The following is an 87,250-nucleotide window of genomic DNA, read 5'->3' on the forward strand; positions in this document are numbered from 1 at the left end:
ATCTAATTAATTATAGTGAAATCGAACTTTGTAGGTGATGATAATTGGGTATAATCTATACCCATAACGATCATACAAACCTCTTATGCAAGGACGACAAAATGACCTCATCTTCAGCTGGCGCACGCTTTCGCAGTGCCCTAAAACAAAAAAACGATAACAATCAACCTCTACAGATTGCTGGTGCGATTAATGCCTACACCGCTATGATGGCAACCCAAGTCGGTCACCAAGCGTTATATCTTTCTGGTGCAGGTGTTGCCAATTCGTCATTTGGACTGCCTGACTTGGGCATGACCAGCCTTGATAACGTGTTAGAAGATGCGCGCCGTATTACGGACGCCGTAGATACGCCATTATTGGTAGATATTGATACAGGTTTTGGTGGCGCGTTTAATATCGCCCAAACCATTAGAAAAATGGAAAAAGCAGGCGTGGCAGCAGTACATATCGAAGACCAAGTGGCACAAAAGCGCTGTGGCCACCGCCCAAACAAAGAAATTGTTAGTATCTCAGAAATGGTTGATCGCCTCAAAGCCGCATTAGATGCCAAAACAGATCCTGATTTTGTCATTATGGCGCGTACGGATGCGCTATCGGTCGAAGGTCTAGACGCTGCGGTTGAGCGTGCCGTTGCGTTCCAAGAAGCGGGTGCTGACATGATCTTTGCTGAAGCCTTAACCGATATCGAGATGTATTGTAAGTTTACCGATGTGCTGGATATTCCAGTACTGGCTAATATGACGGAATTTGGTCAGACAGATCTTTATACCACAGAGCAGTTATATGGTGTGGGCGTCGGTATGGTGTTGTATCCGCTATCTGCTTTTCGTGCGATGAACAAAGCGGCATTGAATGTCTATCAGCATTTATTAAACGATGGCACACAAGAAAAAGTCGTCGATACCATGCAAACCCGTATGGAGCTATATGATTTCTTGAACTATCATGAGTTTGAGCAAACGCTAGACAAGCTGTTTGCCGATAATAAATAACTGTTAATCATTGACCATTAACGATTACTTATGAGCCGTATTTTTCACTGTAATACCCAATAAAAAGCTACCCACAAAAGGAATGTAATCATGGCAGCACAGAAAGAACTTTCAGGCGCAGGTCTCCGTGGACAAGTCGCTGGCAAGACCGCACTATCAACCGTCGGTAAATCAGGCTCAGGTCTGACCTATCGTGGTTATGACGTGTCAGAATTGGCGGATAAATGCATCTTTGAAGAAGTCGCTTATCTACTGCTTTATGGCAACTTGCCCACTCAAACTGAGCTTGATGCTTATCAAACCAAACTTAAAGGCTTACGCGGTCTGCCGCAGTCATTAAAAGACGTGCTTGAGCGTATCCCAGCGGACGCGCATCCAATGGATGTATTGCGTACGGGTTGCTCTATGCTCGGCAATCTTGAGACCGAAATGAGTTTTGATGAGCAAAATGACCAAGCCGACCGTATGCTTGCGACATTCCCATCGATCATCAACTACTGGTATCGCTTCACTCATGACAACGTGCGTATCGAGACGGAAACGGACGATGAGACCGTTGGTGGTCACTTCTTGCATTTGCTAAAAGGCGAAAAGCCAAACGAGCTACACGAAAAAGTCATGAACGTCTCACTTATCTTGTATGCAGAGCATGAGTTTAACGCCTCGACCTTTACTGCTCGCGTCTGTGCTTCTACCTTATCTGACCTTCACTCCTGCATCACAGGTGCGATTGGCTCATTGCGCGGCCCTTTACATGGCGGTGCGAATGAGGCGGCGATGGACATGATCGAAGGCTTTGGCTCGGCTGATGACGCTGAAAAAGAGATGATGGCAATGCTGGCGCGTAAAGACAAAATCATGGGCTTTGGTCATGCCATCTATAGCGAGTCAGATCCGCGTAACGTGGTCATTAAAGGCTGGGCTGAAAAACTGGCGGCTGATGTGGGTGATGAGGTGCTATATCCTGTATCGGTCCGCGTAGAAGAAGTCATGTGGCGTGAGAAAAAACTGTTCGCCAATGCCGATTTTTTCCATGCATCAACCTATCACTTCATGGGGATTCCAACCAAACTGTTCACACCTATCTTTGTCTGCTCTCGCTTAACTGGTTGGGCGGCACACGTGTTTGAGCAACGTGCGAACAATCGTATTATTCGCCCAAGTGCAGAATATATCGGTGAAGAATTGCGTCCTGTTCCTGATATGAGTGCGCGTTAATCATTTCATTGTCAGCCAGCATAATAATAATGCTGGCTGATAAACCTATAACGGTTAAAGCGAATATTTATTGGAAATTAGCCGTTACGCTTTTTAATTATTCACTTAAATTTTCTCTAATTTTTAATAATATTCTTTTAGCAAAACTTACTAGCACATATGATGTTCATGGTTGTTTTGCTAAAAGAATGACTTTTTTATTTTATATATAAACAGCCAACCGCCAAAGGTGACTTATGGACAACGCTTTAGTACAACCGATGAACGAACCCTTTAAAAAGCCACTACCCGATACCGACCTATATTACTTTGACACACGCGAGGCCGTTGAAAATATCGAAGCGGGTGCTTATGATAAATTACCATTTTGCTCAAAAGTATTGTGTGAAAATTTGGTTCGTCGTTGTCCACCCGAGGACTTAACTGCCGCATTAAAACAACATATCGAAGGCAAACAAGATCTTGATTTTCCTTGGTATCCTGCCCGCGTCGTTTGTCATGACATCTTAGGTCAAACCGCCTTTGTTGATTTGGCAGGTCTACGTGATGCCATCGCTGAACAAGGTGGTGATCCATCAAAAGTAAACCCTATCGTGCCAACTCAATTAATCGTCGATCATTCATTGGCGGTTGAGCACGCAGGCTTTGAAGAAGATGCGTTTGAGAAAAACCGCGCCATCGAAGAGCGCCGTAACGATGACCGCTTTCACTTTATCAACTGGTGCCAGTATGCTTTTGATAACGTGAACGTTGTACCGCCCGGCAACGGTATCATGCACCAAATTAACCTAGAAAAAATGTCGCCAGTCGTCCAAGTCGTACACAATAAAGCGGGTGAACAAGTCGCCTTTGCCGATACCTTGGTTGGTACCGATAGCCATACACCCATGGTTGATGCCTTGGGTGTGATCTCAATCGGTGTTGGTGGGTTAGAGGCTGAAAGCGTGATGCTAGGCAATCCATCGTACATGCGCCTACCAGACTATGTCGGTGTGAAGCTAACGGGTAAATTGCAAAAAGGCATTACTGGTACGGATCTAGTACTGGCGATGACCGAGTTTTTACGTGATGCAGGCGTGGTCTCTACTTACATTGAATTCTTCGGTGAAGGTGCGCGCCAGCTGAGCGTTGGTGACCGCGCTTCTATCTCCAATATGACGCCAGAGTATGGCGCAACTGCTGCGATGTTCTATATCGATGAGCAAACTATTGACTATCTCCGTCTGACGGGTCGCTCTGAGGCTCAAATCAAACTGGTTGAGCAATATGCTAAGCAGACTGGCTTGTGGGCGGATGGTATGGAAAAAGCGGAATACGCCCGTGTGCTTGAGTTTGATTTATCCGCTGTTGTACGAAATATGGCAGGTCCTTCGCGCCCGCATGCTCGCGTTTCAACCACTGATTTGGTTGCCAAAGGTATCGCCCACGGTGACGGAGATAAGCTTCCTGAACCAAAAGACGGTCTCATGCCAGATGGTGCGGTCATTATCGCGGCCATTACCAGCTGCACCAATACCTCAAACCCTCGCAATATGGTCGCGGCTGGCCTCGTTGCTCGTAACGCCAATGCCAAAGGTCTATTACGTAAGCCTTGGGTAAAATCTTCATTAGCGCCTGGTTCTAAAACCGTAAAAATGTACCTAGAAGAAGCAGGTCTCATGCCGGATCTACAAAAAATCGGCTTTGATGTGGTTGGTTTCGCCTGTACGACTTGTAACGGTATGAGCGGTGCGCTCGACCCTGATATCGAAAAAGAAATCATTGATAATGATTTATTCACGACCGCCGTATTATCAGGCAACCGTAACTTTGATGGCCGTATTCACCCTTATGCCAAGCAAGCGTTTTTAGCCTCACCACCTCTGGTTATCGCTTATGCCATCGCGGGTAACATTCGCTTTGATATCGAAAAAGACTCATTGGGCAAAGACCAGAACGGCAATGACGTTTATCTAAAAGACATCTGGTTCGATGATGATGAAGTGGATGCGATCGTCGCTAAAGCGGTGAAGCCCGAACAATTCAATGCTGTTTATATCCCAATGTTTGATGAGGCCAAAAAAGATACTGGCAAAGCATTAAGCCCGTTATACGATTGGCGCGAGATGACCACTTATATTCGCCGTCCTCCGTATTGGGAAGGTAAAATGGCCAAGAAAAACGCCTTGTCGGGCATGCGTCCCCTTGCCGTATTGGGTGACAATATCACTACTGACCATCTGTCACCATCTAATGCCATTATGGGCGATTCAGCGGCTGGCGAATACCTCGATACCATGGGTTTACCCTCTGAGGACTATAACTCTTATGCCACCCATCGCGGCGACCACTTAACCGCGCAGCGTGCGACTTTTGCCAATCCGAAATTACTAAACGAGATGGTTCGTGACGGTATTGATAATAAGCATGGCAACGTGATTCAAGGCTCGCTGGCACGTGTGGAACCAGAAGGTCAAGTCATGCGTATGTGGGAAGCCATTGAAACCTACATGAACCGTGAGCAGCCCCTTATCATCATCGCCGGTGACGGCTATGGACAAGGATCAAGCCGTGACTGGGCGGCCAAAGGCGTGCGATTAGCGGGTGTAGAAGTGGTTGTCGCCGAAGACTTTGAGCGCATCCATCGTCAGAACTTAGTCGGTATGGGCGCCCTACCGCTACAGTTTGAAAAAGGGGTTACTCGTAATACCTTGAATATCGACGGCACCGAAGTATTTGATGTCACTGGTGAAGTCTCTGCTGGCGGTATGATGACGCTCGTGATTAACCGTGCTGACGGTAGCAAACTTGATGTGCCTATCATTTGCCGCTTAGACACTGCCGATGAGGTAAAAATGTATCATGCGGGCGGTATGCTACAGCGCTTTGCTAAAGAGTTTATCGATGGTACGTTGGATATTGCTTAGGTTTTTAGAGTTGTAAGTGTATAAAAAATAAGAGCTGACGTTGTATAAATCGTATATAGCGTTGGCTTTCCCTATTGATAATGAGTAATGTTTGTATGATACTTTATAGAGGTTAGGACTAAGAGAAAATTTATGAAAATTGTCCGTTTTTCAGAAGCTAAAAAGAATCTTAAAGTGATCTTAGATACAGTTAGTGACGATGCTGATGTGATAATTATCAATCGTTATAAAGCTAATGATGCGGTAGTGATGTCGCTTAAACAGTATGACAGCTTGATGGAAACGCTTTATTTATTGAAGTCGCCTGCTAATGTGGCTCATTTGGCTAAGTCTATTGCGCAGTATGAGAATAAAAAATAAATGTTAAAGTATCAATTTAACATCACGATAAAAATTTTCATGTGCTCCTACCATCAATAAAGTGAGAACCAGCTCACCATCGTTAATCTGATAGGCTAGCAATGTTAATTGCTTTACCATTTTAAACTTATAAACACGTACAGATGATAAGTCGCCAGCTTTCTGTTCACCAAGCTCAGGGTTATCAATAATGTCACGCACAGCATTATCTAAATCAGCTTTCTGATTCTTATGTAATTTTTTAACGACTTTCTTAAAGCTATGCGACTGAATAACACTTAAAGATTGAGTCATCATTTATCCAAATTCGTAAGGCTCGACCATACCAGCATCAGCTTCTGCTTGAGCAATTAATAACTGACGCACAAATTCGTAAGATAAATCAGGATTATCTTCCATAATTTGACCGATAGTAGCCCAATGCTCTATTTGTTTTGGTGGTGTTCTATGCTGTGCTCTTGCTATTGCGTGTGCCTTGTCGACTAACGCTTGGTCAAGTCTAATACTTGCTGTTGCCATGACAATCTCCTTGATTAACTTACTTAGAATTATGAATAATTTAGTATTAATATTTCAGATATATTGTGGCATTTTACCACAGGTGCTAATTATTAACTAATACCATTAAGTCAATATGACTTAAAACCAATAAAAGGACTTTCAATCATGAGCCAAACCAATACTAAGTTTGCCCCGCAAATCTCCATCCCCGCTACCTATATGCGCGGTGGCACCTCAAAAGGTATGTTTTTTAAATTGTCTGATTTGCCAGAACGCTGTCAGAAAGTAGGCAGCGACCGTGACAATTTCTTATTGCGCGTCGTCGGTAGCCCAGACCCTTATGGCAAACAAATTGACGGTTTGGGCAATGGGACTTCTAGCACATCAAAAACGGTTATTTTGTCACCTGCCAATAACAGCCCTGATAAAGCAGAACACGATGTCAATTACCTGTTTGGACAAGTAAACATCGCCAAGCCTATGATTGATTGGGCGGGTAATTGTGGTAACTTGACCGCCGCCGTCGGCGCTTGTGCCATTAATATGGGTTTGGTAGATGCGAAAAAAATTGCCAACAGTATCAATAAAGATACTAATGACGGTATTTGTGAAGTACGCATTTGGCAACAGAATATCGGTAAAACCATCATCGCCCATGTGCCCATTTATACGGACGCGCAAGGCAATGTCCAAGTGCAAGAAACGGGCGACTTTGAATTGGATGGTGTTACCTTCCCTGCCGCTGAAGTAAAAATTGAATTTATTGATCCGGTAGACTCATCAAGCGATATGTTCCCTACTGGTAATTTGGTCGATGATTTTGATGTGTCTGGTTTTGGTCTAAATGCCGATAGTATCAAAGCCACCTTTATCAGTGCAGGTATCCCGACCATTTTTATGAAGGCTGAAGATTTGGGCTTTACTGGCATTGAACTACAAGGTGACATCAATAGTGATGGTGAGCTACTTGCCAAGCTTGAGAGTATCCGAGCCAAAGGTGGCGTTGCGATGGGGCTGTTCAAAGACGTTAGTGAGGCGCAAACCAGTCAGCACATGCCAAAGCTTGCGTGGGTCGCACCTGCTCAAAGCTACAGCGCCTCTAGTGGCAAAGCCGTTGATGCCAATGACATTGATTTGGTCGTACGAGCGATGAGCATGGGTCAATTGCATCATGCGATGATGGGCACGGCAGCGGTCGCGATTGCCGCCGCAGCGACGACGCAAGGTACATTGGTCAACGAAGCCGCTGGCGGTAGCGAATTCTCAGAAGTACGCTTTGGTCATCCCTCTGGTACTTTGTTAGTAGGCGGAAAAACCGAACAAGTCGATGGTCGCTGGCAAGCAAAAAAGGTCTCGATGAGTCGTTCAGCTCGTCGTATCATGGTTGGACAAGTATTTATACCAGCGGATAGTTTTTAAAGCTTATCAGTAGCTTAAGACACTAGATATTAAAATAAATGGACTGCTCGTTAGCAGTCCATTTTGTCCTATGAAGGGTAGTAAAGACGGCTTAGCTGTACCATTTGCATCCATCAGCTGTATTTTCGAATAAAATTACAGGATAATACTGCTATCATAAAAGCTAACTGTCAGATTTTCTAAAATTTTTGCTGCTACAGCACTTTTATATTCACATCATCAATTATTTAATGACTACGACTAATAGATCAACTATATGCCAACCACCCCTGAACTTAGCAAATCTCAATTCAAAAAACCGCCACTCAAAAAAACGGAGCGGCGGGCATTACTGTGGGATATCCTAAAAAAACTTGCCGTCTTTGCTGCGCCTTATAAAACCTTAATTATAGCGACCTTAATATTGACGGTGCTTGGCTCTTTTACCGCACAGGTCAATGCCTTTGTACTGCGCTATGCGGTTGATACTTTAACCGAGATTGCCACCCTTGCCGAACCTTGGGCAGCAGGTTTGCGTATGCTCGGCATCATCAGCGCGGTGCTTTTGACAAAAGAGATACTGTCGATATTCATCTCTTTTGGTCAGCGCTTTTACGGTGAAAAGATTCGCATCAATCTGTCGCGTGATTTATCACAAAAAATCATTGAGCGTATCCTAACCTACCGCATGTCGTTTTATACCAGTAGCGAAAACGACAGTGGTAAGCTGCAAACCCGTATCGATTATGGCGTTAGCAGTCTAACCAGTCTTGTGCAAAACTTCTTTATCGATATGCTACCGCTGTTTGCCAGTGCGATTGTCTCACTTATCATTATGTTTTCGACCAACGTTTGGATCGGCTTGGTTGGTCTTATTATCATTCCGATTTACTTCTTCATCAGTCAAAAACAAGCGCGGCGTCTACAAGGTTTTCGTCGTCAAATGCGTGGTTATCGAGAAGCCAAAAGTGGTTTGGTCATCTCACTGATTAACTCTATCAGCGTGGTAAAGTCTTTTGTCCGTGAATCTATTGAGGCGGAGAAGCATTTAACCATTCAGAAAGACATGACTGATAATCAGCTGCGTATTCGTAGTATTGGTTTTATTTACGATGCCATAAAGACCTTTATTGAACAAATAGGCGTGGTGGTGATCATTCTGCTGACGTCCTACTTTGTGTTAAAAGGCCAGATGACCATCGGTATGATTTTATTCCATGTCATGCTGTTTCAAAACGTGGCCGCCCCTATTCGTCAATTGCACCGTATCTATGATCAAATCAATAACGCCCTGACTTATGCTGAAGGCTTCTTTGATATCTTAGAAGATGACGAGCAAGTTGAAAATGTCGATGGCAGGAGCAGTAAAAATCTAAAAGGTCACATTGAGCTAAAAAACGTTGATTTTACTTATCCTAATGGCACGCAAGCACTAAAAGATATCAGCTTTACTATTAAACCCAATCGCATTACGGCGCTGGTGGGCTTAAGCGGCGCTGGCAAGAGTACTATTATCAATCTATTGGTGAAGTTTTACGCGCCAGATGCTGGCACTATATGTCTAGATGGGCATGATTTGGCCGACTGCGATACCCATGAGTTGCGTCAAAATATTGGCTTGGTACTACAAAGCAATCATATATTTTCGGGTACGATTAGCGAAAATATTCGTTATGGCGATATGAATGCTACCGATGAAGATATTATCGTCGCTGCCAAAAAAGCCTCGATTCATGAGCAAATTATATCGTTATCAGAGGGTTATGAGAGTACCGCTAAATCATTGTCAGGCGGTCAACAGCAGCGTATTGCGCTGGCACGGATGTTCTTAAAAGATCCGCCTATTGTGTTTTTGGATGAGCCAACTGCCAGTCTTGATGCGATTGCCAGTCAACAAGTCAAAAAAAGCCTCGACCTCATCAAAAAAGACCGCACGGTGATTATGGTCTCGCACAATATTGCTCAAATTATCGATGCCGATGATTTGGTTGTGATAGAAGATGGTCGCGTGGTCGAGACAGGTACTCACGAAGCGCTATATGAAAAACACGGTAAGTATTTCGAGATATTTAGCGCCATGTCTGATAGTTTAAATTTGGACAAGATCAGCCAAACTATCAATGGCTGATCAGTGGTTAATGCCTGCCTAACTCGTTATAATGCCACTCTTTTAAAGTCTATTGTCAAAAGCTGAACCACTATGACCTGTACATTTACTATCAAAACCTTTGATGAGCTGACCTCAGTTGATCTGTATCATATCTTGAAAGCGCGCTCGCAAGTTTTTGTGGTTGAACAAAACTGCGCCTACCAAGATATGGATGAAGTCGATTTCGACTGCTTGCACCTGATTGCTCATCAAAATGAAGCGTTGGTGGGTTATTGCCGTATTATTCCGCCTGAATTCAATAAGCTTACGTCCAATATTGCAATCGCCGATCCTGCTATCAAGCCCATTAACGCTGCTATGCCTGCCATCGGTCGTGTACTCGTACTGTCAGCGCACCGAGGCGATGGTATAGCAAGACAAATAATGACCCAAGCAATTGCGCACTGCCGTAAAAAATACGGTAAAAAGCGACCTATTATCATTTCTGCCCAAGTCTACTTACTGAGCTTTTATGAATCTTTGGGGTTTGTGCCTGAAGGCGATCATTATCTTGAAGAAAACATTGAGCATGTGAAGATGGTGCTGTACGTTGCCAAAAAAACCAAAGTGAGAAAAGAGCGGGCTTACACCTCTCCATCGTCTACGACGAACAAAGTTTTAAGCGCTCTACTTTTTATCTTGGCCGCTTTGTTTGTTTTAGGTTTGCTGTATTTGATGATTTAAACGGCTTGCAACGTTTTAATTCTTAACATAATTCAATTTGGCTGTTCCATATTGACTGTGCTACTTTTGATTGATGAGCATTGTAATGATAGATGCTTAACGAAATAGCACACTCAAGGAAGAGGTAACGATTATGTCTAATGTCGAAAGCAATGTCCGTCCAGAATATGACGATGAAATCCAAAAAATCGCGGATTATGTTTTAAATTACTCCATCGATAACGAAAACAGTGATGACGCTTGGAGTACCGCCCGCTACTGTTTAATGGATACCATTGGCTGCGGTCTACTTGCCCTGCGTTTTCCTGAATGTACCAAGCATTTGGGCCCCGATTGCCCCGATCAAATTACCCCAAATGGCGCACGCGTGCCCGGCACCTCCTATCGCCTTGACCCTATCAAGGCTGCCTTTGATATCGGCTGTATCGTGCGCTGGCTAGATTATAACGACACTTGGCTGGCCGCTGAATGGGGACATCCGTCAGACAATCTCGGCGGTATTTTGGCAGTAGCGGACTATATCAGTCAGCAAAACGTCAGCCAAGGTCATGCGCCCCTCACCATGCGAAACGTGTTAGAGGCGATGATTATGGCACACGAAATTCAAGGGGTGCTAGCATTAGACAATTCCTTTAATCGTGTTGGGCTGGATCATGTGTTTTTGGTAAAATTAGCCTCGACGGCTGTGGTTGCCAAACTATACAAGCTACCACGCGAGCGTATCATGGCTGCGATCTCACAAGCCATCGTCGACGGACAAGCACTGCGTACTTATCGACATGCGCCCAATGCGGGTAGCCGAAAGTCTTGGGCAGCAGGTGATGCGACCAGTCGTGCTGTGCGTTTGGTCGATATTACTCGCCGCGGCGAAATGGGCATTCCGGGTGCACTAACGGCACCGCAGTGGGGATTTTATGACGTGCTCTTTAGCCATACCAATAAGGACTTGGCCCTCAAACCTGAGAGCGAACGCCGCTTCACTTTTCAGCGAGACTTTGGCAGTTATGTGATGGAAAACGTCTTATTTAAGATAAGCTTTCCCGCTGAGTTCCATGCGCAGACAGCATGCGAGGCGGCTGTTATTTTATCTCCACGCATTGATGACAGAATTGATGATATTGAAAAAATCGTTTTGACCACTCATGACTCAGCGATTCGGATCATCTCCAAACAAGGCGAGCTTGCCAATCCTGCTGACAGAGATCATTGCTTGCAATACATGGTCGCTGTGCCGTTGCTGACAGGTGATTTGATGGCGGAGAATTATGAAGACGATTATCATGAACAGCATCATATATTGATCGATGAGTTACGCCGCAAAATGGTCGTAGAAGAAGATCCTCGGTACTCACAAGACTACCACGACCCAAGTAAACGTTCGATTGCCAATGCCATTCAAGTGTTTTTTAAAGATGGTACCAGTACCGATAAAGTCGCTGTAGAATATCCCATCGGTCATAAACGCCGCCGCGCAGAAGGTTTGCCTGTCTTAGAAGCCAAGTTTCGAGCGAGTCTGGCGACACGTTTTATCGACAGTCGCTGTGAAGATATTTTCTCCCTCTGTAACGATCAACAGCGCTTAGAAAAAATACCTGTCAATGAATTTATGGATTTATTCATGACGAACTAAGTATTGACGTATCCAAGGTCTGATAAATAAAATAGGGCGTGTCGTTGTTAGCATATTAGCAACAACGACACGCCCTATTTTGATTGACTGCTTCAGTACCAATTTTTAATCGCTTGGCGCTACCAAGGTATGGATTCACCTGCCCAATCCACAAAGCTGCCCGATTGAACGGCAGTCATACGGCTCAGCACTTCTAACAAGCACTCCGCGCTATAGGCTGGCGAGAATAACTGACCGTCAGCCACATTGCCCTGAAAAGGCGCTGACAGTTGCGTGTTGACGGTTCCTGGTTGCATGACAACCACACACACGTCTTTGAGTGATCTCGCCCATTCGATACTCAGATTTTTCATGCCCATATTGAGCGCCGCCTTACTCATGCGATAGCTATACCAACCGCCCAACTGATTGTCGCTGATACTACCAACTCGTGCGGAAATGGTGGCAAAAACGGCAGGGTGATCATTGCTGCGCTCAGATTTGGCTAATAAAGGTTTAAAATGCTTAGCAATAAGCAAACCAGCTAAAGCATTAACCTGCATATTTATTAAGAAAAAATCCGTCTCAATCTGCCGTAGGGATTTTTCTGGTTGCTGCGTCGCCGTGTGTAAGAGGCCTGCACAGTTGATGAGCCAATCAATATGGCCAGTTTGCTGACTCATGACATCAGCGGCTTGTTTGATACTTTCTTCATCACAGATGTCCATGGGTATCCAATGCAGATTGTCTGCTTCAAAATCAGGAACGCTTTTATGATAAGTTGCAAAGACCTGCACACTGTCACGGCTAACACTATTAGACGTACTCTCTAACAATTGCTCCACCATGGCTCTGCCAATGCCACCTGTACCGCCGATGATCAGATAAGTTTTGGTATTCATAACGATTCCTTTTTTTGTATTTTTTGTTAGGGCATGTCCTCATTTTAAAAATGGTTATAAAAATGAGATAAATTACCGTCAAACGAGGAAAATAGCGCAAATAATATCGAGATATTAATCAGCTATTTGACAATGTTTGGCAAAATTTAGCCATTTTTAGCCCATTTAGATACAATCGCTTGAATTGAGGACATGCCCTAGTATACGGCTTACCTTCATGGTTATCATTATCTCGTCTATAATTCATTCTGGCTGATTTTTAGCGCATTTACCATGACAAAAATGCTTAAGAGGTGCTCGTTTATTTTTTTATTGGCTTAAGACGCTGCAAAATAACAGCAGTAATCGTCATTATATATACGCTACAATAATCAAAAATCATCTTCTAAATGAATGTCTTTATACGGATGCTATCACCCTATGTTATCACCCCAAGATCAGCTGACTGAGCTGGTACGCACGCTTGAGACTCAGCAGCATGTTTTTGCCACTGATCCGCTCCTCATCACTGAAAAATTACAAAGTGAAGAGGGAAAACCCATCCAAAAACTGTACCGACGCGCGGCTCGGATTGATAGTAACGGCGCGTTGGCACGCGTATTGGGTAAGATTGATGGCCGTATCAAAGGCATCATGGTGGTCATGAGTGTGGTGTGGTGCATATCGGGATTTTTAGGATTATTTACCTTGTTACAAGCCAATGTCGTGAATTTCTTTTACGTATTGGTCTGCTTACTTGGTTTTCATACCCTTATGCTGGTCGGCTGGCTTGTGATGTCACTGATTAATCAAGGCAAACAATCATCGAATTGGTTTGCCAGCTTTGTCAGCCCCAGTTATCTCATACGTGGTAAAGATGACGTCACCAAAGCAGCCGTTGATTTGTACGAACGTCAGTTGCAACACAGCGGTATGCGTTGGTATTTAGGTCGTTTTAGCCATCAATTATGGCTCGCTACCTTAACAGGCATGCTCTTTGCGATTATATTTTTATTAATCGTACGCCAGTATAGCTTTAGCTGGGAGTCGACCCTACTCTCCGATCAGGCACTTATTTCTTTAACTCAAGTGCTCGGATGGCTACCAAGTATGGTGGGCTTTGGTGTGCCAGACAGTACGGCTATCATACAGAGCCGATTGGTGACAGAGGCAATGCCATTGACGGTTGCGCGGCAATGGTCGAGCTTGTTGGTGGGTAGTTTGCTCATGTACGGGATAGTGCCGCGAGCAATTGCATGGTCATTTTGTGCGCTTATGTTCCGCCGCAAAAAAATGCGCTTAGATATCAAGCTGCCTTATTATCAAAAGATTTTGAATTTTTGGCAGCGTCACGTGGTCGATGCTGATGACTTTCAGGAAGCGCCCGCACCTATTGCACCACAGGCGACCGTGAGTGCTGGCAAGAAGTTGGTGGCGTTACTTGAATATCCATCAGAGCAGGATAACTGGTGGCAAATAGGTATTGATGCCAATATTAATGATAATAGCAAGGTAGAGAACTTCGGCATCGTTGATGATCGTGATGATATGGCACGATTACAGCGTTATTTAGAGAGTCATCCTGTGCAAGTGCTACTGGGCATTCATAAAAACGCGTTGCCCGATCGTGGCACACTGCGCAAACTCGATCAGATCGCTACTCACGCCAAAGACGGACTGATCGTACAGCTACTTACTGATACAGGACTTACGTCAGAAGCATCATTATTAGACCATGAAAATGTTCGATACCAACAGTGGCAAACGGCGCTCTCAGCTCGAAAGATTGGTCTAGTTAAAGTTCGTGCCTAATGGCATTCGTTTTATTTATATATCAATAAACAGATCAATAGTGAGTGGTCATATTAATTAAGCCAAAGAAAACTGACACGGCACTGTTTTTATCAATACTTCTGAATAAGTTTAGTATCATAATACTGAGATGACAAGGAACGTTTATAGCGGATAGGAGTCCAGTATGGTAGCAGTAGATAATAACCTTATGACGCTGGGTCAATATGGTCAGATATTAGATGGTTACAAGGATGCGTTGAACCAAAGTATCTTGGCCATGTCTCCTGAATCATGGCAGCCAATGCTGGTCAATATTTTACCTGCGCACTGGCAAGAATGGTTATTACCGCTGGCTGGTGGGCCATTTTTCTTACTATTTTTAGCGGAATGGTTCTACCAATCCAAGCGTGGTCGTAGTAGTGCCTTTGGCTTACGACGCGCGATGACCAATTTCAGTTTGGGCGGCTCCTACTTGGGCTTTGAGCTTATTGTTCAAGCGCTCATTGTCTTGCCCATTTGTCTGTGGCTATACCAATATCGTCTATTTACCATTGATGTAACATTACTCACCGCCATTCCTATATTCGTCGCCGTTGAATTTAGCTATTATTGGTTTCATCGGGCCTCACACCGAGTCAATTGGTTTTGGTCAGCCCATGTCGTGCATCATTCCGATGACCATATGAACCTCTCTACTGCCATGCGCCAAAGTTTATTATACTCAGTCACAGGCTGGTGGGTATTCTTTGTGCCGCTTATGATGCTTGGTGTTCATCCAGTATGGGTATTTTTCTTTTACGCGTTAGATTTAATTTATCAGTTCTTTATTCATACGGAAACAGTTGGTAAATTTCCAAAATGGATTGAGTATGTCTTTGATACACCGTCCAACCACCGTGCCCATCATGGTACCAATGACATGTACATTGATCAAAATTATGGCGGTGTGCTTATTGTCTTTGATCGATGGTTTGGTACGTATGTAGAAGAAGATATTATCAATAATCCCGTAAAATACGGGGCAGTTGGCGAAGACAGTCACGATAATATTGCCAGCCTCATCTTTGGCGTTTTTTACCGTATGTGGCAACGGTTTTTTCGTACTAAAGGGTTAAAGAAAAAGCTCAAAGTATTATTTTATCCGCCTAGTGCTGCCTCACCTAAAGCCGATTAGCGATTAAAAATGATTGTATGAATACCGATACTCATCCAGACTTATTCAAAATAAACGGCTACTATGTTTTTTAAGCATCAATAATTTATATAAGATTCTATTATGAGTAATAAGAACAAAAAAGATAACCAGAATAATAATAGCACCAAATCTGCCGGGCTTTTTGCGGATAAAGCTTATGATAGAACGCCTGTCATAGACAATCAACCACCACAACCACCCAATCAAGCCATTGCGACCAATGATGAATTATCATCAAACAAGCAGGCATTAACCAAAGATGACGAGTTTAGTCATACGCCCAAAAAAACGATAGCCAGCGGTGAAGCGCTAAAATTGGCGGTGGTTGGTCATACCAATACAGGTAAAACCTCTATTTTGCGCACGCTATTACGTGACGTTTATTTTGGTGAAGTAAAAAACGAAGCCGCGACGACACGTCATGTTGAACGTGCCCAACTGACCGATAGCCAAACTGGTGAGGTACTGGTGGCGTTATATGATACGCCAGGTCTAGAAGACGCATCCGGACTCATGGATTGGTTAGAGGATAATACCGCCAGTCGTCGCGATGGTATTGAGCGTCTACAGCAATTTTTGGCAGCAGATATCGCGCAAGGCAATGAGAATGGCGCTTCAAACAATTATGATCCACAGAATCATGACTATAGCCAAGAAGCAAAAGTTATTCGCCAATTGCTAGCAAGTGATATGGCGGTTTATGTCGTCGATGCGCGTGAGCCTGTATTGGGTAAGTATAAAGACGAGCTGGCTATTTTGTCTTGGGCGGCGATACCTGTTATGCCAGTTTTTAATTTCACTGATAGCCAACATGCCAATATCGATGATTGGCAGACCATGCTGGCAAGGCGCAACTTGCACATCTCTACCCGCTTTGATTCAGTCGCTTTTGAGTTTGCAGATGAAATGCGCTTGTGGCAAAACCTTGCGACCATGCTCACCCATTCAGAAATGCTTGAACAACTCATGCAAAGACGAACGGAAGACTGGGCGCAGCTGTACGATGAGGCTAATATTATTATTGCAGATTTTTTATTGAATGTCGCCGCTTTTGTGCGTGAGATTAGCGATGATGACGACCCGATGCCCGTATTGCAGCAAATGCAAGAAGCCGTTCGACAAAGTGAGCGCGTGATGCAGCACAATCTGCTTAATTTATATAAGTTTTATGATAATGCAGTGGCAGCGACCCCGCTTGAATTACAAGCCTATCAGCAAGATCCTTTTGATCCTGAGTTGCTCAAAAGCTATGGTATTCGCACCACATCTGGCGCAGCAGCTGGCGCGTTGTTAGGATTAGGCATCGATGCCGCGGCATTGGGCACGACTTTAGGCTTGGGTGCGGCAATAGGCGGTATCGCAGGTGGATTACTGTCTAATACCAGTAGTATCGCCGATCGGATAACGGGCGTAAAACGTTTATATATTGATCCTGCAACCATCACCTTACTTGCAACTCGTGCGATAGATTTACTCACTGCCTTACGCCATCGCGGGCACGCGGCTACTGATGCCACGCAACTATTGTATAAAGGTGATAAAGACAGTACCGACCTAATAGCTGAAAATAACGATAAAGAAGACAGTGCGGTGACACCATGGTCAACGAACAAGCTACCGAGTGAACTCAAAAAAGCACGTGGCAAACCGCAATGGTCATCGCTCAGTAGCGGTAAAGCAGAACTGGCCCAAAGTTTGCGGTTAGATATGGCTTGGTCGCTTTCAGGTAAGTTGCAGTCACATAATCGTGAGTAGCCAGCCAATCTTGACTAGACGTATAGCTGGTTTTTAATACCTTCCTTACGACGATGGTTGCAATAGTGCGCTTAGTGCATCCGTACCACGCACATCTGTTTGCTGTAGATAAATTGGATATAGCGGATAATTGACAAAATTCTGTTCGATATCCTGCATCAGTTGCTGTTGCCTATCAGCACGACGCTGCCAAAACTCATCAGACTGTGATGGCGCTATGAGTTGATTAATAACTATCGCTGCTGGCGTGAGCTTACTGTCTTCCAATTGTTCGATAGCACGTCTGGTTTCAGCGAGTGGTAATACATCAGCAGTCATGACCAATACAATCGCTGTCTGCGTACGGTCATGAAGCAACAATCCAGCCTGACGAAACAGCTGTTTGCGTTTTTCTAGCACGGAAACGGCTTGCTCCCATCGGTCAGATTTTTTTGGGGCAAACGGATTGGCCACATTGTTTTTTTGAGCGTCCTCTTTTTGCTGAGCGCTGTCTTTTTGATTGTGACTGTCTAAATGATTTGCTACTGAACGCAATTTCGCCTGTCGCCTTTGCTGGGCAAGCAGCCCATCTGTCCACGCACCCATCATTTCTGGCAGCACCAGTAAGCGTAAAGTATGGCCTGTTGGCGCCGTATCAAAAATAATATGATCATAGCCCGCATCCGCTGCCGCGACCAAATGCTGACACATAGACTCGAGCATAGCCGCTTCTTGTGCGCCAGGGGCTGACTTTGAGAGCCTTAAATGCTCGCGAATTTTGGGCATCATATCTGGATTGGCATAGGACTTAATCGTACGTTCAACTTGAGCGAAATGCTCATCGACGATGACTTCAGGATTTAGCTCAATGGCATCAAGATAAAGATTTATCGCTGTTTTTTCGTTATTTAGTTTTATGTTTAACACATCGCCCAAGCTATGGGCTGGATCAGTTGAGACAATCAAGGTTTTTTGCTGCTGGCTAGCATAATAGCTGGCAAGTGCAGCGGCCGTTGTGGTTTTGCCCACACCGCCCTTTCCTCCGATAAATATAATGGGTTGCGTGGTCAGTTGTTCTACCAATGTATGCAGAGAGTGTAATGCCATACTCGTATCTCATTTTTTAATCAATTTTTATCAACATAGAATTAACTAGCAGCAACCAACGTGGTCAAAGGGACATCTATCCATACCCATGCGTGTATGCCATTCGTGGAAATTTTCTAAAAATAACGGCTGCAATTCCAAGGTATAAAAGCTGGCAGGATTATCAATACCTAAACTCTCGGCAAACATTAGTAGCATAAAAAAATCTTCTTCATCACGTGCAGCGCGCGCCATCGTTTGCCGATAAGGTGCATGATAGAACTCATTTAGCCCAGCGACAAACCGTTGCCACCATGGCTGAGTATTTTCTACATCGTTTATAATATTTTTATTTTCCATAATTTACCCATGCTTTGCTTGTTACTGATGATCTATCATGCCTATATGGTATAAAAAACGCCAGCAATCGCTGACGTTTTTTATACCTATTGCCTACTGTTTAGACGTCCTTTTTGCCTTTATGAATCGTCCATTCTTTGCGTAGTACAGAAAAACTCTCAAACGTCACCAAAATGGTTGCGACCAAAATGATAATGTCCATGATAATCAGCAGCCAATTTTTGTCCACATAAAAGGTTTTTAGCTGAATCAATAAAGCGAAAACGGTCATGACTAACAAGAATGACAATGGCGCTAAGGTATACCAGACAGGCTTACCCTTACGTAACAAGATAACAGTGACGATCATCAATGTTAAAGCGGCCATTAGCTGATTGGTCGTGCCAAATAGCGGCCAGATAATCATACCGCCAGCACCATCGATGCCACCTGCGCCAAATGCTAATAGTAAACAGCTTCCGACAGCGAGAAAAGTTGCTACCACACTCTTATTGAGTACTGGCAAGTTATAAAATTCACCAAATTCTTGGAAAATATAACGTTGTAAGCGTACGCCCGTATCCATAGTGGTACCCGCGAACAAGGCTGCCATTACCGTAAGCATCGTCTGTGATAGCACCATATCGATACCAACACCCGCATTTAATATAGTAGCGCCACCATCAATAAAGGCACCAATAGAACCATCACCAAATTTTTGATAAACCGCTTCCCAATCACCGAGTGTCGCAAAACCTGCGGTTGCTGCCAAAATCGCACCCAGCGCGAGCATACCTTCACCCAATGCACCAAAATACCCAACGAAGCGTACATCTTCTTCTTTATCGATCTGCTTAGAGGTCGTTCCTGTCGCCACTAAACCATGGAAACCCGAGATCGCACCACAAGCAATCGTGACAAACAATAACGGCATGATTGACGGCGTACCGACAGGCAGTGCGGTATTGATGGCTGGCGCGACGATATTGGGCGTTGCAATAAAAATAGCAGCGTACAATAAGATTAAGCCGACGAATAACTGCAGACCATTGATATAATCGCGCGGTTGTAGCAGCATCCAAACAGGCAATAAGGAGGCGACTGCTGCATAAGCAAATAAAATCAGAATCCATACTGCGTTATCAGGTAATCCAAAAATAGTCTCGGGTAACACAATCGGGAACATGGGACCAAGGTAGATTAGCCCATACAAAGCACTTACCCCGATAATTGATACCCAAACCAAATTCATTTTATAGCGATAAATACACTGGCCAATAATAAAGGCAACTACCAACGCGCCCCAAACTGGCAATACAGCAGATGGCGTTTTGATCATCATATTAGCAATAGCAACGCCAAATACAGCATTTACCATTAGTAATAATAAAAAGATAACGATCATCATTAAACTGCGCACGCGGGTACCCATAACGGTACCAGCAATAGAGCCAATCGATTGACCTTTATTGCGCATACTAGCCCAAATAGCTGACATATCGTGTACGCCAGCCATAAAAATAGTACCCAATACGACCCAAATAATAGCAGGCAGCCAGCCCCAAATAACCGCAATGGCAGGACCAATGATAGGTGCAGCCCCTGCCACTGACGTAAAATGATGACCCCACAATACGTACTTATTGGTAGGGATATAATCCACCCCATCCTTCATTGTATGCGCTGGCGTGGGAATACTGTTGTCCAATGCCAAAATTTTAGTGGCAATAAATTTTGAGTAAAACACGTAGCCGAGAAGCATGGCGACTACGCCAAATATCAGTACAATAGCACTATTCATTTTATCTCTCCCTAGACGAGTATTAGATAGCCTTACAAGTTCAAGCTTTTTAAATCAAATTATAAAAAATATGCTAAATTAGTGTGCGATGATTAAGTCGGCTCACCGACTATTAGGCAAATCATAAAAATATTGCAAGAGCATCACTCAAACTAGCTTTGCTTTTTATATGACAACACGTCATTAATCAACATTTAGTCTGGTGAGCCTTTGTTTACTATTCTGTCTAAATAGTAACCGATTTAGCAATGAATGTAACGTTGATAAGGCATTAAAAATAACAAATAGAGGAAATATAATGGCACATTATTTTGGATTCGTACCTTCACCCAAACTACAAAAGCTAATTGAAGAGGCAGAGCAAGTCGTTGCTTCGAATGAGCAGGTAGACTACTATCCTTATCGTGATGCCCTCACTCATCAGACAGCACGCGATCTTATTGATAATTTATTGGTTGGACTCATTGACATCATTCCAAACCCTGAACGCCAAGCAGCCATGCGTAAAGTTGTTGTCACTATTGAGCGTGCGACTGACACTCTGCTGAAGATTTTACTCGGTAAAGAAAATAATGAAGAAGTGATGCCTAGCTTCCATTTCTTAAGAGATCGAGCAACCTTCGTTGATAATGAAGGTGTAAAACGTGTGGGTTTTAAGTTATCCGATGCAGATGCTATTATTATCAACAAAGGTTTCGCTGCTGTCACACCTGAACAGGTAGATATGAAAATCTTTAAAACGGCGCTTGAAACGATGAACGAGGAAACATTGACTCATTTTATCAGTCGTTATGCCGAAACGCTTAAGCTAGGTCTGATTAAACGCAAATCTGTACCGGTTGCCAAAGCAGCTATCGATAAGGGGATGAATATGGCGCTTACTAAGCTGCTCCCCGACTTACCTGACAGCTCACTGAATCGTTTGGCGAACTATTACCGCCCTTTCATCGTAGAAAAGCCAGAATAACAAATACAATGTTTTTATTAAAAATGTAATGTTGGGCAAATTTACTAAAATTTGCTAAAATAGGCAGCACTTTTATCGAAGGCGCAACTCATGACCCAAATTAGTAATCAAGAAATAGAAAAAACCCTGCGCAACTCAGAGTGCCTTATCAGCAGTATTGAAGTCGCTGCTGCTTATGAGCGTCTTGCCGCCCAGCTCAACCTACATTATGCTGGTCTAAACCCAATTGTGATGGTCGTGATGAACGGTGGACTTATCCCCGCTGGTCAACTACTGACTCATTTGACTTTTTATCACCGTATGCATTATATCCATGCATCACGCTATCGTGACAATGAAGGAACCAATGAGCTTGATTGGAAATTTAAGCCTGATGTCCGTATCGAGGGTGAGCACGTATTACTGATTGATGATATTTTTGATGAAGGTATTACCCTAAAAGCAGTCGTTGAAGAACTGAGCAAAGAAAATCCTTTATCCATTGAGTCTTGCGTACTACTTAATAAACAACATGATCGCAAAGTTGCTGGTTTTGATGTTGATTTCGTTGGTATTGATGTCGCAGACCGCTATGTCTATGGTTGTGGTATGGATTTTCATGGTTACTTGCGCCATCTGCCAGGTATCTATGCTATTAAAGAAGATAAAATTTAATCTTTCGGATTTGAATTTTAAAAAAGCATCCAATTTGGATGCTTTTTTTTGCTTGGATTTTGCTTTCATTGTTAATTTTACTACTCATACAGTGCTAGTATTCTTTTTGTAGGCAATATGCTTATAAATAAGCCCATTGATATACTCTAATACAGTCTGGAAATGACGTATTTTAAACATTATTTTAATCTTTTTATTGCTTAATGCTTACTTCTTTATTCAAGTTCAGAAAACTGTAATGCCAAACCCGTATGGCGCTCAGTTGGTGTCTGTACGGCCTTTTCAAAAGCATGTTTGGTACTATATATAGTTACTTGGTTTTTAGCACGTGTCACTGCCGTATAGATAAGCTCCTTGCTTAGCAGTCTTGCATGACTATTATCAAAAGTAATGGCCACATGACCAAACTCAGATCCTTGCGATTTATGAATGGTCATGGCATAGGCGGTAGCAATTACCTCTTCATTTAGCAAATTGACAGCGATTCCTTGGGTTTTATTTTCAAAGAACACCTCAAGTCGGCTTCTTTGATCTCCTGTTTGCAAACAAAAACCAATATCACCATTAAATAACCCAAGCTCATAGTTATTTTGCAGAACCATAATAGGACGACCATGAAACCACGTATTTTGACCCAGTGGGAGTTTTAGTTCAGCAAGATGCCACTGGGTCAGATAGTCATTAATATAACGATCACCCCACTCGCCATTATGACCTGCAGTCAAGACTCTAAACTGGTTAAATGTCTCCATTAATGAGCCAATTATATTTTTTATTGATTCTGGCATGGATTTTTCTATTGGATTTCTTAGAAGAATTTCTATCTTTGCTAAGTATTCTGAGTAATTTTTGGATATTTTTGAAACTATTTTATGATTGCTTAGGCTATTTTTTATATTATCTTTTGGAAGAGTATCCACTCCTGATTGCAGCGCATTCACGTATTGAAAATTCAGTGCCTTGTCCTGCCTTAGTAATTGCCAAATGGCTTGAGTATCTACCTCTGCTTGATTGATTTGATAAGCAAGTTTACCAATACCAGAATCTGCGCTAAATCGTTTGCTTTCAGTTAGCTCCACATGTATAGGCTGCAGCCGCGGAATACGGCACAAATCAGCCAGCACAGACCCCGCATCTACCGCTGCCAACTGGTTTGCATCTCCTAACAATATCAGCCTTGCACCTGGCTTTACCGCACTCACCAGATAATTTGCCAATTCGACACCTAACATAGATGCCTCATCAATGATGATAATATCTTCGCCAAGTGGATTATTGGCGTCATAACGAGGCTTACCCGTTCGACCAATGCCTAATAAGCGATGAATCGTTTTGGCTTCTTGCAACTGAGTGTCAATATCGGCAGCGTCTATAGCAGCCTGTAAAGACTCTTGCATTCGCTGTGCGGCCTTACCCGTTGGTGCTGCTAGCGCTAAACTAGCACTGTCAGTACTAAATCTGATGCTTTTATCCTCACCACCCCCACTCTCTACGGATTGTTGCAGTGCAATCACGAGTTGAGCCACGGTATAAGTCTTACCTGTGCCTGGGCCACCAGTGATAATGCTAAATGCGCTATTGTTAGCCACATTAATAGCCCTCACCTGCTGCGGGTTTAGATTTTTAGGTATCGATATTGGCAGAGGTGTGATCCGTTGATTTAAAATAGTATTGATTTGCTTTGCTAAATTAAACTCTGCTTGCCATGCGCGATGTAGCCAAAAAGTCAGCGATGTCATTTGATTGCTTTCGTTTTGTTTTTTGCTTAGCTGGTAGATAACAGGTTGATTTTTTTTGCTTAGGCTATTTTTATTATTGCTATTATCAATGTCAGCATTGACGTTAGCGAATAAAGTATGATTATGGATTAACTCGATGAAAGCTGCGAATTCAGTGTTTTTGAGCAATTGATAGAGCGCAGAAACGGTATCAAAACGCTTGCCCAATATCTCTTTTTCATGATTACTAAGTGCCAGCTGCGCCCATATCTGAGCGCGCTTGCCAAACAAAGTATGTAGCAAACCAAATAGCGATGATTCATCTGTAGCATCATCTTCTTTTTGCGTATCTATTTGAGTCTCAATCAGCGCTAGGATTGGTTTGGCCAGCATTTCTAATAATTGCTGCTGCCAAGCATATAGTGTGACTAACTCGCCATTGATTTGACCTTGCAGTGGTACTTCGTGCTCGGCATATTCAATGGTTAATACGGTATGCCCTTCTTCTAAATGCGTCGCCAACATAATAAATAAAGCGTTAAACAAGTGACCGTCTTCTTTTTTATTAATTTGCTTATTATCCGTATTAACCGTTGCATCAATTACTTTATAGGCTGAATGTGTTTGCTGACGACGCAGCAAAATATAATCACTGATATTACTGGCCCAGCTTTCCTGTAAACCAATGGCTGCCCTGCTTTTATTGTTATTATTACTCATATACGCTTGTCTCTATTTGTATTTGGTTAATCGTTATAGTTAATCGCTATAATAGGCATTTTTTGTTGAACTCGTTATTTAAAACCCACTAATCTGGTTTGCCAAATAACATATCCAAGGCTTTAATAAAATCGATTGGGATATCCCAAGTGACCAGTCCATAGCGATTATTACTGTTTAAATCGCTACTGTCGGACTTATCAACACCTTGTGATACATTAGCAGCTGTTTGAGAATCAGGATCATATACTCCTCGTAAAAACACATACTCAACTGCACCCAGATACTTGTCTTCGTTGCCTGCATAATCGCTAATTCTCATGGCAAGAAATCGATGTAACGCCACTTGATAAATCGCTGCCTGTAGCCAATACCCCGCCTTTGACATCGCCTTCTTGAGTGTGTCTTCGTCATAATCACTTAGGCTATTTCCCAAATAATTACTTTTATAATCGACCACGTAATACTTGCCAGCATGCTCATACACTAAGTCAATTTCGCCGCGTAGATAACGATATAAATGCGTTTTGTTTTGCGGAACGAGCGTGACGTGTTTGTCGGCCTCATCAGGCAGATACTTTTGAAAAAGCATATTAATATCTTGCGCTTTAAATCGCTCTGACAACCCCATATTAAATTCTAATTCAGCAAATCGCTGACTTGCATTGATAGAATGTAAGGGTTGGTTGGATGCCAATAATGGCGTATATAACACCTCTTCGATCCAGCCAATCAATGCCTCATGCTTGGTAGCGTCTATTGAGTCATGATCGATTGGGCGACTCTCTTCTGTCTTTTTCGCTTGTGATATGCGGATTTGCTGTTCAACGCTGCTATAGACCAAAGGCAATTGATAGCTACTAATTGCTCTATCAATGACTTGAGACCACTGTGATTTATTATTAAAATCAATTTTTTCAAATATCTCATGCAAGAACGTACCAGCATTGGCACCCTTTATAAAACTAAAACGAATATCGTCCTCTAACTTAAAATTGAACTCACTGAGTGGTTCAAGAGATTCATTACTATTAGATGAAGACTCGACCGATACCGAAGCTTCTGTCATATCAATGTCTATGGCATCATCGATACGCTCATCCACCACAGCCATTGCCTGCGTGGACTCATCAAGCTGACGGGCTAACGCGGTAAAACTGGTTTTAGCCCAGCCATAAAAGTAATTGGTTTTCATAACCTCTGAAAAAGAAGGATACTCAATAGTCTCTGTGGCAGGCTTATTAACATTTAATTTGGTAGTGGCAAGCTGATTATCGTTCACGCTTGCTGATTTAGCATCATTATTATCATAAAAATCATTGACGTGATGCCCTCTGATCATGCCTATCGTGCCTTTTAATCGATCAGGTAACTCAAACTTTGCTTCTGGTGAGTCAAACCAATAGAACACTGGTTTACGACCCATATCTCTTGTGCTGCTAGGATCTCGCAGCACCACATAAAGCTGCTCACTGGCTCGGGTAAAGGCGACATAACCAAGTCGCCGTAATTCATCAAAACCCTCGTTCGTTTCGATTTCGGTGTAGTAATCCTCGGTAGTGGCAGAGCCTCGCAATGGTGAGAAGCGGCGCTGATTGCCTGTCGCTTTATTTTGTGTTAAATGAGTCTGTATTGATTGCTGCACTAACGCGGAGGGCGCTTGTTGTGCGTTATATAGATACAAGCCATAGTCTTCTTTATTGCCGGACTTCCTACTGGCATCGCCCATACCCAATACATAGACAATAGGAAACTCAAGCCCTTTTGACTTATGAATGGTCATTAGCTGCACACCAGATTCTGTGGGTAGCGGATATTGTTTAGCCCAATCGCTGTTAGGGGCCGAATCTATGTTTTGTCTGAACCAAGCCAATAACTCATGCTCGCCCATGCCTAAACCATACTGCGCCAAGACATCCATCACATGACGCAAGTCCATGATATGGCGATCGCCTTCTGAATGAGCAGCTAATGCTTGCCAAACGCCTTGTGGTTGCACAGGGCTTTTATCGAGCAAATAATGTAATGCCGATAAAATACCAAAGTGCTGCCAGCGCTGTGTTCCTTCTTTTAGATAGGAAATAAAGTCTTGATAGCTTTTTTTGTTATCATTAACCGCGTTAACTTCTCTGCTATTTAAACCAGCATGAAACGTACTAGCATGGAACGTATTAGCGTGGTTTTCTGAAACCCCTGACTCATGGTCGGTCATCATGGCTTTGATGTCTTTGATACTCAGGCCGTACAGATGACTGGTCAATACTCGATTAATCATGTCATGTCGATACGGATAGAGCATGGCACTCAGCAGCGCCGCAACATCTTCTGCCATGATGGTTTCAAAAACACTGACATCGCTGGTGGTCAAGGTCGGCACATTAAGTTTGACCAACTCATCCTCAACCCGTTTTAGATCTTTTTTGGTGCGTGCCAACACGCCGATATCGCTGGGCTGAATTGGTTTGCTGTTTAATGTCTGACCACTACTGAGTAAGGTCGCAATATGACGCGCGGTAATTTCATGCTCATCGTACTCAAGCTCTTTATCTTTGTCATAAGGCAGATGCAATAAACTCACTGGCTGAGCAGAGAGCACGTCCGTCACCAATGCACTGTCCAGCATGTCTGGCTCATTAAACCAAGACAGCTGGTTATTTGGTTTCGCAGCTTTGATGTGTTGATAATAAATACCCGTACCTAGCTGTGACAGCTTATTGTCAGCAGTCGCTGGTGCTGGCATACCAAACCAGCAGTTTAGCGCATCGATCAAACTGGCATTTGAGCGGCGATTAATATCAAGTGTCCAAAGGCTACTTTTATCAAACTGGGCTTTCATATAATTATAGTTGGCGACATCACCGCCACGGAAGCCATAAATAGCCTGTTTCGGATCACCAACCAATAATAAAAACTCATGGCTGGCTTTATTGGTTGTTGACTGCTTATCATTGTTCGATTGTTTGGATTTACTCTTAGGTAAATAAATACTTTCAATCATAATGGCTTGCTCGCCATTGATATCTTGCGACTCATCAATCAGAGCAATCGGATAATGATGACGAATGTAACGTGCCAGCTTCTCTCCTTGCCGACCGGTCAAGGCTTGGTTTAGGCGCACCATCTGTAGACTAAAAGTTGTCTCACCACGCTCTTCCAAAATCACTGGCAGCCTGTCACGCACAGCGAGCACAATATGACGATTTAGATTGGCCAAAACAGTCACTATGTATTCATCAAGCTTCTTACTTTCTTCGATATATCGTTTAAAATCACGAACGACTTGTAACTCGTTAAATATTAAATTAACCCTTTCGCCGTCTTTTGGCTTATAGAACTGCTTACCTATATCATCGGTTTTCTGAAAGGCCTCAATTAACTTTCCTGTATGGTTTTTTTTATCTGATATAAACTTGTAAGCGGCTGGACCAAAATCTTCTAACGCTTGAATGATTTTTGGCCAAGAGTCTCTGTTGTTGAGTAACTGTCCTTTTGGAACTTCATAATACTCGCCGTCAGGTTTAAAAAAGATATCAAGCTCGTTGCTGCGCTCAATGATAGTACTTATAAGCCGCTCGTAACCCTCGAACGAAAAGTCACTTACCACAACCTCATCAATCGGCGCGGAAATAAAATTAAGCGAGCGAGTCACAAAATTCTTATGATCGCTCACTGCGGTCAGCTTGCCTTGCTGATCCATGAGCGCATACAGTTTAGGCTGCTCGTGATGTAACCGGCTTTGAAACTGACGCAGCTCATCATGAATGATACTATCAGTCACTTGCTCAATACTGCTGTCTTCAATAATCCCCATGCCTTGCTGATGACCCGTCTCACTGCTGTATTCAGTCAACCATTTTTGCGCCAAGCTATCAAGCGTACCAACGAACAGTTTATCCAATGTAGTCAATACCAGTGCGGTGCGTCGAATGGCTTCGGTCATTGGGTAGCTATAGACACGATCCAGCAAATAACCGATTAAGTGTAGGTTAATAGGATCTTGCATGGAATCATGTAGCCGAGCATATTTGGCCTGCTCTACTAGCCAATTTTCACGTGCTTTTTTTGCCTGTGTGCGCTTGATTGCAGTGTTCTTCTTATCATAGGCAAGGTCTTGATTATGCTCATCAGCGTCTGTTTGAGCACTTTTATCAGTACCTGCTTTATTATCCTTACCAGTTTCAGGCGTGACCTGTAATACCTTAGGGTACAAACGCTCCTTGTTATTTGTATCCGCACTCAAGCTGTTGACCCATTGTAATAATTGATAAAAATCCACCAAACGGTCGTGAATACGCTGACGCATTTCGGCAGCAGCAGCTCGTGTAAAAGTAGTGGCAATGATTTGCTCTGGTGCACGTCTTACTTCAATCAGCAGACGCAGCATAATGCCAGTGAGCGTCCACGTTTTGCCAGTACCCGCCGATGCTTCAATCAGATGCTTACCTCTCAAGTCAACATCGACCGCCGGTATCACGGTCACACTCGCTTTATCTTCAATATCCTCGCTTTTATTCATGTGAGTAGATGTATCAAGCGAGTCATCGGGTAAATGCGGCTTTGTAGAAATATCAACGGTATAGCTGGTATCGGTCATAGGGGCGTACACTTTTAATTATTATTAATTGAATCAAGAGAATAAAACCAGCCAGTCTATAGCCGATCCACTATAAAATAAACATAGTGTTACTGGGATAATTTTTGCGCCGCCTCTGTCTGAGCAGACACAGCAAGCAAGGAAAATTTATCCCAGTAACGCGTGATAATTTTTGCCTTTTTTATTTAGAGCTGACTATAACTAATTAACCATCCAATCCGTCTAGTGCGGCAAACATTGGCCCATATAATGGCAGCGCCAAAGTGGTTAACGACGCTGTCAAGGCCTTAAACGCATCCTGATCACGTAATACGTATTGCCAAATGGCATGCTGTGAGCAAGTATCGTATACTGTATCTATGTGATAGCTAGGTCTCAACCAATCTGAGAAATCTGCTCGTTTTGGCCAGTAGCTGCCGCCCTCACCTTCTTCAGCTTTGCGACACTTATCAAGATAACTGAGCGCATACTCCGGCAATAACGTAATCGGTACTTGACCCGCCAGCTTGGCAAAAACCGCCCATTTTATCAGCTCAATCAGCGCGTCTTCATATACGATCGGACTTAGCTTAAATGCGATGACATCTTTATATTTATCTACTTGCGAGCTGGACTTATTAAAACGCCAAATGCTCACCCCATCATTTAATACCACTTGCTCGGCAGTGGTGCGGCGGGCCACTTGCCAATATAGATGGGACAACCAAAACTTGAGTAAATGCTTAGGACTGGCAGAATTGGGCAATATATTTAACCACTGCCTAGGTGATTGCTGAGTGTCGGCAACGCCTGATGCTGCTATTAACACTGGTACTGAGCCTTTTATCTTAATAATGTTAGGCAATAGGGCAAGCAGTGAGTCAGCGTTTTTATGAGTGTCTGCCTGACAGCTTGGCGCTTTATTAATACCATTCAGCACCGCTGCTAGTTCTATCTGAACAGGATGCTCGGTAGTGGGCGTTAGTAGCTGTAAGATGCTATCTTCTTCACCGTCATGGATCATATTGACCTGAACAGCATAATCAAAGCCATTGGCGATTAATTGCTCTTTGAATTCGAGACATTGCTGCTGGAGCTTTTGTTTTTGATTGGGTATCGTGGTTTGACGGGCGACACCTGCTGGTATGATGTTTTGATACATCAGAATTTGGCTGTTTGGCTCAGCTGTTTTGCCCATATTCTTGTCGGCGGCATCGGTAGCCATCTCATGAATCAAATGCGCTTTAATTTGATAGCTCGTCAGGCTGTCTAGGAACAGTGGCTCTTGATGCGCCATTGCTTGCTCTCCTTGCACCACATGCACTTTTTGAGTACGCAAAAAGGCTTTGGCAGGATGACGCACCTGATAGGCCAATACTCCTTCAACGTCTATCTCCCCAATGTTAAATACGGTATCAAACACGGTTTGGGTGAGCGCCTCAGTCACGTCGTTGGCATTACTGGTATCAGTAATACTATCTAGCGCTAACATATCGACCAATGCAGATAAGGTTTGATTGTCTACTTGTTCCATCTGACCCAAACCTTGACCAAGTACCTGAGCGATTGATTCATATTGTGCGTTCGTGGGTAAATCAATCAGTGGTGAATGCTGACTGAATGTCCGATCTTTTAAGGTATTAAACACAGCTTGCCAAAGCGGCGCAGGCGGAAACTGTTTTTTCTGAGCCAACTTGGTTTTGCGCATGGCTGTATTCAAGATGGCGTCCAACTCATCAGTCATATTAGCAGGGCTGTCATTTTTAGTCTGGCTTTGCGTATCGTCAGCGGTATCGCTCTGATTGAGATTAAGGCCAGACAGGTTAGTCCCTTGATCAGCAATAGCATTGTCTTCAATTTCAATTTCTGTTTCAAAAAGACTGTCATGAAAAGGCAATGCGGGATGTTCCGTCACCAGCCACTGCTTAATTAATTTTGGCAAATAGCGCTTGAGACTCTCGGTGGTTGAATCGATATTATCAGGCAAAGTCTCTAACGCCTCAAGCGAGTTCACCTGCCACTGCACCTCACCTTGTAAAAACTGTAGCAATTCACTCACTGGGTTGGCTGGCAGATGCTCATGAGTGTCAGTGAGACTTTGACCATTATAAAATATCCAGCAAGCACTGCGTGCGCACAACATCGCATCCAAAAATGCACCATTGTCATCATCTTCGCTGACTCTATCACCGCGACGCGATTTGGTGGCTTTGATCAAATCATAGCGATTATCACGATCACGCCCAGGAAACTCAGAGATGTCCATATTGAGCATCACCACCAACTCAAAAGGCACGTTTCTTAATGCACCAAATCGACCAAAGGTAATCACACCAGTCGGCTCAGCACTGACCTGCTGACTTTCAAGCTCGTCTTCGATACTGTCTAGCATAAAGCTTAACTTTAGCGGTAATTGCTCAACGCCCGCCAGTTTTTGTTCCACCTCAGTGTTGTCGCTCGTGTCATTAGCATACTGTCTATAATGGCGGTTGGCTCGCAAACTGGATTTAAAGCCGTTCATAGCATTATAGATGGCGCGCATCGTACGTGTTTGATCAACATCGCCAAAGTAGCGATGAATCACTTGTGTCTCAATCTGATCCAGCCAATCTTCCGCTTTCATCTTTTGCGTGTGATCATCGCGTCGCTCTACCAAACCCGTATAAATGCGGCAAAGCGCTTCCACAATCATGGCGTCATTGAGGCTCACTTGTGGCAGCGGCAAACTCATTTCGGGCATTGCAGTAGTAGGCCAATCGTCCTGATCTAGAGGATATAGACAATCGCTCAACTTCGCCTCTGGCATAACCAAACCCAAAGTCAATCTGTCTAGCGCTTGCGCAAAGCTAAAACGGTAATCATAGTCATTACTATCGAGCGTTTGCTTAAGATGCAACTCATCAAATCCACGGATAAATCCTGCCTCTACCAACAAATCACAACCACGGCTCATTTGTTCGTGAGTCAACCCAAAACTTTCAAACAAGGGCGGCAGCATTAGCCAGTCCAATACCTCAGCTGCTTCAAAACGAGCATTATGGCTACCCAATAGTTTATAAAAGCCAATGATCGCTTCCCATAACTGACGAATATCAGCATCGACTACCCCAGTCACCTTTGCAGGCAGCGTCAAACCATCTTGACCTTTGCCACTAACGAAAATAGAGCCAATTAGTGCATGATGACGCTCAACGTCAGGCAACAAAACCACAATATCGGATATATGGCGTTTTTTCTCACCAAATTTGACAGGTTCATTTAGCCAGCGCCCAATCATAATACGCAGTACTTCAAGCTGACGCTGCAAACTATGACACGAATGAATGCTTAGGCTATTATCTTCAGAAGAGATTGCCCAAAAACGATCTTTTTCAAAGCGCTTATTTTCTAATACCTCGTCTTCGTACCACGGTGTCTCTTGATTCTCTTGATCAACGCCTGACGTTATTTGTTTATTGATTGCCTGAGAGACTTTTGCAGCAGTTGCTTGCTGGGTTGATTTTTCATCAAGCATCAACACATCGTTTTGCAAACGTCTTAATAAACTTGGAGTATTTTGTGCATTCTGAGCGCTGTTAGTATTGTCAATATCAGAGCCAATGTCATCGGTGTTGCCGTCAAAACTACGACCAGTCCCGTTATCAAAACCATCATCAAAATTATCTTGCCAATCTACCCACGCATCTTTATGTTGCTCATTACCCGACAAGTTGGCGAGCATGGCAAAAGTATCGCGCGATTGTTTGCCCAAACGCGACAACAAACTGTGACCATAATCCCGTAAAAATACGCTTTCAGGATTGATAATACGCTGGCGCTGTAGCCATGATTTATCAACAATATCCGCCCAAAATAACTTTGACGGATTATAGTGTAACAGCGTGATATCCATGTATTGCGACAAATTCTGCAAAAAGTCGAGCTCAGTCTGTGGCAACTGCTGAATGGTAAAAATACGCAGTACTCTGGGCAACTGAGCTTGCTCATTCGCTTTGTTGTCTTTTAACGCTGACCAAAAAATAGTTTCAAGCGCCACACGGTATTGATGAACATCGGCAAACAAATGCGACCACAAAAATCGTTGGGCAACTTCTAACTCAACATAATGCGCCACCAACCACTCAGGCGTACCACGTGCATACTTATCAAAGCGCAGTGACAAGGCATCTTTATCTGCTATTAAATCACCCACATTGAGCGGCTTATTATGCGACCATAGCGCCAGCCAATCCTCACGGTGAGTCAAGTAACGGTTGAACACTCTCGCCAAATCACTTGCCAGCTGCCAAATGCGCGCATCTTGTTGTGCTTTATCTTGTCGCAAACTGTCTTGTCGTACATTGTCCTGCTGAACACCTTCTTCTTGCGGCTCATCAATCAAAGACGCCAGCAGCGGATTCACCGGATGTTTTTCATCTTTAACAATCGACTCTTGGTAGTAGGTCAAATACCCAAACAACCGCCACTGCATCACAGTCGGTGACAACACCGCCACTTCAGGGACATTTAAAGTGGTCGCTTCAGAATCTGTCTCTAACAAATAGGCATTATGGCGGCTTAACACATCCTGCATGAGCGTCCATTGATACTGACCCCAAAATTTGGTACGCACCAAAGTACTAATCCCAGCGCGGCTGGCAATGGTTTTATCCAGCCAATCACCCAATACCATCGAGGGCACAATGACAATAAAAGGCTCAAAAACAGGCTGATTCTTTGACTGATATTGCACAAGAAGTTGATCAACAAGATTTTCGGTACGGTGCGACTGAACGATAGTAAACATAGAGGATAATCTGATTAGAGAATAAAATAATAAGGCTGGTGAATACAGCTGACCGTCGCTAAAAATCCCTATCTAGAGACTCAACGGTAAATATTGGTATTGAACATGGATCAATGGTGCGGTAAACGATACTCATCAATTCATATTTGGCAGTCGTTACTGCACGATATTTCTGCTAGCATGATGACCGTAAAAAAACAATCATAGTGGCAATTCATAAGAAATATCTCACATGGTTGGTATTCGTGAGTTTTGCTGATTAGTGTGCCATTGTTCGTGGCTATTTACCAGTTCATAAAACAATGTCAAAAAAATGTGCGACAACGGATGTCGTTAAGTATTGAAAGGAATTTTTAGTGACAAGACAATCTCATAATATACCCCTACGTCCTATTGATGCTCTCTTTATACACCCTGAACGGCGTATCTATGTTGTCTATTATCGTGGAGCATTATGGCAATTGCCTCGCATGAAAATTGATGAAGCATCGTGGCAACGCAGGCGACCTTATTTGGGTTCGACAGAAACGCTTTATCTGAGCCGCCGCCAATCTATCGATGATCCTATATTGGCAAAAATGCTACGAACATTGAACTTGCCGATGTCTGTACGCGGCATCACACTAGCACGCTTTGAGGCATGGTGATCAATGCATGGCTTGGAATGGCTAAAACATGAACTAGAAGCCGGTCAATCACCGTTAGCCGTGCATCAAGCGACAACATCTATAAAAGCCATTGACAATTCACCTAATTCCACTTCAAACTACCTACCGACTCGACCTAATGACGATAATCATCATATTGGTGATAAAAAAGGTGGTCAGGTAACTACATCGCCTGCAAGCAAAGATATTTTTGCAGAGATGCTTGCAGATTTGACAAATGAAGTGCTAAATCCGTAGTTTTACACCAAACCATATCTCACATGTATTGTCTTATATGAATTTCAAACCAAACTAATAAAAGAAGATCGGTTATATATGAAAGATTACAAGCTGCTGCTAGCTGGATTTATTTTACTGCTGCTGATATTCTTCATCGCTGTCTTTACTTGGTTATGGGTTAATAATCGTAAAAATATGGATCCACTACCTATCATGGCAAACGAAAACGAACCGACAGCCATGATCGAGGATGATGAAAACACCCCATCCAACGTTACGTTACATATACAAGCTGAGGATAACTTACAAGCGCCTTTAGACGATATCATCGTTAATTTTGAACCTCGTTATCCTCAAATAAAAGTAGTGGCTAACTATGTACCTTCTAACAAAATTTTAATATTATCTAAGACCAACTCTAGTCGTGGCGAGCAATCGGATTTTGTTGTCGGTACAGATATGATTATTGCTAATGACAGCCTGTCTAAAGAACGACTTGCACCATTACAAGCACATATAAAAACCGCTCAAGATAAGATGAATCAAAACAAAGCAAATATCAGTAACGCTGATGAAGAAAACAATGATACTGCTGATAATGATATTGCGGATACAGGCAATACAGAGACACGGACACTAAGCTCTTATAATTATGCGGTGAGAAACAATCAAACGCTCGAAGGCGTTATTCTAACCAACAACACTGCCGCTATTAATTTCCGCAATTTTTTGCTATCAAGTGTGGGACAAGACATATTAAAAAAATACGATTATCACAGTATTGAAGGTTATAAAAATAGTGTAGATGATTTGTTTAATCCAAGCTCGCAGTCAAAAAAAGCATCAGAAGACACTTCAGTCTCTAAAGCACTTAGCAATGGTAAATAATGATAAAGTATCACTATTTATCGCTTGTTGATTGCTTTTATGGTCAGTTTTTCTTACAATGTCACTCCTTAATGCGCCTATAGCTCAACAGGATAGAGCAGTTGCCTCCTAAGCGATCGATCCGAGTTCGAGTCTTGGTGGGCGCACCAGTTAATATATTCTTAGTTTATTTTAAAGCCCCGTAGCCCTTTGGTTATGGGGTTTTTTATTGTTTAGACGTTTTTAGTTGTCTTTAGTTGTCTTTATCTATACGTTAAATGACGGTATTATTGACGGTATTCGCCGATACCGCCAAATAGGATACCGTCAAAATGGCTAAAATTATCAAACCGCTAATTGTAGTGGCATAATTAATTTGTACCCTTGGCTGTTAGCTTATTACTCACCAATATTTTAATAGTTGACTTTTCATACAGTAGAATGTGCTTTGCTAATCGCTCCTCATTGTAGTATAGCTCGATGTATCTAATAATATCGTTGATGGCTGCAAATCTGGTTTTTTAATCCTGATGATATACGAGCTCATTCTTCAATACGCCCCAGACACTCTCTATTGGTGCGCTGTCATGGACCAGCTTGTTATGGTCGGAGTCAGTGGTCACTTTAAAGCGTTTGTGACGATAGCATTTGATGCCTCATGCCATGTTCTTCTTTAATACGTCTCACCATGTATATGCTAATATTATGGCCTTGCTGACTTAGGTGAGCATATAGACGCTCAATGCCATAACGCTCACAAGTTTCACTGTGTGCCGTTTTAACTAGTAGCTCAGACTGGTTGCGATATATCTGCTGGTTATCTTTAATAAAGGCGTACTTTACTAGCTGTCACTGCAGTGCATTCCACTAGTCGCGTACTAAATAAACCTTCTTAGGTAACAATGGCATCACTTTTATAGTAAATAATAGATCAATAGTACATGAGATATTTGAGATACTAAAACCTTCAGAACCCTTTAAGCCAGGTTATATAAGATGTATAGCTTTCTCAGACCTTTATTATTCTTAGGTAATGTTATTAACATTGGGGTTTGTTTAGGAATAATAGCATTGGCATTTACGCACATACAAATGCTGATAATACTAACCGTTAAAAGGCTTAAAATGTAACCAGTTATATCTGTTCTCAAAACACTTGCATATATAGGTTCACCATTTTTATGGTGAAAGAACTTTGTATAGAGCAGTTATTGATTAAAAATATTTTTTGTTAATTATTTATTTCAGAAAAATAATTATTCATATTTGAATTACTAAATGTTAATATGACGACTTAAAACTCTTATATGACTTATTAAAGTATGAACATGAGGTTTGATTTTTATACGCCAAGTGAGATTGCCAATATTTTAGGTCAACGCTTAAAAACGCAGCGGTTATCATTGAATCTCACCCAAGCGGCTTTAGCAGAAAGGTCTGGGATCGGCATCAGTACTGTGGCTCGCATTGAATCAGGTCAAGGCGGTACACTAGATAATATAATCAGGCTTGCTATAACCCTTGGTATGGTCAATCATTTTGCTGCATTGTTTGATGTAGCACCTACCAGCATAGAAGATGTTATCGCTAAGCAAAATCCACGCCTGCGTGCCTCAAACAAAAGCGGTGAGTAAGTCTATGTATCAACCGATATCAATTGTTAACGTTTACTATCAAGGATTTGGCGCAAAGCGTCTTATTGGTAAATTAACAATGGATGGACGACGCCCTACCTTTGGCTATGATGCAGCGTGGCTGGCTGATGGACTGGAGCTGTCACCCATTGAGATGCCATTACGAGCAGCACCGTATTATGGTACTCATGCGTCGAGCCATTACTTATGCGGATTATTATTAGACAGCTTACCCGATGGTTGGGGAATGCTACTAATGGATAGGTTTTTTCGCAAATTTATGGACAGCTCTGCACAACAAGTGAGTGTTTTGGATCGTTTGGCTTATATTGGTGATTCTGCAATGGGCGCGCTTAGCTTTGAGCCTGAGCATGACTTATCTGACACTATTGATATAGGTGAGCTGACTTTAGCCAAACTGGCGGCTGCCAATCAATCGATTTTATCAGGTCAAGATAGTGATATATTAACTGAGCTTATCGTCATCGGTGGCTCACCACAAGGTGCAAGGCCAAAAGCACTTGTCCTATATGATGAAGCAACCGAGTTTATTGCTACAGACTTAACAAGCGAACAGCTATCCGCAACGCCGTGGCTGATTAAGTTCCCTGCCCAATCTGAGCATAAAAGCGTTTGTCTATTAGAGTCACTTTATGCTGATATGGCTAAGCAAGCAGGCCTAAACATGCCTGCGCATCATTATTTTGATATCGGTGAAAAACATGCTGCTTTTGGGGTTGAGCGTTTTGACCGCATGGGCAATCAACGCGTTCATACTCATACACTGGCGGGTTTGTTAGATATTGACTTTCGAATTCCTTCAATAGATTATTTGCAGTATTTGCGCTGCGTACGTATGTTGACCCAATCACAAGTTGCCGTAGAGGTAGCCTTTAGACATGCGGTATTTAATGTCATCTTTAATAATAAAGACGATCATAGCAAGAATTTATCTTTTATGATGGACGAAACTGGCAGATGGTCGTTATCGCCCGTCTATGATGTTGCCTACAATTCAGGTATGAATGGTTACCATCAAATGGATGTGGCGGGTGAAGCTCGACATCCTACTGCCCTGCACCTACTCAAACTTGCTAAACTTGCTGACATTAAGCAAAATAAAGCACAGGCTATTATTGAACAAGTAACATCAGTGGCCAAAGACTTTCTGACAATGATTAACGACTATGATATTGAGAAAAATTTATCAGAACAGGTCATTCATGATATAAAATCTAATATCGATCGGATGGCAAGTTGATAGTGCTATACAAGTTGTGAAATTTGTTGTTAAAAATAATATATAAACCACTAAAACCCTTGTCGTTGCGTGGTGTGCGCACCAGTTAATATATTCTTAGTTTATTTTAAAGCCTCACAACCTTTTGGTTGTGGGGCTTTTTATTGTTTAATATATAGGTGTAATCGATTAGTAACGGTATTCAACGATTACCGCCAAATACTCAATATCCAATAAAGTTACACGCCGCTCTTAATCTATCTTCAACATCGATTTTGCCACAGCTTCGGCCACTTTAATACCATCAATCCCTGCTGATAATATGCCACCTGCGTAGCCAGCACCTTCGCCTGCAGGGAATAAGCCTTTGGTGTTAATGCTTTGGAACTCTTTATTGCGTTTAATACTTATTGGTGACGATGTTCTGGTTTCTACGCCAGTTAGTAAACCGTCGTCAGATGCAAAACCTTGGATTTTTTTATTGAACGCTGGAATGGCTTCACGTATGGCATCTACGGCAAAGTCAGGTAACGCTTTACTTAAGTCAGTTAAGGTAATGCCCGGTGTGTAAGAGGGTTTTACATCCCCTAATTCTGAATTTGGTTTACCTTTTAAGAAATCACCAATGGTTTGCGCTGGTGCACTGTAGTCTTTGCCACCTAACTCAAACGCTAAGGTTTCTAGTTGTCTTTGTAAGTCGATACCAGCAAGAGGGTGGTTTGGGTAATCTCGCTCTGGGTCGATGCCTACCACAATAGCACTGTTAGCGTTGCGCTCGTTTCTGGAATATTGGCTCATGCCGTTAGTGACAACACGGCCTTCTTCTGATGCTGCGGCAACAACGGTGCCGCCTGGACACATACAGAAGCTATAAACAGAACGACCATTTTTACAGTGATGAACCAGTTTGTAATCCGCAGCGCCAAGTATTTCGTTTCCAGCGTTGTCACCAAAGCGTGCTTTATCTATGGTTGACTGCTTATGTTCAATCCTAAAACCAATCGAGAAAGGTTTTGCTTCAATATAAACACCTTTATCATGGATCATCTCAAAAGTGTCTCGAGCGCTATGACCAACAGCAAGAACAACATGGTTAGTTTTTAAGGTTTCGCCACTACTAAGTGTCACGCCTGTTACTTTTGAGTCAGTGATATGCAAGTCGTCTACGCGAGTAGCAAAACGGATTTCACCACCGAGTTCTATGATCTCGGCACGCATTTTTTCTACCATGGTGACTAACCTATAAGTACCGATGTGCGGTTTACTGACAAATAAAATTTCATCTGGTGCGCCAGCTTTTACAAATTCAGTCATGACTTTACGGCCATAATGATTGGGATCTTTCACTTGACTATATAATTTACCGTCAGAAAAGGTACCCGCTCCGCCTTCACCAAATTGTACGTTAGATTCTGTGTTTAATTTACGCTGACGCCAGAAACCAAAGGTATCTTTGGTGCGTTGTCTGACTTCATTACCACGTTCAATAACAATAGGTTTAAAACCCATTTGAGCAAGGGTAAGTGCTGCTAATAAACCACAAGGACCAAAACCAATAACAACAGGACGTTCGGTTAAATCTTTTGGCGCTTCGCCTACATATTTGTAGCTGGTATCTGGTGTTGCTTTAACATGGTTGTCTGCCTCAAATTGAACCAGTAAATCATTGGCTAAATCCGAGTCGGTAAGTGTGATGTCTAGCGTATAAATTAATTGGATATTTCTTTTATTACGCGCATCATAACCACGTTTGAACATCACGAATGACGCCATTTGCTCAGCAGAAATTTTAAGTTTTGTCGTTATAGCAGTCGTTAGATCTTCAGGTGCATGATTTAATGGCAATTTAATTTCAGTTAAACGTATCATTGGTTACTCATAAACTAGTGTAGAAAGCATTTGCGCATTTTACTGGTACTGATACAAATAAGCGAATAAATATTTTACTTACGCAGGGTAAATTTACGGATTTGTGTTAGACCTCTTGCAAAATTGGCTTCAAGACTCAAAGACTATAACTGAACCTCAAATATTTAAAACATATGCCAAACATAACCAAGCTATAGTCGATCCAATTTAAAAATGGTACAAGGCAACCGAGTGTCAGACGTATCAGTCATGCTTCAAGCGAAGTTAACGCCGTAACAATTTTATAAGGGAATGACTATACTTGAACAGAATGATGCTTGCTGTAAACATTATACCGGCATTCACAAGGCCATTTTTGCAAGATGTCTAGTATCGACTATACTTTACGAAATAATCACACGCACGAAAAAAATTTAAGTCGGAATTTATTCTAGCAAATTATAAATGGAAAAAACTACGGAATGCTAACGCCGTGTATAGAAAATTACTACTTTTAGCACAACTTAATTTTTGTTGCGATTTCGTAAAATGCTGAATTTCTATAAATAGAGACATCGTGTGCACGATAAAGAAAACATTGAATTAATAATTTGAGAGATAAAATTTATGACAATAATAGTCGATGAGAATATTCAACTTGAAGTAACTTCCGAGAAATATGCACTCCAATTATTTAATGTAATTAACAACAATAGGGAACATCTTTCGGAGTTTTTACCTTGGGTAGAAACCATCAAAACACTTGAGACTTTTAAGCTTTACTTACAAAATTGTGAGATTTTATGCGCAGAAAAAAAAGAAGTCAGTTTTATAATATTATTGAACCATAACGCAATCGGTAGAATTGGTCTACATCATTTAAATCCACAAAATAAAATAGGCTCTATTGGATATTGGCTTGATAAAAGTGCAGAAGGAAAAGGAATCATAACAAAATCTTGTATTAAATTAATAGATTACGGATTTCAAGAAATAGACTTAAACAGAATTGAAATAAAGGCATCTGTTAAGAATATTAAAAGTCAAAAAATACCTTTAAAGTTAAATTTTAAAAAAGAAGGCATTTTACGACAAGCTGAATTTGTAAATAATGAGTTTACAGATTTATTCATTTATTCAATTTTGAAAGAGGAATGGCAAATTTAACTAAAAAATAGATATAATATTTTTCGGAATATTTCAGACTAATTAATAAAATAAACATTTATCATCCGCCAGATCTAAATTAAAATTGGGCTGAAAATTCTGCGTACAGTCAGTCTTTTATAAAAAATATACAATAGACCTCTTACAAAAATCGCAAGATATTCTCAAAATTAACGAGACTAGCAAACAGCGGCATTCTTAAAATCATATCGCTTGCGTATATTTCTGCAGCATTCAGCCACGATTTCAATTAGACCGATTTTATGCTCGACTAGAATGCGGAACTTAGCTAGATATACAATCTAAGTACTGAGCAGTGTTTGCATTGTAGTGAATAGAGCTTTTAATACCATCTTTTGGCAGCTCATCTACTAGCTCAAACATATTTTGATAAAAGTCTTTGTAATCGTCTATCGCGCAAACCACTTGGGATTGACTAATATACTCTTCATATAGCCAAATTTGTAAATAGTAAAGGGTATGAGAAGTTTGAATATTCTCTAAAGTTTTTTGCCATGACTGGTAAATTTTTTGCAAGTTTTTAATGAGCAGGTACTCACAGTCGCCTGTTGGCTCAGGATAAATACTATTACCTAAAGGCAAGCGCGACCATGGTTGCACTCGAAATTTAACATAGTCTCTTTTTTCTTGATTCAGCAGCTCAACATCAAGGCTCTCACGATTATTACCCCATTGATCAATAACGCGCTTACGGCGGTTCAGACCTCTTATTTTTCGATATTTTATTTTCTGTTTTTTAATATTTAGCTCTATGTCTTTTCAAGCTTAATCAGGGTTCACGGTTCTTCACAGACCATCGCGATGCTCTTACCAAAGAGGGTTTTATTGAGTTGGTTATAATTGCTAAAGACCTTATGAGAGTCAGCATGATAGATTTGATCATTCACGCAGTTACTAAATCCATAGGTAAGCAAATTTATTTTTGCATAGTTAGCAGAGTCGCTGGCTTTTTCTTCCTGATAACGCTCTGTAGCCGAACTACGATAAGACTTACCATTATCACTGCTAATACGGGCTTGCTCCTGAATTTGCTCTTCAACAAATTCTTGCCATCTATTCTGTACAGCGGTTTCGTTTTTAAAAAACGGGACAAGGTACTGCTTACACATCGGAGGACTCAACCTCATCGCTTGTCTGGGATCTAGATAAGCCAAAATAGATAATTTATCATGAAAATATTCGCCTTCTATAGACTTTAACAGTTCACGCTTATACGTTTGGGCTGCTGGCACGACTTCTAATTGTTGGACTTTGCGCTTGCGTGACTCATATTCTTTATCTAAATTGGTTATATCTGTCGTTGATACTTTATCTATATCGCTGGCGTTCATAGGAGAAGAAAAGCTATTTAGCTGAACGGTATTCAAGTTATTTAACATGAAATGGGAGTTTTTGATTTGTTTGGCGCTGTATTTTTTACTATCAAAATTACCCTTGATATCGCATAGCTCATCTTGCCATTTATAGACTTCAGCTTGGGCAGTGTTAGCGACTATCAATAAGGCCGTCATTACTACAGTTGAATAGCTTTTCATCCTTATAGTCCTTTTTTAATGATTATTAATAATGTAAAGGGGCTTAACTTAGCATTATTTACTCAGTTGCTTGCTAGCCGTAGACATCAATCTTACCTGTAACAGTAGTAGATATTAAATCGGTATAGTTAAGTCTTTATAAAATCAATACAACCCATATTATAAAATAGCTTAGGTAAGTTACTCTTAATCAATCCTTGACGTAAAAACTTTGTTTGTGCCCACTTCTTTTCAATAAAGTCTAAACTAAAGCTGCGGCAGAGGCTCTAAAACAATCAGACCTGACTCCAAACGTACTTTATTATAGTCGATTGAAAAAAGACTCACTAACTATAGTCAATCCAGAATAAAAGAGATACAACCCATATCATGAAAGAGTTTAGGTAAATTATTCTCCATCCACCCTTGTCGTAGAAACTTAGCCTGTGCCCACTTTTTCTCGATAGGGTTTAAATCAGGACTGTAGGGTGGTAGCCAAAGGATACGATGACCATGTCTATTCAGTAATCTCTGAATACGTTTATTTTTATGAAACTGAGTCACTCGAGCACAGCTCTTGCCTTGCGCTCGGGCAAAGCAGTGCTTTGCTTTATCCTTGCTCATATCCATGACAATCACGCATTTAGTCTTGAGACTTGGAATAAGCGTGAATTTGCACCAGTCATAAAATATATGGCTGTTGATATTCTGTTCAAAGTAATCAAGCGCAAATAGCATCTTTTCATACAGAGCACCGATGACGTTAGTTCGCTTTTTGGCTTGCCAATTGTAGCGATCAATACAAGGGCTACCGATTGGTGCATAGCCATAAGGTCTGATAGTTTCAGCCTCAAAGCCGCTCTCATCCATATAAACAATGGGATAGCCTTCCTGCATTAAACTATCAAGCTTACTCAGATACTTAGCTCTTTTTATCGGACAGGCTTTTGGATGTTCCAATATCTTTTTTTTGACTGATACCCAAACGCTTTAAGGCAATCTCAATGCCCGATTTGCTACAACCCAAACGCTGTGCTCGCTCGTACATATAATCGTCTGGATACTGATTAACGTCTTTTAATAACGCTTCATTCGGTATTTTACTGGGTGGCTTATCCCGAGATTGTTTGATAGTTGGGTTTTTCAACCAGCGTTGTAATGCAGTTTTACTGATATTATAGAAAGTACATGCTTCACGAATAGTCATGTCTTTATTTTTGACACTTTTGATCACTTGCGCTCGAAAGTCTGCTGAATAGGTCATGGATTCTTCTGCTACTTCGCTTATTTTAAAAGCATTGTATCTTATTTATAAAAGACTGACTATATAGTAAGCCTTTTAGCCGCTCAAATTATAACTTTAAATCTCTAACTTCTATTTTCATAAGCTTATCAAGTAAGCAGTGAGACGGTCCTTCAGTGATAAAATTGCCACTGTAGTTTCTTTGTGTAGGACGCGCAGAAATATCTCCAGTTTCTCCTATATTGTACACTTCGTTATTTACCGTTATCTGAGCGTCACCTTTTGTATATTTCGTATATGTCGCTGGAAGTACAGGCGTATAAAGCTCATTATCTGTCTCAAATAATAAACAGTCATTTTGCGTAACAAACCTACCTATTAAAAAGTATTCAGCGGCTAGTCGAAATACTTTAGGGTCATTATAGTAAGTAAAGATTCCGCTGGGTATAGTGGACTTATCTATATCAGGCTCAGTTTCACTATTATTGTCTTTCATGTTGCTCGTTGACGCACAGCCAGTAAGAAGAAAAACTATAACCATTGAGCTTAAACATATAGCGAGTCACCACATCTATCATAGTGACTAAGACAATACTGTAGTGCTATGGTCAGAGAGCTTAGAGGTCGCAGGCAAGAGCGCCTGCAGCTGTCTAAAAGAGAGATGATTATTCATCATTGAGTCCTTTCTTGATGGGTAAATGCTTTTCTATTGGTAAACCATAATCATGTGTTTTATGGTACTAGCCTATGAGCTTCGCGCCTGTTTTGGATTGCAACTCGTCAAAGGTCAGACCTACCACTATTTCACGAACTACCAGTCCTTTTTCAGTGACATCTATAACGGCTAAATCAGTATAAATTCGATTAACACATTTTTCGCCTGTGATAGGTAGCTTAAGTTTTTCAACGATTTTGGGCTCACCATTCTTGCTGACATGATCCATGATGACGTAAACTTGTTTGGCACCAACGGCCAAATCCATTGCGCCGCCAACAGCCGGAATATCATTTGGCCGACCCAAAAACCAATTAGCAATATCACCATTTTCGGCAACTTCAAACGCGCCCAGCACACACAGGTCAATATGGCCGCCTCGTATCATGGCAAAAGAGTCGCCATGATGAAAATAACTGCCGCCTTTAAGCAAGGTGATATATTGCTTACCTGCGTTGATGAGATCACCATCTTCTTGACCCTCATCAGGGGCAGGACCCATGCCCAAAACACCGTTTTCACTATGCAAAAAGATGTCTTTGTCTTTTGGCAAAAAGTCAGCCACTCGGGTTGGTTGGCCAATACCTAAGTTGACATACATACCTTCCTTGATATCTTGGGCAACGCACTGAGCAATCTCATCAACGGAACGCGGTTTATACTCACTCATGATGCTTCTCCTTGAATACAAACGACTTCGTGTACAAAGATACCTGGGGTAACGATATGTTCAGGGTCAAGCGCACCCAGTTCAACCACTTCGCTGACTTGGGCAATCGTATGGTTAGATGCAGCCGCCATAATGGGGCCAAAATTGCGTGCCGCTTTGCGATAAGTTAAGTTGCCCCAGCGGTCTCCTTTAAAAGCTTTGATAAGGGCAAAATCTGCTTTGATGGGGTACTCTAATACATAGTTTTTGCCATCAATAACCCTCGTCTCTTTGCCCTCAGCAAGTAGCGTGCCGAATGCGGTTGGCGTATATACTGCACCAAGGCCGCTGCCTCCGGCTTGCATACGAGCCGCCAACGTGCCTTGCGGTACCACTTCTAGCTCAATTTTACCTGCTCGGTATAGATCATCAAAAATATGTGAGTCGTGCTGGCGTGGAAAAGAGCAGATGATTTTTTTTACACAGCCTGATTTTAGTAATAAGGCCAATCCTGTCTCACCGTTACCTGCATTGTTACTCACGATTGTTAGATTTTTAGCATTACGGGCAATCAGCGCATCAATCAATTGTGCGGGCTGTCCAGCCAAACCAAAGCCACCGATCAAAATGGTTGCCCCATCATTGATATTACTCATGGCTTCGACAGCAGAGTTTGTCACTTTATTTAACATTGCATTATCCTATGTAAAAGAGTTAAATCACTAAATCAGACAGGTTTACTCTAGTGGCTCAACAGGCAATCCAACGTAGTTTTCAGCGATAGTCGCCTTCCCTGCTTCTGAGTTGATAAAATATTCAAACTCAGCTTGTTGTACGCGAAAATCAAAACGTTCGCCGCTCTCAAAACGGTGTAACAGCATGGTCATCCACCATGAAAAACGGACCGACTTCCAAACACGGGCCAAGCAGATTTCTTGGTAACGTGGAATCAAGTCAGTCCGCCCTTCTTCATAGATTTTTACAAATAAACGAAACGCTGTTTCTACATCACTAGCGGCAAGATTCAAGCCTTTAGCGCCAGTGGGTGGGACAATATGAGCGGCATCTCCCAATAAAAACAATTTACCGTATTGCATAGTTTCGCAAACATAAGAGCGTAGTGGCGCGATACTCATATCTAACGCAGGCCCAGTGACCAGACGTTCCGCCATTTTTGGTGGAATACGGCGTTTTAGCTCATCCCAAAACATCTCTTCAGTCCAATCTTCAATTTTGTCGGTATTTGGCACTTGAATGTAGTAGCGGCTTCTGGTTGGAGAGCGCATAGAACAAAGCGCAAACCCGCGTTCATGGGCACAGTAGATCAGCTCATCGTTAACGGGCGGCGTGTCACTCATCAGTCCCAACCAACCAAACGGATAAACCTTTTCAAACTCTTCTATCTTATCGGCAGGAATAGATTTTCGTGAAACCCCGTGGAAGCCATCACATCCAGCTATATAGTCACAATCTAAGCGGTATGATTGCCCATCAAGCTGATAAGTGGCATAAGGGTTGTCTGACTCAAGATCGTGTAGCTCGACGTTGTCGGCCTCATAGACAGTCACACCGCCAACCGTTTCACGTGCTTCCATCAAGTCGCGCGTCACCTCAGTTTGACCATATACCGTGACATGTTTGCCGCCACTATATTTTTCTACATCTAGTTGATGATGCTCACCTTGAAAGCTAAAATCAGTGTGTGTATGAATCAAACCTTCTTCATCCATACGTGCGCCCGCCCCTGACTCGCGAATCAAGTTGGTCGTCCCTTGCTCCAGTACGCCCGCACGTATACGGCCCAATACATACTCTGCTGTTTTGCGCTCCAAGATAATATTGTCAATGCCAGCCTTGGTCAGTAGTTGACCCAGTAATAACCCTGATGGCCCTGCGCCAATAATAGCGACTTGAGTTTTATAATTCATGAAATCCCTCTCACTTGTTATTTGGCAAATTCCACTTTGCCTAAAGATATTGAATACAAAATACTAACGGTCTAAAAATGCCTCTGTATTGCAGAACGGTCCGCTAAAAATCAAAGAATACGGTTTCACCATCCCCTTGCAAATAAATATCAAAACGATAACGAGGTTTGCCATCGCTTTGCTCTTTTTTGGCGATTAAGGTTTGCCGGCGCTCGGTAGATGGCACGCTATTTAAAATGGGGCAGTTGGCATTGGCGTCTTGCTCATCATCAAAATAGGCACGGGTTTGCAAATGCAAGTTGATGCCACGCGCAAAAATAGCGATATTGATGTGCGGTGCCATTGGTTTGCCATGCTGACCATCAAAGGCCACTTGCCCAGGTTTGACAGTATTAAAATGAAAATCACCATCTAGCGCACAAGCACTACGACCAAAACTGGTAAATGGTTTTTTATTGTCAAATTCACTGATATAGTGGCCGCTGCTGTCTGCTTGCCATATCTCGATGAGCGCATCGTGTACGGCCTCACCATTGCCATCGTAAACATGGCCAACCAGCTCAATGTGCTCACCGACTGCGTCTGCTTTGGCCAAGTCTTGCCATATTTCATCTGAGCGCGATTCAAAACCGGCGATTTCTAATGCCAAACCAATATGGACAAAAGGCCCTGCTGTTTGGGAAGCGGTCTCACGCAGCAAACCACTGTCATCTTGCAATTTGTATTGACTGTACATGGGTTACTCCTCAAAGTAGGTTTGTAATGCGCCGCGAACCACAATGTCAAAACGGTACGCTAGGCAATCCATTGGCTTACTCATGGTCATATCTAAACGGGCAATCATCGTCTCGACCGCGTCTGGATCTTTCAATACTTGTACGATTGGACAAAGTGGAATAAGTGGGTCACCTTCAAAGTACATTTGGGTAATCAAACGGGTTGAGATTGAAGGCCCCATGACTGACACGTGAATATGCGCTGGACGCCATGTATTAATACCATTTGGCCATGGATAAGGGCCTGGGCGTACAGTGCGAAAGCGATAACAGCCATCCGCATCTGTGATGCATCTGCCGACTCCGCCAAAATTAGGGTCTAATGGTGCCAAATAGCCATCTTTTTTATGGCGGTATTTGCCGCTAGCATTTGCTTGCCACATCTCAACCAAGGTATTTGCAACTGGCTTGCCAAACTGATCAATCACACGGCCATGCATAATGATGCGCTCACCAATAGGCAAACCAGCTGATGCGCCTTCTGTCCTAAAATTCATGAGTAAGTCGTTGTCATATTGACCAATCTCTAGGCCATTGAACACCGGACCACTGCGCTCAGAGACACTGGATTTTTGGATGCTGACCAATGCTTGGCGCGGCGAACGTGTCACCGATGTTTTATAACCAGGGGTATACTGCGCGGGTTGCCATGTCCGATCACGCGGTAAAAAAGAAGGATATTTATAGCTCATTGCATTGTTCTCCATTGCGATAAAGCAAATTTATCAATAACGTGTGCTTGTTGATTTAGCGCTGCTAAAGGCTGCATTAAAGAAGCGCATCGCCCCAGCCATTTTCTTTGGCCAAAGAAAATGCATGATTGGCCGCAGGCACACCGCCATAAATCGACACATGCATCAGCACTTGGCGCAGCTGGTTTTCGTTAATACCCAAACGCTTTGCCGTACGCAAATGCAACCCTAGCTCGCCATCACGGCCAAGCGCCGCCAATATTGCAGTAGTAATCATGCTGCGCTGTTGCACTGTCAAGCTGCTGTCACCCCATAGCTCACCCCATGCAGTACGAGTGATAAACTGCTGAAATGGGCTGTCTAAAGTGTTGGCGTTCTTAGATGCTTTGGCGACATGATCTTCACCAAGGATGCGCTTACGTTGTACCAGACCTTGCTCATAACCAATGCCTGTTTCACCAACAGTAGCGCGGGCGGTATTAGTTTGAAGATGTTCAACCAAACGATCAGGTGCTTCAACAGATGGTACGTGTCCCACACTTTCAAAGACACTTATGCTAGCATCAGCAAATTCTGCTTTTAAAGTTTCTAGTGCAGCAATCGGTGTAGAAACATCATCTGCACCCGCGATTAACGCCACATGACTTGGATAATCAGCAAGCTTTCCACGGTTATCCACTTGAGCCAATACCTCGCACAGCTTAGCGTAGCTTTCATCATCATTACGCCCCAACTGCACTTGCCAGCCTTGTAACACCTCAGGGTTTTGTTCGACATAACTTGGTGAAAACCAACGCGGCGTAATCGCTTGTGCCATCTCAGTCAGTCCCAAGCGGCGAATATTGCCTGCACGCTCAGCCCATGCCTCTTTAGTACCAATAACTGCACCCGTATTGGTCAGCCATACTTGCTCTAAGCGCTGTGGCGCTACTTGGCATAAGTGTTGACCAATGACGCCGCCAATGGAGGTGCCAATAAAACTAAAGATTTCAATATCTAAGGCGTCTGCCAACGCCAGTACATCATTGGCAAGCAGCGCTATTGATACATTATCTGTCGCCACACCGCTACTGCCATGACCGGGTAAATCCCAGCGCACGCAGCGATAGTGACCGTGTAGCTGATCGCATACCTCATCCCATACTGCATGGCTCATGCCCAATGGATGCGCCATAAATAGGCCGGGTAAATAGGTTTCGCCACTGTCTTGGTAAGCAATGAGATGCGCGTCTGTTGCTAAAAATGCCATTATTCTGCTCCTACTCGTGAAACCACCAAGGCAATCCCCTGCCCAACGCCAATACACATAGTACAAAGCGCGCGGTCTTTTTTGGTGTGCTGTAATTCGTGGATGGCTGAAATCAAGATACGAGCGCCCGATGCACCGAGTGGATGACCCAAGGCAATGGCACCGCCTCTAGGATTTATACGTGGATCACGGTCATCAAGCCCCAGTGCGCGGGAACATGCCAGCACTTGCGCAGAAAACGCTTCGTTCAGCTCAATAATATCAATATCATCTAAGCTAAGATTGAGACGTTTGAGCAATTTTTGGGTGGCAGGCACTGGGCCAATGCCCATGATAGTTGGTAACACGCCAGCGGTTGCCATGCCCTCTATTTTTGCCACAGGCGTCAAACCATATTTTTGCACGGCTGCTGCACTTGCGATGAGCATGGCTGCAGCCCCATCATTGATACCAGAGGCGTTGCCAGCGGTCACACTGCCGCCCTTATATATGGGATGAAGTCTTTCCAAAGCTGCTATAGTGGAGTCTGGGCGTAAATGCTCATCTTTATCTACAATCAACGGTTCTTGCTTACGGCGCTCAATCGTAATTGGGGTGATCTCAGCCGCCAGTAATCCCTCATTTTGCGCCGCGGCAGCTTTTTGCTGAGACCATAGAGCAAAGGTATCTTGGTCTTCGCGAGAGATACTGTATTTGTCTGCTAGATTTTCTGCGGTTTGGGGCATTGCCTCAGTACCGTACATAGCATCCAGCTTTTTATTAATGAAGCGCCATCCCATGGTCGTATCTTGTAAGGTCTGGCTACGATCATAGGCTTTTTCAGGTTTACCCACTACAAATGGGGCACGGGTCATCGACTCAACGCCACCCGCCAGTGCTAACTCCATCTCACCACTCACGATTGCCCGAAAAGCAGTTCCCACCGCATCAAGACCGGAGCCGCACAATCGATTGATGGTATTTGCAGGTACTGTCTCTGGGAGTCCTGATAGCAATACACTCATACGCGCCACGTTGCGGTTGTCCTCTCCGCTTTGGTTGGCACAGCCCATAAAACTGTCTTCAATGGCACTATGGTCAAAGTCAGGCGCATCTGCCAATACCGCTTGAATCACCTGCGCCAACAAATCGTCAGGTCGAATATCAGCCAGTGAACCGCCGTAGCGGCCGACTGCTGAGCGTTTGGGATGACAAATATACACTGCTGTCATGGTTCTCTCTCCCTAGAGATAAGGTTGATACGGCTCATTGTGTGACTTAACGAATACTATTTTGTTTTATATTAGAATTATTATTCGTATATTGAATCAACTTATGCATTTTGTTGGCGTCTGTCATAGTGACGGCTATGTATTCTACGAATATAATATATTGTTCTTAATTAGAATTAATGTTCATATTATGAACTAAGCTATACTTTTTTTATTATACTGTCAACAATCTATCCTTTTCTGGTATATACGATTATTCTGAATGAGCAAGATCAGCTTATTAATCTCAAAAATCAGCCCGATATCAAAACCAAGTCTGAAATCAGAATTAAATATATTTAAAAACAATAAAAGCGCTACAGTATTTCTGGAGTGAATTTTTCAAAGCCTATGTCTGCAATGGCAAAGTAAGCGAGGAAAATTTACACCAATAGTATCTGGCTATTGATATATCGATTTAACTTTTCACCGACTATATTGCATGGCTCACGTAAGTCACAGACAAAAAAAGGTTGCCAACGCTATTTTAGATAACGAGTTGGCAACCTTTTTTGATGACAAGCAAATGATTGTCTCCATTTACTTATAACAAACCTTGTCTTTGGATTAACTAGCCTATTAAAGCTAACTATTGTATTAAATTAAGCTACTCCGCTAGATCCAGCTATTATACTAAATATAGTATGCTTGGATTTTTTCAGCGCAGTCACGCAATATCGGTAAAAACGTTTCAATCAAAACGTCTTGGGAGATGCGCATTGCATTGGTGCTGATGTTAATTGCACCAATCAACTCATTATTTGATTTATAAACAGGCAGTGCCAATGAGCGCAGACCTGAATCCAACTCTTGATCGACGATAGCATATTGTTTTTGTTTGGCCTCTTTTAGCATTTGTTCAAATATTTTAGAATCAGTAATGCTATGCGGTGTATACGCGCTTAGCTCAATTTTACTAATACGTTCTTCAAGCTCTTCTTGAGGCAAGTTGGCAAGAATAATGCGCCCCATAGACGTATAGGCAACAGGCAACCTTGTGCCAATCGATATGGCAATAGATAACAGCCGGTGTTGAGCCGCAGAGCGGGCAATATAAACCACATCGTTACCGTCTAACACGGCAAATGAGCAAGACTCCCCTGTTTGTTCGGTCACACGCTCTAAGTAAAACTGAATGATATCGTGATGATGCACACTGCTCAAATAGCTTGCGCCAAGGCTCAATGTTTTAGGTGACAGTTTAAACTGCCGTTTGTCTTTATGGACATAACCTAGGGAGTGTAAAGTCAACAGATAGCGCCGCGCTTTTGCTCTATCCATATTGGTGCGTTCGGCCACTTCGCTCAGCGTCATCGTCGAGTGGTCTTCATCAAAAGTCAGCAACACGCTCAGACCGCCTGCAAGAGAAGCGACAAAGTCTGGACTATCAGAAGATATTTTCTTATCTTGTTTCATAGGTATACTATTTTATGCTTACCAAAACTAGGGATTTTAAATGAAAATCAATCGATTAATCAATCAACCTTTTGTACACCCCACTATCGCAAATGACTTATCTGACCGTCTGTTCATCCAAGCGATGCTAGATTTTGAGTTGGCCATAGTCGCAGTGAGAGAGAAAAACCACCTAATACCGGACAATATCCATCAGCAATCTAAGCAGACACTGGCGCTAACGTTATTTGATATTGATGCTATTAGCGCGCAAACTTATTTAGGAGGCAATGCTGCCATTCCCTTTGTGAAACAAGCCAAAGCATTATTGCCCTCAGACATACAGCCCTATTTTCATCAAACGCTAACCAGTCAAGATGTGATTGATACCGCGATGATGATGATGCTCAAACCCGCTTTTCAGCGTATTAACAAAGACTTAATAGCAGTGCTCAAAGCATGCCGTCTTTTAATTGAACAACATCATGCAACCCCTATGTCTGGCAGAACGTTGATGCAACAAGCATTACCCATCACTTTTGGGGCAAAAGTTTCGCAATGGGCAGCCTCATTAATAGCGGTCATTCCCAATTTACAAAAAATAGAGCAATCGGGTTTTTATCTACAATGGGGCGGGCCTGTTGGCATGAGTGATGAGGAGAGTGAACGTCATGATTTGCCGCAGCAAGTTGCAGCATTGCTTGGCTTATCTGTGCCATTACTCCCTTGGCATACCAATAGACAACCTATTCATGCTATCTCATCTACACTAGATGCTTGTGCAGGCGCAATGGAAAATATCGTTGAAGACATCGCCCTAATGTGCCAATCGGAGCTGGGTGAAGTGTCCGAGCCTGCCATTGAAGGTATGGGAGGATCTTCATCGATGCCGCACAAACGTAACCCTGTCTTATGCGCCTTAATCAAAGCAGCGACGTTGAGAATGCATGGACATATGAGCGTGATAAGCAATACGACTGCACAACCCTTTGAACGTGCATTAGGACAATGGCATGCCAGCTGGGTGCCCTTGACGGAAGGCACTGCTTTGGTTGCCGGCGCTGCGGCTTACCTCAAAACATTATTGCAGGGTTTACAAGTCTACCCTGAACGTATGAGCGCCAATTTAGATTTAAATAGCGATGCCTACCTCATCAAAAATTTACAGCGCCATTTTGAGTTGGATAAAGATAACATCTATCCATTGATCGTGCAGGCTAGTAATGAGGCACACAGTAACCACCAAGGGTTCGTAGCAACTTTTTTACCATTATTGGCAACAGCATCACCATCTTGGAGCGATGATCCTGCAATACTAGCGGTTTTATCACCATTAAATTATTGCGGTGCGGCACACAGACAATGCCAAATAGTGATAACCGCGATTGAAAAATTAACGTCAGAAACAAGTCATTCAGAGTACGAACTAGAGCCTCAATCCAATTGACAGCAAAGTAAAAAAAGCGTATTTTAATTCACTATACGAACACAAATTCTTATTTAGAACAAACATCACAAAAGGAACTTATGATGACAAAGATGCTAACGATCAGTTTGGCACTGGCCGCCTTAATTGGTTCTACTGGCTGTTCTCCCTCAAACGATACTGCTGCTGCAGGTGCTGCTGAAACGACGACTTTGCGTTTTTCACATTTTTGGCCAGCCACAGCCGCGACTCATACAGAGATTTTTGAACCTTGGGCCAAAAAGATTGAGCAAGAATCAGGTGGTCGAATCAAAGTTGAGATTTATCCTTCAGCGACACTGAGTAAACCTGATGTAACCTATGATGCCACTGCCAAAGGCACTGTCGATATAGGATCTCAGCTTCAAGGCTATACAAATGGACGTTTTCCATTGACCCAAGTGGCAGAACTACCAGGGCTTTCTAACTCAGCTGCCCAAATGAACTGTATGCTTCAAACCTTATATGATGATGGGGTGATAGCGGATGAGTATAAGGACACTCATTTATTATTTATGATGGGTACAGGCCCGGGCGGTATGCATACCATTGATAAAGCCATTCGCACGCCAGATGATTTAAAAGGCTTACGTATGCGTCGTCCCTCTGCCATTGCAGGCGATATCATTGAGGCGGCAGGTGGCACGCCAGTGGGCTTACCTGCAACTGATATTTATACGTCATTGCAACGTGGTGTGCTAGATGGATTAAGTCTGCCGTGGGATGCCACGGGGTCTTTTAGACTGATAGAGCTAACCAATACCCATACCAATATTCCTTTTTATAGTTCCGCGATTATGGTGACTATGAATAAAGACAAATATAACAGCCTACCAGATGACCTCAAAAAAGTCATCGATGACAACTCTGGTATGCAAATGGCGGCTATGGCAGGCAAAGTATTTGATGCAGAAGATGCAAAATACATGGCAGAAGCCAAGGCCAAGGGTGACACGATGATAGACATTCCAGACCCATTAAACGATCCAAAATGGAAAGGTCCGTTAGAAGCTGGTACTGAAAAATATCTAAACGATGTCGCTGCTTTAGGTTTAGATCCTCAAACTGTTTATCAAAAAGCCAAAGAAGCCAGTGCAGCTTGTAAGGTTTAGTCGCTCAACATTGTTACTTTTAACAAAACTGACAAACGTATGGCTCTAGCATCTTTAGTCAGTAACTCAGAGGAACTACCATGGCACAGACATCTCCCAACACCTATACTGCAGCAGTGATTCGCCAAAAAGGTGGGCCATTCCAAATTGAGCAAGTCAAGACTACTACCATGCAAGATGACGAGGTGTTAGTGCGTGTGGTGGCAACAGGCATGTGCCATACCGATATGATCGCCCGCGATCAGGTTTTTCCAGTACCGCATCCCATAGTTCTGGGGCATGAAGGCTCTGGTATTATTGAGTCTATCGGTAGTAATGTAACAGACATTGCTATTGGCGACCATGTTGTCATGACTTTTTTAAACTGCAATAAATGTGATTCTTGCCATGAAGGTCATCCTGCTTATTGCGAAAACTTTAATCAGTATAATTTTTCTGGTCAAAGAGTTGATGGTTCTCACGCCTTAATTGCAAGCAACGATACCGAACTGAATGATCGTTTTTTTGGTCAATCATCGTTTGGTCAGTATGCTGTGGCAAATGCGCGCAACGTCATCAAAGTTCGTAAAGATGCACCACTTGAACTACTGGGACCTTTAGGCTGTGGTATTCAAACAGGTGCAGGTACCGTAATGAATGCGCTAAAAGTAACGGCTGGTTCTAGCTTCGTTGCGTGGGGTGGCGGCGCTGTAGGGCTATCAGCAGTTATGGCAGCGGCAGCAATCGGTGCCACGACGATTATCGTAGTTGATATTGTGCCTTCACGATTAGAGCTGGCGCTTAAACTGGGTGCTACCCATGTTATCAATAGCAAAGAGGAAGATGCAGTCGCTCGTGTTCAAGAAATAACTGGCGGCGGCACGCAGTTTGCAATGGACTCTACGGGTGTTGGTATACTAGTCTCAAATATGATTACATCCTTATGCCCGCGTGGTATTGGTGCTATTGTTGGCGCTTCTAAGCCTGGTACGACAGCCACGTTAGATCTGACCGATGTCATGCAAAACTGCAAAAAGCTGATTGGTGTGGTTGAAGGCGATAGTGTGCCAAGCATTTTAATACCCGTGCTGGTAGACCTTTATATGGCGGGTAAATTCCCTTTCGATAAACTGGTTAAATTCTATGATCTAAAAGATATTAACCAAGCAGCAGAAGACAGTGAGAAAGGCATCACTCTTAAGCCTATCGTTAGGATGCAGTCAGACAACAGGTTCACGGCAAATTGATGCAACAGATTAGATAATCCTTTTCTGTGATTTAAACGCTTTTACTCTATAACAATGTTGTCTATTAACCAATATTATAAACATAATTAACAAGTGCTTTATGGATATCAAACCAATAAACTTGGTTTGATATAAAACTCTACGGGTATTTGCTAGCGTATCTTAGCGGGTTCTTATTATCTTTAGAAATATTCAGGTAACTTAATTGATATTGAGGTTTCTTTGCTAATTATTTATTAGAAATAAGCAGTCATATTTGAACTTCTAAATACTAAAAAAATGGTTTAACACTCTTATATGACTGATTAAATTATGAATACAAGGTTTGATTTTTATATCCCAAGTGAGATTGCCGAGATTTTAGGTAAACGCTTAAAAACGTAGCGGTTATCATTAAACTTAACTCACGCAACGGCTACTAGCAAGATTCGCTAAATAGCCTAATTTTTATTACTATTTTTAAAGTAATAGCACGCCTTAGATTTATCCAAATTGAAAGGCGGATAACTGAGTTTTCAACACTTGCTCAGAATAAATTTTATGCCCCTTATCGCTCCCTGCTGCCCCTACCGCTATCATAAGCGGCAACAAATGCTCCTCTGCACCCAATAGATGAGATTCAAGCGCATTCGTAGCACTTGACCAATCACTAAGAGCTGAGGATCGCTCATCTTGATTAGCGGCAATAGTCGTCGTTAACCACTCATCAAAACGCTCTGACGGTGCCGTAAAGTTTGCATCGCCATAGCCACGCATATTATGAAAGCTCATACCGCTACCGATGATTAACACGCCTTCTTGACGTAATGAATGCAGTGCTTGACCCGCTGCCAGATGCGCTTTTGGATCTAGATCATTACGCAGTGACATCTGTACCACTGGAATATCTGCCTCAGGGAACATCAGCTTTAACGGTACAAAAACCCCGTGATCAAAGCCTCTCAATGCATTCTGTTGATTATTTATACCTGCATTAGTAAGCAACTCACCAATCTGTTCAGACAATACAGGTGCGCCTGATGCTGGATAAGTCAGCTGATAAGTATGCTCAGGAAAGCCAGAGTAATCATAAATAAGCTCAGGTTGCTCGCTAGTGATAATACTAAACTCAGGCGTCTGCCAATGGGCGCTGATCATCAAAATTGCTTTGGGGCGCTCTGGTAAACGATTAGAGATACTTTTTAGGCATTCAGCCATTTTTTTCCAAGTGTCAGCTGGTTGCCAATCCATAAAAAAGCAGGGTCCTGCGCCATGAGGTATAAAGAATACTGGCTGCACGATAGCAGTTGATTCATTGTTCATTAGTTTGACTCCATTATTCTTGGTGTTAACGATAAATAAAGTGGCGATAAATAAGAAGACGATAAGTATAGGGCGCGTTAGTCACCCTGATACCAAGGCAAGACCAACGAAGCATTCAGCACTTCCCGCCAGTATAGCCATTACGTTTAAACCTATTTTACTATCAACATGATGAAAGAGTAAGCTAGAATATATTGAGTAATTATCAACATATCGTTTATAGTAGATTTAATATCACGACAGATAGAGGATAAAATATGGATAGAATCGACGCGATGCGCGCCTTTGTAGCAGTAGTGACAGAAGGCAGCTTTAGTAAGGCGGCAATCACTATGCAGCTCTCACCGCAATTGGTCAGCAAGTATGTGGCAAAGTCAGAGGAGCAGCTGCATACTCGCCTGCTCAATCGTACGACTCGCAGAGTAAGCGTAACTGAGGCTGGCCGCCAATATTTTATTCACGCTCAGCAGATTTTATTGAGTATAGATGAGATGGCGGCGCAATTAGGCGGCTTACAGCAGCATCCTAAAGGCGTACTGCGCATCAGTGCGCCCGTCTCATTTGCCTTAAAGCATATGGCAAAATTGATTACTGACTTTCAGGCACGCTATCCGTCAGTCACTGTCGATTTACAGCTGAACGACCGAAAAGTCGATATTGTTGAAGAAGGGTTTGATATTGCCCTGCGTATCGGACAGCTTGAAAGCTCATCACTTATTGCCAAGAAAATCGCGCCTATTCGCGTGGTTTTATGTGCATCGCCTGAATATCTAAAAATTCAAGGTACGCCTAAACAACTTGAGGATTTAGAAGGGCATCGCTATTTGCATTATAGCTATATGAATATAGAGACAAAGGGACAAATTTTTAAATACCTAAAGGCAAAACAGCTTAAGGAAAGCAGTATTTTTCGTAGTAACAATGGCGATGTACTGGTTGAAGCAGCCATTGAAGGCGCTGGATTGGCACTGCAACCGACTTTCATTGCGAGCAAAGCACTAAACACGGGCAAGCTAGTCATAGTATTACCAGAATATGAGCCAAACCCTCTAGGCTTATATGCCGTTTATGCCCATAAAAAACTGCTACCTCATAAAATCAGGTGTTTTATTGATTTTATGACGGATTATTATGGTGCACCGCCATATTGGGATGAGCAGATAATTAGCGAATAATTAAAAGCTCTCACGGCTCTCACGGCTCTCACGGCTCTCACGGCTCTCACGGCTCTCGTCGCTAGTCGTTAATTCATTCACATTTATCAAAGGTGCTATTCTTAGGTTAAAGATAATAAAAAGCGCATCATACGGGCTGATACGCTTGAAGTATTGTTGCTGTCAGTATAATGGGTAAATATTCAACAGTAAGAGCAATCCTTTTGCAAAACATGCAGCCATTGACTTACCGACTCTAAATGCACAGTCGCTGGTTCTATTGAGTAATGAGTTTGCTACCCGCGAACAGATTGAGCGCTACTGTCGTCAACATAATATTCAGCCTAAAGTGCTAATGGAAGCCAATTCGCTCATTGCGGTGATTGAGATTGTTCGTTACACGCCTTTAAGTACATTATTGCCGTCCAACATTGCCAATAACTACGATGAGTTAATCGCTATTGAATTAGCGCCGTCTCTACTTCAGCGCACAGCGGTTTTACTGCAAAGAAAAGGTGCTTATCAGAGCGCTGCTGCTAAAGCTTTCATTAGTTTGGCGCATGAGGTTTGTGACCCAAATTAGTCATTTAATAGACAAACCAGTCTACCATCTGCTACCCATAAAACTATAAACGCTATATGACATATCGTATTCGTTTTTGCTTATTGTCGCGCCTCTTAATGTCAGTCTCTGAAATAGCCGCAATGCCCTCATGCACGGTTTGGTAGGCGTCTCACATCTATATTTGAGCAGTCATTCAACATAAAACAAACACTTATTACTAATATCCATTACATAAAAACTTTCTAATAGTAGTAGCCTTGTAACTAGTGTCAATTAATCCAAGTTTTAAACGGATTTTTTCAACTTTCGGTTTATACACTGGGTCTATTGATGACTTGTTATTCTATACCGTTTTCTGATGTTAGCGGCTTGTATTGCCCCCATTGTTATCAAAAGATTGAGATACTTTCTAAGAATGCTACGGTACTGCTGCTATCAATTTTTTGCAGCCTCTGACTGCATAGGCACAGCAAGCAAAAAAACTGATAGCAGCAGTGCATGATGTATCGATATTACTTTTCACTGACTATATAATACAAATAGACCCTGTTACTCTTACCTGCTTATACCCCTTTGTATGATTATTTAGCTGGATGACCCATGACCAAAAAGACAGTTTTAATAGTGGCCGTATTGATGTTAGTCGTTGGCTTTTTTTACTTTGACCTCAACGAGTTATTGACACTTGAGGGCTTAAAAGGCTCAATGGCTCAGTTCGATCAATACCAAGCGCAAGCGCCATGGCTAGTCATTGGTGGGTTCTTTTTAGTCTATATAGTCATCACTGCCTTATCTTTGCCGGGTGCGGCTATTATGACTTTGGCTGCTGGCGCGCTATTTGGGTTGGTGCAAGGTTTATTGGTCGCCTCATTTGCCTCAAGTATCGGCGCGACACTCGCCTTTTTGACATCGCGTTATTTATTACGAGATTCCATCAAACAGCGTTTCCCCGAACGCTTAGCCGCTATTGATGCGGGTGTTCAAAAAGAAGGGGCCTTTTATTTATTTACCCTACGCTTAGTGCCAATATTTCCCTTTTTCTTAATCAATTTATTGATGGGTGTCACGGCGATTAAAGCAAGAACTTTTTATTGGGTCAGTCAACTCGGTATGCTCGCAGGTACCTTTGTATTCGTTAATGCCGGTACCCAATTGGCGCAAATCGATAGTTTATCGGGCATCTTATCGTTCAACTTGATCGCTTCATTTGTGCTACTTGGAATTTTCCCATTAATAGCCAAGGCCATACTTAACCTGATAAAAAAACGCCGCGTCTATAAAAACTATACCAAACCCAAAAAATTCGACCGTAATATGATTGTGATTGGCGCTGGTGCTGGTGGACTCGTGACGAGCTACATCGCAGCCACAGTGAAGGCAAAAGTAACGCTCATTGAAGCAGGTGAGATGGGTGGCGACTGCTTAAACTACGGCTGCGTTCCGAGCAAAGCATTGATTAAAAGCGCAAAAATCGTAGAGCAAATGCGCAATGCCGAACGCTACGGTCTTGATAAGACTCAACCAACATTCTCGTTTAATAATGTCATGAAGCGTGTGCATAAAATCATCGCTGATATCGCCCCAAATGATAGCGTCGAGCGTTATACTGAGTTGGGTGTCGAAGTCCTAAAAGGCTACGCCACATTCATCGATCCGTGGACGATAGAGATTGCGCTTAATGAAGGTGGCACTCAAAGACTAACCGCACGCTCAATAGTCATTGCGACTGGCGCGCGTCCATTTATACCAAACTTGCCAGGTTTAGCAGAGACGGGTTATGTGACTAGCGACACGCTTTGGGATAAATTTTCTGAGCTTAATGAGACGCCCAAAAATCTCGTCGTCCTTGGCGGTGGCCCTGTCGGCTCAGAGCTGGCACAAGCCTTTGCCCGTCTAGGCTCCAATGTGACGCAGATTGAGCGAGGCGCGCGCCTAATGGATAAAGAAGATATTGAGGTTTCAGAATTTGCGCAGCAAGCGCTCATGAAAAGTGGCGTCACTGTCTTAACCTCAAATCAAGCGACTCGCTGTGAGACTCGCAATGGCAAAAAATATATCATCGTTGAGACGCATGGCGACCACAAAGATAAACAAGAAACCGCTATCGAATATGACCAATTAATCTGTGCCGTCGGTCGTAGTGCGCGCTTAGAAGGTTACGGACTCGAAGCCTTGGGCATCGAGACGGAACGCACCCTAAAGACTGACGACTATCTAGAAACCCTCTACCCTAATATCTATGCGGCGGGCGATGTTGCTGGCCCTTATCAATTTACCCATGTGGCCTCTCATCAGGCATGGTACGCGGCGGTAAATGGCTTGTTTGGACACTTAAAGAAATTTAAAGTAGATTACCGCGTTATTCCTTGGACTACTTTTATTGATCCAGAAGTGGCGCGTGTGGGTCTAAACGAGCAAGAAGCTATCGATAAAGGTATCGACTTTGAGATCACCCGCTACGACTTTGCAGACTTAGATCGTGCGTTGATAGAAAGCGCGAACCAAGGCTTTATCAAAGTCATTACCCCAACAGGCAAAGACAAAATATTAGGCGTAACCATTATCGCTGAACACGCTGGAGATATAATGCCTGAGTTTATATTGGCGATGAAACACGGTTTGGGGTTAAATAAAATACTTGGCACGATTCATATGTACCCCACTTGGGCGGAAGCGAATAAATATGCCGCTGGTGAATGGAAACGCAATCATGCGCCCGAAAAGGTATTGGGGTTGCTCGAGAAATACCATACTTGGCGTCGAGGTTAGTCGGTTATATTAGGGCGTGTCCTATAGTTGATCCACTATAAAATAAACCTAGTGATAATATTTGACCTTATTTTATTTAGAATTGACCATAGCCGTTGCGCTAAAAACACAGAATCATAACGGGCCCTAAAATGCCAATTATCAAGTCTTTGCCTGCTTTAACGACACTTAAGAATCTAGGTCGCTATAGTATCTATACTATGGCGCTTGGCGTTTGCATAGGTATATCTGCCAGCAGTGCTTCTACCATTAATTCAGCAGATGATAACGATCAGTCGCCGTGGGAACAGCTGCAAAACAGCGGTGAAAATCAAGATGTCTACTTTCACACTTGGGGCGGAGATCCACAAATTAATGCTTATATTCAGTGGGTAGCTGACGAGGTTGAAGACAAATATAATATTAATTTGGTTCAGGTAAAGTTAAGCGACACAAGTGAAGCCGTCAGCCGCGTACTGGCAGAAAAATCTGCTAATAATGATAAGCAAGGTAGTGTTGATCTAATTTGGATCAATGGTGCCAACTTTGCCACCATGAGTGAGAACTCACTACTATTGAAGGGTTGGGCCACGAAACTGCCGAACTTTGCCCTCACTGATCCCAACAACAACCCATCGGTGACCCTTGATTTTGGTGTGCCGACCGATGGGATGGAAGCGCCATGGGGACAAGCCTCCCTGACCTTTTATTATGATAGCTTAGCGCTTGACAAGCCGCCAGCAACTTTAGCCGAGCTCGCCAGCTGGACGCAACAAAACCCTGGACGCTTTAGTTATCCTAAGCCGCCTGACTTTTTGGGTATGAGCTTTTTGAAATATGCTTTGGTGATGCTACACGAGCAAAAAGATGCCCAAACTGGCACAAATATCAGCGCGGCTTTAGATCAACCAGTTAGTGAAACTAACCGAGACTTGGTGCTCAATCCACTATGGGATTTTTTGGATAAATGGCATCCAAGCCTTTGGAGAAACGGCCAACAGTTCCCGCAAAGTGGCGAGCAGATGCGCCGGCTAGTCGACGATACTGAGCTGAGCTTGGCCTTTACTTTTTCAGGTCCTGAAGTGCCAGCAGCCGTCCAGCGTTATGATTTACCGCCAAGCATTCGTAGCTATGCTATGCGTGATGGCAGTTTGAGTAATACGCATTTTGTCGCTATTCCTTATAATGCAAGTCATCCTGAGGCGGCGCAATTAGTCGCTAACTTTTTGTTAAGTCCTAAAGCACAAGCTCGCAAACAGAACCCTAGCATTTGGGGCGATAAGACAGTACTCATCCCCACTACGCTTAGCCTAGAGCAGCAAGCGTTATTCAAAACCACTAAACCGCATCCAAGTGCTCTAGCTTTTGATGCGATTAAACGTACCGTGAGTGAACCACATCCAAGTTGGGTTGATGCCATTATGCAAGGTTGGCAGACGCGCTATGGAGTCAGCAAATGAGCCAACCCTTAGACGATCCGCAAAAACCTAATACCCAAAAACCAAGCGCACAGACGGCGAATGCTAATAGCGTTATCCCTTATAAAGCTGACCGATTCACCCGTCTCGTCACCCTCAGCCCGAAGTTTTTATTGATATTACTGCTGCTGCCTGTACTTGGTGGCCTAATAAGTGTGCTGTTGCCAGCCTTCGGTTGGATACCAGCTATCGAACAAACTACCTTTGGTCTACAAGGGTTTGAGGCATTATGGCAAACGCCTGGTCTCACACAAATGGTCGCCCTGAGTGTCGCCACTGGTCTAATCAGCACCTTGCTCGCTTTTGTCAGTATGCTCATGATATTGGCCGCGTTTTTTAATAGTGTTTGGCTGACGCGTATTGAGCGTTTGCTTAGCCCTATTTTGGTCATTCCTCATGCCGCAGCAGCGATAGCTATTGGGTTTTTGATTGCACCCTCAGGCATGATTGCGCGGCTATTATCACCATGGCTTAGTGGTTGGGAGTTGGCACCGCAAGGCATATTTCCGCACGATCCTTACGGTATTAGCATCATATTAGGGCTAGTACTCAAAGAGCTGCCTTTTTTATTATTGATGTCATTAGGCGCGTTAGCACAGCCTGAGCTGGGTAAAAAGCTCCGTCTAAATTATAAAGTCGCGTTAAATCTAGGTTATTATCCTATTACTGCCTTTTTTAAAGCGGTGTTTCCAGTGCTTTATCCGTTATTACGCCTACCTCTTTTGGCAGTATTGGCCTACGCTAGCGCCAGTGTCGAGATGCCCTTAATCTTAGGGCCAAATACGCCGCCCACTCTGGCGGTCACTATCATGCAATGGTTCAGTGATGTGGATTTAAATTTGCGCATCAAGGCCTCAGCTGGTGCGATACTACAGCTGGTATTAACGGGCGGATTAATCGCTTTATGGCTTAGTGCTGAAAGAATCATTAAAATGCTGTGCAGTCACTTATTGGTCAATGGCAAACGTCACTATAACGATGGTATTTGGCAAAAATTCACCATTGCGCTGACCGTTTTGATGATAGGATTTATCGCTCTAGCGCTCATTGGTCTGGTTATATGGTCGGTGGCAGGCTATTGGCGTTTTCCAGCCGTCTTACCAGAGCAGCTAGTGTTGCTACACTTTCAAAGCGCCTTTACGCAGATGAGTACGCCGTTATTTAATACCGTGACTATTGGTATAACCTCTACTGCATTTGCGATAATATTAACTTTGCTATGCCTAGAATCTGAGCAATTGAGTAATAAGTCGATCTCAAACTTTACCAGTTTAATTATCTACTTGCCCTTATTAGTGCCAAGCATTGCCTTTTTATTTGGTCTGGTCTGGTTGCAGCAATTACTCCATAACCAAGCAGCGTTTTTAAACGTAGCCTTTACCCATTTATTATTCGTGCTGCCTTATGTATTCTTGTCGCTTGCCAGCAGTTATAGACATTTAGATGCGCGTTTCGCTAACGTCGCTGCTAGCCTTGGCGCGACGCCTATTAAAGTATTTTTGCAAGTAAAGTTACCGCAATTATTGACGCCTATTTTGATCGCTATTGCTTTGGGATTAGCGATTAGTTTCGGTCAGTATTTACCGACTCTGCTGGCAGGCGGTGGACGTATCGCCACTATCACTACCGAAGCGGTAACCTTGGCTAACGGCGCTAGTAGACGTACCAGTGCCGTCTACGCCATTATGCAAATGATCTTGCCAATGCTCGGTTTTATACTGGCATGGGTGCTGCCAAAGTATTTTTTTCGCAGTGGTGCTCGTTAAATAAAGCTATTGTTGACACTCAAAAAATGCTTACAGCTCAAACAATGATTATAGTTCAAAAAATGATTACAGCTTAAATAAAGGATCTTAAATGCCATCATCTCTACAGATAAAAAACTTACAGCTATATCGTCAAGGTAAGCAACTGTTAAGCTTAGATGAGCAGATCTATGGCGGTGAGATACTGACTATCATGGGGCCATCTGGTAGCGGAAAATCAAGTTTATTGAACTGGATTACGGGTACTTTATCGAGTGACTTTAGTGCTACTGGCGAGATTTGGCTAGATCATCAAAACATCGGTCACCTGCCGACGCACCTGCGCCATATCGGCGTACTCTACCAAGACGCCCTACTGTTTTCGCACTTATCGGTTGCCGGTAATATTGCTTTTGCGATGCCTAAGGGAGATAAGAGCGATAATAAAAAACAGCGTTTGGCAAAAATAGAGCACTCCCTTGAACAAGTGGGCTTGGCTGGTATGGCAAAGCGTCATCCGGATAATCTCTCTGGCGGTCAGCAAGCGCGAGTGGCTTTACTTCGAACCTTACTAAGTGAGCCTAAAGCCATACTGCTTGACGAGCCTTTTAGTAAGCTCGATACTCAGCTTAGAGCCGAGACGCAGCAGCTGGTATTTACGCAAATTCGTACCCATAAACTACCGACCATTATGGTCACTCACGATCATAGCGATGCTGAGGCGGCAAATGGCAAAATTATTAATCTTGGCGCTTAGTGCTAAAATCCATGTAAAAAAATAGAAAATAACAGGTAAGCATATGCTAGATAAGTACATTACACCCGTTATTAAACCTATACTAAATCCCATCGTGGTTGTGTTACATAAGCGTGGCATCAGCGCTGACCAATTAACGGTGGTTGGGTTTATCATAGGTATGCTAGCGTTGCCCCTACTGGCTTATCAGCTATGGTTTGGTGCACTTATTGCTGTTTTATTGAATCGTGTTTTTGATGGTTTAGATGGCGCACTCGCTCGTTATGCCCATCAAAGCACAAGTGCTGGCGGCTATTTAGATATCACTCTCGACTTTTTATTTTATGCCGCTATTCCGCTTGGCTTTATTTTGGCCAACCCTGCACAAAATGCGATTGCCGGAGCACTATTACTGGCCGCATTTATCGGTACAGGCTCTAGCTTTTTGGCCTTTGCGATAGCGGCTGAAAGGTTTCAATTAGACAAACCGCAGTTTAAATATAAGAGCTTTTATTATTTGAATGGGCTAACCGAGGGTACTGAAACGATTGCTTTTTTTGTCGCCTTTTGTCTTTGGCCACAGCATTTTGTGATACTGGCCAGTATTTTTGCGGCAGCCTGCGCCATCACTATTTTTACTCGTATTTACGGGGGTTATCATACTCTGAAACGTTTTGAGGCTAAATAATGAAGGCTGATAAGCAGAATAAAACCGAAGAGGTTATTTATGACTAATGAAGTATGGTGGCGGCTGGGCTTCTTTGTTGGCATTTTAGTCATCATGATGCTGCTTGAGTACCGACATCCAGCACGTCAATCACCGATCAGAAGTCGTCAACGCTGGTTTGCCAACTTTGGGCTAGTGTTTTTTTCTTCATTGATTGCCCGTCTCGCGGTGCCCATTGGCTTAACTGCGGTGGCGATTTATAATCAGCAACACGGTATTGGCTTATTTAATCTGCTCGACTTACCCAATCTTGTCGTTATTATTCTCAGCTTAATACTGCTCGATGTCATCATCTATTGGCAGCACAGGCTATTCCACCGAGTGCCTATCCTTTGGCGCTTGCACCGCGTCCATCATGCCGATGCGCATATCGATACTAGCACTGGACTTAGGTTCCACCCTATCGAAATCATACTTAGCGTAGGAGTCAAACTTGCAGTCGTCAGCGCTCTAGGTGTGCCTGCCATCGCGGTACTGATTTTTGAAATCACTTTAAATGGCTTAGCAATATTTAATCACGCCAATATTCGCCTGCCAGCTGCGCTTGAAAAAGCATTACGTCTCGTATTAATGACCCAAATATTGCATCGTATTCATCATAGCAAGCGTGTTAGCGAGACCAATTCTAATTATGGTTTTAGTGTTATTTGGTGGGATTGGATTTTTGGTAGTTATAAAAGTGAAGCCACCAAATCAGATCAAGACTTGGATATTGGGCTAAAAGAATACCCAGAAGCGAAACAGAACGCTTCGTTATGGGGGTTGCTGCTCATGCCTTTTAAGGGTAAAGCATTTACAAATAAGCCAGTAAAAGACCAGTAAATGAGAGCAGTATCACAGGCATCTCTAAAAAAGACGAAATGTTAACGAGCATTACAAATATTTGAGCAATCATTCAATTTATATTTGAGTGATTGCTCAAAATAATTTATAGTGGTTGTAGTTGCCGACCTAATTGAAAAAATACCACCTATTAAATTGAGCATTCACTCAAATTCTTGCGATGTTTTATAGCAGAACTCCTCACATGATCTTTGCAACCCCTTATCAATCACTATCAAAAGGACTTTTACATGACTGAATTTACCCTACACGACAAAAATAGTGCCCCAACAGAAAGTAAGGCATTGCTTGATGTTTCTCTCAAGGCGTTTGGCAGAGTCCCGGGTTTACACGCCGTCATGGCTGAAGCGCCCGGACTCTTAGAAGGCTACCAACGTCTGCACCAACTGTTCTTAGACAGCAGTTTTGATGATGAAGAAGTCACGGTTGTTTGGCAAACAATCAACGTCGAGCATGAGTGTCATTACTGCGTGCCCGCCCATACTGGCATCGCCAAAAGTATGAAAGTAGACGATGCGATCACTGAAGCATTACGTAACGAGACGCCGCTACCAACCAAAAAACTAGAGGCATTACGTGACTTTACTTTATCAGTCGTTCGGGATCGTGGTAACGTTGATGACGAGGCGGTGCAAGCGTTTTTGGATGCTGGATTTACTAAACGTCAGATCTTAGAAGTAGTCCTTGCTGCTGCGCAAAAAGTCATGAGTAACTATACCAACCACCTCGCTAACACGCCAATAGATAGTATCTTTCAAAAATATGAATGGCACAAGGCTGATTAACTCGCTGTTGCCAAAATGAGAAGTCACTATGAATGATTCAAAGAGAAAATTGCGAATAGATATCGTCTCGGACGTAGTGTGCCCTTGGTGTGTCATCGGTTATCGACAACTGGCAACAGCGCTTGAGCAAACTGGCACTGAGCATGAGATTCATTGGCATCCGTTTGAGCTCAATCCCGACACCCCAAGCGAAGGCAGAAACTGGCGTGAGCATATCGCTAAAAAATACGGTTCAAGTAGAGAGGAATCCGATGCCAGTCGCGCCCGCATAACTGAGGCTGGCGCAGAGGTAGGATTTGAGTTTAACTTTACCGAAGAAACTCAAACGTATAATACGCTTGATATGCATCAGCTGCTGCACTGGGCAGATCAGCAAGGTCGCATGCATGATTTAAAGCAAGCTCTGTTTGCGGCTCACTTTACCCATGCTAGAGAGCTCTCTAATAAAGAAGTGCTGGCAGATATTGCAGCGGAGATTGGTTTGGATCGTAGCGAGGCGGCAGTGGTTTTAGAAGATCAACGCTTTGCTGAAGTAGTGCGTCACGCTCAGCAGCATTGGCGTCAGCAAGGTATTCAAAGCGTTCCTTCTGTCATCTTTGACCAAAAACACTTGGTGAGCGGTGCCCAAGGCGTTGAGAATTTCAAGAGTATCTTGCAGCAATTGGCAGACCTGCCAAAATAAAAGCCATTTTTGGTTAGTAATAAAAATAAGCAATTAGAATTAGGGCGTGTCATCATTTAGATTATTGATGACATGCCCTAGGTATAACAAAGGTCCCTTAAGCGTTAAGTCTTAAGTCTCAAGCAGCCTTTGTTATATCGTCATTTATACAATCTTGCGAATGTTTTCTATAGAGATTGCCATATCATCTGCTAGCGCATGTATCGCGGGACTCTCTACATCACGCTGAGCAAAAGCACGCAGTCCCATGACTTCGGCCTGCAACCGACGCCCAAGTCTAATAGGGTCAAGCTTATTATCAAGCTCTCCTATTTTTTGAGCCTCTTCAAAACATGCTATAAAACGCTTTTCCATGCCAGCCAGTAGCTTTTCGACTTTTTCAAGTGCTGACTGCTCACGGGCGCCAAGCTCCAGTAAGCTTTTGACCAACATACAAGCCCGACTCGGTATATTTTGATCACAGATTCCGCCAAGTTGACGCATATAAGCAGCTAGCCCTAGTAAGGGTGATTCATAGTTACCTAATATACGTTCAAGCTCAGTCAATGACGCATGAGCATAATGATCGAGCGCCTCTTGAAACAGTCCATCCTTGTTGCCAAAAGCGGCATAGATACTACCCGGCCGCATATCGAGTGCTTGTTCGATATCCTTTAAGGATGTGGCATGAAAACCCTTTTGCCAGAACAGCTGTATAGCACGCTCCAAGGCTTCTTGGCGATTATATATTGTGGTACGTGACATGATATATTCCAGTGTTTAAAAGCCATGACCTCAAATAATGAAATAAGCAAGGCAGTACTGTTTGAGTAATGCTTTAATTTTATCTTGAATGATTACTCAAGTCTAGTTAAAGTGAGTGTAACCAATTCTGCAATATGAATGTTGATCAAAGCCAGGGCGTGTCATCATTTAGATTGTGAGGCTTAAAATGAGATAAATGGCAGTCAAACAAGGAAAATAACGCAGATAATATCGAGATATTAACCCGTTATTTGACGATGTTTGGCAAAGTTTAGCCATTTTAAGACCACTAAATAATTAAGTGTGCTAATTGATGACATGCCCTAGCTAATTATAATCACAAACCTGCTGACATCATCTATCACGATAAAAGGAACATTTATGCCATCTCACTCATTCCCCTCAGTCATTGTCTTTGATGTCAATGAGACACTACTTGACATCGACACCCTCGCGCCTTTGTTTTCTCGCCTATTTGATGATGAACGTATACTAAGAGAATGGTTTGCTCAATTGGTGCTTTACTCGCAAACTATGACTTTATCTGGTCTCTATACGCCTTTTGGCGCGCTTGGCGTTGGTGCATTACAGATGACGGCTGATATTCATGACGTCACGCTGACAGAGAACGATATTCATGAGTTTACGCAGCGGATGGGTGACATGCCAGCTCATCCTGATGCAGCAGTGGCGTTAACCAAATTACGTGACGCAGGGTTCAGGTTAGTAACATTAACCAATTCAGCCAGTAGCGACTCTCCTACACCACTTGAGAAGGCGGGGTTGAGTACGTTTTTTGAGCAGTCTTTCAGCGTTGAGACAGTCGCAAAGTTTAAACCTGCGCCTGAGACTTATCAACTGGTCGCAAAAGAATTATCGGTTGAAATGTCGGATTTATGCCTCGTCGCGTGTCATCTGTGGGATACGATTGGGGCTCAAGCGGCTGGTTGCCAAGCAGCGTTTCTCACTCGACCTTATAATGCAATGCTGCCTGCGTCTCAGGTGCCAACACCAGACTTTATGGCGTCAAACCTTGTCAAGCTTGCTGAACAAATTATCTCAAAAGGATCAAATCATGCAAACACATAACGCTCAAAAACTTCGTGCTGGCATTTCATTCCCTGATATAAAGGTACAAATGCTAGATGGCACAATGAAATCGTTAGGCAAACCTGAGAATGAGCACGATTGGAAATTAGTAGTCGTGTATCGCGGCAAGCATTGTCCAATTTGCACCAAGTACCTCAATCAGTTAGAAAAGGTAAAGACCTCATTTGCTGAGGCGGGTGTGGATATTATTGCCATATCAGCGGATAGCAAACAGCAGTTAAAAGCGCATTTAGCAGAATTAGATATCAGCTTTCCGATAGCTTATGGTTTGACGGTTGAGCAAATGAATACCCTAGGTCTTTATATCTCTGATCCGCGCTCAGAAAAAGAGACCGATCACCCTTTTGCTGAACCTGGTGTATTCGTCACTAATGCTAAAGGAGAGATTCAAATCATTGATATCTCTAACGCACCCTTTGCGAGACCTGAGCTTGAAGTACTTGCCAATGGCTTATCCTTTATCCGAAAAAATGACTACCCTATTCGTGGTACACACGATTAAGTGTCATGGACAAAGTAACGGCTCATAAAAATGCAGGCAGCCTATTTTAATTAACACTCTCAAAAGCGGTAATCGCCGCTTTTTTTGATTCATCAATGTTTTTCTTTTGTCCACTGGCTTTATCAAGGTACACCAGCACGGACTCACCCTTAGCAACAATGGTATTTGACACCGTACTATAATAGGTATATTCATGAATCAAGCTGGCATTGCCAATTTTCTTGACTCGAACCCCAATCCATAGAGTATCAGGGTGAGTCACTGGTTTGAAATACTGACAGGATGATGCTGCCATGACAGAAAAAGTATTTTCATTAAATAGGTTTAGCTGGCTGTTATAGTAAATCCGCGCATTTTGGGCATAAGTATAATAGATCACATTATTGACATGACCAAAGGAATCCATATCGCCCCATGCTACTTGCTGAGAGTAGATAACAGCGAAACCATGCATGGGATGGTTTTTGTCTTTATTCAGCGCCTCTTGGATTTCTGGTAATATAGCTAAAGCGTTCATATATGCAGTCCTAAATAAAATAAGGTCAAATATTATCACGCGCTACTGGTATAAATTTTCCTTGCTTACTGTGCCTGCGCAGACAGAGGCAGCGCAAAAATTATACCAGTAACACTCTGGTTGTTTTATAGTGGACCGACTATAATTCTCTCTTTTAGTCATGCCAATTGACACAGATATGAAAAATAGTCTGTAAGATGGAGTGCGTGTTTTCGATAATCCTCAATAATTTGTTTGGATTAAATCAATTTTTTTGCGCACATCATCCGCATTCTTTTCTTATCAAGTTTGCCCACACTGGTTCTTGGCATTTCTGCTAAAAACTTTATTTCGCTCGGAATGCCATACTTTGGTAAATGACCTTTCTCTACGGCTTGATGACCTAACGCTAAAATATCATCCGCTTTGGTATCGATATAGTCAGATTTTAAAACGACTAACGCTAAAGGTCGTTCGCCCCATCTTTCATCTGGCACCCCAATCACGGCAACATCAGCGACGCTGGGATGGAACGATAAAATGGTTTCGACCTCAAGCGAAGACACCCATTCACCACCAGATTTAATCACGTCTTTAAGCCTATCTGTAATACTTAGAGTACCGTCAGAGGATATAGAGGCGATGTCTTGAGTATGCATCCAGCCACCGCGCCATAACTCATTGCCGGCATCTGAGTTTTTAAAATAGCTTTGAGTCAACCAAGGCGCTCGAATAACCAGCTCTCCTGTCGACTCACCATCCATTGGTAGAGCTTTGCCATTTTCATCCCAGATTTCCATTGACACTAGCATAATGGGCGAGCCAGAAAGACAACGATAATTGAGCTGCTCCTTCATCTCCATCGAGTCCGTTTTATCATCGAATACTGCTCTAGATAGCACAGGACAAGATTCTGACATGCCGAAGCCAGACATAAATTCAATACCGCTTTCTATAGCGGCTTTGGCCAAACCTTCATTCAACTTTGAGCCACCGAGCAACAACTTCAGCCCATTAAACTTACGTCCCCGTGCTGCCATCTCTTTAAGTAGCATCTGTAAAATCGCTGGAACGCCATGTGAAAGCGTGACGTTGTGCTGCTCGATTAAATCCACCAACGTGGGAGCTAGATAACGTCCTGGATACACTTGTTTAAGCCCTATCATGGTTGCGCCATAAGGCCAGCACCAAGCGTGCACATGAAATAGTGGCGTCATCGGCATGTACACATCATTGTAGCGAGCGCCTTGACCTTCAGCATTTAACGCAGATGCTAACGTACTCGCTAGCGTCTGCAATACGATCTGTCGATGAGTAAAGAAGACCCCTTTTGGGTCGCCCGTCGTGCCACTGGTATAAAATGTGGTGGCGATGGTGTTTTCATCAAAATCTGGAAAATCAAACGTATCACTGGCTGCTGCTAACATGGCTTCATATTCACCCTCAACATAATCTGGCATACTAGCTTGCTTGGGGTTTATATTGTCTTTGCCATATTGGTCTTTACTATATCGGTCTTCGCCATACTGCGTGTCATCAAGCCAAATAATCTGCTCGATAGAAGGAGCTTCATGACGGTAGTTTTTGGCCATTGGCTCAAATTCAGCATTTAATAACAAAGCTTTTGGTTTGGCATGATTGATGGTATATAGCACTTTATCCTCAGCCAAGCGCACATTGACCGTTTGCAAAATCATGCCAGACATGGGCACGGCAAAATACGCTTCAAGATAACGATGACTGTCCCAATCCATAACTGCCACCACATCACCTGCGTGCAAACCCATGTTTTTCAGTACATTTGCCAAGCGATTGACGCGCGTAAAAAACTCAGCATAGGTATAAGTGACCTTATTGGCATAACTAATGGTTTGATCCGTAGAGGCAATCTTTGCACGGTTTAGTAGCTGTTTGATAATCAAAGGAAAACCATACGCCTCTTGAGCTTGCTGGTAGTCCTCATGTTGATTAAGTATGGTCGTCATTAGGTCATCCTTGATAGTAAAAATATGCTTAGGCTATTTTTTAGTTTATATTTATAGGTTTACACTCGCTCCATCACCATGGCAAGCCCTTGCCCAACGCCAATACATAAACTGACCACCGCATATTTTTCGCCCGTACGTTGCAGCTCGCGCGCCGTACTTAGTGCGATCCTAGCCCCTGATGCGCCAAGCGGATGTCCGACCGCAATCGCTCCGCCATTAGGGTTGACACGCTTATCGTCAAAGTCGATATCCAAACCCTTTAGACAGCCGAGTACTTGCGAGGCAAAGGCTTCATTAATCTCAATGATAGACATATCCTCAAGGGTCAGATTGGCACGTTTCAATGCCAATTTGATGGCCTCAACAGGACCTACGCCCATAATATTTGGCTCAACACCCATTGCGCCGGAGGACAGAATCTTGGCAATAGGCCTAAAGCCTAGCTTATCCGCTGCCCGTTCTGAACCAATAATGAGAGCCGCTGCACCATCATTGATACCAGAGGCATTACCTGCCGTGACCACTCCATTTTCATTTAAAGGTCTAAGTTTTTTTAGCGCCTCAGTGGTAGAGCTGGCGCGAGGATGCTCATCATCGGATATTGCCTTTTCTGGTAATTTTTTACCTTGCGATACCATAATGGGCGTTATCTCGTCATCAAAGAATCCCGCTTGTTTTGCGGCTTGATATTTAGCTTGAGAGTCGGCGGCGAATTTATCAGACTGTTCACGAGTAATACCGTATTTGCGAGCGACATTGTCACCTGTTTGCGGCATGCTATCGCTACCAAACTGTTTTTCGATAATAGGATTGGGGAAGCGGCTGCCAATCGTGGTATCAAATACTTTAAACTCACGACTAAAAGGCGTTTCGGTCTTAGCAAACACAAAGGGTGCGCGGGTCATGGATTCAACGCCACCTGCTAAAATTATCTCACCCTCATTACACGTAATGCTGCGAGCGGCATCAATGATGGTCGATAATCCTGAGGCACACAGACGATTGACAGTTTGACCGGGTGTTTTGACATCCAACCCTGCCAGCAACGCGGCATTACGGGCGATATTGCGTGAGTCCTCGCCCGCTTGGTTGGTATTACCGATCAACACTTCATCAAAAATATCGTTCGGTAATTGGTGCTTTTCGATCAAATTCTTCATTACTGTGGCGATCAAATCATCAGGACGCACTGTAGCTAATGCACCACCATGGCGACCAAAAGGACTTCTTAATCCATCATAAATATAAGCATCTAACATAACTTTTCCTTGTTGTGTTCTCAGAGTTTGTTTTATTGAAATATATGGTTTAATAATATCGTTAAATAACTAGGTCATTAGCCTGAATACTTGTTCTGCTGGGTAAATAGCGAGATATCCAGCTTAGCGCGGCGTTGTAACCATGGGCTTGGACGATAACGTTGATCACCCGTTAACCCATAAATACGCTCTAAAATCAGTAAAATGCGCTTAGCACCCAGCTCATCGCCCCATGAAATAGGACCATACGGATAACCCAGCCCAAGCTTGACGGCATTATCGATATCTTCAGGAGAAGCAATACCTTGCATCGCAATATCACAGCCTAAATTAATGACCATCGCCACGACTCGCTGCGCCACAAAACCAGTACTTTCGGTAATCAACGTGGCATCGGCAGCAGCATTTGAACTTTTATCAAACTCAGCACTTTTACCAAATAAAGCATAAGCTTGGGCCACAAAGTTATCTTGCGTGACGATACTTGGCATCAACGTGCGATGCTTGGATAAGTCAGTCAGCATATCAATGGCGACCGCTTGTTTAGGATTTACTTGATAGCGAATAGCCGCATTGGTGGTATCCTCGCCATAGATTGCTAGCAATATCAAACTGTCTGGTTTTGGTGTATCGTTTTCGTCGATAGTGATGTCGCTAGCATTTAGATAATCAACCAGCTGTTGTTTGTCTTCTGCTAAATCTGCTCCAATCCAAACTGAGATGTTTGTGGTATCGGAATCTGTCTTATAAGGTGGTTGTTGATTCGTATTTGATGTCACTTTTTGACCGTCTTTGTACTGGTAAAACCCTTCACCAACTTTACGACCAAGCTTTTTCCCTATCAGCATTTGACGGGTTAAAGGATGCGGACGATAACGATCTTCATGATAAAATTGATTATAAATCGACTCCATAACGGGATGCGATACGTCGATGCCAGTGAGATCAAGTAGCTCAAACGGCCCCATCCGAAAGCCAGCGCCTTCACGTAAAATACGATCAATCTGCTCGAAACTAGCAATGCCCTCGCCTAATATTTTCAACGCTTCTGTACCGTAAGCTCTGCCACCATGATTGACAATAAAACCCGGTGTATCTTTTGCTACTACCCCCAAATGCCCCATACGTTTGGCTAGAGTTGTAAGCGTATCTACTACTAAAGGTTTGGTCGAGAGGCCCGGAATAACCTCAACGATTTTCATTAAAGGTACGGGGTTAAAAAAGTGAAAACCCACGACGCGCTCTGGATGCTCACAATCAGAGGCAATCGCTGTCACTGATAGCGATGAGGTATTGGTGGCCAAAATCGTCTCGGCAGACACCACTTCTTCTAACTGTTTAAAAAGCTGCTGTTTTATGTCTAAGTTTTCAATAATCGCTTCAATAACGATGTCTACTTTGGCAATTAATGCTAATTCCTCAATGACGATCAGATTAGTCAAAGTCGCCTGTAACTGCTCATCGGTGAATTTACCTTTGGTAGCCAGCTTTTCGAGCGTAGTTTGCAAGGATTGACGCCCTTGTTCAGCAGCGCCCGCTTTGGTATCAAATAGCAGTACTTGAATGCCTGCTTGCGCGGCGATTTGGGCGATACCCATGCCCATGATACCGGTGCCAATAATGGCCAATGATTTAACAGTCATAATAATCCTTTTTATGGTCTTGCTGCATGATCTCGTTTTTAATATTGAACAGCTTTGTATCAACAACCTACTGCCCTTTGTATTCAGCCGTGCGTTTTTCCAAAAAGGATTTTGCGCCTTCTTTTTGATCCTCGGTATCAAACAAAATCTGAAAGGCTTTACGCTCTAAAGCCAGAGCAGCTTGTAGCGGCATGTCCACCCCAAGATTGGCAACTTCTTTGATTTGGGTCAAAGCAATAGGCGAGTAACCGGCTAATTGTTCAGCAATCTCAATGGCACGCTTGATAGTCGCCTTATCTTCAACGACTTCAGACACCAATCCCATTTGATCAGCCTCACCAGCGCTTATCATCTCGCCCGTCAGTATCAACTTCATGGCTTTGTGTTTGCCAATCACGCGAAACAGCCGCTGCGTGCCGCCTGCTCCTGGCATCAATCCTATTTTAATTTCTGGTTGTCCAAACTTGGCAGACTTGCCAGCGACAATGATATCGGCGTGCATCGCAAGCTCACAACCACCGCCCAGCGCATAGCCATTTACCGCCGCGATAATGGGTTTGCGACAATTAGTAATGGCATCCCAATAACGTTCGCTATGACGCAAATACACATCGACTGTTTTTGCGGTCAAGAAATCATTGATGTCAGCACCAGCTGCGAACACCTTATCACCGCCTGTTAGGACAATAGCTTTGGTTTGTGGATCATCGTTTAATTTGATGAAAATCTCTGCCATTTGCTCGCGTAATTCACTGTTTAAAGCATTGCGAACGTTGGGACGATTGAGTGTTATCACACTAACGCCATTTCCTTGTTGTTCACAAATAATGATTTGCTCTTCCATGATGCTGTCCTTTAAACGATGTTCTTAGATAATGCCCTTGGGTAAAGACCTGAAACTCTTAAAGCACATTAGTAGTTATAATAATTAGTACCGCATAGCGATATTTAAGACCAATATATACTGTTTATTTTCGTTTGTGAAGTATAAAATCCGTATAAATTTGGTTAGATATACATACATAATACCGAATAAATACCGCATTGCGGTTTTTTAAACCATAAGTATTGTAATTTAACAAACTATCAATTATGCTGTTTATTCAGATTGATTATAAACACCTTATTCATATTAGACCTCATTTCAACAAGGAAGAATTACATGATTAGAGATAAGGAAGTACTCGACCATATCGTTCAAACCGTTCGTCAATTTGTCAACGACCAACTGGTCCCAAAAGAAGATTGGGTGGCAGAAAATGATCGTCTACCAGAAGACATTATCAGCCAAATGCGTGAATTAGGTTTATTTGGACTGACTATCCCCGAAGCTTACGGCGGACTTGGATTAACGATGGAAGAAGAAGTGATTGTCGCTTTTGAATTAGGACGAACCTCGCCTGCTTTTCGCTCATTAATAGGCACTAATAATGGTATTGGTTCTTCAGGCCTTGTCATTGATGGTACTGAAGAACAAAAACAAAAATATCTACCAAGGCTTGCCAGCGGTGAAATTATTGGCTCGTTTTGCTTGACGGAACCAGAGTCAGGCTCGGATGCGGCTTCACTCCGAACCACCGCTATCAAAGACGGTGACACCTATGTACTCAATGGCACTAAACGTTATATAACCAATGCCCCTCAAGCCGGTATATTTACCGTGATGGCACGTACTGACCCTGACAATAAAAGATCAGGTGGTATTTCAGCATTCATCGTTGAGAGCGACACCCCTGGTATTACATTGGGTAAAATTGACAAAAAAATGGGACAAAAAGGCGCTCATACTTGTGATGTCATCTTTGACAATTGCATCGTGCCTGCCGATGCCTTGATCGGTGGTGTCGAGGGCGTGGGTTTCAAAACTGCCATGAAAGTACTTGATAAAGGTCGTTTACATATTGCGGCAGCGAGTACAGGTGCAGCCACTCGCATGTTAGACGACGCGCTACGTTATGCCGTCGAGCGTAAGCAGTTTGGTCAAGCAATTGCTCACTTCCAACTGATTCAAGCGATGCTTGCTGATTCAAAAGCAGAGATTTATGCCGCTAAATCGATGGTATTGGATGCCTCTCGTCTGCGCGATGAAGGTAAAGACGTCATTACAGAATCATCCTGTGCCAAGATGTTCGCCACTGAAATGTGTGGCCGTGTTGCGGATAGAGCGGTACAAATTCATGGCGGTGCGGGTTATATTGCCGATTATGGTATTGAACGTTTTTATCGTGATGTGCGCTTATATCGATTGTATGAAGGAACGACTCAGATTCAGCAAATTATTATTGCTCGTAACATGATTAAAGAAGTTAGCGAGTAGTTTTTATTAACCTACTACTTATCTCATTGATAAAAGGTAGTCACATTATTGAAGCGTATGGAGGTATTTGCTAGGACGCAAATCCTTCATAACGTCACTATAGTGAGTTCTAAAAAAGTACAAATATTGTCATCTGCTATCGGGATAAAACCTCCTTGCTTGCTTTTCCGTTGCAGACACAGGCGGCGCAACATTTACCCCAATAGTACTCACTGTATTAATTTTACAGTGGATTGGCTATATGACCATAGTTTTTGACTCTCACAACTATAAGGATATACATTGTGAAAAGTGTAGCTATAACGTCAAATTCAAGCTTAAATTCTATACAAAAACAACCTTGGAAATTGGCTTTCTTTTTTTGTTTTTTGGTATTGTTATGTGATGGCGCTGATATCGGGATTCTCGCCTTTACGCTTTCGAGTTTAAAGCAAGAATTTGGCTTGACCAATATACAAGCTGGTGCTTTGGGCAGTTGGTCATTGTTTGGCATGGCGATTGGCGGAGTTTTTGGCGGTTGGGCGTGCGATCGTTTTGGCCGTGTCAGAGTCATCGTGATTGCGACCGCGATGTTTTCTATACTTTCTGGTTTTAGTGGATTTGTACAAAGCTATGAGCAGTTTATCGCCTTGCGAGTCGTCGCTTGTTTGGGTCTTGGCAGTTTATACATTGCCACTAATACCTTAATGTCTGAAATGGTACCTACCCAACATCGAACGACGGTGCTGGCAGCGCTGATGACAGGTTTTACCTTAGGATCTTTGGTTATCACAAGCATTTCAGCGTGGATTATTCCCACCTATGGCTGGCGCACATTATATCTCTTAACGTTTATTCCTATTATTCTCTCGATATCAATGTACTTTCTGATATCTGAACCAGAGTCTTGGAAAGCGGCACGTGCCCTTAAACTGAGTGGCGCAAAAGACTCACTTCAAAAATCTGAAAATCCTTATAAAGCAATCTTTGAAAACCCAAAGCATCGCATCATGTTCATTTTATGGTCCATGAGTTCAGGTCTTTTACTGTTTGGTTATTTTGGGGTCAGCAACTGGCTACCTTCTTATCTAGAAACTGAACTGGGTATTAAGTTCAAAGAGATGGCACTGTACATGGCAGGAACTTATCTCACCATGATGTTTGCAAAAGTGATCGCAGGTATAGTGGCTGATAAAATTGGACGCAAGATAGTCTTTGCATTCGGGACGATGGGTACAGCCCTTTTTATTCCACTATTGGTATATTTCCATACTCCAGAAAACATCGGTTGGTTGATGATCACTTTCGGTTTCTTATATGGCATTCCATATGCTATCAACGCTACCTATTTAACAGAAAGCTTTCCCACTGCTATTCGAGGTACGGCCATTGGTGGTGCATTTAATATCGGACGGTTGGGCTCCGTTATTGCACCAGTCGCCATTGGTTATATGGCTATGCACAACTCTATCGGCGCAGGTTTATTGCTAATGGCAGGCGCGTATTTCTTATGTGGTCTCATTCCAACCTTGTTTATCAAAGAACAACAGTATGATCCACAAAAGGCGTAATACTATTCAATATAGTTACCGCATAGCGAAATAGCTTATAATAGCCATATCAATAATTTAAATGCACTTTTAATATATTCTTGTTTAAGGTGTATATCACTATTAACGTACAATCATTTTTTTGATTATAAAAATACAATAAGTATCGTGTCTACCATCATATTTATAATAACTTAATTGAGAGTAAACATAATATATGACCACTAAAAACCTTGACGATAAAGGCGCTAGCAATACAGCACATATTGAGTTGCTAGAACCGATTACAGAGATGCGTGACAAGAATGACAGGCAATTCGTCACGTCTTTGGCGCGAGGGCTTGAGCTGCTTCGTTGTTTTACGCCGCAACGCCCTTATCTTGGTAATCAAGATTTGAGTCATCTAACAGGGCTTCCTAAAGGAACAATCACCCGTCTTACTTATACCTTGGTCAAGTTAGGATACTTAAAACAATCGGCAAATAGTAGTAAATATCAACTCTCTATCGGTGTATTGGGATTTGGTTACACCATGATGTCCAATATCTCCATCAATAATTTAGTCACGCCTTACATGGAAGAACTGGCCGATTATGCCAATAGTGCAGTTGCTATGGCCACTCGCGATCGACTGACGATGGTCTATCTAAATGTCGTTCAAGGATCAAGCACTACGACGATGCGGCGTAATGTCGGTTCGTACTTACCTATTCATTTAAGTTCAATGGGAAGAGCGTGTTTGGCCAGCATGCCGCAAGCCGAGCAAGAATTCATCCTTAATGCCATTCGCACTAAGCACAAAGATGACTGGTTAAAAATTAGGCGAGGACTGGATAAAGCCTTTAAAGATTTTGATGATTATGGCTATTGTTTTTCGATTAGTGAATGGCAAAAGGATGTTAATGCGGTTGCCACGGCCTTGATGCATCCCACTGAAGGTTTATTGACTTTTAATTGCGGCGCACCAAGTTTTGTACTTAGCCGTGATAAATTAGAGGAAGATATCGCCCCTCGTTTGCTACACATGAAAAACAGTATTGAAGACAATATTTACATTAGCTAGACGGTATCTTAGTAGATATCTTCTATAATTACTTATCGTCAAAATACATAAATGCCTATTTTTAATAAGTATGGCAATAACTTTGGCCTAGGCTATCAATCCATAAATATTGACTTAGAAGATTTTGACAACGCAATCTGACGTTAACATCTAACAAATTGACATTAAGGGTCGGCTTATAATACCATTGATAATTACTTTCATTCATCTTACTGATGAGCCAATAACATACTTCAGGAGTAATCCCATGCAGTGGACTAAACCCGCTTTTCAAGACATCCGTATCGGTTTCGAAATCACTATGTATTTTGAAGCACGTTAAAATTTACTAGACCTCAATGCATTAAAAGCCCTAGATGATTAGGGCTTTTATTTTTTTGGAAATATTGATTTATGTATATTCACGTTTTAGGCTCAGCGGCTGGTGGTGGTTTTCCACAGTGGAATTGCAATTGCCATAATTGCCACGGTGTCCGCCTGGGTACAATTGAAGCAAAGACCCTCACCCAGTCTTCGATCGCCATATCAGAGAATGGCATAGATTGGATTTTATTCAACGCGTCACCTGATATTCGTCAGCAATTATTTGAATTTAAGGCGGCACAGCCAGCACGCCAATTGAGAGATACAGGCATCACCAATGTGGTGCTGATGGACAGTCAGCTTGACCATACGACGGGGCTATTGACCCTACGCGAAGGGTGTCCGATTCCGGTTTGGTGTACGGACATGGTCTACCAAGATCTCACGACAGGTTTTCCTATTTTCAATATGTTGAAGCACTGGAATGGTGGTCTGCAGTATAACCAAATTGATCCTGAAAAAACCTTTAAAATCGAAAGCTTTAGCAATTTAGAATTGACGCCTTTGGTGATTAGAAGCTCGGCACCGCCCTACTCGCCACATCGCAATGATCCCCATGATGGCGACAATATTGCGCTGATTGTGAAAGATTTAAAAACACAAAAACAACTCTTTTATGCGCCAGGGTTGGGCAAAATTGACGATGACATTATGCAGATTATGAAAGCCTCTGATTGCGTGATGATTGACGGCACGCTATGGACTGACAATGAGATGCAAGAATGCGGCGTCGGTACCAAAACTGGTCAAGACATGGGCCATTTACACATTAGTGGTGAAGATGGTTCGCTGCATTATTTAGATCAGTTAGATAATGCACGTAAAGTGTTGATCCACATTAATAACACCAACCCAATATTGAATGAGCAATCTGAACAGGCTGCGACATTGAAACAACACGGTGTTGAAGTGGCGTTTGATGGCATGCAGATCGAACTGTAAGGCAAAGACAAGGTGAAGACGATGCAAGAAGAAAAAACAGCACTTAGCGCAGAAGCGTTTGAACAAGCGATTATGGCGAAAGGTCAGTATTACCATATTTACCACCCCTTCCATATCATGATGCATGAAGGACAAGCGACCCAGCAGCAGATTCAAGCGTGGGTCGCCAACCGATTTTATTATCAAATCAATATTCCATTGAAAGATGCGGCAATCATGGCAAATTGCCCTGATCAGCGTGTGCGTCAAGAATGGATTCAGCGCATGATTGATCAAGATGGCGTTTACCCTGATGGTGGTGGCCGTGAAGCATGGTTGAGTCTGGCAGAAGCGGTTGGTCTTAGCCGCGAGCAAGTGATTTCTGAGGAGTTGGTGTTGCCGGGTGTGCGTTTTGCCGTCGATGCTTACGTGAATTTTGCGCGTCGTACCTCATGGCGAGAAGCTGCCAGCAGCTCACTGACAGAGCTGTTTGCCCCGCAGATTCATCAATCGCGCTTAGAGTCTTGGCCAAAACATTATCCTTGGATCAAAGAGCAAGGGTATACCTATTTTCGCTCGCGCTTAAGTCAAGCCCGCCGCGATGTTGAGCATGGTCTGACCATTACACTCGACTCATTCAAAACCGTTGAACAACAAGAGCGTATGCTAGAGATCCTACAATTTAAACTGGATATTTTGTGGACTATTTTGGATTCTTTGAGCTTGGCCTATGTCCATAATCAAGCCCCTTACCAAAGCGTCACTGATGACAATGTCTGGCATAAAGGATTGTTCAAATGAGTTTACCTGAGCTAGATCACGCCATCGTACCAGTGTGGCGTCATGGTTATCGCTTTCAGTTTGAGCCGGCACAGAACGCCTATGTGCTGCTGTATCCTGAGGGGATGATCAAATTAAATGAGAGCGCCAGTATCATCGGTCAACACATTGATGGTCAGGCGTCCATTGCTGACATTATTAAAAAGGTGAAAGCCATGTTTGGTGATATTCCTGAAATCGAGCAAGACATTATCGAATATATGTTAGTGGCTCAACGTGAACATTGGATTGACTTAGTATGACTGCGCCCGTAGGACTTCCGTTATGGCTATTGGCTGAGCTTACCTATCGCTGCCCATTGCAATGTCCTTATTGCTCTAATCCTGTTGATTATGCGCAGTATAAGCAAGAGCTGACGACTGGGGAATGGTTTGATGTGTTTGATCAGGCGCGGCAAATGGGCGCGGTGCAGCTCGGTTTTTCTGGCGGTGAACCACTGGTTCGTCAAGACTTAGAAGAACTGGTCGCCTATGCTCATAACAAAGGTTTTTATACCAATTTAATTACGTCAGGCATGGGGCTTACTGAGGCTAGAATCGCCAACCTAAAAGAAGCAGGTCTTGACCATATTCAGATCAGTTTTCAAGCCAGTGATCCAACGGTTAATAATGCATTGGCTGGCTCAAAACATGCTTTTGAGCAGAAGTATGAGATGTCGCGTCTAGTCAAGCAATACGACTATCCGATGGTGCTCAACTTTGTCATTCATCGGCAAAACATTGATCAAATTGATCAAATTATTGATCTGTGCTTAGAGCTAGAAGCCGACACCGTTGAGCTGGCTATTTGTCAATTTTATGGGTGGGCATTTGAGAATATCGAAGGCTTGCTACCCACCAAAGCGCAAGTCGTCCGAGCCGAACGTATTACCAATGAGTATCGTCAGAAAATTGAAGAACGGGGCATCAAATGTAAACTCATTTTTGTAGTGCCTGATTATTATGAAGAACGTCCAAAACCCTGTATGGATGGTTGGGGCAAGATTTTCTTGACCGTGGCACCCGATGGCACTGCCCTACCTTGCCATGCTGCCAGACAAATGCCAATACAGTTCCCTAACGTACGCGATACTCAACTTTCAGATATTTGGTATGAGTCTGCGAGTTTTAATCAATATCGCGGTGACGATTGGATGCCTGACATGTGCCAAAGCTGCCCAGACAAAGAGCGCGATTACGGCGGCTGCCGTTGCCAAGCGTTTATGCTGACTGGGGATGCCAAAAACGCCGATCCGGTGTGTGGCAAATCGCCTTATCATTACCTGATTGAGGAGGCACGTGCAAACAGTGAAACGCCAGTTCCCTTTGAAGAGTTACGCTTTAGGAACCCTAAAAACTCAAAGTTATTAAGCAAAAAATTATTGAGTAAAAAGCTACTGATTCCTACTCGCATGGTAACGGAGTAAATATGAATGCTCAGTCTGTGATTTTTGATGGACATAACGATCTGTTGACTCGGCTGTGGCTGAGTTCAGCTGAAGATCCCGTGCATGATTTTATTTATGGTACGCTACCGGGACATTTGGATTTACAACGTTGTCGCCAAGCGGGCTGGATGGGTGGATTGTTTTCTATTTTCTTGCCGCCCTACGCTTATGTGAAGAACAACCATCCTGATAAGTTATCCAACCCGTCAAACTCAGATTTTAAATCGCAAGAAATCGTTGATATTTGCTGTGCGCAACTAGAACTTGCCCAGCAATTACAGGCGCGATCAGATGGTCAGATTCAAATTTGTACGTCCTTAGCACAAATTCAAGCCTGCCAGAGAAATCAGCAACTAGCCATCGTTCTTCATCTTGAAGGTGCTGAGTTTTTAGCTATTAAACCTGAACTATTAGATGTTTTTTATGAGGCAGGGCTTAGAAGTATAGGGCCATTGTGGAACAGAAAAAGCCTCTTTGGTGATGGCTTAAATGCCTCATTTCCGCATTCTCCCAATATAGGATCTGGTCTCACGGATCAAGGTAAAGATCTCATTCTGAAGTGTCGTGAAAAGCGTATGCTAATCGATGTGTCGCATATGAATGAGCGTGCTTTTTGGGATACGATAGAGATTATCGATCAGCCCATTGTTGCAACACATTCCAATGCGCACGCGTTATGTCAGCAAGCAAGAAACTTAACCGATCGCCAGCTGGCTGCCATCAAACAAAGCGGTGGTATGGTTGGCGTGAATTTCGATGTGGCTTTTCTTCGTGCGGATGGACAACGCAACACGCAAACATCATTGGATGTGATTGTCGATCATCTTGATTATCTGGTTGACCATTTAGGCGAAGATCACGTCGGTTTTGGCTCTGATTTTGATGGTTGTTTATTGCCTGATGAGTTATTTGATATCAGTCAAATCTCCATGCTGATTGAGCGTATGCAACAACGACATTTCTCTGATCAACTCATTGAAAAGATCACGTCAAAGAATTGGTTTACTGTGTTGGATAAGATATGGCGGTGATGTTTTATATATTATTTCATAAAAAATCACTACCTTTTACGGCTAAATGAATAGGCTACAAAATATTCCAGTAATGAATAGAAAAAATGAAACCTTATCACCCAGTATTATTAATCTATGCCAAATATTATTTTTATTAAAATTAGAAATATATTGATAATGACTGATAAAATCATCGTCACTTATATAGTCAATCCAGAATAAAAGAGATACAACCCATATCATGAAACAGTTTAGGTAGATTATTCTCCATCCACCCTTGGCGTAGAAACTTAGCCTGTGCCCACTTTTTCTCGATAGGGTTTAA

The 87,250-nt window shown here is 42.9% G+C and carries 73 protein-coding genes, 1 tRNA gene and 1 pseudogene; 44 read left to right on the forward strand and 31 right to left on the reverse strand.

The annotated features are described in order from the left end of the window. Positions 1 to 101 precede the first annotated feature (101 nt). The 4 genes from prpB to JMX48_RS09545 all read left to right on the forward strand — a co-directional run bounded on the left by prpB (position 102) and on the right by JMX48_RS09545 (position 5,479). Positions 102 to 995 carry a methylisocitrate lyase gene (prpB, locus tag JMX48_RS09530; RefSeq protein WP_201537058.1) on the forward strand — a complete coding sequence of 298 codons (894 nt, stop codon included), beginning with the start codon at positions 102 to 104 and terminating at the stop codon, positions 993 to 995. Positions 996 to 1,085: 90 nt separating this feature from the next. Beyond that, entirely contained in the window at positions 1,086 to 2,213 is a 1,128-nt protein-coding gene (prpC, locus tag JMX48_RS09535) for a 2-methylcitrate synthase (RefSeq protein WP_201537059.1), read from the forward strand. Between the two features lie 236 nt (positions 2,214 to 2,449). Then, a complete protein-coding gene (gene acnD / locus JMX48_RS09540) occupies positions 2,450 to 5,119 on the forward strand; it encodes a Fe/S-dependent 2-methylisocitrate dehydratase AcnD (protein WP_265088781.1) in 2,670 nt (889 codons plus the stop codon). A gap of 132 nt (positions 5,120 to 5,251) precedes the next feature. Then, the gene (locus JMX48_RS09545) at positions 5,252 to 5,479 is read left to right on the forward strand and encodes a type II toxin-antitoxin system Phd/YefM family antitoxin (protein WP_201537060.1); all 228 of its coding nucleotides are present in this window, start codon (positions 5,252 to 5,254) and stop codon (positions 5,477 to 5,479) included. Positions 5,480 to 5,482: 3 nt separating this feature from the next. Here the strand turns inward: JMX48_RS09545 and JMX48_RS09550 are convergent, their stop codons facing one another. Beyond that, positions 5,483 to 5,773, reverse strand: a complete 291-nt coding sequence (locus JMX48_RS09550) for a type II toxin-antitoxin system RelE/ParE family toxin (protein ID WP_201537061.1) — start codon at positions 5,771 to 5,773, stop codon at positions 5,483 to 5,485. Positions 5,774 to 5,776: 3 nt separating this feature from the next. Then, positions 5,777 to 5,998: a TA system antitoxin ParD family protein gene (locus JMX48_RS09555; protein ID WP_201537063.1), complete on the reverse strand. Its 222-nt coding sequence runs from the start codon at positions 5,996 to 5,998 to the stop codon at positions 5,777 to 5,779. 147 nt (positions 5,999 to 6,145) lie between these two features. Between JMX48_RS09555 and prpF the strand changes: the two genes are divergently transcribed. The 4 genes from prpF (at position 6,146) to JMX48_RS09575 (ending at position 11,841) form a co-directional block, all read left to right on the forward strand. Then, positions 6,146 to 7,399: a 2-methylaconitate cis-trans isomerase PrpF gene (gene prpF / locus JMX48_RS09560; RefSeq protein ID WP_201537065.1), complete on the forward strand. Its 1,254-nt coding sequence runs from the start codon at positions 6,146 to 6,148 to the stop codon at positions 7,397 to 7,399. A 256-nt stretch (positions 7,400 to 7,655) separates the two neighbouring features. Continuing rightward, on the forward strand, positions 7,656 to 9,506 hold the full coding sequence (locus tag JMX48_RS09565) for an ABC transporter ATP-binding protein (RefSeq protein ID WP_227687971.1): 1,851 nt from the start codon (positions 7,656 to 7,658) through the stop codon (positions 9,504 to 9,506). A gap of 72 nt (positions 9,507 to 9,578) precedes the next feature. Beyond that, positions 9,579 to 10,211 carry a GNAT family N-acetyltransferase gene (locus JMX48_RS09570; protein WP_201537067.1) on the forward strand — a complete coding sequence of 211 codons (633 nt, stop codon included), beginning with the start codon at positions 9,579 to 9,581 and terminating at the stop codon, positions 10,209 to 10,211. 133 nt (positions 10,212 to 10,344) lie between these two features. Continuing rightward, a complete protein-coding gene (locus tag JMX48_RS09575; RefSeq protein WP_201537069.1) occupies positions 10,345 to 11,841 on the forward strand; it encodes a bifunctional 2-methylcitrate dehydratase/aconitate hydratase in 1,497 nt (498 codons plus the stop codon). 119 nt (positions 11,842 to 11,960) lie between these two features. Here JMX48_RS09575 and JMX48_RS09580 read toward each other — a convergent pair whose 3' ends face one another. After that, positions 11,961 to 12,722, reverse strand: a complete 762-nt coding sequence (locus tag JMX48_RS09580; protein WP_201537071.1) for an SDR family oxidoreductase — start codon at positions 12,720 to 12,722, stop codon at positions 11,961 to 11,963. A 420-nt stretch (positions 12,723 to 13,142) separates the two neighbouring features. Between JMX48_RS09580 and JMX48_RS09585 the strand changes: the two genes are divergently transcribed. The 3 genes from JMX48_RS09585 (at position 13,143) to JMX48_RS09595 (ending at position 17,445) form a co-directional block, all read left to right on the forward strand. Then, a complete protein-coding gene (locus tag JMX48_RS09585; RefSeq protein ID WP_201537073.1) occupies positions 13,143 to 14,513 on the forward strand; it encodes a DUF2868 domain-containing protein in 1,371 nt (456 codons plus the stop codon). A gap of 166 nt (positions 14,514 to 14,679) precedes the next feature. Beyond that, positions 14,680 to 15,669 (forward strand): sterol desaturase family protein, encoded by a 990-nt coding sequence (locus JMX48_RS09590; protein ID WP_201537075.1) that lies wholly within the window; start codon positions 14,680 to 14,682, stop codon positions 15,667 to 15,669. A gap of 102 nt (positions 15,670 to 15,771) precedes the next feature. Continuing rightward, entirely contained in the window at positions 15,772 to 17,445 is a 1,674-nt protein-coding gene (locus JMX48_RS09595; RefSeq protein ID WP_201537077.1) for a DUF3482 domain-containing protein, read from the forward strand. 45 nt (positions 17,446 to 17,490) lie between these two features. On the opposite strand, the gene JMX48_RS09600 is transcribed toward JMX48_RS09595, so the two are convergent. The 3 genes from JMX48_RS09600 to JMX48_RS09610 form a co-directional block, all read right to left on the reverse strand. Beyond that, on the reverse strand, positions 17,491 to 18,531 hold the full coding sequence (locus JMX48_RS09600; RefSeq protein ID WP_201537079.1) for an ArsA family ATPase: 1,041 nt from the start codon (positions 18,529 to 18,531) through the stop codon (positions 17,491 to 17,493). Positions 18,532 to 18,576: 45 nt separating this feature from the next. Then, positions 18,577 to 18,870, reverse strand: a complete 294-nt coding sequence (locus JMX48_RS09605; RefSeq protein ID WP_201537081.1) for a cory-CC-star protein — start codon at positions 18,868 to 18,870, stop codon at positions 18,577 to 18,579. A gap of 100 nt (positions 18,871 to 18,970) precedes the next feature. Further along, on the reverse strand, positions 18,971 to 20,650 hold the full coding sequence (locus JMX48_RS09610; RefSeq protein ID WP_201537083.1) for a carbon starvation protein A: 1,680 nt from the start codon (positions 20,648 to 20,650) through the stop codon (positions 18,971 to 18,973). Positions 20,651 to 20,948: 298 nt separating this feature from the next. Here JMX48_RS09610 and JMX48_RS09615 point away from each other — a divergent pair, with 298 nt between their 5' ends. Next, positions 20,949 to 21,617: a hypothetical protein gene (locus JMX48_RS09615; protein ID WP_201537085.1), complete on the forward strand. Its 669-nt coding sequence runs from the start codon at positions 20,949 to 20,951 to the stop codon at positions 21,615 to 21,617. A 90-nt stretch (positions 21,618 to 21,707) separates the two neighbouring features. Beyond that, entirely contained in the window at positions 21,708 to 22,271 is a 564-nt protein-coding gene (locus JMX48_RS09620) for a hypoxanthine-guanine phosphoribosyltransferase (protein WP_201537088.1), read from the forward strand. 215 nt (positions 22,272 to 22,486) lie between these two features. On the opposite strand, the gene recD is transcribed toward JMX48_RS09620, so the two are convergent. The 3 genes from recD to JMX48_RS09635 form a co-directional block, all read right to left on the reverse strand. After that, positions 22,487 to 24,709, reverse strand: a complete 2,223-nt coding sequence (recD, locus tag JMX48_RS09625; RefSeq protein WP_201537091.1) for an exodeoxyribonuclease V subunit alpha — start codon at positions 24,707 to 24,709, stop codon at positions 22,487 to 22,489. 88 nt (positions 24,710 to 24,797) lie between these two features. Next, positions 24,798 to 29,225 carry a UvrD-helicase domain-containing protein gene (locus JMX48_RS09630; RefSeq protein WP_413786358.1) on the reverse strand — a complete coding sequence of 1,476 codons (4,428 nt, stop codon included), beginning with the start codon at positions 29,223 to 29,225 and terminating at the stop codon, positions 24,798 to 24,800. Between the two features lie 283 nt (positions 29,226 to 29,508). Beyond that, positions 29,509 to 34,068, reverse strand: a complete 4,560-nt coding sequence (locus tag JMX48_RS09635) for an exodeoxyribonuclease V subunit gamma (protein ID WP_201537097.1) — start codon at positions 34,066 to 34,068, stop codon at positions 29,509 to 29,511. Between the two features lie 356 nt (positions 34,069 to 34,424). Here JMX48_RS09635 and JMX48_RS14090 point away from each other — a divergent pair, with 356 nt between their 5' ends. The 4 genes from JMX48_RS14090 (at position 34,425) to JMX48_RS09650 (ending at position 35,992) form a co-directional block, all read left to right on the forward strand. Continuing rightward, the gene (locus tag JMX48_RS14090) at positions 34,425 to 34,715 is read left to right on the forward strand and encodes a hypothetical protein (RefSeq protein ID WP_227687972.1); all 291 of its coding nucleotides are present in this window, start codon (positions 34,425 to 34,427) and stop codon (positions 34,713 to 34,715) included. Between the two features lie 3 nt (positions 34,716 to 34,718). After that, positions 34,719 to 34,973: a hypothetical protein gene (locus JMX48_RS14095; RefSeq protein WP_227687973.1), complete on the forward strand. Its 255-nt coding sequence runs from the start codon at positions 34,719 to 34,721 to the stop codon at positions 34,971 to 34,973. A gap of 78 nt (positions 34,974 to 35,051) precedes the next feature. Beyond that, positions 35,052 to 35,843 carry a hypothetical protein gene (locus tag JMX48_RS09645; RefSeq protein WP_201537100.1) on the forward strand — a complete coding sequence of 264 codons (792 nt, stop codon included), beginning with the start codon at positions 35,052 to 35,054 and terminating at the stop codon, positions 35,841 to 35,843. A 73-nt stretch (positions 35,844 to 35,916) separates the two neighbouring features. Continuing rightward, a tRNA-Arg gene (locus JMX48_RS09650) sits at positions 35,917 to 35,992 on the forward strand. Positions 35,993 to 36,193: 201 nt separating this feature from the next. Here JMX48_RS09650 and JMX48_RS09655 read toward each other — a convergent pair. Further along, a pseudogene (locus JMX48_RS09655) lies at positions 36,194 to 36,671 on the reverse strand (IS3 family transposase); the annotation flags it as partial. A 479-nt stretch (positions 36,672 to 37,150) separates the two neighbouring features. Here JMX48_RS09655 and JMX48_RS09660 point away from each other — a divergent pair. Together JMX48_RS09660 and JMX48_RS09665 are read left to right on the forward strand one after the other, a co-directional pair. Then, positions 37,151 to 37,456 carry a helix-turn-helix domain-containing protein gene (locus JMX48_RS09660; RefSeq protein ID WP_201537103.1) on the forward strand — a complete coding sequence of 102 codons (306 nt, stop codon included), beginning with the start codon at positions 37,151 to 37,153 and terminating at the stop codon, positions 37,454 to 37,456. A gap of 4 nt (positions 37,457 to 37,460) precedes the next feature. After that, positions 37,461 to 38,717, forward strand: coding sequence for a type II toxin-antitoxin system HipA family toxin (locus JMX48_RS09665; protein ID WP_201537106.1), 1,257 nt, complete (start codon positions 37,461 to 37,463; stop codon positions 38,715 to 38,717). 231 nt (positions 38,718 to 38,948) lie between these two features. On the opposite strand, the gene JMX48_RS09670 is transcribed toward JMX48_RS09665, so the two are convergent. Next, positions 38,949 to 40,565 carry an NAD(P)/FAD-dependent oxidoreductase gene (locus JMX48_RS09670; RefSeq protein WP_201537109.1) on the reverse strand — a complete coding sequence of 539 codons (1,617 nt, stop codon included), beginning with the start codon at positions 40,563 to 40,565 and terminating at the stop codon, positions 38,949 to 38,951. Positions 40,566 to 41,171: 606 nt separating this feature from the next. Here JMX48_RS09670 and JMX48_RS09675 point away from each other — a divergent pair. Then, entirely contained in the window at positions 41,172 to 41,711 is a 540-nt protein-coding gene (locus JMX48_RS09675; protein ID WP_201537111.1) for a GNAT family N-acetyltransferase, read from the forward strand. 285 nt (positions 41,712 to 41,996) lie between these two features. On the opposite strand, the gene JMX48_RS09680 is transcribed toward JMX48_RS09675, so the two are convergent. The 13 genes from JMX48_RS09680 to JMX48_RS09740 all read right to left on the reverse strand — a co-directional run bounded on the left by JMX48_RS09680 (position 41,997) and on the right by JMX48_RS09740 (position 53,164). Then, positions 41,997 to 42,332: a hypothetical protein gene (locus JMX48_RS09680; protein WP_201537114.1), complete on the reverse strand. Its 336-nt coding sequence runs from the start codon at positions 42,330 to 42,332 to the stop codon at positions 41,997 to 41,999. Positions 42,333 to 42,508: 176 nt separating this feature from the next. Further along, positions 42,509 to 43,267: a hypothetical protein gene (locus tag JMX48_RS09685; RefSeq protein ID WP_201537117.1), complete on the reverse strand. Its 759-nt coding sequence runs from the start codon at positions 43,265 to 43,267 to the stop codon at positions 42,509 to 42,511. Positions 43,268 to 43,603: 336 nt separating this feature from the next. Then, on the reverse strand, positions 43,604 to 44,143 hold the full coding sequence (locus JMX48_RS09690; RefSeq protein WP_201537120.1) for a transposase: 540 nt from the start codon (positions 44,141 to 44,143) through the stop codon (positions 43,604 to 43,606). Positions 44,144 to 44,168: 25 nt separating this feature from the next. Continuing rightward, complete coding sequence (locus tag JMX48_RS09695; RefSeq protein ID WP_201537123.1) at positions 44,169 to 44,510, reverse strand: IS630 transposase-related protein; 342 nt, start codon at positions 44,508 to 44,510, stop codon at positions 44,169 to 44,171. An 88-nt stretch (positions 44,511 to 44,598) separates the two neighbouring features. Next, a complete protein-coding gene (locus JMX48_RS09700) occupies positions 44,599 to 44,985 on the reverse strand; it encodes a hypothetical protein (RefSeq protein ID WP_201537126.1) in 387 nt (128 codons plus the stop codon). Positions 44,986 to 45,229: 244 nt separating this feature from the next. Further along, positions 45,230 to 45,874, reverse strand: coding sequence for a 3-oxoacid CoA-transferase subunit B (locus JMX48_RS09705; RefSeq protein ID WP_201537129.1), 645 nt, complete (start codon positions 45,872 to 45,874; stop codon positions 45,230 to 45,232). Then, positions 45,871 to 46,545 (reverse strand): 3-oxoacid CoA-transferase subunit A, encoded by a 675-nt coding sequence (locus tag JMX48_RS09710; protein WP_201537132.1) that lies wholly within the window; start codon positions 46,543 to 46,545, stop codon positions 45,871 to 45,873. Before JMX48_RS09710 ends, JMX48_RS09705 begins: the two co-directional genes overlap by 4 nt. Before the next feature lie 45 nt (positions 46,546 to 46,590). Next, positions 46,591 to 47,781, reverse strand: coding sequence for a 4-hydroxybenzoate 3-monooxygenase (gene pobA / locus JMX48_RS09715; protein WP_201537135.1), 1,191 nt, complete (start codon positions 47,779 to 47,781; stop codon positions 46,591 to 46,593). A 103-nt stretch (positions 47,782 to 47,884) separates the two neighbouring features. Next, positions 47,885 to 48,517: a protocatechuate 3,4-dioxygenase subunit alpha gene (gene pcaG, locus JMX48_RS09720; protein WP_201537138.1), complete on the reverse strand. Its 633-nt coding sequence runs from the start codon at positions 48,515 to 48,517 to the stop codon at positions 47,885 to 47,887. A 3-nt stretch (positions 48,518 to 48,520) separates the two neighbouring features. Beyond that, a complete protein-coding gene (pcaH, locus tag JMX48_RS09725; protein WP_201537141.1) occupies positions 48,521 to 49,249 on the reverse strand; it encodes a protocatechuate 3,4-dioxygenase subunit beta in 729 nt (242 codons plus the stop codon). 76 nt (positions 49,250 to 49,325) lie between these two features. After that, positions 49,326 to 50,498: an alpha/beta fold hydrolase gene (locus JMX48_RS09730; protein ID WP_201537144.1), complete on the reverse strand. Its 1,173-nt coding sequence runs from the start codon at positions 50,496 to 50,498 to the stop codon at positions 49,326 to 49,328. Next, complete coding sequence (gene pcaF / locus JMX48_RS09735; RefSeq protein WP_201537147.1) at positions 50,498 to 51,709, reverse strand: 3-oxoadipyl-CoA thiolase; 1,212 nt, start codon at positions 51,707 to 51,709, stop codon at positions 50,498 to 50,500. Before pcaF ends, JMX48_RS09730 begins: the two co-directional genes overlap by 1 nt. A gap of 672 nt (positions 51,710 to 52,381) precedes the next feature. Continuing rightward, positions 52,382 to 53,164: an IclR family transcriptional regulator C-terminal domain-containing protein gene (locus JMX48_RS09740; RefSeq protein WP_227687974.1), complete on the reverse strand. Its 783-nt coding sequence runs from the start codon at positions 53,162 to 53,164 to the stop codon at positions 52,382 to 52,384. A gap of 40 nt (positions 53,165 to 53,204) precedes the next feature. On the opposite strand from JMX48_RS09740, the gene JMX48_RS09745 reads away from it, so the two are divergent. The 3 genes from JMX48_RS09745 to JMX48_RS09755 all read left to right on the forward strand — a co-directional run bounded on the left by JMX48_RS09745 (position 53,205) and on the right by JMX48_RS09755 (position 56,946). Next, positions 53,205 to 54,590 (forward strand): lyase family protein, encoded by a 1,386-nt coding sequence (locus JMX48_RS09745; protein ID WP_201537150.1) that lies wholly within the window; start codon positions 53,205 to 53,207, stop codon positions 54,588 to 54,590. Positions 54,591 to 54,673: 83 nt separating this feature from the next. Next, a complete protein-coding gene (locus JMX48_RS09750) occupies positions 54,674 to 55,720 on the forward strand; it encodes a TRAP transporter substrate-binding protein (RefSeq protein ID WP_201537153.1) in 1,047 nt (348 codons plus the stop codon). Between the two features lie 80 nt (positions 55,721 to 55,800). Further along, positions 55,801 to 56,946 carry an NAD(P)-dependent alcohol dehydrogenase gene (locus JMX48_RS09755; RefSeq protein WP_201537156.1) on the forward strand — a complete coding sequence of 382 codons (1,146 nt, stop codon included), beginning with the start codon at positions 55,801 to 55,803 and terminating at the stop codon, positions 56,944 to 56,946. Positions 56,947 to 57,429: 483 nt separating this feature from the next. On the opposite strand, the gene JMX48_RS09760 is transcribed toward JMX48_RS09755, so the two are convergent. Continuing rightward, complete coding sequence (locus JMX48_RS09760) at positions 57,430 to 58,248, reverse strand: DODA-type extradiol aromatic ring-opening family dioxygenase (RefSeq protein WP_201537159.1); 819 nt, start codon at positions 58,246 to 58,248, stop codon at positions 57,430 to 57,432. Positions 58,249 to 58,505: 257 nt separating this feature from the next. On the opposite strand from JMX48_RS09760, the gene JMX48_RS09765 reads away from it, so the two are divergent. The 10 genes from JMX48_RS09765 (at position 58,506) to JMX48_RS09810 (ending at position 69,711) form a co-directional block, all read left to right on the forward strand. Continuing rightward, on the forward strand, positions 58,506 to 59,423 hold the full coding sequence (locus tag JMX48_RS09765; protein ID WP_201537162.1) for a LysR family transcriptional regulator: 918 nt from the start codon (positions 58,506 to 58,508) through the stop codon (positions 59,421 to 59,423). Positions 59,424 to 59,601: 178 nt separating this feature from the next. Then, positions 59,602 to 59,985, forward strand: a complete 384-nt coding sequence (locus tag JMX48_RS09770; RefSeq protein ID WP_201537236.1) for a LysR substrate-binding domain-containing protein — start codon at positions 59,602 to 59,604, stop codon at positions 59,983 to 59,985. Positions 59,986 to 60,567: 582 nt separating this feature from the next. Further along, positions 60,568 to 62,736, forward strand: coding sequence for an FAD-dependent oxidoreductase (locus tag JMX48_RS09775; protein ID WP_201537165.1), 2,169 nt, complete (start codon positions 60,568 to 60,570; stop codon positions 62,734 to 62,736). Positions 62,737 to 62,867: 131 nt separating this feature from the next. Continuing rightward, entirely contained in the window at positions 62,868 to 64,175 is a 1,308-nt protein-coding gene (locus JMX48_RS09780) for an ABC transporter substrate-binding protein (protein WP_201537168.1), read from the forward strand. Next, positions 64,172 to 65,959 carry an ABC transporter permease gene (locus JMX48_RS09785; protein ID WP_201537171.1) on the forward strand — a complete coding sequence of 596 codons (1,788 nt, stop codon included), beginning with the start codon at positions 64,172 to 64,174 and terminating at the stop codon, positions 65,957 to 65,959. The genes JMX48_RS09780 and JMX48_RS09785 overlap by 4 nt, the downstream gene beginning before the upstream one ends. A 91-nt stretch (positions 65,960 to 66,050) precedes the next feature. After that, positions 66,051 to 66,695, forward strand: coding sequence for an ATP-binding cassette domain-containing protein (locus tag JMX48_RS09790; RefSeq protein ID WP_201537174.1), 645 nt, complete (start codon positions 66,051 to 66,053; stop codon positions 66,693 to 66,695). A gap of 43 nt (positions 66,696 to 66,738) precedes the next feature. Further along, positions 66,739 to 67,362 (forward strand): CDP-alcohol phosphatidyltransferase family protein, encoded by a 624-nt coding sequence (locus JMX48_RS09795; protein ID WP_201537177.1) that lies wholly within the window; start codon positions 66,739 to 66,741, stop codon positions 67,360 to 67,362. A 39-nt stretch (positions 67,363 to 67,401) separates the two neighbouring features. Next, positions 67,402 to 68,223: a sterol desaturase family protein gene (locus JMX48_RS09800; protein ID WP_201537179.1), complete on the forward strand. Its 822-nt coding sequence runs from the start codon at positions 67,402 to 67,404 to the stop codon at positions 68,221 to 68,223. Between the two features lie 251 nt (positions 68,224 to 68,474). Then, complete coding sequence (locus JMX48_RS09805; protein ID WP_201537181.1) at positions 68,475 to 69,029, forward strand: carboxymuconolactone decarboxylase family protein; 555 nt, start codon at positions 68,475 to 68,477, stop codon at positions 69,027 to 69,029. A 28-nt stretch (positions 69,030 to 69,057) separates the two neighbouring features. Beyond that, a complete protein-coding gene (locus JMX48_RS09810) occupies positions 69,058 to 69,711 on the forward strand; it encodes a DsbA family protein (protein WP_201537183.1) in 654 nt (217 codons plus the stop codon). A 144-nt stretch (positions 69,712 to 69,855) separates the two neighbouring features. Here the strand turns inward: JMX48_RS09810 and JMX48_RS09815 are convergent, their stop codons facing one another. After that, positions 69,856 to 70,455: a TetR/AcrR family transcriptional regulator gene (locus JMX48_RS09815; protein ID WP_201537185.1), complete on the reverse strand. Its 600-nt coding sequence runs from the start codon at positions 70,453 to 70,455 to the stop codon at positions 69,856 to 69,858. Between the two features lie 381 nt (positions 70,456 to 70,836). Between JMX48_RS09815 and JMX48_RS09820 the strand changes: the two genes are divergently transcribed. Continuing rightward, the gene (locus tag JMX48_RS09820) at positions 70,837 to 71,544 is read left to right on the forward strand and encodes a haloacid dehalogenase type II (protein ID WP_201537187.1); all 708 of its coding nucleotides are present in this window, start codon (positions 70,837 to 70,839) and stop codon (positions 71,542 to 71,544) included. Continuing rightward, positions 71,531 to 72,067 carry a peroxiredoxin-like family protein gene (locus JMX48_RS09825; RefSeq protein WP_201537189.1) on the forward strand — a complete coding sequence of 179 codons (537 nt, stop codon included), beginning with the start codon at positions 71,531 to 71,533 and terminating at the stop codon, positions 72,065 to 72,067. The genes JMX48_RS09820 and JMX48_RS09825 overlap by 14 nt, the downstream gene beginning before the upstream one ends. 46 nt (positions 72,068 to 72,113) lie before the next feature. Here the strand turns inward: JMX48_RS09825 and JMX48_RS09830 are convergent, their stop codons facing one another. The 5 genes from JMX48_RS09830 to JMX48_RS09850 form a co-directional block, all read right to left on the reverse strand. Next, positions 72,114 to 72,584, reverse strand: coding sequence for an acyl-CoA thioesterase (locus JMX48_RS09830; protein ID WP_201537192.1), 471 nt, complete (start codon positions 72,582 to 72,584; stop codon positions 72,114 to 72,116). Between the two features lie 239 nt (positions 72,585 to 72,823). Next, positions 72,824 to 74,548, reverse strand: a complete 1,725-nt coding sequence (locus tag JMX48_RS09835; protein WP_201537195.1) for a fatty acid--CoA ligase — start codon at positions 74,546 to 74,548, stop codon at positions 72,824 to 72,826. A gap of 59 nt (positions 74,549 to 74,607) precedes the next feature. Further along, a complete protein-coding gene (locus JMX48_RS09840) occupies positions 74,608 to 75,810 on the reverse strand; it encodes a 3-oxoadipyl-CoA thiolase (protein ID WP_201537198.1) in 1,203 nt (400 codons plus the stop codon). A 77-nt stretch (positions 75,811 to 75,887) separates the two neighbouring features. After that, positions 75,888 to 77,459, reverse strand: a complete 1,572-nt coding sequence (locus JMX48_RS09845) for a 3-hydroxyacyl-CoA dehydrogenase (protein ID WP_201537239.1) — start codon at positions 77,457 to 77,459, stop codon at positions 75,888 to 75,890. A 61-nt stretch (positions 77,460 to 77,520) separates the two neighbouring features. Continuing rightward, the gene (locus tag JMX48_RS09850) at positions 77,521 to 78,297 is read right to left on the reverse strand and encodes an enoyl-CoA hydratase (protein ID WP_201537201.1); all 777 of its coding nucleotides are present in this window, start codon (positions 78,295 to 78,297) and stop codon (positions 77,521 to 77,523) included. Between the two features lie 318 nt (positions 78,298 to 78,615). On the opposite strand from JMX48_RS09850, the gene JMX48_RS09855 reads away from it, so the two are divergent. The 9 genes from JMX48_RS09855 to JMX48_RS09895 all read left to right on the forward strand — a co-directional run bounded on the left by JMX48_RS09855 (position 78,616) and on the right by JMX48_RS09895 (position 86,943). Continuing rightward, complete coding sequence (locus JMX48_RS09855) at positions 78,616 to 79,770, forward strand: acyl-CoA dehydrogenase family protein (protein WP_201537204.1); 1,155 nt, start codon at positions 78,616 to 78,618, stop codon at positions 79,768 to 79,770. Positions 79,771 to 80,054: 284 nt separating this feature from the next. Then, complete coding sequence (locus JMX48_RS09860; protein ID WP_201537207.1) at positions 80,055 to 81,320, forward strand: MFS transporter; 1,266 nt, start codon at positions 80,055 to 80,057, stop codon at positions 81,318 to 81,320. A 196-nt stretch (positions 81,321 to 81,516) separates the two neighbouring features. Beyond that, complete coding sequence (locus tag JMX48_RS09865; RefSeq protein ID WP_201537210.1) at positions 81,517 to 82,362, forward strand: IclR family transcriptional regulator; 846 nt, start codon at positions 81,517 to 81,519, stop codon at positions 82,360 to 82,362. 247 nt (positions 82,363 to 82,609) lie between these two features. Next, the gene (gene pqqA / locus JMX48_RS09870) at positions 82,610 to 82,684 is read left to right on the forward strand and encodes a pyrroloquinoline quinone precursor peptide PqqA (protein WP_075107140.1); all 75 of its coding nucleotides are present in this window, start codon (positions 82,610 to 82,612) and stop codon (positions 82,682 to 82,684) included. 71 nt (positions 82,685 to 82,755) lie between these two features. Then, positions 82,756 to 83,667 carry a pyrroloquinoline quinone biosynthesis protein PqqB gene (pqqB, locus tag JMX48_RS09875; protein ID WP_201537214.1) on the forward strand — a complete coding sequence of 304 codons (912 nt, stop codon included), beginning with the start codon at positions 82,756 to 82,758 and terminating at the stop codon, positions 83,665 to 83,667. 21 nt (positions 83,668 to 83,688) lie between these two features. Further along, positions 83,689 to 84,447, forward strand: coding sequence for a pyrroloquinoline-quinone synthase PqqC (gene pqqC, locus JMX48_RS09880; RefSeq protein ID WP_201537217.1), 759 nt, complete (start codon positions 83,689 to 83,691; stop codon positions 84,445 to 84,447). Beyond that, the gene (pqqD, locus tag JMX48_RS09885) at positions 84,444 to 84,728 is read left to right on the forward strand and encodes a pyrroloquinoline quinone biosynthesis peptide chaperone PqqD (RefSeq protein ID WP_201537220.1); all 285 of its coding nucleotides are present in this window, start codon (positions 84,444 to 84,446) and stop codon (positions 84,726 to 84,728) included. Before pqqC ends, pqqD begins: the two co-directional genes overlap by 4 nt. Next, a complete protein-coding gene (pqqE, locus tag JMX48_RS09890) occupies positions 84,725 to 85,891 on the forward strand; it encodes a pyrroloquinoline quinone biosynthesis protein PqqE (RefSeq protein ID WP_201537223.1) in 1,167 nt (388 codons plus the stop codon). Before pqqD ends, pqqE begins: the two co-directional genes overlap by 4 nt. 2 nt (positions 85,892 to 85,893) lie before the next feature. Next, complete coding sequence (locus JMX48_RS09895) at positions 85,894 to 86,943, forward strand: dipeptidase (RefSeq protein WP_201537226.1); 1,050 nt, start codon at positions 85,894 to 85,896, stop codon at positions 86,941 to 86,943. Positions 86,944 to 87,250: the final 307 nt, after the last annotated feature.

Source organism: Psychrobacter immobilis (assembly GCF_904846225.1).
Taxonomy (GTDB): domain Bacteria; phylum Pseudomonadota; class Gammaproteobacteria; order Pseudomonadales; family Moraxellaceae; genus Psychrobacter; species Psychrobacter immobilis_F.

Bases quoted from the DNA above. Each gene is read 5' to 3' on its own strand.
- prpB (WP_201537058.1), top strand. From the start codon at position 102: ATGACCTCATCTTCAGCTGGCGCACGCTTTCGCAGTGCCCTAAAACAA.
- prpC (WP_201537059.1), top strand. From the start codon at position 1,086: ATGGCAGCACAGAAAGAACTTTCAGGCGCAGGTCTCCGTGGACAAGTC.
- acnD (WP_265088781.1), top strand. From the start codon at position 2,450: ATGGACAACGCTTTAGTACAACCGATGAACGAACCCTTTAAAAAGCCA.
- JMX48_RS09545 (WP_201537060.1), top strand. From the start codon at position 5,252: ATGAAAATTGTCCGTTTTTCAGAAGCTAAAAAGAATCTTAAAGTGATC.
- JMX48_RS09550 (WP_201537061.1), bottom strand. From the start codon at position 5,773: ATGACTCAATCTTTAAGTGTTATTCAGTCGCATAGCTTTAAGAAAGTC.
- JMX48_RS09555 (WP_201537063.1), bottom strand. From the start codon at position 5,998: ATGGCAACAGCAAGTATTAGACTTGACCAAGCGTTAGTCGACAAGGCA.
- prpF (WP_201537065.1), top strand. From the start codon at position 6,146: ATGAGCCAAACCAATACTAAGTTTGCCCCGCAAATCTCCATCCCCGCT.
- JMX48_RS09565 (WP_227687971.1), top strand. From the start codon at position 7,656: ATGCCAACCACCCCTGAACTTAGCAAATCTCAATTCAAAAAACCGCCA.
- JMX48_RS09570 (WP_201537067.1), top strand. From the start codon at position 9,579: ATGACCTGTACATTTACTATCAAAACCTTTGATGAGCTGACCTCAGTT.
- JMX48_RS09575 (WP_201537069.1), top strand. From the start codon at position 10,345: ATGTCTAATGTCGAAAGCAATGTCCGTCCAGAATATGACGATGAAATC.
- JMX48_RS09580 (WP_201537071.1), bottom strand. From the start codon at position 12,722: ATGAATACCAAAACTTATCTGATCATCGGCGGTACAGGTGGCATTGGC.
- JMX48_RS09585 (WP_201537073.1), top strand. From the start codon at position 13,143: ATGTTATCACCCCAAGATCAGCTGACTGAGCTGGTACGCACGCTTGAG.
- JMX48_RS09590 (WP_201537075.1), top strand. From the start codon at position 14,680: ATGGTAGCAGTAGATAATAACCTTATGACGCTGGGTCAATATGGTCAG.
- JMX48_RS09595 (WP_201537077.1), top strand. From the start codon at position 15,772: ATGAGTAATAAGAACAAAAAAGATAACCAGAATAATAATAGCACCAAA.
- JMX48_RS09600 (WP_201537079.1), bottom strand. From the start codon at position 18,531: ATGGCATTACACTCTCTGCATACATTGGTAGAACAACTGACCACGCAA.
- JMX48_RS09605 (WP_201537081.1), bottom strand. From the start codon at position 18,870: ATGGAAAATAAAAATATTATAAACGATGTAGAAAATACTCAGCCATGG.
- JMX48_RS09610 (WP_201537083.1), bottom strand. From the start codon at position 20,650: ATGAATAGTGCTATTGTACTGATATTTGGCGTAGTCGCCATGCTTCTC.
- JMX48_RS09615 (WP_201537085.1), top strand. From the start codon at position 20,949: ATGGCACATTATTTTGGATTCGTACCTTCACCCAAACTACAAAAGCTA.
- JMX48_RS09620 (WP_201537088.1), top strand. From the start codon at position 21,708: ATGACCCAAATTAGTAATCAAGAAATAGAAAAAACCCTGCGCAACTCA.
- recD (WP_201537091.1), bottom strand. From the start codon at position 24,709: ATGAGTAATAATAACAATAAAAGCAGGGCAGCCATTGGTTTACAGGAA.
- JMX48_RS09630 (WP_413786358.1), bottom strand. From the start codon at position 29,225: ATGAATAAAAGCGAGGATATTGAAGATAAAGCGAGTGTGACCGTGATA.
- JMX48_RS09635 (WP_201537097.1), bottom strand. From the start codon at position 34,068: ATGTTTACTATCGTTCAGTCGCACCGTACCGAAAATCTTGTTGATCAA.
- JMX48_RS14095 (WP_227687973.1), top strand. From the start codon at position 34,719: ATGCATGGCTTGGAATGGCTAAAACATGAACTAGAAGCCGGTCAATCA.
- JMX48_RS09645 (WP_201537100.1), top strand. From the start codon at position 35,052: ATGAAAGATTACAAGCTGCTGCTAGCTGGATTTATTTTACTGCTGCTG.
- JMX48_RS09660 (WP_201537103.1), top strand. From the start codon at position 37,151: ATGAGGTTTGATTTTTATACGCCAAGTGAGATTGCCAATATTTTAGGT.
- JMX48_RS09665 (WP_201537106.1), top strand. From the start codon at position 37,461: ATGTATCAACCGATATCAATTGTTAACGTTTACTATCAAGGATTTGGC.
- JMX48_RS09670 (WP_201537109.1), bottom strand. From the start codon at position 40,565: ATGATACGTTTAACTGAAATTAAATTGCCATTAAATCATGCACCTGAA.
- JMX48_RS09675 (WP_201537111.1), top strand. From the start codon at position 41,172: ATGACAATAATAGTCGATGAGAATATTCAACTTGAAGTAACTTCCGAG.
- JMX48_RS09685 (WP_201537117.1), bottom strand. From the start codon at position 43,267: ATGAAAAGCTATTCAACTGTAGTAATGACGGCCTTATTGATAGTCGCT.
- JMX48_RS09690 (WP_201537120.1), bottom strand. From the start codon at position 44,143: ATGCAGGAAGGCTATCCCATTGTTTATATGGATGAGAGCGGCTTTGAG.
- JMX48_RS09695 (WP_201537123.1), bottom strand. From the start codon at position 44,510: ATGACCTATTCAGCAGACTTTCGAGCGCAAGTGATCAAAAGTGTCAAA.
- JMX48_RS09700 (WP_201537126.1), bottom strand. From the start codon at position 44,985: ATGAAAGACAATAATAGTGAAACTGAGCCTGATATAGATAAGTCCACT.
- JMX48_RS09705 (WP_201537129.1), bottom strand. From the start codon at position 45,874: ATGAGTGAGTATAAACCGCGTTCCGTTGATGAGATTGCTCAGTGCGTT.
- JMX48_RS09710 (WP_201537132.1), bottom strand. From the start codon at position 46,545: ATGTTAAATAAAGTGACAAACTCTGCTGTCGAAGCCATGAGTAATATC.
- pobA (WP_201537135.1), bottom strand. From the start codon at position 47,781: ATGAATTATAAAACTCAAGTCGCTATTATTGGCGCAGGGCCATCAGGG.
- pcaG (WP_201537138.1), bottom strand. From the start codon at position 48,517: ATGTACAGTCAATACAAATTGCAAGATGACAGTGGTTTGCTGCGTGAG.
- pcaH (WP_201537141.1), bottom strand. From the start codon at position 49,249: ATGAGCTATAAATATCCTTCTTTTTTACCGCGTGATCGGACATGGCAA.
- JMX48_RS09730 (WP_201537144.1), bottom strand. From the start codon at position 50,498: ATGGCATTTTTAGCAACAGACGCGCATCTCATTGCTTACCAAGACAGT.
- pcaF (WP_201537147.1), bottom strand. From the start codon at position 51,709: ATGACAGCAGTGTATATTTGTCATCCCAAACGCTCAGCAGTCGGCCGC.
- JMX48_RS09740 (WP_227687974.1), bottom strand. From the start codon at position 53,164: ATGAAACAAGATAAGAAAATATCTTCTGATAGTCCAGACTTTGTCGCT.
- JMX48_RS09745 (WP_201537150.1), top strand. From the start codon at position 53,205: ATGAAAATCAATCGATTAATCAATCAACCTTTTGTACACCCCACTATC.
- JMX48_RS09750 (WP_201537153.1), top strand. From the start codon at position 54,674: ATGACAAAGATGCTAACGATCAGTTTGGCACTGGCCGCCTTAATTGGT.
- JMX48_RS09755 (WP_201537156.1), top strand. From the start codon at position 55,801: ATGGCACAGACATCTCCCAACACCTATACTGCAGCAGTGATTCGCCAA.
- JMX48_RS09760 (WP_201537159.1), bottom strand. From the start codon at position 58,248: ATGAACAATGAATCAACTGCTATCGTGCAGCCAGTATTCTTTATACCT.
- JMX48_RS09765 (WP_201537162.1), top strand. From the start codon at position 58,506: ATGGATAGAATCGACGCGATGCGCGCCTTTGTAGCAGTAGTGACAGAA.
- JMX48_RS09775 (WP_201537165.1), top strand. From the start codon at position 60,568: ATGACCAAAAAGACAGTTTTAATAGTGGCCGTATTGATGTTAGTCGTT.
- JMX48_RS09780 (WP_201537168.1), top strand. From the start codon at position 62,868: ATGCCAATTATCAAGTCTTTGCCTGCTTTAACGACACTTAAGAATCTA.
- JMX48_RS09785 (WP_201537171.1), top strand. From the start codon at position 64,172: ATGAGCCAACCCTTAGACGATCCGCAAAAACCTAATACCCAAAAACCA.
- JMX48_RS09790 (WP_201537174.1), top strand. From the start codon at position 66,051: ATGCCATCATCTCTACAGATAAAAAACTTACAGCTATATCGTCAAGGT.
- JMX48_RS09795 (WP_201537177.1), top strand. From the start codon at position 66,739: ATGCTAGATAAGTACATTACACCCGTTATTAAACCTATACTAAATCCC.
- JMX48_RS09800 (WP_201537179.1), top strand. From the start codon at position 67,402: ATGACTAATGAAGTATGGTGGCGGCTGGGCTTCTTTGTTGGCATTTTA.
- JMX48_RS09805 (WP_201537181.1), top strand. From the start codon at position 68,475: ATGACTGAATTTACCCTACACGACAAAAATAGTGCCCCAACAGAAAGT.
- JMX48_RS09810 (WP_201537183.1), top strand. From the start codon at position 69,058: ATGAATGATTCAAAGAGAAAATTGCGAATAGATATCGTCTCGGACGTA.
- JMX48_RS09815 (WP_201537185.1), bottom strand. From the start codon at position 70,455: ATGTCACGTACCACAATATATAATCGCCAAGAAGCCTTGGAGCGTGCT.
- JMX48_RS09820 (WP_201537187.1), top strand. From the start codon at position 70,837: ATGCCATCTCACTCATTCCCCTCAGTCATTGTCTTTGATGTCAATGAG.
- JMX48_RS09825 (WP_201537189.1), top strand. From the start codon at position 71,531: ATGCAAACACATAACGCTCAAAAACTTCGTGCTGGCATTTCATTCCCT.
- JMX48_RS09830 (WP_201537192.1), bottom strand. From the start codon at position 72,584: ATGAACGCTTTAGCTATATTACCAGAAATCCAAGAGGCGCTGAATAAA.
- JMX48_RS09835 (WP_201537195.1), bottom strand. From the start codon at position 74,548: ATGACGACCATACTTAATCAACATGAGGACTACCAGCAAGCTCAAGAG.
- JMX48_RS09840 (WP_201537198.1), bottom strand. From the start codon at position 75,810: ATGTTAGATGCTTATATTTATGATGGATTAAGAAGTCCTTTTGGTCGC.
- JMX48_RS09850 (WP_201537201.1), bottom strand. From the start codon at position 78,297: ATGGAAGAGCAAATCATTATTTGTGAACAACAAGGAAATGGCGTTAGT.
- JMX48_RS09855 (WP_201537204.1), top strand. From the start codon at position 78,616: ATGATTAGAGATAAGGAAGTACTCGACCATATCGTTCAAACCGTTCGT.
- JMX48_RS09865 (WP_201537210.1), top strand. From the start codon at position 81,517: ATGACCACTAAAAACCTTGACGATAAAGGCGCTAGCAATACAGCACAT.
- pqqB (WP_201537214.1), top strand. From the start codon at position 82,756: ATGTATATTCACGTTTTAGGCTCAGCGGCTGGTGGTGGTTTTCCACAG.
- pqqC (WP_201537217.1), top strand. From the start codon at position 83,689: ATGCAAGAAGAAAAAACAGCACTTAGCGCAGAAGCGTTTGAACAAGCG.
- pqqD (WP_201537220.1), top strand. From the start codon at position 84,444: ATGAGTTTACCTGAGCTAGATCACGCCATCGTACCAGTGTGGCGTCAT.
- pqqE (WP_201537223.1), top strand. From the start codon at position 84,725: ATGACTGCGCCCGTAGGACTTCCGTTATGGCTATTGGCTGAGCTTACC.
- JMX48_RS09895 (WP_201537226.1), top strand. From the start codon at position 85,894: ATGAATGCTCAGTCTGTGATTTTTGATGGACATAACGATCTGTTGACT.